We start from the raw sequence: 114,168 nt of genomic DNA on the forward strand, positions 1-114,168 counted from the left end.
GGGGGGGGGGGGGGGGGGGGGGCCGGGGGGGGGGGGGCGGCGCGCCCCCCCCCCCCCCCCCCCACTCTCGTCGGTCGAGCAGCGGTCAGCGCAGACAGACCCAAGCGGTGCACAGCGTGTACCCGACGGTGCGCGCGCACAGTTGGACCGGGCCCGGTGGTGGGACGCCCAACGAGAAGAAGCCAACCTCGTCCACCGACGCCTCGTCGTAGATGCCGGAGGCCGAACGGGCTCTCACCCGTCCGCCAGCGGGCGGGGAGAACTGCCCGACGATCCCGGCGTCGCTCACCTCGATCTCCACCACCACCGACCCGCTGCGGAAGGAGAGCGTCCGCGCGGACGAGGCAGAGCGGGTCATTCCCACCATCCCGGCGTCGACCGCCGAGTCGAACGTCAGCTCGGCGACGGCCAGTTCCGCGTCCGCGGTACGCCATGTGAACGCTGCCAACGCCGCGCTCAGGTAGGCCTCCGAGACCAGCCCGGTGTCCCACAATGCCGCACCCAGCTCCGTCGTTAGCGCATCGTCATCGACCGGCGGCCACGGCTCCATCCGGCTCACCCCCGTTCGTACCGATGACGGGTGCGCCGAGAAACTCGACGATCGCCGGACATGCCCGCAGCCTACGCAGGCAACGGGCCTGGGTGGGTCCGATGCTGCCCACCGGAACGCCCAACCGCTCGGCGATCTCCCGGTAGCTCACCGGCGGGTCGGCCGTCAGCAGCGCCAACAACGCCTGGCAGCGCGACGGAAGCTGGACGAAACCCTCGCGCAACGCCTGCCGCCGTTCCGCGCGCAGCAGCTCGTCGTCCGGGCCGCGAGCCATCCCCGCCAGCTCCCGGGAGAACCCGTCGTAGGTCTCCAGCGACTGGTCGTACGGGTCGACGGGCTGGGCCCGGCGGTTGAGGCGGGACAACCGGTAGCACTCGCGCCGGGCTGTGGTCGCCAGCCAGCCCGGCAACGCCTCGGGTTCGCGTACCCGGCCCAGTTGCTCCACCAGGCGAAGCCAGACGGTCTGGTTGACATCGGCCGCATCCGCCCGACTGAGGTCGTACGCCCGGATGACCGAGTACACGATCGGGGTGTACCGGCGTACCAGCTCGGCCCAGGCCGACTCGTCCCCGCCGGCGGCGGCGGACAGCAGGCTGGTCGCGCTGGCACCGGTCACCGGGTCACCGCCCGGCCGTCGACACGGCTCATCCGACGAACACCCCGTAGTCGGGATGCCAGCGGGGGGCGGCGAGCAGGGTCGTGCGCGCGGCGTCCGCGCTGAGGCCCGTGGCGGTCATCAGGGCGGCGAGCCGCCCGGAGACGTGTGCGGTGGCGAACGAGGTACCCGCCCAGCTGGCGAACCCGTGGAACTGCCGTACCGGCCGCCCGGGTAGCGACAGCTGCCCCTCGACGTACGTGCTGTGGCGCTCGCCCAGGGCGCAGGCGTCCACCCAGGGCCCGTAGCAGCTGTCGATCGCCGGCACCGGACCGCCGGTCGTCTGGCTGACCGCCGCGACCGCCAGCACCCGGTCCAGGGCGGCGGGCCAGAGCGGACGGCTGCTGCCGGCGTTGCCGGCCGCCGCTACCACGGCGCTCGTCGTCGGCAGCGCCGCCAGCGCGTTGGCCAGTGGCAGCGACGGCTGATCATCCAGGGTGTATCCGCCCAGCGAGAGGTTGAACACGGAAACCTGCGGTGCGAGCCGGCTCAGGGCGGCCACCACCGTTGCCTCGTCCCCCACCCCGGTCGGGTCCAGGGCCTGCTCCGGGTCGACGCGTACCCCCGGCGCGGCCTGCCGGACCACCCCCGCGACGAAGGTGCCGTGCCCGCCCTGCGGGGCGAGCACGTCGGTGTGGACGTAGAGCGGGTCCTCGTCGTCGAGCTGCGGCAGATAAGCACCGCCGAGCCACTGTGGGTGACAGGTGCCGGCCTGCTGCCAGATCCCGGTGTCGCAGATGCCGACGGTGACGTCCGCGCCCTCGCCGAGCCGGGTCGGGTCAGGCGGCGGCAGCGCTGCGGCCGGGCGGGGTGGCGTGCCCGGGTTTCCCATGATGTTGCCCAGGCCGAGCAGCACATGGTGCGGCTGCACCGCCGGCACCGGTTGGCCTGACCACTGCCGGGGGTCGCGCAGTTTCCCCACCACGCCGGGGATGTCGGTCTCCCGATCGAACAGCAGCCGGGTGACACCGGCGAAGCCGGCTCCGACGGTCACCCGATAATCGTGGGTGCGCAACCAGGTGGTCACCCGTTTGACGTCGACGTCGGCGGCGAGCAGTTGCCGGGGCCGGTAGAGGATCTCCCGCCCCGGCGCGGTGTACCGGCGCACGTTCTGGTCGGCTGCCAACGCCGCTTCGAAAACCTTCTGGTAGGCATTGGCGTCCGCATCGCCAGCGACCGCCCTGCCGGGGGGCGCTACGACGCCGAACGGTGCCGCCACAGCCAGCGCGGACAGCGCCAGGACTCGCCGTCGGGACAGCCGGCCGGCCAGAGCCGGCACGGTAGGGTGGTCGGACGGCGGCACGGAACCTCCATGCTCGTGAAAGAAGCGCGCCCACCGATGATGGGCGCGGCGAATTCCCCGATCGCCAATTATTCCGAACCATCGCCGGTTGTCAATTAAGCAATCGAGCAGGACACCCATTGACGACATTCCCGCGACGGATTCTCGACATTGACTCGCGGCTGTCCGTCGTGGACTCTCTTGGGCATGCCCGACAGCACCGGTTCCGGTGCCCCGGCGGCCCAGGCGGCACTCGACGCCGTCCAGCGATACCCACCCGAGGCGATCACGATCGCCAACCAGGTTCTCGCCGGCCAGACCGCCGACGACGACGAGCGCTCCACCGCCGAGCGGGCCATCGGCCTGGCCCTGCGTGAGCTCAACGACCTGACCGGCGCACTGCGCCACCTACGCCGGGCGGTACGGGCCGCCGGCACACCCCGTACCCAGGCGCTGGCCCGGATGAGCCTCGGGTACGTGCTGGCCAACGCCGGTCGTACCGCTGCGGCGCTGCGGGCCGTGACCGCCGCGCTGCCGCAGCTCACCGGTGCCGACGCCGGCCGAGCCCGGATGCAGCGGGGGGTGGTGCTGCACTACCGCGGCCGCTATGCCGAGGCGGTGCGCGACTACGGCATCGCCATCGACATCGCCCAACGCGAAGGCGACCCACTACTGGAGGCCCGCGCCCGCAACAACCGTGGACTACTCAACGCACATCGGGGCTCCCCCGGCGGCACCGACGACGACCTCTCCCGGGCGGCGGCGGTCTTCCGCCGGCTCGGACTCGACCTCGCTGCGGCAGACGCCCGCTGGAACAGTGGCATCGCCGCCGGGCAACGGGGCGAGATCGCCGTGGCGCTACGCTGCTTCGCCGAGGTCGACGAGGAGTACCGGCGGCTCGCCGTCCCCCGTCCGGCGCTGCTGCTAGACCGGTTCGAGCTGCTGCTGTCGGTACCGCTGCTCTACGAGGCGGTCGAGGTCGCCGCCGCCGCGGTACGGGAGCTGCACCGCAGAGGAATGGCCTCGGACCTCGCCGAGGCGCTGCTCGCCCAGGCCCGGGCCGCGCTGCTCGCCGACGACCTGGACACCGCGACTGCGGCTGCCGCCCAGGCCCGGGTCAGGTTCCGGCGTCAGGGCCGCCGCACCTGGGCCGCCTTCGCCCGGCACGTCGAACTGCGCGCGGAGTTCCGCCGGGGCACCCGGACGGCGGCCCTGCTCGCCGCGATGGTGCGGACCGCCGGCCAGCTCGACGCCACCGGGTGGCCGGGCCCGGCGCTGACCACCCGCATCGAAGCCGGCCTGCTGGCCGCCGCCTCGGGTCGTGTCGACCGGGCCGTGGCCCTGCTCGACCTGGCCGCCCAGGCCCGCCGTCGCGGCACCGCCCCCCGCCGCGCCCAGGGTTGGTACGCCTTGGCCCGGTCGCGCCGGCTCACCGGGGACGATTCCGGTGCGGCCCGGGCCCTGCGCCGGGGGCTGGCCGTCCTCGACCGGCACCGCACGTCGCTCGGTGCCACGGAGTTACGGGCGCACAGCGGGACGTACGGGCAGGAGTTGGCCGCCGAGGGCCTCGACATTGCGGTCCGCGCCGGCTCCCCGGCCCGGACCCTGGCCTGGACCGAACGCTGGCGGGCCAACACCCTGCGGATGCGGCCGGCGCTGCCCCCCGACGACCCGGACCTGTTCGCGGCGCTCACCGAACTCCGGCTCGTCAGTAGCCTGCTGGAGGACACCGTGCTGGCTGGCCGGCCGGCCCACGCACTGCGCAGCCGGCAGGCCCGGCTGGAACGGCGCATCCAGGACCTGGCCCGCCGGGTGCCCGGCGGAAGCGGCGTGGTGACCCCGCCCGGCGTGGGCATGCTCGCCGGGCGGCTCGGCTCCCGCGTGCTGGTCGAACTGGTCGCCCACGGCGACCGGCTCCGGGCGGTGCTGGTCCGCGACGGCCGGGCCAGCCTGCACGACCTCGGCCCGCTCGCCGAGGCGGTGCACCTGGTCCGGTGGCACCGGTTCGCCCTGCGCCGGCTGGTCACCACCGGCGACACGCCCACCGCGCGGGCCGGGGCCGGGCACGCCGCCGCCACCCTGGACCGCCAGCTCTTCGATCCGTTGCGGCGGCACCTCGGCGACCGCCCCCTGGTGATCGTGCCGGTCGGGGCCCTGCACGCCGTGCCGTGGTCGGGGTTGCCGACCTGTGCCGGACGTCCCGTGACGGTTGCCCCGTCGGCCACCGCCTGGCTCAGTGCGGACGGGCGGCAACCATCGGCCGGGCCCTCGGTCCTGGCCTGCGGGCCGCGCCTGCCGGCCGGCCGGGTCGAGGTACGCCGACTCGCGCAGGTGCTGCCTGGGGCCACCCTGCTCACCGGTGCGGACGCCACCGCCGACGCGTTGACCGCGGCGCTGGACGGGGCCGGCCTAGTCCACATCGCCGCCCACGGCACCTTCCGCGCCGACAACCCCCAGTTCTCCACCCTCGAGCTGGCCGACGGCCCGCTGTTCGCGTACGAGTGGGAACGGGTCTCCCGGCCGCCCGGCTGCGTGGTGCTCTCCGCCTGCGACTCGGGACTGACCGCGGTGCGTCCCGGCGACGAGGTCATGGGCTTCACCGCCGTGCTGCTCGCCCTGGGCGCACGGTGCCTGATCGCCACCGTGCTGCCGGTGCCGGCCGACCCCACCACCGGGCTCATGCTGGACCTGCACCGACGGATGCGGGCCGGCATCCGCCCCGCCCAGGCTCTCGCCGACGCCCAGCAGGCCTTCGCCAGCGCCGGCGACGGCACCGCCGGGGCCACGGCGGCGGCGTTCGTCTGCCTCGGTGCCGGTTGACGCCGCGCCGATCAGCCGCATCGGCCCGCAGGCCTGTGCGGCTGTTACGCGGAACGTGCTCGAGATCGCCATCCGAATCGCCGCCATGTCGGTAACGCCACCCGCTGGTAGGCACGGCGCACTGGAGGTGCTTTGGCTGCAAGGCAACACCTCCCAGGCTGTCGACGTCTTCGGTGACGGCGAGCCGTTTTCCCTAGCCGTCGGGCCAGCGACGGCTGCCGTCGGCGACCTCGTTCTCGGCCGGAGACTGAACGGGCGTGCCGGGGCGGTGCTCATCGGCGTCGGCCAGAGCCCACTCGCCCCGATGGCCACGGTGGCGCGGCCCGGGCTCTGCGGCTACCGGGGTGCTGATCGGATCGTCACTGTCTAATCCCACCTGATGCTTGACGGATCCGTCCCAGGTGTTGCTTGACGGTTGGTCTAGGTTCTGTTGCTGACCTTGCGGGGCCGCCGCCACGCAAGATGCCGAAATCATGGCGAGGTTCGTCCCATGTTCGTCGGGACCGTTATGGTGTGCGGTGGCACGAACGTTGCGAGGTGCCCTGCGCGAGTGGGGAGAATCGGGAAGCCGGTGTGAGTCCGGCACGGGCCCGCCGCGGTGACCGGGGAGCTGCCACCCACGCGTACCAGGCGCAGCCACTGACCCTGCGGGGTTGGGAAGGCGGGTGACCAGCGTAGATCCGGGAGTCCGAAGACCGGCCTCGCGCCATCGCCCCCGCCAGGGGCACGAGCGCAGCGGGAGCCTGCCTTGTACACCGGACTCTACGAGACCATCCACCGGCGCCGGGACGTACGTGCCCAGTTCACCGGGGCGCCGATCCCCGACGAGACGTTGAACCGGGTCCTCACGGCGGCGCACGCCGCGCCGAGCGTCGGCCTCTCCCAGCCCTGGGACTTCATCCTGGTCCGCGATCCCGAGCTGCGGCAGGAGTTCCACAAGCACGTACAGCGGGAACGGGACGCCTTCGCGGCCACTCTCGACGGTGCGGCGGCGGAACGCTTCAACCGGATCAAGATCGATGGCGTACGCGAGTCGACGTTGTCGGTCGTGACCACGTACGACCCGCAGCGGGGTGGACCGGCCGTGCTCGGCCGTCACGCGATCGCCGACGCCGGCCTCTACTCGGTCTGCCTGGCAATCCAGAACCTGTGGCTGGCCGCGACCGCCGAGCAACTCGGGGTCGGTTGGGTCTCGTTCTACCGGGAGCCGTTCCTGCGCGACCTGCTCGGCATCCCGGCCACCGTCCGCCCGGTGGCGTGGCTCTGCCTCGGCCCGGTCACCCATCTGGAGCAGACGCCGGACCTGGAGCGGCACGGCTGGCGCCAGCGACGCCCGGTGTCATCGGTGATCCACCACGATCGTTGGACGACGGAGTGACCGAGTGGTTGTGGCGGCGCTCCCGCGCCAGCCACCCCGCGTGTAGCTCGGCGATGCCGCTGGCAGCCGCTCCGTCCCGCATCCATAGTGGTTGGCCGCTCGGCGGATGGGATACGCGGTCCGGACGGGCGACACTGGCGAGATGTCAGCGAGGGGACACCGACCGTGATCGCACCGTCGATCGCCGTGGAGGGCCCGGCCTGGGGTGAGCCGGGGCTGACGGCGCGTGCCGGCCGATACCCGTTGGCCGTGGAGGCACCGGTCATGGCGGGCGTCGACATCCTCGTCCCCGGCGTCTCCACGCTGAGCCACTACGCCCGCCTACTACGCCCTCTACTGGGCGCTGGCCGCCCACGCGGAGGCCACCGGCCTGGACGAACAGCGGTGCCGGTGGCTAATCCGGCGGACCGAGGTGGCGCTCGCGGTGATCTCCCGGGCCGCCGGCACGGACGTTCCGGATCCGGCGCCGGCGCACGGCGTGGACGCCCTGGCCCGGCTCGCTCCGGAGCCGGGCCGCGAGTTCAGCGTCGCCGACCGTGAGGGCCAAGCGGCCATGCTCCGCCACCGGGTTAGCGTGCCGTCAACGGACGCCGATAACGCCAAATTCGGCGCGATTGGGGCCTCGGGGGCGATTCGAAACAGCTACCAGAACGGTGATGGCCGCAGCCGCCTGACGCAGCGGCGCTCCGAGAGCCCACCCCAGCAATCGATGAGCGCGCCGTAGAGCCCGCAACCGATCAGGGCCCGCAGCACGTGCGGCTGGTCCGGCCGGCCCTTCTTAGCGGCGTTCGAACAGGTCTCGCACCTCACCGCCCACGCGAGTGACAGTCGGGTGGATGGCCTCGCCCAGAAGCCGCCCGACGTCGCGGATGTCCTGGCGGACGGCGTCGTCGCGGAACGCGTTACCGGCGGCTTCGAAGGCCTCGTTCATGACCGCTCGCAGTCGATCCAGCGCTGCCTCGGTCTGTCCGTCGTCGCTGGCCTGCTCGACATGCATCTTCAGCTTGAGGGCCAGCGCCTCGGCCCGGTTTGCTACTTCCCGCCACTGTGCCGATGACTCGCTCAGGCCCAGGCCGAGCAGCCGATCACGTCTGTCCTCTTCGTACGTCGGCATCATTCGAGTCTGCGCTCGACGCCGCCGGACAGTCAGGGTCGGACGGCCCTCTACGCTGTCTGCGACACCGCGGCGGTCGGCGACTGACACCACCACCATCTTCGGCTGCCCTCCGAGTCAGTGTGGACGCTCGCCGAGCAGCTTGGTGGCCAGCACCGCTGCCTGGGTGCGGCGTTCCAGACCGAGTTTGGCGAGCAGGCTGGACACGTAGTTCTTGACGGTCTTCTCGGCGAGGAACATCCGGCCAGCGATCTCCCGGTTGGTCAGGCCCTCGGCCACGTACTGCAGGATCCGGCGTTCCTGGTCGGTCAGACCGGCGAGCTCGCGCGGCTGCTCGACGCCGTTGCGAATGCGCTCCAGGACTCGCTGGGTGACCGCGGGGTCGAGCAGTGACTGCCCGGCCGCCACCCGGCGTACCGCGTCGACCAGGTCGGTGCCCTTGATCTGCTTGAGCACGTATCCTGCGGCGCCAGCCATGATCGCCGCGAACAACGCCTCGTCGTCCTCGTACGACGTCAGGATCAGCCCTTTGATCGTCGAATCGACAGCCCGCACGTCGCGACACACGTCGATGCCGTTGCCGTCCGGCAGCCGGGCGTCGAGCACCGCGACATCGGGCCGCAGCGCCGGGATCCGCCGGGTCGCCTCCTGCGCCAGACCGGACTCGCCGACCACCTGGATGTCACCGGCCGCCTGCAACAGGTCAACCAGGCCGCGACGGACGACCTCGTGATCGTCGAGCAGAAAGACACGGATCATGCGTCCTTCCTACCCTGCCGTGCGGCTTGACACCAGCGGCGGCACCCCTTCAGGCGGAGAGCGAGGCCACGTTCCGGCACCGGCCGGGGCCTGTCGGGCCACGGAGAGCGGCCGTTCGGCACAGCCGGAAGCGACACACGCTGCCCAGGTGGGTGAGCGAGAAGCGCGTCCGCGACGGGCTGCTCGGTTCCGATGGCGCCAGTTCCCGCCAGGCCGGTTGGTCCTGCACCAGCTAGGCCGGCGAGGGCCGGAAGACCTGCGGTGACGGGACCTCACGCTCTACCCCGCGGGCGTGGGCAATCCGAGGATCGAAGCAGGACGTGAGAGGAGCCCGCCATGGGGGCGGGCCACGGAGATCATCGCCGAACCCGACAGCACGGCATGCGGCCGGACGCTCGAGGTCGCCGCGAACGCGGCACTGGTGGTGCTCAGCAACCGCAGGCACGGCACGGGTTCGCCAGCCTGTGGCTGGGCGCGGTGAGCCAGCGGATCGCCACCCACGCACCTGCCCCGCGCTGCGCGGGTTGAGCGCGGCCGGCCGTACCGAGAAGGGAGTCACGTCATGACCACCAAGAGGATCATCGTTGGTTACGACCGGTCGACCGAGGCTAGCGCCGCCGTATCCTGGGCGTTGGACGAAGCCGCCCGCACCGGCGCCCCGGTTGAATTCTTCTACGCCTGGGACTGGCCGACCTGGGCGCCCGCGGCGTCGATGATCCCAGCGCCGGCCGTCTGGCCAGACGGCGAAATGGAGCGTTCCCTCCGCGGCGGCCTCGATGAGGCGGTGAGCGCAGCGAAGCTGAGCCACCCTGGCGTCCGCACCACGATCTCCATCGTGCACGCACCCGCCGCGCTGACGCTGATCGACCGGTCCGCCGAGGCGAGCGCCATCGTGCTGGGCAGCCGTGGCCACCACGCGATCGCCGCGCTGGGGTCGCTGACCGTGGCGGTCAGCGCCCACGCCCACTGCCCGGTCGTCGTGGTACGCGGCGCGCCTGCGCCGGCTGCCCCCGTGGTCGTCGGTGTGGACGACTCCGACTGCGCCCGGCTCGCGCTGGAGTTCGCCATCGCGCAGGCCGCCGGGCGCGACGTCCCGCTGCGGGTCATCCGCGGCGGCACCTTCGCCGCCGGCCTGGTCGAGGAACGCCCGAGCGTGGCGGAGCAGATCATCCAGCAGCAGAGCGACGCCGTCCGCGAGCTACTGAACGAATGGCACCAGAAGTACCCGGACGTGCAGGCAACCGCGACATACCTGGCCGAACACCCGGCCGACGCGCTCACCGAGGCGTCCGCCGGAGCGCAACTGGTCGTGGTCGGCAGCCGCGGGCGCGGCGCTCTCCGCGGAATGCTGCTGGGCTCGGTCAGCCAGCACCTGCTGCACCGGTCGCCGTGCACGGTGGCGGTGGTCCGGGAAATCTCGCAGGCCTGAACCCTGGCCGTGAACGCTGGACCGCCTCGGCCGGCCGGGGCGGTCCAGCCGTCTCCAGCGGTCCAGCCCGTTGCAGCAAGGGCCACCAGCGCGTCGGCGTCACCGACGCCGCTGACCGCGACCGCCGACAGGCCGACGTTGCCCAGGTCCGACCCAGCGGCGCGGCAAGAGTTGCGGCCGATACGGCAGGGACCGTTGACGATGGATGCGACAACCCATGGTGTCCTCCGGAGCCGGCCGTCGTGATCGAGCCGCCCGACGCGGGCCACTGGTCCCGTCCTCGCAGGTCCATCGGCCGTGCCGCTACCGATCGACGGAGACCTACGTTCGAGAGGACGGACCGACGGAGGGCAGAAGCATGATCGTGACCTTGGTTGAGAACGCTCTCAAGGCGTTGGCCGACTACGACTCCTACGACCAGGAACAGGTCGACGAGATCGTGAAGAAGGCGTCGGTGGCCGCGCTCAGCCGGCACGCCGAACTCGCGATGCTGGCGGTCGAGGAGACTGGCCGCGGCGTGTTCGAGGACAAGGCGGTGAAGAACATCTTCGCCTGCGAGCATGTCACCAACCACATGGCCGACATCCGTACCGTCGGGGTGATCGCCCAGGACGACATCGTGGGGATCACCCAGATCGCCGAGCCGGTCGGGGTGGTGGCCGCGGTGACACCGGTGACCAACCCGACCTCGACCACCATCTTCAAGGCTCTGCTGGCCCTCAAGACCCGCAATCCGGTGATCTTCGCCTTCCACCCGGCGGCGCAACGCTGTAGCCAGGAGGCCGCCCGCACGGTCCGTGACGCCGCCGTCGCCGCCGGCGCGCCGGAGCACTGCGTCCAGTGGATCGAGGAGCCGTCGGTGGCCGCGACGAACGAGTTGATGCAGCATCCCGGTGTCTCGGTGGTCCTGGCGACCGGCGGCAACGCTATGGTCCGAGCTGCCTATTCCACCGGCAAACCGGCGCTCGGCGTCGGCGCCGGCAACGTCCCGGCGTACCTTGAGGCCTCGGCCGACGTGGCCCGCGCGGTCAACGACGTGGTGCTGTCCAAGTCGTTCGACAACGGCATGATCTGCGCCTCCGAGCAGGCCGTCATCATCGACGACGCGATCCGGCCCGCCGCACTCGCCGAGTTCCGGCGACTGCACGCCCACGTCGCGACGCCGCAGGAGAAGTCGCTGCTGGAGGCGCTGCTCTTCGGCTCCGGAAGACTCAACCCGGGCGTGGTCGGGCAGTCGGCGAGCTGGATCGCCGAACACGCCGGTTTCCCGGTCGCCCCGGACACCTCGATCATCCTGGCCCCGGTCGACCGGGTCGGCCCGGGTGAGCCGCTGACCCGGGAGAAGCTCTGCCCGGTGCTCGCCCTGCTGTCGGCCACCGGTCACGACCAGGCCTTCACGTACGCCGAGCAGATGGTGGAGTTCGACGGTCTGGGCCACAGCGCCGTCATCCACACGCAGGACGCGGATCTGGCCGAGGCGTACGGCCGTCGGGTCAAGGCCGTCCGGATCATCTGGAACGCACCGGCCTCGCAGGGCGGCATCGGCGACATGTACAACGCCTTCCTGCCGTCGCTGACGCTGGGCTGCGGCAGCTACGGCCACAACTCGGTGTCGCACAACGTCACCGCGGTCGACCTGATCAACATCAAGAGGGTTGCCCGGCGGACGAACAATCTGCAGTGGTTCAAGGTTCCGCCGAAGATCTACTTTGAGCCGAACGCGATCCGTTACCTCGCCGACATGCCCGACGTGCACCGGGTCACGGTGGTCACCGACCACACCATGACCAAGCTGGGGTACGTGGACCGCGTGCTGTCCGTGCTGCACCGCCGCCGCGAGCAGGTGGCTCTGCAGATCATCGACGACGTCGAGCCGGAGCCCAGCGTGCGCACCGTCGACCGCGGCGCCGAGTTGATGCGCTCGTTTCGGCCGGACACCATCATCGCGCTCGGCGGGGGCTCGGCGATGGATGCCGCCAAGGTGATGTGGCTGCGCTACGAGCACCCCGAGGTGGTCTTCGCCGATCTGCGGGAGAAGTTCTTCGACATCCGCAAACGCGCCTTCAAGTTTCCCACCCTCGGCGCGCTGGCCCAACTCGTCTGCGTCCCGACCACCTCCGGCACCGGGGCTGAGGTCACCCCGTTCGCCGTCATCACCGACACCGCGTCCGGCAAGAAGTACCCGCTCGCCGACTACGCCCTCACGCCGAGTGTGGCGATCGTCGACCCGGTGCTGGCCGCCGATTTGCCGGCGGTGGTCACCGCGGACAGCGGCTTCGACGCGCTCACCCACGCGATCGAGTCGTACGTGTCGGTGTACGCCAGCGACTTCACCGACGGCCTGGCCCTGCACGCCATCCGGCTGATCTTCGGCAACCTCGCCCGGGCCGTTCACCACGGTGCCGCAGACCCGCGGGCCCGCGAGAAGATGCACAATGCGGGGACGATCGCCGGCATGGCGTTCGGCAGCGCCTTCCTCGGCATCGTGCACGCCATGTCGCACACCCTGGGCGCCACCTTCCACGTCGCACACGGGCGCACTAACGCGATCCTGCTGCCGCACGTCATCCGCTACAACGGGACCGTGCCGAGCAAGCTCACCGGCTGGCCGAAATACGAGAGCTACCGGGCGCCGCAGCGCTTCGCCGACATCGCCCGCACCCTCGGGCTGCCCGCGGCGACCGACGCCGAGGCGGTCGAAGCTCTGGCCACGGCGATCGAGAGGCTGCGCGACGAGGTCGGCATCGAACCCTCGTTCGCGGTCGTCGGCGTGGACGAACGGGCTTTCCTCGCGGCGTTGCCGCAGCAGGCGCTCAACGCGTACGAGGACCAGTGCGCGCCGGCCAATCCCCGGATGCCGATGCTCGCCGACATGCAGGAACTGATGCGCGCCGCGTACTACGGATCGGCGACCGCCGCCTGAGCAGGCCGGCCGGTGCCGCTTTCGCTCAGAAGGGAGAGGCCATGAAGGGAACAGTGCTCCAACGGCCCGGACGGTGGCTCACGTGGGGAGCCACGACGGGCGAGGTAGCGGCCACGCTGCCCGGCGACGAACTCCTCGCCGACCCGGACATCGTCTCCACCCGGGCGGTCACCATCGGCGCGCCCCCCGAGGCGGTCTGGCCCTGGCTCGTGCAGATGGGCAGCGGTCGCGGTGGCGCCTACACCTACGACTGGATCGAGAACCTGTTCGGGCTCGACATGCACAGCGCCGACCAGATCCTGCCGCAGCTCCAGCACCTCGCCACCGGCGACGAACTACCGCTCGGCAAGAGCGGGCCCGCCATCCGGGTCGAGGTCCTCGACCCGCAGCGGACGCTGGTGTTCCGGTCCGCCGATGGCACCTGGGTCTGGGCCTTCCACCTGCGCCCTGACCGGGCGGGCACCCGGCTGATCAGCCGCAACCGGATCGCCCTGGCCGGCAGTCCCGGGCCGGCTCGGATCGCGTACCGCCTGGTGATGGAGCCGGGGAGCCTGGTCATGGAGCGCCGGATGCTGCTGGGTATCAAGCAGCGCGCGGAAGGCGCGTCATGAACGTGCTCGCCCGGTGCGTGGCGGCGGCGACGCTCGCCCCTTCGCTGCACAACAGCCAGCCATGGCTTTTCCGGGTCGCCGGCCGGGAAGTGCGGGTGTACGCGGACCACAGCCGCCGACTCGACGCGCTGGACGCGTCCGGGCGCGAACTCCTGATCAGTGTCGGTGCGGCCCTGTTCACCCTGCGGCTGGCTCTGCGGGCACACGGACGGCGCACGACCTACGTCCTCTTCCCGGAACCGGACTCGCCCGACCTGGTGGCCCGGGTGCTGCTCGACCGCGAAGCCCCACCGCCGGAAACCGTGACGACGCTGGCCGAAGCGATCGCCCAGCGGCACACCAACCGGTGGCCACTCGCCGACTCGGCGGTATCGGCCGACGCGATCGAGGAGCTGACCGCGGCCGCCGCGGACCAGGGAACGGCACTCACGATCGCCGGCCCGGTCACCCGCAACGCCATCCTGGGGCTTGGGCACCAGGCCGAGCGTCGGCTGCGCACGAGCGGCCGCTACCGGGCCGAGCTGAGCCGCTGGACGAGGCCCGCGCCGGCCCGCCGCGACGGCGTCCCAGCGGCCGCCATCGGACCGTGGGACGCCCTCGAACGGATGCCGATCCGGGACTTCGGGCTCGTCCACCCGCAGCCCTGGCGCACGAGTGAGTTCTTCGAGGCGCACCCGACCATCGCCGTGCTCGCGACGCTCGGTGACGGCCCAGACGACTGGGTCCGTGCCGGCCAGGGGTTGCAGCACGTCCTGCTGGCGGCCACCCGGCTGCGGTTGGCTACCACACCCATCAGCCAACCGGTCGAGGTTCCGGCGATCCGCGAACTGCTCACCGACACCGCGGCCGGCCGCTGGGCGCAAATGATCATTCGGATCGGATACGGACCGCAGGCTGCGGTGACACCGCGCCGGCCGCTGTCCGAGGTTCTGCGAACGAGCGACAAGTGACAATTCCACGATCATGGCGTACCCGGATGTACCGGGGCGGTCGCCCCGGTCGCCTGGCGCGGGTGCTCAACCGAATCGCCGCCGCCCAGCACAGCAGCGGATTCCTGGCACCGCCGGCCTGGGTGACTCTGGAAGTGGTCGGCCGCAGGAGCGGGCGGACGGTGGCCTTCCCGTTGGTGATGACCATTCATGACGGGGAGCGCTACGTGGTCTCGATGCTCGGGCGCCGGGCCAACTGGGTGGCCAACATCCGGGCCGCCGACGGCGCGGCCACCCTGCGGCGTGGCCGGCGGGAGCCGGTCCGGCTGGTCGAGGTCGACGTGGCGGAACGAGCCCCCATCCTGCGCGAATATCTCGCCAAGGCACCGGGTGCCCGCCCGCACTTCCCGATCGACAGGCATTCCTCACTCGCTGGGTTCACCGCGATAGCGCCGGAGTACCCGGTATTCCTGATCAGAGCGGCGGTGCCCTGAGGTCCCGGAGCGGGGGGCCAAAGGTCCTTAGGCGGACGGCTTCCGGCCCTGGGTGGCCGACCCCGGCTGGGCCTAGCGTGACTCCTGACCAGCCGAGATCTGTGAAAGGAATCGCCGTGACCGCGGTCGTATCCGAACCCCGCACGCTCGCCGAGCTCGACGACACCGAACTCGCCCGTCTGGACGCGTGGTGGCGCGCCGCCAACTACCTGACCATCGGTCAGATTTACCTGCGGGGCAACCCGTTGCTGCGCGAGCCACTGTCGGCTGAGCACATCAAGCCGCGCCTGCTCGGTCACTGGGGAACCAGCCCCGGTCTGTCGCTGATCTACGCGCACGTCTCCCGGTTGATCCGGCACACCGGTCAGCAGGCGATCTACCTGGCCGGCCCGGGTCACGGCGGCCCGGCACTGGTGGCCGCCGGGTACCTGGAAGGCACCTACAGCGAGATCTACCCGGACGTCAGCCAGGACGAGGCCGGGATGCTGCGCCTGTTCCGGCAGTTCTCCAGCCCGGGTGGTATCCCGTCGCACGTGTCGGTGACCACCCCCGGCTCCATCCACGAGGGCGGCGAGCTGGGCTACGTCCTGGTCCACGCGTTCGGCGCGGTCATGGACAACCCGGATCTGCTGGCCGTCGCGGTGGTGGGCGATGGTGAGGCCGAGACCGGGCCCCTCGAGGGCTCCTGGAAGGGCGTGTCCTTTCTCAACCCCCAGCGCGACGGTGCGGTCCTGCCGATCCTGCACCTCAACGACGCCAAGATCTCCGGTCCCACCGTGCTGGGGCGAAAGGATCCCGAGGAGGTACGCAACCTGCTGCGTGGCCACGGCTACGACGTCATCGAGGTCGAGGGCTCCGACCTGCCCGGCATGCACCACCGCTTCGCCGCCGCTCTCACCGCTGCCTGGACGAGGATCCGCGACATCCAGACCGCCGCCCGTGACGGTTCCTGGGACGGTACCCGCCCGACCTGGCCGCTGATCATCCTGCGGTCACCGAAGGGCTGGACCGGTCCGGACTCCGTCGACGGGATCACCGTCACCGGGACCTGGCGGTCGCACCAGGTGCCGCTGTCCGGCGTCAAGGACAACCCGGAGCACCTGGCACTGCTGGAGCGCTGGCTCACGTCGTACCGTCCGGAGGAACTGTTCGATTCCGCCGGCGCGCCGGTGGCGTTTATCCGGGACCAGGCTCCTGACGGTGACCTGCGGATGAGTGCCAGCCCGCATGCCAACGGCGGGGTGCTGGCCCGGGATCTGGACCTACCGGACTTCCGTGCCTACGCGGTCGACGTGCCCCGGCCCGCGCAGCAGCGGGCCGAGTCGACGCGCAAGCTGGGCGAGATGATGCGCGACATCTACCTCCGCAACGCCGACCGGTTCCGGTTGTTCTGCCCCGACGAGACCAACAGCAACCGGCTCGGTGCCATCTTCGAAGTCTCCGACCGCGCCTTCATGGAGCGAGTGACGCCGGAGGACGTGGCGCTCAGCCGCAACGGCCGGGTCATGGAGGTGCTCAGCGAGCACAACTGCCACGGCTGGCTGGAGGGCTACAACCTGACCGGCCGGCACGGCATGTTCGCCACGTACGAGGCGTTCGCCATGGTCAGCGCCTCGCAGACCGTGCAGCACGGCAAGTGGTTGCAGGAGGCCAGGAACCTGCCGTGGCGCGAGAAGGTGCCCAGCCTCAACGTGCTGCTCACCTCCACGGCGTGGCGCAACGACCACAACGGCTTCTCCCACCAGGGGCCCGGCCTGATCCAGGTGGTGCTCACCCAACGCGGCGACGTCGCCCGGGTCTACCTGCCGCCGGACGCCAACACCCTGCTGTCGGTGGCCGACCACTGCTTCCGGTCGCGGTCGTACATCAACCTGATCGTGATCGACAAGCAGCCGCAGCTGCAGTACCTCTCCATCGACGAGGCGATCGAGCACTGCGCCCGCGGCGCGGGCGTCTGGGACTGGGCCGGCACCGACGACGGCACCAGCGACCCCGACATCGTCCTCGCCTGCGCCGGCGACGTCGTCACAATGGAGACGGTCGCGGCGGCACAGATCCTGCGCGACCGGCTGCCCGGCTTCAAGGTCCGCGTCGTCAACGTGGTCGACCTGATGACCCTGGCCCGACCCAAGGACCACCCGCACGGCATGAGCGAGACCCTGTTCACCGAGCTGTTCACCGACACCGTCGACGTGGTGTTCTCCTTCCACGGCTACCCCGGCGCGATCCACCAACTCGTGCACGGCCGCCCGGACGCGGACCGGTTCCGCGTCCGCGGCTTCATCGAGCAGGGCACGACCACCACCCCGTTCGACATGACGGTGCGCAACAAGGCATCGCGGTACCACCTCGTGATGGACGCCATCAACAACGCCAAGCGCCTCCCCCGCGGCGCCGCGGATCTCAAAGCGTGGTGCCAGAGCCAGCTCGACCGCCACGAGACGTACGTGGTGGAGCACCTGGAGGACATGCCCGAGGTCCGCGACTGGGCCCTCGGCGACTGGGCCGCACGCGGCTGAGCCGCACCGAGACGGTGGCGCCGGGCCGGCGCCACCGTCTCGGTGACGATGCCCGGCGGCGGGGAGACCTGGAGGCGGGTGGCGGTCAGCCACCCGCCGCCTTGCTTCCCACCGGTACCGGTATGGCCCGGAATGGCGCAGGTCAGGGCCGAAAGAGCGCATCACCACACGCGTCCCCCACGGCCCGTCGATGAGGGTCGTCCGGCCCTACGGCGAAGAACCCCGACCGGTCTACAAAGGAAGAAAAGGAAGGGGTGACAGTGCCATGACCCGATACGTCTACGACTTCACCGACGGCAACAAGGACCTCAAGGACCTGCTCGGCGGCAAGGGCGCCAACCTGGCCGAGATGACCCTGATGGGCCTACCGGTGCCGCCCGGGTTCACCGTCACCACCGCGGCGTGCCGCGCCTACCTGCGCACCGGCACGATGCCCGCGGGCCTGCTCACCGAGGTCGAGCACCACCTGCGGCTGATGCAGACCCGGATGGGCAAGACCTTCGGCGACGCCGCGGATCCGCTGTTGCTGTCGGTACGCTCGGGCGCCAAGTTCTCGATGCCGGGGATGATGGAGACGATCCTGGACATCGGCCTGAACGACGCGAGTGTCGTCGGCCTCGGCCGGCAGAGCGCGGATGAGCGGTTCGCCTGGGACTCGTACCGACGCCTGATCCAGATGTTCGGCAAGACGGTTTTCGACGTTCCCGGCGAAGCTTTCGAGGAGGAGCTGACGGCCGCCCGGTCAATCGCGGGCGTCGCAACGGACCCGGAACTCGACACGAATCAACTGCAGGACCTGGTACACGCGTACAAGAAGGTGTTCCACGAGCACACCGGCCGGGACTTTCCGCAGGCGCCACACGAACAGCTGTTCCTGGCGATCGCGGCGGTGTTCCGCTCGTGGAACGCCGAACGCGCGATCTTGTACCGCCGACAGGAGCGCATCCCGCAGGACCTGGGCACCGCGGTCAACATCATGGCGATGGTCTTCGGCAACCGGGGAGAGAACTCCGGCACCGGGGTCGGCTTCACCCGGGACCCGGCCACCGGCCGTCGCGGCGTCTACGGCGACTACCTGCGCAACGCTCAAGGAGAGGACGTGGTCGCCGGGATCCGCAACGCCGTGCCGCTGGCCGAACTCGCGGCCATAGATCCAGCGAGCCATCGGCAACTGCTGTCGATCATGCAGCGGCTCGAGCAGCGTTACCGCGACCTGTGCGACATCGAGTTCACCATCGAGAACGGCACGTTGTGGATGCTGCAGACCCGGGTCGGCAAGCGCACCCCGGCCGCCGCGTTCGTCATCGCCGCCCAGTTGGTCGACGAGGGCCGCATCACCCTGGATGAGGCACTGCAGCGGGTCAGCGGCGAGCAACTGGCCCAGCTGATGTTCCCCAGTTTCGACACCACCGCGGCTCCCCCACCGCTGACCACCGGCGTACCGGCCTCTCCGGGCGCGTCCGTCGGCGCAATCGTCTTCGACTCCGCCGCCGCGGTGGCGGCGACCGAGCCGGTCATCCTGGTGCGCCGGGAGACCAATCCCGACGACCTGCCCGGCATGATCGCTGCTCAAGGCATCCTGACCTCGCGCGGCGGCAAGACGTCGCACGCCGCGGTGGTCGCCCGCGGCATGGGCAAGACATGTGTCTGCGGCACCGAGGAACTACGCATCGACGGCGACGCCGTCACCGTGGCGGGTCGCACCCTGCACGCCGGCGACATCATCTCGATCGACGGCACCACCGGAAAGGTCTACCCGGGATCGGTCGCCGTGCGGCCCTCCGCGGTGGTCCGGTACTTCGAGGGCGAGCTGGCGGCGGACGGCGACCCGTTGCTCTCCGCGGTGCAGCGGCTGATGATCCACGCCGATCACCGGGCCCGGCTCGGTGTGCACGCCAACGCCGACACCGGCGCCGACGCCGCCCGAGCCCGCCGCTTCGGCGCCACCGGGGTCGGCTTGTGCCGCACCGAGCACATGTTCCTCGGCGACCGCCGCCGGCTGGTCGAGCGGCTGATCCTGGCCGAGGACGACGTCGCGCGCGCCGGAGCCCTCCAGTCGCTGCTGCCCCTACAGCGGGCCGACTTCGAGGAGCTGTTCGCCGCGATGGACGGGCTGCCGGTGACCGTGCGGCTCATCGACCCACCGCTGCACGAGTTCCTGCCCCCGCTGGAGGAGCTGACCGCCCGGGTGGCCCACGCGGAGGCGCTCGGCGTGGACCCGGGCCACGACGGCACACTGCTGACGGCGGTGCGGCGGATGCACGAGCAGAACCCGATGCTCGGGCTGCGCGGCGTACGCCTGGGCCTGGTGCTCCCGGGGCTGTTCGCCACGCAGGTCCGCGCGATCGCGCAGGCCGCGGCCGCTCGGGTCGCCGCAGGCGGCGACCCCCAGCCGGAGATCATGGTTCCGCTGGTCGGAGCGGTTCAAGAGTTCGAGACGGTACGCGCGGAAGCGGAGTCGGTGCTGGCGAGCGTGCCCGGTGCGCCGCCGATCCGGATCGGCACCATGATCGAGGTGCCCCGGGCCGCCCTGACCGCCGGGCAGATCGCCAGCGTCGCCGAATTCTTCTCGTTCGGCACCAACGACCTGACCCAGATGACGTGGGGCTTCTCCCGCGACGACGTGGAAGGCGCGTTCTTCGGCCGGTACCTCGAGCTGGGCATCTTCGCGGTTTCACCGTTCGAGAGCATCGACCGCGACGGCGTGGGCGACCTCGTCCGCACCGCGGTCCAACGCGGCCGCGCCATCCGGCCCGACCTGACCGTCGGGGTCTGCGGCGAGCACGGCGGCGATCCGGCCTCGGTGCGGTTCTTCCACGACGCCGGCCTGGACTACGTGTCCTGCTCGCCGTTCCGGGTGCCGATCGCCCGGCTCGAGGCCGGTCGCGCCGCGGGCGCAGCGGCCGGCTCGGACAGCCGGTAGGAGGTCACTATGACAACGACGGTGACGCCGGTCCGCCACGGCGATCGGGAGATCGGCGCCTACATCGACGGACGCTTCGTGCCGGCCGTGGATGCCACCACCGTCGCGTTGGCCGCGCTGGCCACCGCGGCGGTGGCCACCGCGGCGGTGGCGGCGGGCCTGGCCATGCGTCGGCGCCCGGCGATCGGCACGGTGACGATGGGTCCCGGCGGCTGGATCAGTCTCAAGCGCACCGGCAGGCCACCGCTGCGCGCCGCCTCGGCGAGCCGGCCCTGGTGGGCGCACCTGTTGCGCGCGCACCGGCTCGTCGAGCAGCGCTGAGGTGTTCCGCCCGCACCTGGAGGTCCCGGACGGTCCCGACCCGTCCGGGACCTCTGGCCCTTAAACCGCGAGTGGTCGCTCGGCAAGGCTGGGAGGAGACGAAGGAGGGGTAATGGCCACCACATCGCACGAAGCCTGGCACGGGTTCCGCGGCACCGGCTGGCGCGAGACGATCGACGTCGGCGGGTTCATCCACGACAACTTCGAGCCGTACACCGGCGGGCCGGAGTTCCTGACCGGGCCGACGCACCGTACCGAGCGGATCTGGCAGCAGTTGCAGCGCATGTTCGTCGAGGAGAGCCGCCGCGGGATCTACGACGTGGACTCGCACACCCCGTCCACGATCACCTCCCACGAGCCGGGCTACCTCGACCAGGGCCACGAGCTCATCGTGGGCCTGCAGACCAGCGCACCGCTGCGCCGCGCGATCATGCCCAACGGCGGGCTGCGGATGGTGGAGGCCGGTCTCCAGGCGTACGGCTTCACCCTCGACCCGGCCGTGCGGACGATCTTCAGCCGATACCGCAAGACGCACAACGACGGCGTCTTCGACGCCTACCCGGCCGACGTGAAGGCCGCCCGCCGCTCGCACATCATCACCGGATTGCCGGACGCGTACGGCCGGGGCCGGATCATCGGCGACTACCGGCGCGTCGCGCTGTACGGGGTGGACCGCCTGATCGCCGAGCGCCAAGCGGTCAAGGCATCGCTCGACGGTCAACTGTCGTCGGAGGACGTGATCCGCGACCGTGAGGAGCTCGCCGAGCAGATTAGGGCGCTGGAGGAGCTGCGATTCATGGCCAGCCGGTACGGTTGCGACATCTCCGGCCCGGCGAGCACCGGCCGCGAGGCGATCCAGTGGTTGTACTTCGCCTACCTGGCGGCCACCAAGGAGCAGAACGGCGCGGCGATGTCGCTGGGCCGCACCGCCGCGTTCGTCGACGTGTACCTACAGCGCGACATCGCCGAGGGCCGGCTCACCGAGCGGGAGGCGCAGGAACTTGTCGACGACTTCGTCATCAAGCTGCGGATCATCCGGTTCCTGCGCACGCCCGACTACGACCAGTTGTTCTCCGGCGACCCGACCTGGGTGACCGAGGCGCTCGGGGGGATCGGCTGCGACGGCCGTCCGCTGGTCACCCGCACGAGCTTCCGCTACCTGCAAACCCTGTACAACCTGGGTCCGGCCCCGGAGCCGAACCTGACCGTGTTGTGGTCGCCGGCGCTGCCCGAGGGGTTCAAGCGGTTCTGCGCCCAGGTCTCCATCGACACGAGCGCCATCCAGTACGAGAACGACGACCTGATCCGACCCGCGTACAGCGACGACACCGCCATCGCCTGCTGCGTGTCGGCAATGCGGGTGGGCAAGGACATGCAGTTCTTCGGCGCCCGCGCCAACCTCGCCAAGGCCCTGCTGTACGCGATCAACGGCGGCCGCGACGAGATGACCGGCGAGCAGGTCTTCGTCGCCGAGCCGATCACCGACGACGTGCTCGACTACGACGAGGTCCTGGCCGCGTACGACCGGACGCTGGACTGGTTGGCCGAGACCTACGTCGACGCGCTCAACGTCATCCACTACATGCACGACAAGTACGCCTACGAGCGCATCGAGATGGCGCTGCACGACTACCCGGTGCACCGCTTCCTCGCCACCGGCATCGCCGGCCTGTCGGTCGCCGTGGACAGCCTGAGCGCCATCAAGCACGCCCATGTCAAGGTGCTGCGCGACGAGAACGGTCTGGCCGTCGACTATGCCGTGGACGGGGACTTCCCGGCCTTCGGCAACAACGACGACCGCGCCGACGCGATCGCCGTCGACCTGGTCGAACGATTCATGGCCAAGATCCGGCGGCAGCCCACCTACCGGGGTGCCGAGCCGTCGCTCTCGGTTCTCACGATCACCTCGAACGTGGTCTACGGCACGCACACCGGCAACACGCCCGACGGGCGGCGCGCCGGTGAGCCGTTCGCGCCGGGCGCGAACCCGATGAACGGCCGCGACACGCACGGCATGGTCGCCGCCGCGCTGTCGGTCGCCAAGCTGCCGTACCGCTGCGCGCGCGACGGGATCTCGCTGACGATCACCGTCACCCCGGACGGCCTCGGCCACGCCCGCGACGAACGGATCACCAACCTCGCCGGAGTGCTCGACGGCTACACCGACGGCGGCGGTTTCCACATGAACGTCAACGTGCTGAACCGGGCGACGCTCGAGGACGCCATGGCCCACCCGGAGCAGTACCCGCGGCTGACCATCCGCGTCTCCGGGTACGCGGTGAACTTCGTCAAGCTCACGCCGGAGCAGCAGCGCGATGTCATCTCCCGGACCTTCCACGGATCGCTGTGATGACCGTCGTCACAGCGCCGGTGACCGGCTCGCTCCACTCCTTTGACATCTCCACCGGAGTAGACGGGCCGGGCACCCGGTTCGTCGCGTTCCTGGCCGGTTGCCCGCTGCGCTGCCTCTACTGCCACAGCCCCGACACCCAGTACCGCCGTTTCGGCCGACCCACCTCCGTCGAGGACCTGCTCACCGAGATCCGCCGCTACGAACGCTTCCTGAAGGTCGCCCACGGCGGCGTCACCCTCAGCGGCGGCGAACCACTGCAACAGCCCGCCTTCACCCGCGAGGTGCTGCGCCGCTGCAAGGAGATGCGGCTGCACACCGCCCTGGACACCAGCGGCCTGCTCGGCGACCGCGCCGACGACGCCCTGCTCGACGCCACCGACCTGGTACTGCTCGACATCAAGTCCGGCGACCCGGCCACGTACCGGACCGTGACCCGCACCGGGCAGCTGACGCCGACCGTGCGGTTCGCGCACCGCCTGGCCGACCGTGGCATGCCGATCTGGGTCCGTTTCGTCCTCGTGCCCGGCCTCACCGACGACCCGTACAACGTCGACGCCGTCGCGTCCATCGCCGCAGACGTGCCCACCGTCGAACGCGTCGAGGTGCTGCCGTTCCACCGACTCGGCGCGCAGAAGTACGCCGCCCTCGGCCTGCCGTTTCCGCTGGCGGACACGCCAACGCCGGACGAGGCGCTGCTGCGTCGGGTCCGTCGCCAGTTCCACGATCACGGGCTGACGGTGTACTGACCGCCCACTGGCGTGGTCGAGCCCGGCGGGTACCGGCCGGCCGGTGGAACGGGACCTTCGGCCCTGAACGGCCGGGGCGGGCAAACAGCAAGGTGGTGGAGACGGATACGGAGGTTTTCCCATGACACCGCTCGATCAGGCCGCACGCGCCGCACAGCACGCCCCGTCAGTTTTCAACACCCAGCCCTGGACCTGGCGGATCAGCGGCGAGGCGATGGAGTTGTTCGCCGAGGAGGACCGCCGCGTCGACAGCATCGACCCCGACGGCCGACTGTTGCTGCTCAGCTGCGGCGCCGCCCTACACCATGCCCGCACCTACCTGGCCGCGGCCGGCTGGTCCGTGACTGTCGAACGCCTGCCCGACCCGGCACGGACCGATCTGCTGGCCCGGATCGACCTCGGCCGGCCGGTGCCACCCGATCCCGAGGCGGTACGCATGGCCGCAGCCATCCCCCACCGCCGCACCGACCGGCGAGCCTTCGACGACCGACCGGTGGCCGACATCGAGTTGACCAAACTGCGCCGCTTCGTCGAGGCGGAAGGCGCCTACCTACACGCGGTACGGCCCGACCAGGTGGCCATGCTCGCCGTCTCGGCCGAGATCGCCGCCGCCGTCGAGCTGGCCGACCCTGCCTACCGCGCCGACCTGCACCGCTGGACGAACCGGCCGGGACACGCCGGGGACGGCGTGCCGCCGACCACCGCGGTCAAGCCGGAACTGCGGCGCGTACCCGTCCGCGACTTCTTCCCCGACGCCGCGGCGAAGCTCGCCGCCGGCGCTGTCCACGACCAGGGTGCGGCCTACGTTGTCCTGTTCGGCAACGGCGACGAGCGCATCAACCTGCTTCGCGGCGGTGAGGCGCTGTCCGCGCTGCTGCTGCTGGCCACCGCCGACGGCCTGGCCACCGCTCCGCTGAGCGACGCCGTCGAGCCTGACTGGCCCCGCCACCTGCTGCGCCGCCTGGTCTCCCACATCGGAGAGCCGTATCTGGCGGTCCGACTCGGCTACCGGCCCGACCGCGAACCCGTGCCCGCCGCACCCCGCCGCGATCCCCGCGACGTCATCACCAACGTGAAGTAGGCCACGACGTACCCCTGACCGTGGCAACCGAAGCAGCGTGCCCGGTTGTCGTCGTTTTCCTCGACCAGTGCGAAGGAGACCCGCTGTGAACGGTTACCGCGACGCGGACCTGCAAGCGGCGGCGGAGGCCGGCATCCGCGCGCCGTCGATGCACAACAGCCAGCCGTGGCTGTTCCGACTGCGTGACGGCGCCATCGAGGTCGTCGCCGACCCGGCCCGGCAGCTCGCCGTCGCAGACCGGTCCGGCTGGGCGATCCGCCTGGCATGCGGCGCCGCCACCTACAACGCCCGCCTCGCCCTCGCCATGCGCAGCCGGCCGGCCGAGGTGCACCCACGCCCCCGCTCCACCGAATCCGCCGTGATCGCCCGGCTCATCCCCGGTCCGGAAAGGCCACCGACCTACGCCGAGCAGGACCTGTACGCCGCCATCGGCCGCCGGCACAGCAACCGGGCGCCGTTCTGGCCCGAACCGGTGCCGGCCGACGTTCGCATCCGCCTCATCGACGCCGCCCGCAGCGAATCCGCGTGGCTCGACCTGCTGGTCGGCATGACCGCCCTGGCCGGCTTCGCGGAGATCGCCGGCAGCGCCGACCGGGTGCTGCGCCGCGACGCCCGCTACCAAGCCGAGCTGATCAGCTGGATCCACGCCGACGACGCGCCCGACGGCGTTCCGGTGGGCGCCGGCGCACCCCTGCCCGAACCGCGGGACCTGCTGCCACAACGGGCTTTCGGCAACCGGCGCCGCGCACCCGCCCGTGAGCACGAACCCGAACCGCTGGTCGGCGTCCTCGGCGTGACCGGCGACTGGCCGGTGGACCAGATCAACGCCGGCCAGGCCCTGCAGAAGGTCCTGCTGACCGCAACCGACGCCGGCCTGGCCACCTCGATGGTCTCGCAACCGATCGAGGTACCGGCCGCCCGCGACCAGCTGCGGCGCTCCCTCGGCCGGACCGGATACCCGCAGCTAGCCCTGCGCATCGGCTACGGCACGCCAGGACGACCCACCCCGCGGCGGGACGTCGCCGACGTCGTCGTCAGTGAGAGCTGATAGACCGGCGGAGGCGCCCGAACGACACCGTTCCCAGGACCGTTGGACCTAAGCATGGCCTATGTGTCGATGGCATGGAGCACGCTGCGGACATGCGCCCGCGACGACGTGGCGACCGTGTCCGATGCCTGACTGAACGGAGCGGCGGACGGCTCTCGATCTCTGCGGGTCCGCCACCGGCGGCCCCTCGCAAAGGCAGGCCGGCCGTCAAGCCGTATTCCCGTGGTCCGCGCTAGTCTCAGCGTCATGGTGGACCATCCATCGGCGGACGACCGGATCGAACGGCCGTCGCTCGGGCTCAGTCCGCTCTCCCGTGTCCGGCTCGACGAACTCCTGCAGGAGATGCTCGACCGGGTCGGCGAGGTGATGGCGAGCCGGGAGCGTCTCCGATCGCTGCTCGACGCGGTCGTGGGCATCGGCACGGATCTGGACCTGCGCAGCACCCTGCAACGCATCGTGGGGGCAGCGTGCGCGCTCGCCGGCGCCCGTTACGGCGCGCTCGGCGTACTCGGCGCCGATCGCACCGACCTGAGCGATTTCATCACCCACGGCATCGACCCCGCCGCGCACGCCAATATCGGCGACCTGCCACACGGCCGCGGGATCCTCGGCCTGCTCATCACCGACCCGCGCCCGGTGCGGCTGCCCGACATCATCAAACACCCCGACTCGTACGGCTTCCCACCGCACCACCCACCGATGCACAGCTTCCTCGGCGTGCCGGTTCGTACCCGCGACCAGATCTTCGGCAACCTCTACCTCGCCGAGAAACAGGGCGCCGACGAGTTCGGCCAGGACGACGAGGAGATCGTCGTCGCACTGGCCGCGGCAGCCGGAGTCGCCATCGACAACGCCCGGCTCTACGAACTGGCTCAGCGCCGCGAACGCTGGCTGGCCGCCACGGCTGAGATCACCAGCGTGCTCCTCGGCACCGTCCAGCGCACCGAGGCGCTGCGGCTGATCGCCCGGCGTGCCCGTGAGGTGTCCGGCAGCGAACTCGTCCTGGTCATGCTGTACGACGAGATCAACGCCAGATACTCGATCGAGGTGGCCGACGGCGCCGATCCTTCGTACGGCGAACTCGCCGGCAAGCTCGTTCCCGTGGAGCCGGCTGCCGCAGCGGCGTTCGGGAAGGAGAAGGTCCGCGCCGTCGAAAACCTTCGTGCGGCCATCGAGTGGCCGTGGCCGGTGCCGGACGGTCCGGCAATGGCTGTCCCGCTCGCCGGCCCGGACACCCTGCACGGCGTGCTCATCGTGGCTCAGCCACCCGGGCAATCATCCGGCGACGAAGACGCCGCACAGCTGTCGACCTTTGCCGGGCAGGCGGCCCTGGCCCTCGAACGGGTCCGGGCTCAGGAGGAACGTCAGCAGCTCGTGTTACTCGAGGACCGGGAGCGCATCGCCCGAGACCTGCATGACGTGGTCATTCAGCGGCTGTTCGCCACCGGCATGCAGCTGCAGGGCGCTGTGCACCAGGCCGGAAGACCGGAGGTAGCCAAGCGCATCAACGCCGCCGTCGACGACCTCGACGCCACCATCCGTGACATCCGCCGCTCGATCTTCGAACTACGGACCCCGACCGGCCCGTCCCTGCGCGCCGAATTGAACGAGGCGGTGGCCACAGCAGCCGAGACGCTTGGTTTCCGACCGGTCCTGGACACCTCCGGACCGGTGGACAGCGCCATTCCCGACGACATCAAGCCCGAACTGATCGCCGTACTCCGCGAGGCCCTGTCGAACATCGCCCGGCACGCCGAAGCCACAAATGCCCGGGTTTCGCTGCGGGCCGCCGACGGCGAAGTCGTCATGTGCGTCGAGGACGACGGCAAAGGCTTCGACCCGGCCCTCGCCCGTGGCGGTGTCGTCAACATGGGTGAACGCGCACAAGATCTGGGCGGCAGCTTCGAAATCGGCGCCGCACGCGAAGGTACCGGGACAACATTGACCTGGCGGGTCCCGACCGGCGGCTGAGAACGGTCACCCCATCCTGGGCGACCTGCCCGACACGGCCGTCATCGTCCTCGTCACGATCAACACGCTGGTCGGTGTGCTGCGGAAGATCCGAGCCGATGCCCGCGATCGCCGCCCTCGATCAGCTCGTCGCACCCACGGCGCGCATTGTGCGGGACGTCATCACGTGATCCTTCCGGCCGCTTCGGGCGGCCCGCGTCCGAGGCTCGGCGGGCGTCCATTCCAGCCCGACAGGACCGGGAGCCTTCATGCGGGCAGTGGCCTACGAATACAGGACTTTGGTCCCGTACGAGTCGGGTGGTTCGACCCGGGCGGCGAAGCGTCAACCGGAGCAGAGTCAGGGGCGGAAGAAACGATTGAGGAGGAACGATGACCACCATCGACCGGAGCCGCGCGGCGCACCTCGAACACGTCGAGGCGCCCGGAGCCATGCTCACCAAGACCGCCGCCCAGGCCCTCGCCGTGCTGCGAATCTCCACCGGGTTCGTCTTTCTGTGGGCGTTCTTGGACAAGACCTTCGGCTTCGGCTACGCGACGCCTGCGGCGAAGTCGTGGATCAACGGCGGGTCACCGACCAAGGGTTTCCTGGCCAATGTCGAGGTGGGACCGTTGCAGGGCTTCTTCCACAGCATCGCCGGCGACGCCTGGGCCAACTGGGCGTTCATGCTCGGCCTGCTCGGTATCGGCCTCGCGCTCATCCTCGGCATCGGTATGCGCCTGGCCGCGGCGGCAGCCGGCGTCATGATGGCCATGATGTGGGCAGCCGAATGGCCGCTCGCCCAGCACACCAGCGCGGGCAAGCCGAGCGGCTCCACGAACCCGGTCACCGACTACCACTTCGTCTACGCGATCGGCGCCATCGTGCTCGCCCTGACCTACGCCGGGCACACCTGGGGCCTGGGCCGGCAGTGGGCCAAGCTGCCCTTCGTGCAGAAGAACCGCTGGCTGATCTGACCGAAGCGATCGCAAATGCCCGGCCGGTGCACCGGTCGGGCATGGTCGTGCCCAGAGCATCAGCAGTCCCTGCATCGCTTCACTCTTATCGGCGCAAGCTGGTGTCGCGATCGCCGAGAAGATCGTGGCCCTCGTGGTGGTGCAAAGGCTGTTCGCCACCGGGCTGCAGGTGCGGAGCAGCCCGCCGCTGATCGCCCGACCCGGAGGTCGGCCGGCGGATCAACGCCGCAGTCGACGAACTCAATTCCACGATCAGGGACATCCGGCGTGCCATCTTCGCACTCCGGACCCCGATGGCTGCGGCCCTGTGGACCGAGATCCGCGACGCCGTGGACACCGCTGCCAGGTAACGCACCGTTGACGACATCGGGATTTGGCACGGACCCCGACGCGGCCATTGGTGGCCTGGTGAATCTGCGGGAGCGCGCCTTGAGGCTGGGTGGTGAAGGCGCAGTGGAGCCAGCCGAACCGTGCGGCATGCGTCTGCGCTGGAGCGATCCGCTGGGTGACTGAGGCTCAGGAGCGCTGGCCGAGCAACCGGGTGGCCAGTACCGCGGCCTGGGTACGCCGTTCCAGCCCCAGCTTCGCCAGCAGGCTCGACACGTAGTTCTTGACCGTCTTCTCGGCGAGAAACATCCTCCCGGCGATCTCACGGTTGGTCAGCCCTTCCGCGACGTACTCCAGGATCCGGCGCTCCTGCTCAGTCAACGTCTCCAGCTCGCGCGGCTGCTCGACGCCGTTGCGGATGCGTTCCAGCACCCGCTGGGTCACCGCCGGGTCGAGCAGCGACTGTCCCGCCGCCACGCGGCGGACCGCGTCGACGAGGTCGGTGCCGCGAATCTGCTTGAGCACGTACCCGTCCGCGCCCGCCATGATCGCCGCGAACAGCGCCTCGTCGTCTTCGTAGGAGGTGAGAATCAAACCCCGGATCGACGAGTCGACGGCACGGACGTCCCGACACACGTCGATTCCACTGCCGTCGGGCAGCCGTGCATCGAGGATCGCCACGTCCGGCCGCAATGCTGGTATGCGCGCCGTGGCCTCCCGGGCCAACCCTGACTCGCCCACCACTTCGATGTCACCAGCGGCGTGTAGCAGGTCGGCCAGGCCACGTCGGACGACCTCGTGGTCGTCGAGGAGGAAAACACGGATCATCTCCCCTGTCTACCTGGTCGGGCACCGGCCGAGACAGGGTCGAAGGTCCCGTTACCCGCGACCGGACAGGAACTCGGGCCCGACCGTTCGGGACGTTCGGGCCCTGCCAATTCCGCCTGACCGCAGCCACGGTGGGAAAGAGGGTTGGCATCAGGTCCTGGTCTGGCTGATGGCCAACTCCGCGACTCGCAGGAGGCACCGCGATGATCAGCACGTGGCTCCAGCAGCAGCTGGAAGTTCGTGTACGCGTGCATGGCCGTCAGTGCTCGATGCGGGGATCAGTAGTCAACGGGCACCAGCCTTGAGATGGTCGGCATCGTCCTGCCGGCACCCTGGGGAGGATCAGACGCCAGGTCCGTCAACAACCTGCGCGGCCGGCAGTCGTGGGGTGTGTGGCGGAGCGGCGTGTTCCGGGTCGGCGATCCCGAGTCGGAGCACCAGGTAGGGATGACCGAGATTGGCCAGTAGAGTACGCAGGGTCTGTCGCGTGCTCGCCACCTCGATGACACCGCTGAGAGGGACAACGGACACGCCGAGCTCGGTGGCCCGTAGCCAGCCGGCCGAGAGAGCCTCGCCTGCGCGTAGCCAGTCTCGCGGGTCGTCCTCGTCACCGTAGAGCACAGCGTAGACAGCCGCTTTGTCATGTCCGGGTCCTATCGGCAGCCTTCCTGATCGGCCAAAGTCCCGCCCTGGGACGGTTGTCTGCTGCTGGCGCTCGGGAAGTACCTCAGCCGGTAGGCCAGTACCCACGGGTCGGGCCCGTCCGGTCCAGTACGCGAGTTCTTCCCGGATCCGTGGTTCGGCAGCCTCCACTGCGGCTGCTCTAGACGCCGCAGCAGCCAGTTCGAGGACTTGGTCGGACGACAGAAGCTGGATCCGCACCTCGGCGCCTACGGCCTTCTCGATGGCTCCCAGGACGTCTGCCGGTAGAGGTTCGTCGCTGACCGGGCGGCGGTCGGTGCGCCGGATCCGCATTGTCTGCACCAGGCGAATCGCCTCGGCCGTGACCAGCGTCCTTTCGGTCGGCCGTAGCCGGGCGAGGAGGTCAGGCCGCGCGCGGTCGGGTAGACGCTCGGTCTCGACGGTCCAGCCCTCGGCGGCGAGTGCGACCTGGGCATGGTGCAACGCGGCCCCGCAGCTGATCAGCAGGAGTTGGCCGGGCGCGTCGGTCGCGGACAGTTGCCTGGCGGGCGATCAGCGGAACCACAGTGGTTGTCCGCTCGGTCTTGCCGTGCCCGGTCGACCACCGACCAGTCGCAGACTTCTGGCATGACTTCGAGCGGGGGTAGACCTGCACGACCGGCTCGACGCTGCTCCACCACGTACGTCTCGTGGCGGTCGAGCTGGCTCTGGCACCACGCCTTGAGGTCTGCGGCGCCGCGGGGGCCGTGGAAGGAGAACACCACGTCGACGGTGACGGAGCCTTCGGCCGCCAAGCGTTGGGAAGCTCCTGTCATGGCGTTCCAATCACCGGCCGGCTCGCGTCGGGCCGTCGTGCGGCCAGTCCGCGGGCAGGTCAGCGAGCACGTCGTGCAAGGTCTTGCCTCGTTGCCTCAGGCCACGCCATAGACGAGTCCGGGGGCAACTGTGTAGCGGTCGTCGACGTCGAATTCGACTTCGTCGAACACCTCGACGACTCCAGCGACCTGGTGCGTCAGCCGGACAACCGTGTCGGCCGTCGTCCAACGCTCGACACGTCCGGTCAGCGTCACGGCACCCTGGGCCACCGCAACCGTTACCTTGTTGGCCGCTTCGGCCAGCAACGGGGTGAGGACACCGGTGTGCACGTCCTGTTGGATCTCGTCGTCCGGCCGCAGATACACCTTGAGTAGGTCACCGCGGGAGACGATGCCGACAAGCCGGCCCAGGTCGTTGACGACCGGGAGGCGCTTGACCTGCTCGGCGTCCATCAGCCGCGCTGCGGCGGCGAGCGGTGTGCCGACGAGGGCAACGACCGGCGGGCTGCTCATCAGCTCGGCGGCGGTCCCGGCCCGTGCCTTCGCTCGCGCACCGCGCCGGCGTCGGCCGTCGAACAGCCGGGGGGTCTCCACGCCCGCGTACTCGATCTTTCGCAGCAGGTCCGCCTCGGACACGACCCCGGTGACCCGCTGGAAGTCGTCCACGACGGGCACCGCGCTGAACCGGCAGCCGACCAGCAGATCGACCACGGTTCGATAGGAGGCGGTCTGTTGCACGGACACGACCGCCTCGGTCATCACATCGTCCACTTTCCAGGCCCTCATCACAGCCCTCCTTCTCTCCTCACCACCGACGCTAGGAGTGCCGGGACGCCCAGGTCAGGGCCGATCGGCCCCTCCCGACGGGCCAACCGGTGCAGCCGGTGGTGATCACCACTGACACCGGGATCTGGCTGGCTGGCGGTGTGCAGGCAAGGAAGTCGTCCGTCAGCGCCGGCTGGCAGCGACATCCTCATCGCGACAGCACCACCTTGAGCGCGCCGGTGCGCGCCGGGTCGGCGAAGACGTCGTACGCCTCGGCGAAATCGCCCAGCTCGAACCGGTGGGTGACCAGGTGGCCGACATCGAGTTGGCCGGCGACGAGCATGTCGAGCAGCTGCGGCGTGGAGTACGTGTCCACCAGGCCCGTGGTGATCGTGACGTCGCGGCTCCACAGGTCTTCCAGGTGCAGAGTCGCTGGCTTGCCGTGCACGCCGACGTTGGCGATGTGGCCGCCGGGCCGGACGAGCGTGGTGCAGAGCTCGAAGGTTTGCGGGGTGCCGACCGCCTCGATGACGACGTCCGCGCCGAGGCCGCCGGTCATAGCCTGGACCGTGCCGAGCGGGTCGTCGGTGCCGACCAGGATGGTGTCGTCCGCGCCGATTGTTCTGGCCGCCTGCAAACGGCTCTCGGCCTTGTCGACCATCACGATGCGCGCCGGCGAGTAGAGCCTCGCCGTCAGCACAGCGGCGAGCCCGATCGGGCCCGCGCCCACCACCACGACGGTGTCGCCGGGACGAACGTCGCCATTGAGCACGCCGACCTCGTACGACGTGGGCAGGATGTCGGCGAGCAGCACCGCCGTTTCGTCGGTCACCCGCTCCGGCAGCTTGTACGTGGACAGGTCCGCGAACGGGATCCGGGCATACTCGGCTTGCACCCCGTCCACCAGATGACCAAGGATCCAGCCGCCGCCACCCAGGCACTGCCCGTAGGTGCCCTGCCGACAGTACCGCCAGATCCCGCACGCGGAAATGCAGGACGCGAGCACTCGGTCGCCCTTGGCCAGTCCGCCGATACCACTGCCGATCTCGACAACCGTGCCGACCGCCTCGTGGCCGAGCACTCGACCGACGGCGACCTCCGGCACGTCGCCGCCGAGGATGTGCAGGTCGGTGCCGACCACGCCGACGACCGCTGTCCCGATCCCCGGAAGCTCCACGATCGATACGGCCAGGGTCTTCATGCGCTACGTGTTCGGCGTCTCGGTGGCCGGCCTGCCGGCCGTGTCACTGCCCGCGGGCGCAGACCCAGCCGGCCTCCCGGTCGGAGTTCAACTGATCGGTATCTCCGGCTCGGACAGCGGGCTCCTCGGGCTTGCCCTCGCCTTCGAACGCGTACTCGGCTGAAGCCGGGCCCTTCGGATCGCTCACTCCAGTCGTTCAGGAACGTCCTCGGTGATCAGGGCGAGGGTCTGGAGGAAGCGTTCGTAGGCGTCCGCTCCGACCTTGGCCGCGTACTCTCGCTCGATGTCCGCGACGATGGCGTCGGCCAGGGCCGTCAACCGCAGGCCACGTTCGGTCGGCACGATCAGCTTGGCACGGCGGTCCTCCGGGTCGGCCACCCGTTTGACGTAGCCCAGCTTCTCCAGCTCATCGAGGATGGCGCCGATCGTCTGTTTGTTCCGCCCGGACAGCCGGGTCAGATCGGTCAGCCGCAGACCGTCCTCGTCCAGATAAGCTGTCACCGCACCGTGCCGGGGCCTGATGTCGTCGAAGCCCTCCTCGGCGCTGCGCCGGAAAAGCTCGGACTGCAGTCCGAACAGCAACCGGGTGGACAGCATGCCGAGATCCGGAGTGCGCATGCTGCGACGCAATTTAACCCCCTGTGGTCAAAGCCCCAGGGTCTCATGCCGCCTACCGGCCCCGACCGAGGGTCGGTCCACCTCTACCTCGGCGATAACCTCGACCGAAGCGCCCAGCGGCAGCTCGGCGACACCGGACCGCGCTGCGACCTCAGGGCTGCGGTCCGTTAGGCCTCAGGTGTCGACCAGGCAATCCGTGGTACCGCCGACTCCCCTGGTGCGGACACGATCGGCGTGTCCCTCCTGGCCGAGGTCCGCGTAACTCTGCCGAGCCGTCCGCCACGCGCTCGCGGCCTCCGCATGTCGTCCGGCTGCGGCCAGGACGTCGCCGAAGCTCTCCTCGTTGAGCGCGATCAAGGTGACATTGCCACCGCGGCCGAACCTGTCCCGGGCCTGCTGGAAGAACGTGATCGCAGCACCGAACCGGCCCCGGCCGGCCTCGATGCCGGCCATTGCCGCGCTGAAGCAGCCCGCGAGGCCGACGTCGCCGATGCCCAGGGCGATGGCCTCACCCCGACGGAGATCTCGGAAGCCACTCTCGATGTCTCCCGCTCGGCCGTGCTCTGCGCCGATCCCGATCAGAGCCAGGGCGGCCCCGCGGTCGTGACCGGCCGACTCGAACAATGTCAGGGCACGCTCGTACGAGCGCAGAGCCTCGCCATAGCGGCCCTGGAGGTGCTGAAGCCGACCGATGTTGGTGTGAACCAGGCCCTTGCCGGACGGAGAACCGGCCGCGTCGAACAACCGCAGCGCCTCGTTCAGATGCTCCCACGCAACCTCGAAGTTCGGGCCGTCCACCGGGAGGCCGAAGATTTCGGCACAGGCCCGCAGGCGGTGCATGACAGCCACGCCCTCGAGGTCACCGGCCGCCATGGATGCGTCCAACGCCTGCCCGGCCGCGCCCCGCCATCGCTGAGTCATGGCGCGACGCTGGTAGTACGGCATGATCGTCTGAGCGAGCTGCCACGGCCGGAAGCCCTTCACATCGCGGACGGTCGACGCTGCCTCCAACAGCGCCAGCTCGTCGGCGAACCAGGCGGTCGCCGACCGCGGATCGGTGATCTGTTCCGGAACGACCCCCGGCAGCGGCGGTGGCGGCGTGCTCAGTGACACTGCCGGTGACAGCATTCTCCCCGCGGCGTAGCCGGTCTGCCACAGCTGGTCGAGCAGACGACGCAGGGCGCCGTCCCGGTCGTCCCGGCCGTCGAGGCCGGCGCTCAGCTCCGCGGCGTACGTTCGGATCAGATCGTCGAATCGGAATCGGCCGGGCCGGTACTCGGTCAGCAGGCGGATCCGGACCAGCTCGCGCAGCAACGCCCGCGTCGCCGGACGGGAGAGACCGGCCACCGCGGCGGCGACGGCCAGACCGAAGTCCGGGCCCGGGCCGACGGTCAACAGCCGGAACAGACGTGCTGCATGGTCGCTGAGCATGTGGTATGACCACGAGAACACGGTGCGAACGTCACTTCGGGGATCCTCGCCGTCGAAGAAGTCCAGCGATCGCGCGTCTCGCAACTCGTCCGCGATCTGCCGCAGCGACCAGTCCGGATAGGCGACGGCTCGGGCGCACACGACAGCGACCGCCAGCGGGAGACCGCCGCACCGCTCGACGATTTCGTCCAGCGCCGCCTCCTGCCCCACGATCCGATCGGCGCCCAGGCGGTTGCGGAACGCCGTTCGATACTCGGCCGGCGACGGACGGTCCAGATTCAGCGGCACAGCGCCTTCCTGGCTGATCAGGCCGAGCATCCGGTTGCGGCTGGTCACCAGGACCAGGCTGCCCGCCGAAGTCGGGATCAACGGCCGGACATGTTCCTCGTCGCGGGCGTTGTCCAGGATCAACAGCATCCGGCGGTCGGCCATCAGGGTCCGGAACATGGCCTTGCGAGCCTCGACGAGGGGTGGGATCTCGGTGTGCGCCACACCGAGGGCCAACAGGAGGTGGTCGAGCGCCTGCTCGGTGCTCAGCAAGCTGGCGCGGTCGTCGAACCCGCGCAGATCGAGGAAGACGCGGCCATCCGGGAACGACGAGGCACTCTCGTGTGCCCACTGCACGACGAGACTGGTCTTGCCCATGCCCGGCAGTCCGTCGACCACGCCGATCACGGTCGCCGCCGGGTTGTCGCCGAGCTTCGCGGCCAGCGACGACAATCGGGCCAGCTCTGCGGCGCGACCGCTGAAATGCCGGTTACCGGGCGGCAACTGTGACAGCACTGGCTCGGCAACAACCGTCGCCGGGACCGTGGGCCCGGCGACGGCGCCGAGCATCCGCTGCTGTGCCGCTCTCAACTCCGGGCCGGGCTCGACGCCGAGTTCGTCGTGCAGGCGTACCCGGATCGCCTCGAACGCCGCCATCGCGGCGGCCTGCCTACCGGCCGCGACGAGCAACAGGATCAACCGAGCGTGCAACGCCTCGTCCAACGGGTCCTGGTTGGCTGCGGTACGGATCAGGGGCAGCAGCTCGGCCGGCTGCCCGCAGCTCAGGGCGGCTTCGACCGCGGCGCCGGCCACCTCCGTCCGCTCGTGGTCGACCGCGACGAACTCGGGTGCCATCTCCGGCCCGGTGTCCAGGTCGGCTGCGCATCTCGCCCGCCACAGCTGAAGGGCCGCGGTCAGGTGCGCCAGCGCGGTCGCCGGGTCGCCGGCTCCGGCCGCCGCATGCCCCCGCTCCGCGAGGCGCCGAAAGGCGATCAGGTCCACGGCGCTCGCTTCGACGTCCAGGCTGTATCCAGCTCCCACCCGTTGCACGTATTGGCCTTGTTCCCGCGGCCCGAGCCCAGGTTCCAGCAGCCGCCGCAGCAACCCGATGTGCCGGTGGACGATGTTCGCCGCACGGGCTGGCTGGTCGTCACCCCACAACAGTCGCGCGAACTCCTCCGGCGCGACCGGGCTGCCCGCCCGGACCAGCAGGAGCCCCAGGACGTGCCGCAGCTGTGGCGGCCGCGGGTCCAGTTCGATGCCCGCGCGCCAGACTCGCACCGGTCCGAGCACGGAGAACCGCACCCCGGGATCCATCCGACACACCTCCGATTCGAGTTCTCTCAGGTGTGCCGTCCAGGGACGTTGGTCAACCTGGTGATGGGCGGTAGGCCACCGGTGGCGGTCTGGGGTCGGTGGTGATTGTAGCGATGTAGGAAGGCCGGTCGGGCCTTGCTACGGGCTTGTTCGCAGGTGTAGAGCCGGGCGATGGCCCAGCCGTCGGTCAAGGTCCGGTGGAACCGTTCGACCTTGCCGTTGGTCTGTGGCCGGTAAAGGCGGGTTTTCTTCGGCCTGGTCCCCAGCTCGGCATAGGCGACCCGGGAGTGATCATCGACGACGGTGTGCACGAACGCGGTACCTATCTGAGGTTCGTAGACGCTGTTGGGTGACCCGGTGCCCGCGCGGTGGCCCGGCGGTTGCGCTCGCCTTGCTGGCGGCCGACGAAACGCCAGCCGCCGCCGTCGGGAATGTTGCCGTACTTGGTGACATCCACGTGCGGCATCGCGCCGGGGGCGCACCGGGACGACTACGGCTGTTGGACCTCGACGACGACCTTGCCGACCACGTTCCGCTCGACGGCCTCGTGCGCGGCGGCGACCCGCTCCAGAGGGAACCGCAGGATCGGCAGACCGGCCTCCTCACCGACCCGGAAGGCACCGGAGTCGACCGCCTCGGCTACGGCGGCGACCGCACCGTCTTTCTCCTCGTCGGCCGTCGTGTAGGTCAGCACGAAGTCGAGGCTGACGTTCTTGAACGCCGCCTGGAAAGCCGGGATCGAGACCTCGCCGCCGACATAGATGGCGATGTTGCCGCCCGGGGCGACCAGCGTGAGGTCCTGGCGCAGGTTGTCGACGTTGACCTCGACGATGATCTGCGGCCCGGTCTTGCTCAGCTCGCGGACCCGGGCGACCACATCTTCGTGGCGATAGTTGATCACCGCGTCGGCGCCGGCCGCCGTGGCCAGGTCGGCCTTCTCCTTGGACGAGACGGTGGTCAGCACGGTCGCGCCGGCCCACTTCGCGAGTTGGATCGCCGCGTTGCCGACCGCACCCGCGCCCCCGGCGACCAGAACAGTGCGGCCTTTTAGGGCGTCGGGCGTCAGCCGCGAGGGGCCGTCGGCGGCGACGGTAAGGCAGCGGTGCGCGGTCAGCGCGGGAATGCCCACCGCGGCGCCGACCGCGAACGGGACCTCCTTGTTCATCTGCACCACTTGGCGGCGGGGCAGGACCACGTATTCCTGGGCGGTGCCGTCGGCCCGGCCGTACGCCGCGTCCCAGACCCAGACGTGATCGCCCGGTTCGAGCCCGGTCACCCCGTCACCGACCGCGTCGACCACACCGGCCCCGTCCTGATTCGGCACGCGTGGCGGCGCGATGCCGTCGGGCACCCCACGGCCGGATCGGGTGCCGGTGTCGGTGGGGTTGACCGCGGAGAGAACGATCCGCACCCTTACCTCACCGGGCCCGGCGGGCGGCAGATCGCGATCGACGATCTCCAGAACGGACGCGGGGCCCGGCTCGGTGAAGACAACTGCCCGCATGTTTCTTCCTTACTTGGTTCGTGGGACTCGTTCATTCATCGCCGCGCACTCACCGCGCGGCCATCGCCTTCTCGATCTGCGCCACTGCTTCTTCCTGGCCCAGGTCGGCATAGCGGTCACGCGCCATCCGCCACGCGGACAACGCCTCCGCCGGCCGTCCGGTCGCCGCGAAGACGTCGCCGAGCCGCTTCTCCAGTTTGGCCGACTCGACGTGGTTGCCGCTGGTGAGGAAAAGCTCGCGGGCCCGCTGGAGGCAGGCGACCGCCTCGTCGAGCCGGCCGAGCCGGCGGAGCACCTCGGCCATCGTGCCGGCGCAGGAGCCCGCGTTGCTGTCATCGTTCCCGGCGATCGCGAGAGCCTCGGCCCGAGCCAGATTCTCCAGGCCGGCTTCCAGATCACCGAGCTCCACCAGTTGCCATCCCCGGCCGAACAGGGCAAGCGCGAGGCCCCGTTCGTGGTCGAGAGACTCGAAGACGGACATGGCACGTTCGTAGTCGGTCAGAGCCTCGCGGTGCCGGCCCTGACTGTCATGCACAGTGCCGAAGTTGCAATAGGCAAAGGCCATGTCGAGCGGCCTTCCAGCCGCGTCGAACAGTTCGAGGGCACGCTCCAGGTGCCGGGTCGCCGCGGCGAAGCGCGTCGCCGCAGCGGCGTGGCTGCCGAACACCTCGGCGCCGGCCATCATCCGGTGCATCACGGCCTGTCCCTCCAGATCGCCGGCGTCAACGGCGACACGCAAGGCGAGCGTGGCCGTGGACAGCCACCGCGGCACCATGGCGCGCCGCTGGTAGTAGGGCATCAGGGCTTCGGCGAGCTGCCAGGGACGGAACTCCGGGACGTCGCGCACCGCCAGGGACCCCTCGATAGTGGTCAGCTCGGTGGTGAACCAGGACATCGCCGACTGCGCATCCGCGACGCTCTGGGGCGTGACACCGGCCAGGGACCTCGGTGGCTCACTCAGCCGCGACGAGGGCATCAGCGCGCTGCCCGCGGCGTATGCCGTCTGGCGAAGATGATCGAGCAAGCGTGCCACGGCAGCGCGTCGATGCTCGTCGAGGTCCTCCCCCGCTCCCAATTCGCCGGCGTAGACCCGGATCAGGTCGTGCATCGCGTACCGGCCCAGTCGAACCTCGGTCAGCAGGCGGGTGCGATTGAGCTCACCGAGCAGCTTGCGCGCGGTGTGGAAGGGTACCCCGGCCAGACTCGCGGCCGAGGCCACGCCAAAATCCGTGCCCAGGTGCAGCGGCAGCAGGCGGAACAACTGGGCGGCCTGGTCACTGAGCATGTGGTAGGACCAGGAGAAGACGTTGCGGACGTCGCTGCGGGGCTCGTCGCCGTCGAACGGGTCCAGGGTCACCGCGTGCCGCAGCTCGTCCGCGACCTCCCGCAGCGGGCATTCATAGGCCAGAGCGCGGGCGCAGACGACGGCGAGCGCGAGCGGAAGCCCACCGCAACTCGCGATGATTTCGTCGAGATGCTGCTCGTCACCGGACTGCCGATCGTCTCCCACCCGTTTGCGGACGACCGCGCGGGACTCGGCCAGCGTCATCGCCCCCAGGCTCACCGGCGTGGCGCCCTCGCGGGTGACCAGCCCGGTCAGCCGGTTGCGGCTGGTCACCAGCACCAGGCTGTTCGACGACGCCGGCAGGAGCGGCCGCACATGCTCCTCGTCCCTGGCATTGTCGAGGACGAGCAGGGTCCGGCGTTCGGCCATCCTCGATCGGTACAGGTTCGTTCGCGTCGCTATGTCGGCGGGCATCTCCGAATAGGGGACGTCGAGCGCGGTGAGCAGATGTTCCAGCGCCTTGCCGGTGTCGACCACGCTTCCGCTCGGGTCGAAGCCTTGTAGGTTGATGAAGAGCCGGCCGTCCGGGAACAGATGCGACATCCGGTGCGCCCAGTGCACCACCAGACTCGTCTTGCCCATGCCCGGCAGCCCGTCGACGACCCCGATCACTGTCGCCGACCGATCGCGGCCCACCTCGGCGGCCAGCGCCGACAGCTGGTCGAGTTCGGCGTCACGCCCGGTGAAGAGATTGCTGCCCGGCGGCAGCTGTGAGGGCACCGAACGGCGCGGGTCGGGCGCGGGTGCCGGCTGGACGAGGGAGTCCTGGCGCAGCACCCGGTCGTAAGCGGCTACCAGATCCCGGCCGGGGTCGACCCCCAATTGCTCGGTCAAGCGCAGACGGATGGCGTGATAGACCGCGCCCGCGGCGGCCTGCCGGCCGCTCGCTGACAGCAGAATGATCAACCGAGCGTGGACGACTTCGTCGAGCGGGTTCTGATCGGCCGCGGCCTGGATGAGAGGGACGAGGTCACCGGGATCGCCGCCGCGCAGGGCATCGTCGACGGCGGCGCACGCCACGGCCACTCGTTCCTGGTCGACCGCGGCGAACTCGGGGGCCAGGGCCGCACCCGGGTCGATGCCGGCCGCGCACCGGCCGTGCCAGAGTCGCAGCGCGGCGGCCCGCTGGGCCAGAGCGGTCGGGTGGTCCCCGCCCTCGGCGGCGAGCGTCGCCGCCTCGGCTTGCTCCCGGAAGTGCAGAAGGTCGAGCTCCGACGGCGCCACCTCGAGCCGGTAACCACTGCCGGCCCGCGTCAGCCAACGACCCTGGGCCCGGTTGGCCAGCTCGGGTTCGAGCAACTTGCGCAGCGCGCCGATGTGGCGATGGACGATGTTGCCGGCTCGCGCCGGCGGGTCCTCGCCCCACAGCAGGGCGCTGAACTCTTCGGGAGCGACCGGATCCGGAGCGCGGACGAGAAGCAGTCCGAGCATGCTCCGCAGCTGCGGGGGGCGCAGGTCGATCTCGACATCCTGCCGCCAGGCACGAACCGGGCCGAGCACCGTGAATCGCACTTCGGGATTCATGTCTACCTCCGGCCATCTCGCGGATCGCACCGAAGCGATCGATCGGACCGGCTGTGCACGCGAACACGGACCGGGTTGCCAGCTCTTCGCGCATCCTAACGGCGGTCACCTGCGGCCAGACCCGTGCAGGGACTCCGTGGGTCGCGTCCACGCCGCGCCGCCAGTCGCCGCTCCACTAACCGGCTACACGTTTTCAACAGTTAGGTTACACGCTCCCTGACAATGGCCGGCCGCCCCGGACGAGGCATCAGCCGGCCCGCACCCGCCGATAGTGCCGGGACACCTTGCTCCGGTTGCCACACGTCTCCATCGAGCACCATCGCCGACCCCCGTTGCGGGAGATGTCATAGAAATAGAGTGCGCAGCCCGCCCCGGAACATCGGCGCAACCGGCGCGGTCCCCGGCCGACGAGGTCGAGATAGTTGTCGGCAGCCTCCCAGGCCGGCAACCACTCATCGGCCACCTCGACGATCCTCGTCGGCACTCCCGCCCGGAGCGCGAAGCGCACACGCCCGCGGGCCAGAATCAGGTTGAGCGCCACCTCGGCGCCCTCCCCCGGCGTTTCCACGATTGCGCGCAGGGCGTCCCGCGTCTCGCGTAGTGCGGCCCCGGCCTCGGTGCTCCACCCGCGGAACCCGTGGCTCAGCAGCCACGAGGCGGCCCAGGCGTGGTCGTCCAGCGCGTCGAACTCCCGCCCCTGATCGACCCACCGCGTGTTGAGCAGATCCAGCGCGAACGGCTCATGCTCCAGCGGACGCCTCATTGGGCGGAAGCTACCAGCCCACGACCCGGCGCATCCACCACACACGGCACGCGTCATCTCACCGTACGTTCGGCCCGGCTGACTCGCCGTGTTCGCCACGTGGTCCAACCGCATCCGGCGGACGATCACTCAGTTCGACGAGCGGATTTCGGCCGCGGCGGTGCGGATCATCAGCGAACCGCACCGCCCCCCGTTTACTGGAAGTCGCACCCAGGGTTGGGAGCGTCGACCGACAACGGCGCGCCGTGCGGCAGGACGTAGAGCACTTCGAGCACCATGTCGGTGCGGCCCTTGTTGATGCCAATGTGCACCTTGTCGGCGCCGGCGGGCTCGACGATGGACTGGCCGGTGCGGTACACGCCATCCGACTTGCAGTCGCGGTCGAAGTGGCTGAGCGTGCCCTTCTTGACCACCCCGTACAGAACGCCCGGGTGCGTATGCCACCCGGTGGCCTGACCCGGCGGGATGGTGACTTCACGCAGGATGTAGTCCTTGTCACCGACCGTGGTCTGCCACTGGATCGTGCCCGACACACCCGGACCGGACGGCGTGGCCAGCGCGGGCGCCCCGGTGAGCGCCAGCCCGGCGACGACAGCGCCGACCATGGCCGCTCCCGCGGCGAGAGTCCTCTTCACGATGTTCCTCCTCGAATCGAATGGGACGCACCAGAAAACGCAGGGACGAAGAAGACGTTCAGATCCCCGCAAGTGGCCAGCGACACGGGAACCCGCCGGAATGCTCCACCTCACAGCAGATCGCACTGAATGCCGACGACTCGGACGCGTTTGCCAACGCGCCCCGACCCTCGCCAACCGGAAATTCAAGCCACCGATATGAGCTTCGATGTCATCACTCGCCCGTGGCGGCCCGGCGACCTCGCCCTGCTGCGCCTCGCGGCGACCGACTTCTCGCCGGACACCCTGACCCACCGGTTCCTCACCGGCACCCACACGGTCCTGCGGCACTACCTGGCAAGCCTCCAGTCACGCGCCGTAACGGACCGATGCTGGCTCGGCCAGGTAGCGCTGTCCGACGGACGGTTCGCCGGTCTCGCCGGGTGCGACTGGGTCGCCTCGATGCGGGCGATGGCCGAGGCCTTCGCCCATGGACCGGCCTTCTGCGGCCGGACGACCGAGCAGGAACAGATCGCCGGGTTTCGGGAGGTCAGTTTCAGCCAGTAAGCCCGATATACCATTTAAGTCATGTTGAGTCACAAAAAAGTCTGATTATCGACATGGTGCACGTCACCGAACGGGGTACCTTGATAGCCCCACGGCAGACAGAGGGAGCTTCGTGAACTCGATCGAAACGGCCCGGCTCGGTGACCTGATTCGCGGCATCCGACGGGCGAAAGGACTCACCCTCGAAGAGTTGAGCGTCCGAGCGGGAGTAGGCGTGCGAACTATCGGAGACCTCGAGCGCCACCGCATCGCCCGGCCCCACCGACGCACGATCGAGGCCCTGGTCACCGCCCTCGACCCAGCGACGGACGAGCACGACGCGATCTGGGCCTCGCTCCGGCCACCGGCGCAGCCGTCCGCCGCCCCCGAGAACGAAGGCACCGCGACCTCCTTGACGGTCGGCCGCGACTACGAGATGGCTGCCTTCGTCCAATGGTTCGACGGACGCTACAACCAGGGCGAGGTGACCGGCCCGGTCGTCCTCACGGGACTGCCCGGCATCGGGAAGACGACCTTCGGCAAGGAGATCTGCCGAACCCATCGTGACCGGTTCCCTGATGGGCGGTTCCATCTCGACCTGGGCGGTTCCGACGATCGCCCGATGACCCCCCATGACGCACTCGGCCATCTCCTCACCCGCATCGGTCTTCCGCCGGAGGAGATCCCCGCCTCGCCGAAGGACCGGGGACTGCTCTACCGCTACCGCATGCACACAACCGCGATGATCGTCGGGCTCGACAATGCCGCCGACGAGGCCCAGATCCGCCCCCTCCTCGTTGACAGCACCCACAGCATGACCATCGTGGCGAGCCGCCGGCCCCTCGCCGGGCTCGACGCCGGCCACCGCGTCGGGCTGGGAGAACTCGACCCGGCTGGCTCCCGACAAGCCCTGGAATCGATGATCGACCGGCCCGAGCGACTCGCGGTCGAGCCCGCCGCGGCGGACGAGTTGATCGAACTCTGCGCCGGTCTGCCGCTGGCCCTGCGCCTGGTCGGTAACCGGCTCAACAGCCGGCCGCGAATGACGGTCACCAGCCTGGTAGACCGGATGAGATCCCCGGGCGAACGGCTGACCTGGTTGTCCGCCGGCGATGTGCAGCTTCGGTCGGTTCTTGCCGGTCAATACCGCCATCTGACCCGCGAGCAGCAATCGTTGCTCCATCGCCTGAGTGTCATCCGCACGCCCGAGGTGAGCACCGAGGCGGCCGCGGTACTCCTTGGACTCGACGTGCTCAGCGCCGAGGAACGCCTCGAAGACCTCGTCGACGCCGGGGTGATGACCTTCGGGTCGGGCACCGGCCGCTACCACCTCAACGAACTGGTCAGGCTCTACGGGCGAGAGCTGTTCAGGGTAGGCGGGCCTGCACCGGTTCTGCTCGCCGATCTGCCTGTCCGGCCAGGAGGACAGAAGCCAGTCGCGGTGACTTCGGAAAAGGCAGCTTGACGGCGTTCTCCCGAAAGGGTGTCACCGAAAACAGGCAGGAACGGTGTCACCGATTCCCGCCCGTGAACTCGCCTGGCCCATGAGGCTCGACCGAGGTCTCCTTACAGAGACGCGAACGAGCGCGTCACAAGACACCCCGGAGTTCCACCTCATGACCGCCGTTGTCAATGAAGCTGCGACTGACACGCTCGACGTGGCCATCGTCGCCGCCAGCCCGCTCATGCTCGCCGGGCTGGCGCACTCGATCGACGAGATCGCCGGCTTCCGGGTCGCGGGCAAGTTCGAATCGATCACCAGCTTGCCCAACGATCCGGCGCCCCCGATCGTCGTCATCGACCTTTCCGGCAAACCCGCCAACGACCAGAGCTTCTGGTCGCTGTTCCCCGTCGGCAGCCGGGCGGTCGCCCTTTGCGGCCCTGACAAGACACCCAACCTGATAATGGCCGCTCCGCACGGGCTGCATGCCCTCATCTCGCGGGGCAGTGACATCCACGAGTTGGAGACCGCGCTCAACGCCGCCACCGCCGGCGCGCTGTACATCTCGCCTGACCTTCGCGAACCGGCGGTGAGCGCGGCCACCGGCCCGAGCCGACGCCATGAGCTGACGCAGCGCGAGCTCCAGGTGCTTCAGCTCCTAGCCCACGGCATGACGCACGGGCAGATCAGCCGCGAGCTGGGCCTCAGCGAGACGACCGCGAACACCTATGTGAAGCGGATCCGCCACAAACTGCACGTCGGCAACAAGGCCGATCTGACGCGCCGGGCCATCGAGCTCGGTTACGTCCCGACCTGATCGGTGCGTGCCGACCTGCCGGGTCACACCGGCAGGTCGGTGCTCACCGAGACCGTCCAGCCCGCCTCCAGCTCCGCCACGCGTGCGGCAAGGGCAGCGTGCACCGCAAGATAGGCGTCACTGCCGAGCACCACACGTCGTGGTGCCGGGACCGCTGAAGCGGCGTCGAGGATCGCCGCGGCGACCTGCGCCGGATCGCTCTGCACCGAGGCGACGAGGCGGCCACCGTGCGCGTCGAGATAGCGGCGGATGCGGCCGATCGGGGTCTCCGCGTATTCCGGCGCCGGGAACGCGATCGACGTGGCGGCTGCGTAATCGGTACGGACATTGCCCGGCACGACCATCATCACCTCGACGCCGAACGGCGCCACCTCGGCCGCGAGGGACTCGAAGAAACCCTCGGCGCCCCACTTCGAGGCATGATGGACGGACCCCCCGGGCAGGCCCACCTCGGCCTCCAGACCAGTCGTCTGAATGATGCGGCCCCCACCCTGCCTTCGCAGGTGGGGCAGGGCCGCCCGGACCAGGTGGATCGGCCCGGTCAGGTGCAGGGCGATCTGGTCGGCGATCATCTCGTCGGAGAACTCCTCGGCGGCGCCGAAGGCCTTGCGGCCGGCGTTCGAGAAGAGGACGTCGATGCGACCGAGTTCGGCGAAGGCCCGGTTCACCACATCGCGCACCGCCACGGCGTCGGTCACGTCCAGGGCCGCGGTCCACAGCGTCGCCGGGTGCTTGCGAACCAGCTCGGTCAGCTTCTCCGCGCAACGCGACGTCGCCGCCACCCGGTCTCCCCGGGCCAGCAGGCGTTCGACGACCGCCCGGCCGATACCCGACGACGCGCCGGTGACGAACCAGACGGCCATTCTCGCTCCCCTGATGTGCGGCACGACGAATTCAGCGCCATTGGGCACCCGCGTGCAGACGCAGGGCGCAACCCCTAGTTCATCTAGGATTTGTGAAATACGCCACTGTCCACCGGGCGGGTTTCGCGGGGAAGCTCTCTGGTCGACCAAGGCGAGCCCGGCAGTAGACTTACCCGTTGGTACGAACGGCGGGAGACGCTCTTGTCACACAACATCGAGACCCCCCGGCGACTTCGGTCCGATGGGGAGCGGAGCCGTCGTCTGATCCTGCATGCCGCGACCGGCCTCGCCACCGTCGAAGGCCTCCGCGGTCTGTCGATCGCCGACCTGGCCCGGCGCACGGGCATGAGCAAGAGTGGCTTGTTCGCCCACTTCCGCTCCAAGGAGGAGCTTCAACTCGCGACTGTTGCCGCCGCGGCCGGAGAGCACGACGTCCTGGTGGTTCAACCCGCTCTGCGCGCACCGACGGCGCTCGGGCAGCTTCAGGCGGTCTGCCACAACTTCCTCGAACTGGCCCAGCGGTCCGAGGGCGGCTGTTTCTTCGCTTCGGCCTCGGCTGAGCTCGACACCCATCCCGGCCGGGTCCGCGACAGCATCCGCAGGTTCGACCGCGAGTGGATGACCCTACTGACCAACCTCGTCGCGCAGGCGCAGGCCGCCGGTGACCTGCCCGACGACCTCGCTGCCGCACAGCTCGCGTTCGAGGTTCGTGCGCTGCTCCATCTGGCCAACACGGCATACCAGCTGCACGGCGACAAGTCCGTCATCGACACCGCCCGCCGAGGTCTCGGTCGGCGCCTCGGATGCCTTGGCCGTACACCGGATTGAGCGAGCAGAGGGTGCCACCCACCACGATGAACCCTTCCGGAAAGTCACGGACGAGGTCGAGACGGTTCCAGCGATCGGCCGGATCCGGTTCAGGTGCGCGGGCCCCAGCGGCACTCCCGGACGAATCAGGTGGGACGGGCCGCCGGACGTGAGCCGATCGGCGACGGCCAGCAGGCCGCTGTCGTCGGAGGTGAGGGTCGCGCCCGCGACGCCGGCGATCATCAGGGTGCATCGGTTGTCTTCCTCGGCGGGAACCGTTCCGCCGTAATGCGGCAGTCCGGGCCGGCCCGGTTCGATCGTGCCGATCCTCCCGCCGAGATCCTGGTCGTCGCGACGATAGGTGCGCGAGAGGTAGGTGACGTCGACCTCCAGTTCCTCGACCGGCACGACCGGATAGCCGAAGTCGGCCAGCCAACGCGGCGACCGGGTGCCGCGGCCGGACGCGTCCACGACGAGATCGGCATCGCCTGGCTCCGAGCGCCCCGTCTGACCCCGAAAACGCGGACCCGTCACCCGCTTCCCGTCCCCAGTCGCCATCAGATGCTCGACGACCGCGCCGGTCACGAACCGGACTCCGGGTAACGCGGCGATTCGCCGACGGATGCACAGTTCGAGGATCGGCCGGAAGACCGACATGGTGAGCAGACCGGCGATGGAGCCGCCGACGACGTAAGCGTTGGTCGTTCGGGCCACGATGTGCATTCCCTCGGGTCGGTCCGGGCCAAGGTATCGGTCAGTTCAGATCGGCCAGCGCCGCACGAACCGCGCGCAGGGCGTAATGCACCCGGGACCGCACGGTTCCGGCGGGGATGTCGAGGCGCTCGGCTGCCTGTTCCACCGTCATCCCCTGCGCGTAGAGCTGGGTGAGCAGTAAACGCTGGGCCGGGCGGAGGTCACGAAGCGCGCGTCGCAGCGACTGACCGGCCAGCACGGTTCCGGCGGTGTCGTCCGGCCGGGCCATGTTGGCCGCGGCGGTCAGGCTGACTTCGGTGGGACGCGCCTTCCGGCGGCGTGCCGCGTCGATGGCGGTCCGGCGGCCCACGGTGAACAGCCAGGTCCGCAAGCCCTTCTCGTCGGTCGGCAAGCGGTCGCCGCTCCGCCAGGCTCGGACCATCGTCTCCTGGAGGAGGTCTTCCGCGGAGTGCCACTCGCCGTTCGTGAGGCCCAGCAGGAATCGGCGAAGCACCGGGCCGTGCTCGGCGTAGATCTCCGCGAGCCGACGATCGTCCATTGTGGACGTCCTGGGGTAAGTCGTTTCGATGGTCAAAGCTCCACCTTTCGATGGGCGCGGCCGAACGGGTCCGTCCCCTCATCGCGGAGTCGAAACTCCGAAATTAGTACGACCGATCGTGCTAACTAGCAGACGGTGTTCGCCCTACTTCGAACGAACAACCCGTCGGCCAACGCGCCACTGACGGCCACCACCCGGACCCGGGTACGGGTCTCGGGTCGATGCTGATCACATGTGGCACGGTAATCCGCCGTGCGCGTCTCGCCAGGCTCCTCTTCGGTCGTCCCCAGTCCAGAAAATGAAGTCATTGACGGGGACGACCCCGAGGCCCGCGGTGACGTGGAGCGGGACCTGCCGTGCGGGCCCACCGATGCCGAAACCCCTGGTCACAAGCGAGTCCGCAGGCATGAGCGGATGTCAGAAACCGAACCCTCACCGGCACAACGAGCCGCCTCCCGGCTCGGACAACTCGGCGTCTGCGTCACCGACTGCGACGAACACCACTTCCCGAACCGGCCCACCGCGGCGAAAAACGCCAGCCCTCCGCCGCTGCCCGTGGACATACGCGGCACCGGAGGACTGGCGCGTTCGGGGTGTCGCTCAGGCGCCGCTCGCGCCTGAGCTTCGGCAAGTCGTCAGACCGTCACGCCTTGCCAGGCTGGTCGCTGTTCTCGATCGGCACGCCGATCAGCGAGCCGTATTCGGAGAAGGACCCGTCGTAGTTGCGGACGTTCTTCCTGCCGAGCAGCTTGGCCAGCACGAAATAGGAGAACGAGGAACGCTCCCCGATGCGGCAGTAGACGATGGTGTCCTTGTCGTTGTCCAGACCCGCGTCACGATAAAGCTGCGCCAGCTCTTCGTCGGACTTGAACGTGCCGTCCTCGTTGGCCCCCGTGCTCCACGGAACGTTGATCGCGGTCGGCACGTGGCCCGGCTGCTGCGCGGCCTCGTTCTGCAGGTGCGCCGGCGCGAGCAAACGGCCGGAGTATTCCGCGGGGCTACGGACGTCGACAAGGTTCTGCACGCCGACAGCCTGCACGACCTGATCCCGGAAGGCGCGGATCGACAGGTCGGGGGCCTGTGCCCGATAGTCGGTGCGCGGGCGGTGCGGTATGTCCGTGGTCCACTGACGGCCCTCCAGGTCCCACTTCTTGCGGCCGCCGTCGAGCAGCCGGACATCACGGTGACCATAGATCTCGAAGCACCACAGTGCCCAGGCGGCGAACCAGTTGTTGTTGCCGCCATAGAGGATGACCGTGTCGTCGTTGGCGATGCCCAGGCGGGACAGCAGCTCCGAGAAGCCTTCCTGGCTGATGATGTCGCGCCGGACCGGGTCCTGGAGGTCCTTCTTCCAGTCCATCTTCACCGCGCCCCGGATGTGGCCACTGTCGTAGGCCGTGGTGTCCTCGTCGACCTCGACGAAGACCACTCCCGGTGTATCCAGGTGCCGTGCAGCCCAGTCGGTATTGACGAGCACTTCGTCGCGAGCCATTGCTTACTCCTGACCAGTTGACATTCGATACTCACACGCAGAGACCGGCTACTCACTCAATAAATGTGATGCCGATCACTGTGACGAAACCTGTTTGCCGGACACCAGGTCGGCCGCACGCTCGGCGAGCGCGTACACGGTGGCGTCGGCGTTGGCGGACACCACGGAAGGCAGCACCGAGGCGTCCATGACACGCAGCCCCCCGTCACGCCGCGCACCTTCAACTCCCGGTCCACGACCGAGTTCTGATCGTCGCCCATACGACGGGTCCCGGCGTAGCATCGGTGCTGACGGTCGAGTTGGGCCGGACGGCCGGCGCCGGCAGGTAGGCGTCCGCCGCGTCGGTCCGCACCCCGCCGGAGACGGTCAGGCCAACCAGGCCGAACCCGGTTTCGAGTCCACTGCTGAGGTCGTGAGCCGCGGGCTGGCCTGCCTGCGCGGCCGCTTCGAGAAACGGCAGGGTCAGTGGATGCGGCTCCGCCGCCGGTCCGACCGGCACCGGACCGGACCGGACATCCCCCGCACAAGGGGATCGTATTGATCCTGCGACACCTCCCGGTCCTTTCCGCACGACCCGGGCTCGGCGGTCCCCGCACGTTCAATCCTGAACAATGCGAGGCGACGCCCGCGTCACCATGCTTCCGGAGGCTGGTGCGGTAATTCCTCCGACCCCGGAACGTGTAGTCACCGAAGAGAAACCCCAAACTCGTCTGTGTCCTAACCGATGACCGCCAACCGCAGCGACCGGGTCGCATAGTGCAAGCGGGAGCGAATGGTTCCGACCGGTACCTGCATCTGGTCGGCGACCTCCTGCGTGCTGAGATTCCGGACATAGATGTCGTGCAGGACCCGGCGGTGCGCGGGTCCCATCGTGCGCAGTGCCGAGAGGAACGAGTCGTTGGCGACGGCCGCCGACGCGGTCTGATCGCCGACGGTCGCACGGTCGACGGCCAGGGCGGTGAACACCTCGACCGGCCTGGCCTTCCGGCGACGGACCTGGTCGATCACCAGGTGGTGAGCGACCGTGAAGAGCCAGCGGCGGCTGTCGTCGTCCCCCTCGGGCACCCGGTCGATGTGGCGCCAGGCGCGAATAAGGGTTTCCTGCACGATGTCCTCGGCGTTGTGGTGCTGGCCCGAGATCAAACCCTGAACGAAACGGGTTAGCGGCCCACGGTGGGCCGCCAGCAGCTCCTTGAGCCTCTCAGCGGCCACGTCTTCGACGGTCTGTGGTGACATCGGCACTTCCTCACGCTCGCGACCAGGGCGGATCTTCCTGGTCGAAGCAGACGCTAGGAAGCCGCCACCCACGTGATCGTGAACGAAAAGTGAAGGCACCGACGGTCGCGGTAACAAAAGCCGACCGGAACCATGAAACCCCAGCTCAAGCGACATCTCGGTGGAGGCTGCCGAGAGCCCCTCTGTGAGTGAACGCACACGCGGGCGCAGAGTTCAATCCCAACCCCCGCCAGTCAGGGCAACCCCCTCAGCTTCGCGTGATTGGCCTGGACCATTCGCAGGCCGGCATGCCGGAACAGCAGTTTGCGGGCCAGCGCGGGAAGGTTCCGGGCCCGGTCCCGGCGATGGTTCTGCGCCATCACGAAGCGGACCCGAGGCGAACGACGTTCGCGATAACGCTCGAGCAGTCCGGGGATCCGTCCGGCGTCGTCGACGCCGCCGAGCAGTTCGGCCAGGACGACCGCATCCTCCAGGGCCAGCGCACCACCCTGCGCCATGCTGGGCGAACAGGCATGGGCGGCGTCGCCGATCAGAACCACGCGATCGCGCACCCAGTCATCGCCGCTGATCTCGTGCAGCGCGGCGAAGTGCGCCGGAGTATCCCCGGACAGCACCCCCACCGCCGGCTCGCCGAAATCCGCGAACAGGTCGCGCCAGGAACCGGACGGCTCCTCTGGGGTATCGCTGTCGATCGAGGCGTACACGTAGGCGCGTCCTCCTCCCAGCGGCACCACCAGCAGGCTCCGGCCACGGCTGCCCAGCATGGCTGTCCACGTATGGGGAGACTCCGCGGCGACACCGGTGACCTCCGTGACGAGTCGCCAGCAGACCTGGCCCAGGAAGGTTGGCTGCGTCCGCGGAAAGACCGCCTGCCGTACCACCGAGTTGATGCCGTCGGCCGCGACCACCAGGTCATACCGAGCCGTCGCGCCGTCGGCGAACGACACCGTCCCGTCCGGGTCGACCGTCCGCACCGCTGTGCCGAAACGCACGTCTACCCCGTCCAGCAGGATTTCGTGCAGATCGGCCCTGGTGATCGCCAGGCACTCCCCCACCTCGCCCCACACGGTGTCGACCGCATAGTCGGTGAGAACGTGCCCCGACCGGTCACGGATCTGCTGCCACGCGATCGCCTGAGCAGACTCGGACAGAGGCCCGGAAAGCCCGAGGCCATCCAGGACCCGGACCGCATTGGCGGGCAGATAGAGCCCCATGCCCTCGGTCTGCGGCGCACCATGTCGTTCCACGATCTCAACGTCTGTCCCTCGGCGGGCCAACGCGCGTCCGGCCGCCAGACCGGCGATTCCCGCGCCCACCACCAATACCTTTTTTTGCATAGCGGACATACTCCTTGCCCGCCTTGGTCGGAAAACGCCGGCCCGGTTTTCCGTCGGGCTTCTCATAATTGCTGAACGACGGGGAAACCGACACGTCTGCGCCGGGGGCGGCCGCCAGGCGGCCCGCCCCCGGCGGGCTCACCTGAGCTGCAGCGCCGTCCGGTCGTTGGCGGGACGCGAGCCGAAGATCCGCCGATCCTCCTCGGCGATTCGCAGATCGTTGATGCTCGCCTCCCGACGCCGCATCAAACCCATGTCGTCGAACTCCCAGAGCTCATTGCCGTAGCTGCGCCACCACTGACCGGAGGCGTCGTGGAACTCGTACTGGAAGCGGACGGCGATGCGGTCGCCGGTGAAGGACCACATCGACTTGCGCAGCGCCTAGTCGAACTCCCGGTCCCACTTGGCTCGCAGGAACGTGATGATGGCGGGACGTCCGGTCACGAAGGTGTCGCGGTTACGCCAGATCGAGTCCTCGGTGTAGGCGAGCGCCACCCGTTCGGGATCACGGGTGTTCCAGGCGTCCTCAGCGGCCTGCACCTTGGCAAGCGCCGACTCGGTGGTGAACGGCGGCAATGGTGGCCTCATCAACTTCTCCTCAACTGGAGCACCTTCGTCTCCGGCGCGCGCCAAACGCAGGAACGTGGTGGAAATTCATTCGGAGGACGAGTGGAGGCCGGTCCGGGTACACCGGACGTGCGGTCGCCGTTCCACTTTCCCGCGAGGCCGGCGAGGGCGTCGAGCCAGTCGCGCGTCACATCGTCGCGATCGGTCGCGCCGCGCGTTGCGGCCGTGCCCCGGGCGGCCTCCTCAAAGACGGTCAGGGGTCTCCGCCCGGTCGCTCGACCAACAGCCACGACTGGTGAAAGCGACCAGCCGGGCGAAGACGGTGCCGGCCGCCGCCGCGATCAGGCGGTGGTGGCTGACGAAGGTGTCGTTCGCCGCCGGTCCCCAGCCGGGTGGCCAGTGCACGTCAGGGTGGCTCTCGGCACTCATGCGGTCCAGGGTCTTGGACGACGGCCGGCACGGCACCCGTCACCTGACTGCCAAGAAGTCTATTCGATCGAACGGCCACTGTTCGGTGCCGGGCACTGACAACGCCGTTTCGAAAGCTGCCGGACCCGACTCGTCGTCCGAGGTCAGTGCGGACGCGGCCACGGTCAGCAGGGCGAGCCGCGGCGAGATCCGGGGCAGCCCACTGGTGCGCATGGCCGCGTCTACCAGGTCGACCGCCGAGAACAACGCGGTCGGCCGATGGGCCGCGAGTTGCCCGGAGGGCTGAGCCGCGCGGCGTTCTGCTGGGCGCTCTCGTAGTCACCCGCACTGACGTCGGAGAACCCCCTGGCGTGCAGGGCATGTTCGGTGACGCCCAAGGCTTGATGAGCCACGGCCCATCGACTGATGTCGGCGGTGAGCCGACGCGCGGCCGCTACCTGACCGCGGCCGGCCGCGACCATGCTGTGTATGTATCGGAAGTACCAGTCGAAGGACAGCAGACCGCGTTCGGTGCAGATGCGAATCGCCTCGACGGCGGGCAGCGCCGCTTCGTCCCAGCGACCGGCGTAAAGCGCATCGGTCGCCAAGTGGGTGAGGCCGGTGAGATTGTGCCGAGCCGATCCTGATCAGCTGGTTGGGATCGTCGCCCGTGACGGCAGCCGTGATCAACTCGTCGGGCACGCGCATGTCCTCGTCCGTTGACCGTCTTCACCGCCTTCGTGGCGGTCATTGCTGCCCGGTCGCTCGCCCTGGCCAGGCGCGGCTGAGCGGTCAGCCGGCGCGGACGAAGCCGCGCGAACGGGAACGGTGCCTCACCCGATCGGGGTGAGGCACCGTTCCCGTCCGGCTCAGGCCGCCGCGGCAGCCTCGAGGATGAGGTCGCCCACCTCGGTCGGGTGCGAGACGAAGACGGCGTGCGACGCGTTGGGGATGCTGACGGTGGTGACCGCCTTGGCCCGCTCGGCCATGAATCGGTGCACGGCGGCCGGGATGTTGTTGTCGGCCTCGGGGATCAGGAACCAGCTCGGAATCGACTGCCACGCCTGCGAGCCTTCGGCGGCCTCCTCGAGCGCGGCCGAGGTGATCGGCCGCTGGTTGGCCGCCATCACTCGGGTGACCTCGCCCGGCACGTCGGCCGCGAACTGCGCGTGGTATAGCTCCTGGTCGACGTAGACGTCCTCGCCGCCGTCCGGCAGCTTCACCGGGCGCAGCGTCTGACCGAGCGTGCTGCCCGGGAACTTGGCGGCGAGGGTTGCCCCGCTGTCGCCGGCTTCGGGCGCGAACCCGGCCACGTAGACCAGCTTCTTGACGTTCTCGGCGCCGGCCGCTGCCTTGCTGATGACCATGCCACCGTACGAGTGGCCGACCAGGACGACCGGTCCCTCGATCGAGTCGAGCAGAGCCCTGATGTACGTCGCGTCGTACGCTACCGAGCGCAGCGGGTTCGCCGCCGCGATGACCCGGTGTCCCTCGTCCTGAAGCCGGGCGACGATTCGGTCCCAGCCTCCCGATTCGGCGAAGGCCCCGTGAACGACAACGATCGTCGGCTTTCCGTTACTCGACATGACGCGGCCCCTGTCAGCTGGTGATCGTGCGGTTGCCTGGAGAACGCGCCCGGGGCTCTCTTCTTCAACGGCGTGCCAGGCGTCACACCGAGGAGCCGCGGAGCCCGGGGGTGCGACCGGGCCCCGTGGGTCGGTCATGACCGGAAGAACTCCAGCAGGTCGGCGTTGATGACCTCGTGGTGCACGGTCGGCATGCCGTGCGGGTAGCCCGCGTAGGTCTTGAGCGTGCCGTTCTTGAGCAGCTTGGCCGACAACGGAGCCGAGTCTGCGTAGGGGACGACCTGGTCGTCGTCGCCGTGCATGACCAGAACGGGAACGCTGATCTTCTTGAGATCCTCGGTCTGGTCGGTCTGGGACCACGCGACGATGCCGTCGTAGGCGGCCTTGGCGCCGCCCATCATGCCCTGGCGCCACCAGTTGCGGATGTTGGCCTCGGACGGCTCGGCACCGGGACGGTTGTAGCCGTAGAACGGCCCCGAGGCGATGGACAGATAGAAGGCGGACCGGTTCGCGGCCAGCTGGGCCTGCAAGTCGTCGAAGACGCTCTTGGGCTGGCCGCCGGGGTTGCTCTCGGTCTGCAGCATAAGCGGCGGGATCGCCGACATGATCGCGGCCTTGGCGACCCGCGACTCACCGTGCCGCGCCAGGTAACGCACGACCTCGCCACCAGCGGTCGAATGTCCGACGTGGATGGCGCCCTTGAGGTCGAGATGTGCGGTCACGGCGGCCAGGTCGTCGGCGTAGTGATCGAGGTCGTGCCCGTCGCTCACCTGGGCCGAGCGGGGGCTTCACATCCCGAGGCGTACGCGGCGGAACGCTGAGAATTCAGTCCGGGTGACCAACCGCACTCCGGCCCGTGCGTACACCATGTCGTTCGTCACCCGGATCGAAGTCTGGCCGCGGACGTGCGTTAAGGGGGGCATGTCAGTCGTCTCCGTCAAAGATCTCGAACCTCAGCTCGCCGCGAACCGCCGATACTGGACTGGTTGGGCCAAAGCTGATCCCGACACCGATCTGCCCCTGTACCGCACCGGCATCGAGCACCCCCTGCTCAACGGGTTGCTCCGCGTTCGTGGCCGGTCCCTGGACGAGGCCGCCGCGCAGGCCCACGACAGTCTCGACGGATCGGTGTGGAGCTGGTGGGTCTCCTCCGACAGCGACGCCGGAACAGCGGACGGTCTGATCGCCCGGGGAGCGGAACTCACCGGCGAGATGCCGGTCATGGCCGTCGACGTCGATGAGGCCATGAGTTTCGATCTTCCTGACGACCTCGAGATCCGCACGGTCGTCGATGAGCACGAGATGCGGCAATACGTGCGGGCGTACTCCGGTCCGCTCGGTTTCCGCCCCGAGGACGAGGACTCTCTGGTCGCCCACGAGCTGAACTTCGGCTTCCCCGGGGTGGTGCGTCTGGCCGGCGTCATCGACGGCCGGACAGTCGGCACCTGCACCCTCTCCCTCGGCGCCGAGGTGGCCGCCCTCTACTTCGTCGCCACCGACCCGGGGTACCGCAAGCGCGGCATCGCCACGGCGCTCTCGGTGGAGTCTCTCCGGCTCGCCCGCGAGGCGGGCCGGCGCATCGTGACCCTGCAGGCCAGCGAGGAGGGTGCCCGGGTCTATCAGCGAGTCGGCTTCGAGACGGTGGGAACCTACCGGACCTTCAAGCTGCCGAACTGAGTAGGCCGCTGCTGATTTCCTGTCTTCCACGACAGACCTGCTGAACGACCGTAGGTTCCGGGCGTCTGCGCCGTGGCGGTCCGGCAGATGCGCGCCGGCGCAAGCAGAGGCAGACGTGGCGCAGCGATGTCCAGCAAGAAGATCATCGCGGTGACAGGCGCGACCGGCTCCCAGGGTGGGTCGGTCGCGCACGCGCTCGGATGCCCGTCATCGACGGCCGCTACCAGGTGCCGCACTTCGACGTGAAGGGCGAGGCCGACTCCCCGTTCGCTCGGTCCGGGGTCCCCACCACCCATTTCCAGGTGTCGTTCCACTGGAGCGCCGCGAGCTGGTCCGGGTGACGCAGCAGCGCCAGCAGGCCGTTGCCGATCAGGTTCGCCGACGTCTCGTGGCTGGCGATCCAACCCCTGCTTAGCACCAGTCACCTAGGGGGTATCTGGTGCGACCAACTTGCGTACGCGGGGAATGACCTCCGTCCCGTACAGCTCGATCGTCCGCAGCAGCGCCGGGTGGGGCAGCGCGCCGGTGGAGAACTTCAGGTCGAAACGCTGGACGCCGACCTCGGCGATCGTCCTGGCGATCTTGCGGGCCACCGTCTCGGGCGAACCCACGTACCAGGAGCCCTCGTGCACCTGGTACTCGAAGTCTTCCCTGCGCAGGGGCGGCCAGCCGCGCTCGGCGCCGATCCGGTCCATGGTGGCGCGCGCGTACGGCCAGAGCGTCTCGAAGGCCTCGTCATCGGTCTCCGCCACGAAACCGGGCGAGTTCACCGCGGCCGGCAGGCGCTCGTGGCCGGCCTGCTCGAGTGCTCGGTGAAACAACTCGACGAACGGGGCGAAGCGCGCGGGCCGCCCACCGAGAACGCCCAGGATTACCGGGAAGCCGAGGCGAGCGGCCCGCACCACCGACTCCGGGGTACCGCCGACGCCGACCCAGGTGCGGATCCGGCCCGATTCGGTCTTCGGAAAGACCTGTTGGTTGTCCAGCCGCGGCCGGACCGAGCCGGACCAGGTCACCGGACCTTCGGTGAGCAGCCGGGCCATCAGCTCGGCCTTCTCGGAGAACAGCTGGTCGTAGTCCTTCAGGTCGTAGCCGAAGAGCGGAAACGACTCGGTGAAGGAGCCGCGCCCGAGAATGATCTCGGCCCGGCCGCGCGAGATCGCATCGAGCGTGGCGAAGCGTTCGAAGACCCGCACCGGATCGTCGGAGCTGAGCACCGTGACGGCGGTGCCGACCCGGATCCGTTCGGTGCGGGCGGCAATGGCGGCCAGGACGATCTCGGGCGCGGAGACCGCGAAGTCGTCCCGGTGATGCTCGCCGACCCCGAACGAGTCGACACCGACCTGGTCGGCGAGCACCGCCTGCTCGACGATGCCACGGATGACCTGGGCGTACGAGAGTTTCCGCCCCTCCTCGTCGACCGTGAGATCCCCGAAGGTGTTCAGTCCCAGCTCCACACCGTTACCGCGTGTCATGCCGTCCCCTCCGTCCGGCGCTTCCATGTCCGCGCCACCGCCTGACAGACGCGGGGCGGGCCAGGACCTTCACCCCCGGAGGTATGACCTGCCCCTCCCTGCTCAGACGAGGATCGCCTCGGCGCCTTCGTCGTCGGCCATCTCTCGTCGCGGCGGGGCCGTCCGGATCCCCTTGATGGGACGCTCGGACCGGTAGCGCGCGGGCGACAGCCCCGTCACTCTCTTGAAGGACCGGACGAAGGCCCGCTCCGAGCCGAAACCGAACTCCGCCGCGACCGCCGCGACCGTCCGATCGGTGGACCGCAGCCGTCGTCCCGCCATCTGCACGCGCCAGCTGAGCAGGTATTCCAGCGGGGCCAGCCCGACCACGGTGCGAAACCGCAGCGCGAAGGCGCTGCGCGACATCTGCACCTCACTGGCCAGCTCAGCCACCGTCCACTGTCGGGCGGACTGCTGATGCAGCAGAACCAGCGAACGCCGCAACCGCTCGTCACCGAGTCCGCGGAGCCATCCCGTCGGGCCTTCTCCGGGCTGCGCCAGCACGGCCCGCAACGCTTGCACGACCAGAGCCTGCGTCAGATATCCGCGGAGGGCGCCGGTGCCCGGGATGCCAGCGGTCGTCTCCTGTGCCAGCAGCTCCAGGATCGGCCGGAGCGCCCCGGCCTCGGGCCGGCCGACCCGGATGATGGAGATCTCGGGCAGATGATCGAGAAGCAGGGCCGCGGTGTTCTCGTCGAACGCGACGGCGCCGCTCATCGCGGACGTGCGGCCGGGCCGTCCGGGGCTGACGTTGTAATAGACGGTGTCCGGCCAGGCGGCCTCGAACACCGCGGTGCCGTCTTCCGGCTCGAGGTTCGGGTCGCTGCCGACGATGTAGGGCAGTCCGCTGGAGAGCAGATAGCAGTCCCCGCGCCGCAGATGGGCCGGCTCGTTGCCGGCGGTCCGCAGATACATCTCGCCGGCGAGCACGGCACCGACGCGGATGTGCCGGCACTCGGTGAATCTCAGCGACCAGTCACCGTCCACCTCGATGCGGCAGGGGTGGGCGACTTGCATATCGAGCACTTCGATGATGTCGGACAGGGTGTCCACGGCTCGCTCCGGTTCAGATCGTCAATGCGTGGAAGTCCCGCAGGAGTCGGATCACCCGACAAACTTCCGCGTCACACACGCAGATGAGCGGACGTTGTTCAGCCCCGTGGCTGTTCGGAGATGAGATTCCGCGCACTCCCTGGGCGGCCGAGGGCCTCGTCGAGTGAGAGCTGTCACGCCCACGTCGCAGATGCACCAATCGCGGCGGTAACCGGACAGACTGCGTTGATGACCAGCACTCCCCTCCGCGTCGGGCTGCTCGGCGCATCCCGGATCGCCCCCGCCGCCGTGATCCGACCCGCTCGGAAGACTCCCGGCGTCACCATCGCCGCGGTTGCGGCACGAGACGATCGGCGGGGCCGCCGCTACGCCACGAAATACGACATCCCGACCGTGCACGACGACTACCAGAGCCTGATCAGCGATCCCGCCATCGACGCCGTCTACGTGCCCCTCCCAAACGGTCTCCACGGGCAGTGGACGATCGCCGCGATGCGGCAGGGCAAGCACGTCCTGTGCGAGAAACCGCTCACCGCGAACGCCGCCGAGGCGCGCGTCGTCGAGGCGGAGGCTCACGAGTCGGGCTCGGTCATGATGGAGGCGGTGCACTATCGCTACCACCCCGTCGCACTCCGGATGATCGAGATCGTGCGATCGGGCGAGATCGGCGCTCTGCGGCACGTGGAAGCTGCCCTCTGCGCTCCGTACGCCCGTTTCTCGGACATCCGCTACCGTCTCGACTTGGCCGGGGGCGCGCTCATGGATCCCGGTTGCTACGCGGTGCACATGGTGCGCACCGTGGCCGGCGCCGAGCCCGAGGTGGTCTCGGCCCGGGCCGAACTCCGCCCGAGCGGCATCGATCGTGCCGTCACCGCCGAACTCGCCTTCCCGGGCGGCGTCACCGGACGGATCGTGACCTCGCTCTGGTCGTCGGACCTGTTCCGGCTCAGCGTCCGGGCGGTGGGCGAGCGCGGTGAGATGCGCGTGTTCAATCCCCTGCTCCCCCAGCTCGGCCACCGCATCGTGACCCGGGTGCACCGCCGTGCCCGCCGGGTGGAGCATTTGACCCGGCGGCCGAGCTACGCCTTCCAGCTCGACGCGTTCGCCGCCGCGGTCCGCGACGGAACTCCGGTGCTGACGAACGCCACTGACGCCGTTCGCACCATGTCGGTGATCGATGCCGTCTATGACGCTGCCGGTCTGCCGCGGCGTCAGCCTGTCCCCGTCCCGGCGTCGTAAAGCCCGATCAGCCGCCGGTGTATCTGTCGGAGTTCGCCGCGCTCGCCGCGACGGCCGTCTCCGGCGCGCAGCGACGCGAGCAGGTGTGGGGGCGTGTCCTCTCCGAGCTCGGCGCTCTCTGCCGGGCCAGCCGGGTCGAGATGGTGCAGCTCGGGTCTGACTCGATAGAGTTCGTGGCCCTCTGGTCGGCCGACGGCGAGCATGAGGAGCCGCCCAGCCGGTGGTCGATGAGCCAGACGACGATGTCGACTCAGCTCGCCCGCGTTCGAGTCCCGGTCCGCGTCGACGACTGGACGTGTGTGGAGGGTGACCTGGCCGCGATCCGCGAGCGGGTGCCGGCGGCCGGGTCGGTCCTGGCACCGGTCTTCCTCGACGGCAACCTCTGGGGCGCGGTGGTCGTCGACTGCCCGATCGGCGAGATCCTCCCGCCGGACACCGAACGCCGCGCCGCGGGCTTCGCGCTGGGTGCGCGGCATGAGCGAGGACACAGCTGGCCCGGTTGAACCGCCACCTCGCCTGCTCGTTTGCGCGGACGAACCAGACACAGAAGGAGGTCCGATGATGAAGCTCTACTCCGCCCTCGCCCGGGCCCTCGCCGGCTACCGCGTCGACGTCATGTTCGGCCTAATCGGTGACGCGAACCTGTTCATGGTGCACAGCTTCGTGCACGAGCAGGACGGCCGGTACATCGGCGCTGTCCACGAGGCAGGCGCGACACTGATGGCCTTCGGCTACGCCGACCTCACCGGCAAGCTGGGCGTGGCCACGGTCACCCACGGCCCCGCGCTCACCAACACCCTCACCGGTCTGGTCGAGGGCGTCCGCGGCCGGGCCCCGATGCTCCTGATCGCCGGCGACACCGGAACCCGCAGCCGGACGAACATCCAGGACATCGCTCAGCGCGATGTCGTGCTGCCGACAGGGGCGGGTTTCGAACAGGCCCGTACGCCCGACACCGCGCTCGACGACCTGGCCATCGCGATCCGCCGGGCACTGGTCGAACGCCGCCCGGTCGTCTTCAACGTGCCCTCGGACTTCATGCAGGCCGAGGTCGAGTTCCACGAGGTGCCGCTGGGCCTGCCGGAGGAACAGAGGATCCAGCCCGACCCGGCCGCCCTGTCCCGAGCGGCCGACCGGATCGGCGAGGCAGTTCGGCCTGTGGTGCTGGCCGGGCGGGGCGCGATCGCGTCCCACGCCGCCGTGCTGCGTCTGGCCGAGCGAATCGGAGCGCCGGTGGCGACCACGCTCAAGGCCCGTGATCTGTTCCGCGGCGAGCCGTTCGCGCTGGGCATCACCGGCGGTGTCGGCACCCCCGCCAACCAGGAGATCATCGAGTCGGCCGACCTGGTGATCAGCTTCGGTGCGGGCCTCAACCCGTACACCACCCGCAACGGCACACTCACCGCGGGCGACCGCGTGCTCACGGTCGACACCGACCCGCAGGCCCGGCCGGACGTGCTGGCCGATTCCGGTGCCGCCGCGGACGCGCTCGTCGATCTGCTCGACCGCCGCAGCACACTGCCCACTGTCTTCCGCAGCACGGTCACCCCGGCCGTCGATGAACTGGGTGATCGCCCCTCGACCGCGCCCGGCACCGTCGACGTCGAGATCGCGCTGCGCCGCCTCGACGAGGTGCTGCCCGCCCACCGCGTAGTGGTCAGCGACGGCGGTCGTTTCATGATGGAGTCGCTGCGCTTCATCAGCGTCGACGACCCCCGCGACTTCGTGCTCCCGGCCAACTTCGGATCCATCGGCCTGGGTATGGGTACGGCGATCGGGGCCGCGGCGGCCGACCTTTCTCGAACGACGGTGATGGTCTGCGGTGACGGCGGTTTCATGCACGGCGGGATCACCGAGTTCTCCACCGCCGTGCGCGAGGATCTCGACCTGATCGTGGTGGTGTGCAACGACGGCGGCTACGGCGCCGAGCACATCCAGTTCGTCCGGCGCGGCCTCGATCCGGGGCTGTCCTTGTTCGCCTGGCCCGACCTGGCCCGGGTCGCCGAGGCCCACGGCGGCGAGGCCTTTACCGTGCGCGACACCGACGACCTCGAACAGGTCTCGAAGGTGATCGCCAACCGCAACCGCCCGCTGCTGATCGACCTGCGCCTCGACGTCGAGCACATCGCCTCGATGCCGTCGCACGGCTGACCGGCGAGGCCCCGCCGCTCATCTGCTGTAACGGTGTTTCACGCCGATCGGGAAGTTCTCGGGATCACCCACCGGCCGGAACCGGACGGCCGGGGTCTGCCGGGCAGCCGAGACGTAGTGGGCGAATTCGCTGTTGCGACGGACGAGGTGAGCCCGGATGGCCTCGGCCACCGCAGCCTCCCGTCCGTCGCCCTCGGAGCCGGGCGCCAGCTCCACGGTGACGTCGAGGTACCGGTCACCGTCGACGTCCTCAGGGGTCCGCAGGACGAACCGGCCCGTGGTCCATGCGGCGATCTCCGGCCGTTCCAGCGCCTCACTGACGTTCTCGGGATAAATGTTCGCCCCAAAGAGGGAAACGGCGAACATCGATCGCCCGAAGAGGTGGACGAACGGTTCCCCCGGCATCGCCGGGTCCTCCCCCGCCAGCGGCGCCAAATCGGCGTACGGGGTGATGCCGCCGGCATCACCGATGGCGTACCGGATGAGCGGCGCGGCACCGTCCGCGGTGAACAGCAGGGTTCGGTCCACCTCCTCGAAGTACCGGTGGGCCGGGTCGTACTGCGCCAGGGTCGGCAGGCGGTCGTCGCCGAACAACGCCCGTGCCCGTTCCGGGTCGTCGGCGAGACGCCGGCGGACCCGGACCGTCGCCGGCGTCTCATTGGCCAGCACACCGCCGTCCGCGGTTCCGTAGAGCGCCACGGTGCCGGACACCGGATCCGCGATACCCGCGCGCTCGGCGACCAGATCACGCCACCGCTCGCTGAAGACCTCCCCGGCCAGCACCAGCTTGATCCGGCGAGCGGGCCAGTCGATCGGCCGGGCGAGCCCCGCGTCGATCACGTTCTTGACGAACGGCGGATAGCCCAGAAGGACCACCTGGTCGAAGTCCGGCCCGAGCGCCTCGACGACCCGCAACGCCTCCTCGACGACGTTTCCGGGCGTCGCGACCGTGACGCGCAGACCCCGGGCGGCCAGGTGCCGACAGGCGGCAGCCGTGTACATACCCCCGATCCAGTTGCCCAGTGGGAAGCAGACCACCGCGAGGGTGCTGAGCTCGTCCGCACCGAAGATCCGGAAAACCCGCTCGAGCCGGGCGGTGCCGGCCAGCTCATCGGCCAGGGAGCGGGGCCAGATCGTCGGCGGACCGGACGACCCGGACGACAACGCCACCGCCGCACTGTGGTCGAGTGATCCGCCACGGCACCGGTCGGCCAACCTGTACACCCGAAGATAGTTCTCCTTGCTGATCGTCGGCAGCCCGCGGAAGTCGTCCATCGTTCGTATTCCGTCCGGGTCGACGCCACGCTCGGCCAAAAAGTGGTGATAGGCGGGGACGGTCCGCGCGGCATCGCGGAACAACGCGATCGGTTCCATATCAGCAAAACCTCACTTCGATGTCTCGGGGATCGGGGATCAACAGACGCAACCGGCACAACTTCTTTCGGGGATCGGGGGTGTGAGCCGCACCGCCACCTGAGTCAAGCGCCGTTCGTGCGTCGGCATCGATTACGAGCACGGCGCGGAACTCGTCACCGCACGAGCGGACGGTGAGGGAATCGTGAGCGCGGGCACCGTCGGGACGCCACAGGTACTGATGCTCTCGGGCATCGGCCCGGACGCCCACCTGCGGGAGCTCGGCATCACCACCGTGGTGGATCTGCCCGGCGTCGGCGCCAACCTGCACGACCATCCGATGACCGGCATCGTCTACGAATCCGCGCGGCCGGTGCCGCCCGGCGCGAACAGTCACGGCGAGGCACAGGGCCTCGCCCGCCTGCACGGGCAACACGTCCAGCTCATGATGGTCGACGTCCCGCTGCGCGCCCCCGGCCTGGACGGGCCCGCACCCGGTGCGGGCTACACCATGGTCGTGTCGTTGATGACGCCCCGCAGCCGGGGCCGGCTGCGGCTCGCCGGCGCCGCTGCACAGGACGCGCCCCTGGTCGCCCCCCGCTACTACACGGCACCGCAAGACCTGGAGGCCGCTGCGGACGGCCTGCGGCTCGCCCGAAATCTCGGTGAGTCGGCCGCCCTGGCCGACTGGCGGGGCAAGGAGGTTCAGCCGGGCCCGGGAGTCACCGACGGCCTCGGTCTGCGGGCCTACGCCCGGCGCAATCTGCGGACGTACGACCATCTCGTCGGCACCTGCAGGATGGGCCACGACGAGAACGCCGTGGTCGACGAGATGCTGCGGGTACGTGGTGTGGAGGACCTCCGGGTCGTCGACGCGTCGGTGATGCGCCAGCGGAGGTAGCCGTCGATGGCGGTTTCCTGTTCGGTGTGGGTGCGGTGGTCCGCACTAGGGCCAGGGTCACAGCAACACCTCGGCCAACCTGGTGATCTCGCCGGGGTCGGCCAGGCCGGGGTTGAGGATGACCTCGTCGGCGCCGAGTTCCTCGAACATGCGGACGGTCCGACGGATCCGGTCGGCGCCGAGGGCGACATTGTCGGCCAGCATGGTCGCGATGCGGTCGCCCGTGTTGCGGTAGTAGTCGTAGACATTGTCCCGCGCGGCCCTCTCGTCGCCCAGCGCGAAGTACGCCGTCGCGGTCAGCCTCGGCCTCCCGGCACGCCCGGCGTCGCGCCACGCGGCCCTCGCCGCGTCGAAAGCCTGGGCGACCATCGGCGGTGGCACCGACGAGGCGACGTAGCCGATGCCGTGCACGGCCATGCGGGCGAACGAGGCGGGCGCCCGTCCACCGAACATCATCGGGACCTGACGAGTCCCGGCCGGCACGGCGGGATTGGGGCCGCCGCCGACCGGACCGCCGGACCACACCTGCCGGTAGGTCTCGAGGTCGGCGTCCAACCGCCGGCCGAGGCCCTTCTTCGGAAGCCCGCCGACGGTGAAGTCGTCGTCGCGGGTGCCGAGCCCGATGCCGAGTGTCAACCGGCCGCCGGACGCTCCGTCGATACCGGCTACCTCCTTGGCGAGCAGGACGGCGGGCCAGGCCACGCCGAGCAGGATGTTGGTGAGCAGGCCGATGCGGCGGGTCGCCCCCGCCGCCACGGCCAGGGCCACGGTGTCGGCCACGCCCGGATAAGCGACCCGGCCGAGCGTGCCGAGCGTGGCGAAGCCGGCCTCCTCGGCCCGAGCCGCCCACGGCCCGATGATCGTCGGGTCGACGTCGCGTACCTGGTTCGGGATACCTATACCGATCTGCATCAGAGTCCTTCGGAGTGGCGGGCCGGTGAGGTCAGGCCACCGCCTTGTGGGACGACACCTGGGCCGGACGCAACTGGGTCTCGGTCCAGACCTCGATCGCCTGCAGGACCGGCCGGACCGAGCGTCCGAACTCGGTCAGCGAGTACTCGACCCGCGGCGGGTGCAGCATGTACAGCTCGTGTGAGATCAATCCGGCCGCTTCCAGCTCACGCAGCCGCAGGGTCAGCATGGCCGTCCCCAGCGGGCGCAGACGACGCAACAGGTCGGCGAAGCGCAACGGCCCGCTGCAGTCGAGGAGCCACAGGATGTGCGGGGTCCAACGGGAGAACAACATGTCCAGAGCCGGCGACAGTGGAGTGCCGGCGGTCAGAGGAAGTCCGGTCATGCTCATCTCACGTACACGCAGCGTGCAAATTCACCGATGTTTTCGGAAGCCATCGTGAGAATGCCCACCCCTGGGGACGTACGGATCGGCGGTGGGCGCCGATCCGTACGTCCGGCGTCAGCGGATCTCGTGGTTCGTCCGGAGGATGCCGTTCGGGTCCACCCTGCGCCGAAGTGCCACCAGCCGCTCGTAGGAGGCCGCGTCGTAGCCGCGGGAGGGATCGCTGTCCTGCAGATCGAAACTCAGATACTTGCGCCCGCGGGAGTATTCGCTCAGCGAGTCCAGGAGCTGGTCGGCCTCGGCCTGCACCCCGGGCCGGTGGGCCGGGTCGAACACCGGCCCGACACCGAACAGCATGTACTGCCCGTCCAGGTAGTTCAGGGCACCGCCGTCCGGGTCGGGCCGGCCGAGCGCCCCGCCGAGCTGACGCAGCTCCATTCCCAGCGAGGAGGGGACGTCCGCGCCGACCACGGCCATCAGCTTGTCGACCGCCGAGGCGTCGAGGGCGTCGAACAACCCGGAGGCCCCGGCGACCGGAAGGGGTCCGTCAGGCTGAGGGATGATCCGCGAGACCGCTGTCGACGGAAGGCCCCCGAAGGTGTCAAGTTCAGGCTTGAGCTCTCGCAGGGGCGCGAGGATCCGCTCGGCCCTGGCGCCGTCAGCCAGTGCCACACCGCTGATCAGGGCCAGTTTGCGGCCACGGAACGGTTCCGGGACCTCCGGGGCCGGGGGAAAGCGGAAGTGGTGATAGATGGTGGTGACGTCGTCGGGCGCCGTCGCACTCCATTCCAGCCACCGGGTGAGGACTTCAGGCGCCCGGGTCAGGTCCCAGGCCAAGAAGCCTCCATAGACGTCGGGCTGGTCGAGCAGCCCGAACTCGAGCGCCGTGACGATGCCCAGATTGCCTCCGCCACCACGGACGGCCCAGAACAGGTCCGGCTCGTGGTCGGCGTCGACGCGCACCAGGGATCCGTCGGGCAGGACGAGTTCGGCCGCGGTCACCTGGCTGGAGGCCAGCCCGTGCCGTCGCCCGACCCAGCTCAGACCACCGCCGACGTGGTATCCGGCGATACTGACGTCCCCCGCCGTGCCGTGCATGCCCGCCAGCCCCATTCCGCCGGCCACCTCGACGACAGGCGCCCACTGGGTGCCGGCGCCGACGCGAGCTCGTCGCTTCTCGGCGTCGATCGAGAACTGGCCGAGGCGCGACGTTCGCAGCACGACCGTGTCGTCGAGATCGGCGAACGGGAACGAGTTGTGCCCGGTACCCAACGGGGTGACCCGCAGACCCTCGTCGGCGGCGGTCCGCACGACCGCGCCGAGTTCGTCGGCGCTCTCCGGGTAGACGACCGCCGCCGGACGCAGGCCCAGCCCGAGTGACCAGGTCGTGTTCGCCTCCTCGTAGCCCTCGTCCTCGGGCAGGAAGACCGAGGTGGCGGCCTTTCGCAGCGAGGCCGCCGCGCTCTGGTTACTCATGGGGAATTTCCTCTCGGGCTGATGTCCGCCGCCCACCGCGAGACGCGCTGACGACATAGTCCGAACGTCGGCGAATGCGCGCCCTTCACCTCTGCGACCTCTTTCACAGCGCACAGGTCACGAGTTGTTACATGGTGGTTCAGGACAGGTGGGGCGGCGTGCGAACGAGGTACCCGATTCCCGGCAAGGACTGACGACCGTAAGGTTGACCGGCCGGGGTGTGCAGTGCCCTGGCCTGCCACTTCGTGAAGGAGGCGCGGCGGTGGGGCTCGATGTGTATATCGAGAACCAGGTGCACGAGCAACGCCATGCCGGCGTGGAAGCAGGCTCCTCGCTGCAACGCCTGGTGGCGGCGAGCGACCGGGAGCGGCACCACCTGGTGTCGAGGATCGATTCCCATGGCGACACCATGATCAATCTGATCCAGCTGCCGCAGCTGACCGCGGAGCTGGACGAGATCGCGAGCCGCAAACCGGAGCTCCGGGTCGACGTGCAGGCGCTGGGGGCGCTCATCGAGGAGGCGACCCGGGCGCGCGGATACCTCTGGATCTCCGGTGACTGAGGCCGGCCCCGGCCGGGACGGATAGGTTGGTGGCAGAAGGTGCAGGTCACGGCCGGCCTGAGGGTCTGGTGTGGACATGGAGCGAGGCTCCCGGCAACAGAGCATTCGAGCAAGATCCGATGCCCCGACCGGGAGCCTCGCTGTGCCGTCTTATCCTGCCGCGATACCAGCGCCGGTCCCGGTGGCGGCGCCTCGACCCCGGCCGACAAGCTCTGCTCGCCTGGCCCACCTGCGCAACGGCGACACCTACACCCGGCCGGCCAGCGGTTTCGCGATCAGCATCAGCACCGCCTGGCGCTACGTCCGCGAGGCCGTCGACCTACTCGCCGCAGCCCGCACCCACGGCATCATCGACGCGCTGAGCGGCGCGAACGTGATGACCCTTGCCGACAAGGCGTACCAAGGCGCCCGCGGGAGCAGGGCGAGCATGACGGGTTCAGCTGATCATCGAGGCTCCTACGCCTTGTTGATCGTCCGAAGTGAGTCATGCCCGCTCTGCCACTATCGCTGATCTCGTCTGTGTCCGACGCACCGGCTGTCACCGTGCCCGAGACCGCTGCCGGGCTGCCCGCAGCGCTGACCGACCTGCCGGGTCCTCGCGCCCGTCGTGGTGTCCGGCGCCGGTACAGGCCGGGCACCCCCGCGACTTTGCCGGGGCCCTGGTGCAGATGGCTGGGCATCGCCGCTGCCGCCCAAATCCACTCTCGCTGAGATCACCAATGAATTCCCGGCCAGAAATCGCGTTAGCTGATCGAGCGGTAGCTACCCCTCATGTCCCTGCGAACTGCCGGTCGAACCGGCGGAACGGGAAGGCACCTGATGGCCACGATCGAGCAACTCATGCACGCGAACCTGCTGGAAGTGTTCAACGAGCGTGACCCCGAGCGACGCCGGGCGGCGATCGCGCGCACCTATACGCCGGACGTGCGCTTCTTCGATCCGGACCAGGTCGTCGAGGGCCACGGCGCCCTGAACGCCAAGGCCCAGGACATCCTGGACGGGGCACCCGGGCTCGTCTTCAGCCCGGCCGGTCCGGTCCGGGTCAACCACGACCTCGGTTATCTCGAATGGCAGCTCGGACCGCAAGGCCGGCCGCCCGTGGTCCGTGGAGTCGACATCGCACTGGTTGACGACGGCCGGATCAGCAGCGTCCATACCCTTCTGCTCACCGACTGACGGCTCCAACAGGTCGTCGGCGTTGCCGTCACCAGCCCTCCGGAGTCGACTATGGAGGTCATCTGAAGGTCCGTTTTCTGGACAGCCTGTCGGGTTCTCAGGACTTGCTGTCGTGGTGACGGCTCCGGCCGACGCCTAGCGTTCGACGCGAATCTCCCTCCACAGCGTCGTCAAGAAAGCTGAGAACAGTGACAGGCGAACCAATTAACGCGGGACGTCCCGTCGTCTTCCGGCGGGGCATTGTGCTGACGATGGAACCGGGCCGTCCCGCGTTGCACGACACCGACGTGCTGGTGGAGAACGGGCGGATCGCGCGCATCGGAACCGCGCTGGAGGTGCCTGAGTCGACGCTCGAGATCGACGCGAGCGGCGGCATCCTGATTCCTGGGATGATCGACACGCACCGGCACATGTGGCAGACCGGGTTGCGCGGTTACGGCGCCGACTGGACGCTCACCAATTACTTCTACTTCTATTACATCAACCACCCGAACGCCTTCCGCCCCGAGGACATCTATGCCGGCAACCTGCTCGGCGCGCTCGAGGCGCTCGACGCCGGTGTCACCACCAGCGTGGACTGGTCGCACGGGCTGCGCTCGACGGCCCACGCCGACGCCGCGGTGGACGCGCTCGAGAGGGTCGGCGGCCGGTCGGTGCTCGCCTACGGAAACCACATGCAGGGGGCGTGGGAGTGGGGCACCACGCCCGAGTTCCGCGATTTCATTGCCCGGCGCATCGACGGCAAGGGTGACATGCTCACCCTGCAGCTCGCGTTCGACATCAGCAACGACCCGGCCTTCCCCGAGAAGGCCGCTTTCGACGTCGCCCGGGAGCTGGACGTGCGGGTCAACACCCACGCCGGTGTCTGGGGCGGCTCCGACGACGCCGGGCTCCGGCGGATGGCCGACCACGGCGTGCTCTCCGACAAGGTCATCTACGTCCACACCGGATCGTTGAACGACGACTCGTACCAGCGCATCGCCGCCACCGGCGGTCACGTGTCGGTCGCCACCGAGAGCGAGAACAGCGCCGGCCAGGGATACTCCCCCACCGCCCGGCTGCGCCGGCACGGCATCTCGACCTCGCTGTCCACCGACAGCAGCGTTCTCGTCAGCGGCGACATGCTGCACGCCATGCGGGCCACCCTCTCGGCCGACCGCGCCAAGAGCCATCTCGACGCGCATGCTAATGGTGAGACCGTGGCCGACAACGAGCTGCGCAGCAGCGACGTGCTCGACTATGCGACCCGGGGCGGTGCCGAGGCGATCGGCCTGTCCGACAAGATCGGCACCATCACCGAAGGCAAGCGAGCCGACCTCGTTCTGATCAAGAACGACAAGAACCCGGCGATGTTCCCGATCATCAACCCGGCGGGGCACATCGTCCAGTCGGCCGGGGTCGGCGATGTGCACACCGTGCTGGTCGACGGTCGCGTCGTCAAGCAGAACGGCGTCCTGCTGCTGAACGCCGAGCTCGCCGAGGCCCGCCGGGTGATCGAGGAGAGCGTGGCTCACGTCCGATCCACGATGGACGAGGCAGCTTGGAACGCCGGACTGAACCCGAGCCAGCCCGACATTGAACGTATCGCCAACCCGTACCGGTACACCGGGGGCTGAAGGAATCCACCGTCGGTATGTTGGTGACGGTGTGACAGTAAGGCCTTCATTCCTCAACTGCTTACGGTGCCGCTGTGCCCCGTTCTACGCGAGGTACATCGAGACCCACCCCGAGTATCAGAACCTCGTCCACGCCGGCCCTCGGCGATTCGTGCTGGGTGAGCGGAACGGGTGACCTTCCGCCGCGGGGCGCTGTCCCCGCGGCGGCCGGGGCCCGGCACTCATCCACTGATGTGCCGTCTCCACGTCACCTGCGAAGGCGGATCGAACAGCGCCGGCGCCGGCCTGGTCGCGAGTCGCATCGAGTGTCCTCCCATTCCCGGGTCAGTGGCCCCGCTGGGCCCGCGCGTTCAAAGCCGTGACGGTGATGACGAGGGCGACCAGCAGGAAGGCGGCCGCACCGGCGAACGCCGCCGTGTAGCCCTGGGTCAGTGCGTCGGCCGCACGGTGCACGAGGCTCTGGTCGCCGGCGGCCAGCCCCTGGAAGAAAGCCGCGTCGGCGTTCGGCAGCACGCCGTCGGCGACTCCGGTCGAGACGGTCGCCAGGACGGCCAGACCGACGGCTCCGCCGATCTGCTGCATGGTGTTGAGGATCGCCGAGGCGACGCCCGCGTCACGGCCCTCCACCCCGGAGACGGCGCCCAGGGTCATCGGCAGGAAGCTCAGGCCGAGACCGACGGCGGTGACCACCATGGCCGGCATGAGATGAGTGGTGTACGACGAAGCCGGCGCGAGCGTGCTGAACCACACCATGCCGGCGGCCGCGAGGATCAGGCCGGGCGTGGCGATCGCCCGGGGCGGGAATCGGCCGACCAGCCGCGAGCCGACGCCGGCGGCCACACCCATGGCGAAGCTGAAGGGCAGGTAGGCCAGGCCGGCACGGATTGGGCTGTACCCGTGGACCATCTGCATGTAGAGCGACAGGAAGTAGAACGTCGCGAACATGGCAGCGCCGATGAACAGCATTGTCGCGTACGATCCGGCGCGGTTGCGCGACCGCAGCAGGCGCAGCGGCAGGATCGGGTGCTGGTTGTGCACCTGGGTGCGCAGGAAAGCGGCCAGCAGCACCAGCGCGACGACGAACATCCCGATCGTCACGTTGTCGTCCCAGCCGCGGTCACCGCCCTGGGTGATCGCATAGACCAGAGCCACCAAGCCGGCCGTGCCCAGTACGGCGCCGCGCACGTCCAGCGCGCCACGCAGTTTGCCGCCGCTCGGCAGCAGCCGGGTGCCGACCAGGACGGCCAGACCGATCGGCACGTTGACGAACAGGACCCAGCGCCAGTTCAGGTAGTCGGTGAGCACGCCACCGAGCAGCAGCCCGACCGTGGAGCCGACGCCGGACATGGCGGCATAGACGCCCATCGCCCGGTTGCGGGGCGGTCCTTCGGCAAAGGTCGTGGTGATCAGCGACAGGGCGCTCGGGGCGACGACGGCCGCGCCGAACCCTTGCAGCACCCGTGCAGCGATGAGCAGCCCCGCGTTCGGGACGAGTCCGCCCAGCAGGGAGGCGAGGGTGAAGACGATCAGTCCGGCCCGGAACACACGGCGGCGGCCGTACAGGTCCCCGGTGCGGCCGCCGAGCAGCAGCAGACCTCCGAACGCCAACAAGTAGGAGTTGATGATCCACGACAGGCCGGACGCGGACACGTGCAGATCGCGCTGGATGCTGGGCAGGGCGATGTTCATGATCGTGCCGTCCAGCACCACCATGAGCTGTGCCGCCGCGATCACCGCGAGCGCGAGACCCGGATGTGAGGTCCCCGTTCGTGCGGTGGACGGCCTGGCTTGGGTCGGTGCCGCCATTCGGTTCCTCCATCGAACTTCCTGCCCGTCGTGGGGCGGCCGGGTCATCCGGGGCGCATCCACGCCGACCGCCGTCACAAAAAGTAGACAACCGTTGAGAAAATCTTCGCCACTCTAGCTCTACCGGCCCCAGCGCCGTCGACGCCCGTGGCCAACCTCACCGGGAGCTGCGAAAACGCCGACGATCCGAGTTCTGCCGGACCGGTACCGGTACGATCGCCTCGCCGACGAGGTTGAGAAGAGGAGCCACAGATGAGCCGGGACGAGACCGCCCCCCGGCCGGAACGCAAAGGTGAGCGGACCAAACGCCGGATCCTCGAGGCGGCGCGTGCGGTGTTCGCCGAGGTCGGCTACGAGCGCGCCACGATCCGGGCGATCGCAGTGGCGGCCGAGGTCGACAAGTCCTCCGTCATCCAATATTTCGGCACCAAGAAGGAGCTGTTCCGGGCCGCGGTGCACTGGACGATCCCCATGCGGCGCAACACGACCGACGACCCGGCTCAGAGCGTCGACAACTATCTGCGAGGCATGTTGCGCAGCTGGGCCGCCGACCCGAACAGCCCGATGGCCGTCCTGCTGCGGGCCAGCATGACCAGCGACGAGGCGGCCGGCATCCTGCGTGACCACATCACCGCCGAGGCCGTCGACAGCATGACCGCTACCATCCGCGCCGACGACGCCCGGCTGCGAGCCGCCCTGGCCAGCGCCATGATGATGGGCATCGCCGCACAGCGCTACCTGCTGCGCATGCCCGACCTCGCCGGTGCTGACCTCGACGACGTGCTCCGGCTGGCCGGTCCGGCCCTGCAGGCGCTCATCGCACCCCCTGACGGGCCGTGCGACCCGGCGTCAGCGACCGCAGCACGTCCGCCGGCCCGGAGAGAACCTCCGTGGGCCCCGACCCCTGCCCGCTGAGACTCCTCAACACCGCGAGCATGTCGCCACGCAGCACCGGCCCCGAGCCGGCGGCCGCCGACACCACGATGTCGCGGATTACGGCGGACGCATCACCTACACCGACGGAACCACCCAGGCCCACACCGTGTCGTCGCCCGACTGGAACCAGGTCGGCGATCCGGCCACCGTCATCGTCGCCTAATACCAGAACCGCGCGGGGCAACGAACGGTACGAGGCACAGGCCGGAGTCTTCGGCGCCACGGTCGAACTCGTCGCGGGCAAGACCGTGGCGTCAGTGCGCCTTCCGGTCTCCGGCACGGCGCCGCCGACCGAGGGAAAACCGACGTTGCACTTCTTCACCGCCGCGATCGGCAGAGTCGTTCAGAGGCCGAGCCGGTCGCGATGCCGGGTGAGGAAGGAGGGCAGGCTCAGCCAGTTGGGGCTCAGCTGGTGGGTGCGCTCGACGTCGCGATTGCCCAGGTAGGAGTCGGGAAACTCGGTGTAGTACTGGAACATGTTGCCCAGTTCGACCGCACCCGGGAAGCCGTAGGCGCGGAACATGTCGTGCGGCACCGGGCGGTAGACGACCTTCTCGCCCAGCACCTGGCTGAACGCGGCGGCGATCTGGTCCCCGGTCAGCTGCTCGCCGGCCACCCCGATGAGGGCGCCCAGCGTCTCCTCCGGCTGGCGGAAGATGCTGCGCGCCGCCTGCCCGATGTCCTCCGAGGCGATCCCAGCGATGGGCGTCTCCCCGAACGGCAGGTGCACCGCGAGGACACCGTCCGCGTCCCGCCGCGGTTTGAGATCACCCAGGAGGTTGTCCCAATAGAACGAGACCCGCAGATAAGTGGTCGGCAGACCGGACTTCTCGTAGAGCCGGTCGGCCACGGCGCCCTTCACGTCGAAGCACGGCACCTTGTAGATCTCGTCGAGTGTCGGCATCCGGTCGTCGTGCAGCGGAATGACATCGCGAGTGTCCTCGAGCGTCGACCACACCACGTGCTTCAGGCCGCCTGCTGTCGACGCCGAGATCAGATTCTCGACCTCTTCGAGTTCCTTGTCGGCCGACAGGTGATTCCAGTACGGGGTCACGTGGTAGGCGCCGTACGCCCCGTCGAACGCCTTCCGCAGGCTGTCCACGTCGTACAGGTCGGCCTCGACCAGTTCGGCGCCGAGGTCGGCGAGCGCCCGGGCCTTGGCCGAGGACGGGTCGCGGGTCAACGCTCGGACCTCGAACTCGTCGTCGGCGAGCAGCGCCAGCGCCACCGCACCGCCCTGGGTGCCGGTCGCGCCCACAACCGAGATCACTTTTTTGCCGGACATCGTTGTCTCCTTCGTGTGCCGGGTGGCAAGGGCCACCGGTTGCCACGCAATATATTAGTCCATTTTCCTGACTGTCAAGATTTTGTACTAGAGGCGGCGGTGCGTTGCCGGCCCACGTGCCGGACGCCCCCACCCACGCGGCCCTGCTGGCCGCCAAGAAGACCAGGGAGGTCTCCGCACGAAGCAGCCCACCCTGGTCGTCGTCTCGTCCGTCCTGAGCCAGCCGTCCTCGACCCGCCTGCTCGCCGACCAGCTCGCCGCGGCGGCCGTGGCCGGCGGCGCCGACTGCGACGTCGAACTGCGCGTCGAGGTCGTCGAACTGCGCGACCCGCCGGCGGCCCTCAAAGAGGCCCTCGACAAGGTCATCGCCGCTGACGGCGCGCGGCCGTCCGGGCGTCGGCCGCCGGGACCCCCTCCACCCTTCGCGACGCCGCCCACCACCTTCGGGAGAACTCCGGACGATGACGGGGCGGTCAACCGGATGACATGTCGGCCGCGGTCTCGGCCAAGCGCTGGTCGAGGACGGCGACGACGGCGGACTGGCCCAGCTCGGCATAACGGTCCCGGGCCCGCGACCAGAAGATCACCGCCTCGCCGAGGCGATCCCATTCGGCCAGCAGGTCACCGATGCTGACGTCGTTGCTGGCCATCTCGCCCCGGTTCTCGTCCTGGCGGAAGAGTTCCTCCGCCCGTTCGAAAAGGACGAGTGCCTCCTCGAGCCGGCCCATCCGGGCCACGATGTGCGCCAGGGTAGCGACGGCGGCCGCTGTCGTATTCACGTCATCGAGCTCTCGCGCGAGTGTCTCGGCGCGGGCGATCTTGTCCGCGGCGACTTCCAGGTCGCCCAGCTCCGCGCGTTCCCGGGCCAGACCGAGCAGCGACAAGGCCATCCCCCGGCGGTCGCCCTGCGCCTCGAACAGCGCCAGCGCCCGCTCGAACTGCGACCGGGCCCGATCGTGCTGCCCTCGTTCACGCTCGGTCATGCCGATGTTGCGGTAGACCTCGGCCTTGGCGGCGTCCTTGCCCAGAGCGTCGAAGAGCTCAAGGGTCCGCTGCAGGTGCCGGGCAGCCATGGCGAGGCGCTCAGGGTCGGGTCCGGTCGGGCGAGCCGAACTCCCGGCGAACATGAGGGAACCGGCGATCATGCGGTGCATGGCCGCCTGCCCCTCGAGGTCACCAGCGCTCTCGGCCCGGCTGAGCGCGTGGCCGGCCGTCGACTCCCACCGTTGATAGAGGGCGAGCCGCTGGTAAAAGGGGATCAGAAGCTCGGCCAGCCGCCAGGAGCGCGGGCCGGGCAGATCGACCGCGGCTTCGAGGACGGTCAGCTCGCCGGTGAACCACGCCATCGCCTCTTTGGTGTCGCGCACCGGCTCCACGAGGCCGCCGTCGGCCTGTTTCACCTCGTTGAGCCGGAACGCCGGCTGCATCATCCGGTTCGCGCGGTCGCCGGCGAGCAACAGGTAGTCAAGCAGGCCGGTCAAGGCCGTGGCCCGCTCCTGCTCGGTGTCGGCACTCGCGCCCAACTCCGCGGCGTACGCCTTGATCAGGTCGTGGAACGCGTACCGGCTGGGCCGGACCTCGGTCAGCAACCTGGTGCGGGTCAACTCCTGCACCAGGCGGCGCACCGTCTCGGGCGGCAGACCAGCCAGCTTCGCCGCGGTCACCGTCCCGATGTCCGGGCCTGGGTGCAGGGGCAGCAGGCGGAACAGCCGGGCCGCCGGCTCGGAGAGCATGCGGTAGGACCACGAGAAGACGTTCCGCACATCGCTGCGTGGTTCCTCACCGTCGAGGAAGTCGAGCGGCGCGGCCGCCCGCAGCTCGTCGGCGATCTCGCGGGCCGACCACTGCGGGTTGGCCAGCGCGCGGGCGCTGACGATGGCCATGGCCAGAGGCAGTCGTCCGCAGTATTTGATGATCTCGTCGAGCGCGTCCTCCGCGCCTGCGAACCGGTCGGCGCCGATCCGCTCCCGCGCGCCCACCCGGCACTCCTCCAAAGACATCACCGACAGGCTCAGGGGCACCGCGCTGTTGGTGACGACGAGACCGGTGAGCCGGGCCCGGCTGGTGATCAGCACGAGGCTGCCGGGTGAGACCGGTAGCAGCGGCCGCACCTGCTCCTCGTCACGCACGTTGTCCAGGACGATCAGGAACCGCCGGTCGTTGACCATCGCGCGGAACATCGCCGACAGCGCGTCCGTGCCCACCGGCATCTGCTGATCGGGCACGCCGAGGCCGGCGAGCAGGTGAATCAGCGCCTGGTCGCTGCTGAGGGCAGGCTCCGTCGGGTCGAAGCCGCGCAGGTCGACGAACAACTGACCGTCCGGGAACCGGTCGGTCATCTGATGCGCCCAGTGCAGCGCGAGAAGTGTCTTGCCGACGCCGGGCAATCCGTCGATCGTGACGATTACCGACGACGACCGGCCCCGGTTCACCTCGGCGGCCGCCCGGGAGAGCTGAGCCAGTTCGGCCGCGCGACCGGTGAAGAACCGATTGGCCGCCGGGAGCTGCGACGGCACGGACCGCAGCGGCGGAACCTCACCCACGGCCGGAGGGGGCGGGGCCGGCACGGTAACGACCTCTTGCCGCAGCACCCGGTCGTAGGCGGCGCGTACCTCCGGCCCGGGGTCGACCCCCAGGTCCCCGGCCAGCCGCGATCGGAGAGCTTGGTAGGCGGCGACGGCGGCCGCCTGCCGGCCGGAAGCTGCCAGCAGGAGAATCAGCGGGGCCTGCACCGCTTCGTTCAGTCCGTCCTGGGCGGCGGCCTTCTGCACGACGGGCAACAGGCCCCGGAGTTCACCGCTGGCCAGGGCGTCGTCGACCGCGGCCCGGAGCACGTCGACCCGTTCCCGGTCGACGGCCGAGAACTCCGGTGACAAGGCGGGTCCGACCTCGATTCCGGACCCGCACCTCCCGCGCCACAACTGCAGCGCGGCCGTCCGAGCCTTCGCCGCGGCCGCGGCGTCGCCCGCCGCGGCCGCTTGCGAGCCCTGTTCGGCGAGTTGGCGGAACCGGAGCAGATCGAGCGACTCGGGGCCGACGGCCAGCCGGTAGCCACCCGGGGAGCGCTGCAACCAGCGGCTCGGTGCCCGGGGCGGCAGGCCGGGCTCGAGGATGCGCCGCAGTGCGCCGATATGCCGCTGGAGGATGTTCTCGGCGCCCGCCGGAGGACTGTCGTCCCAGAGCAGGGTCGTGAACTCTCCCCACGTCACCGGCTTTCCGGCGCGGACGAGCAGCAGTCCGAGCACGGCGGGTAACTGACGCCCGCCGACATCGAGTTCGGTGTCGCCGTGACGCGCGCGCACCGTACCCAGCACTCCCAGCCACACTGACGGATCCACGCGACCACCCCATGACTTGCCGGACTGCCGGCCTCCCGGAACCGCTGGCCGAAGTCTACGAGCAACTCGACCTTGGGTTCCTTCGGAAAGCAGAGCGTCCGGTCGCGCCCGCCAAGACCTTCCGTCGCTCACCGGCTGTGCCGATCGCCCCGGTGGTCCAAGACACAGACCCCTCGGCTGAGGAAGCGGGTGCTTCGGGCGTGAGACGCGTGTGAATACGTTTACCACCGCAGAAGCCGAAACCGTCGAGGCCGAGTTCGTGTACCAGGTCGAGACCTACGCCGCCAACCCCGACCGACCGCCAGGCGCTCGGCATCACGACCGAACGGCACCGCCGGACCGGCGGTCTGCGAACCGGCGCGACCATCCCGAAAGTAGCTGAACGGTCAAAAAATCGACCTTGCGAATGCCCTGCCCCCGCCGCCGCGCCGGCCTGCTCCCGTAATAGCCGTGTGTCGGGCGTCACTTGATGCGATAGAGGCTGAAGGGTGACCGGGATTCCTCGTCTTCATCGATATGTCAGTCCGCGGTAGACCTCACATCCTGCGGTCGGTGATCGCGACGATCGCCGCCGCCGCGTTCCTCCTTCCGGCGGGACCGGTCCTGGCGACCGGCCCCGCCGGGGACGGCCAGGCGCATGCGGGCACCGGCCGGCCCGACAGCGATGCCGGCCTCACGCCCACCCCCGGCCTGGCACCACCCGCCGGCTACACCGTCGGCGGGATCGACGTCTCGCATCAGCAAGGCACGATCAACTGGTCCCAGGTCGCAGCGTCCGGCGAGAAGTTCGCCATCCTGAAGGCAGCCAACAACACGAAATTCGTCGATCCTGACTTCACCACCAACTATCTCGGGGCCAAGACAACCGGCCTGCACGTCGGCGCCTACCACTTCGCGCTGCCCGACCGCAGCACCGGCACCGCCCAGGTGGACTTCTCCCTCGACAACGCTCGTTACGTCCGCGACGGCCGCACGCTGCCACCGATGCTGGACATCGAATGGCCCTGCGGTGGATCGGGAAGCCCGTCGCCGTGGTACGGGTTGACCCCAGCTCAGGTGCTCTCCTGGATCCAGGCCTTCGTCGCCGAGGCACAGCGGCACACCGGCGTCCGGCCGATCATCTGCACCAATCCGAACTGGTGGAGCCCGTGCACCGGCGGCAGCAAGGCGTTCGCCGCGTCGCCGCTCGCCACGTGGCGTACGCCGCATTGCCGGGCACGGTCTCGGCGGGCTGGTCCAGCTTCACCTTCTGGCGGTACACGAGCGGCGGCAGCGTGCCCGGCATCAGCGGCAACGTGGACCGCGACGTGTTCGACGGCTCGACGGCCGGGCTGGTGACCCTGGCCGGCCGATTGATCGACAAGCCGGCCCGGCAGCGGCCGATCCTGCTGACCGGGCTTCTGCTCCACGTGGCCGGCCTGCCCCTGCTGAGCACGCTGGGGCCAGGCACGCCAGCCGTGCTCGCCGTCGTGGCCGCGGTCCTCGCCCTGCTGCTGCGGCGATCGTCGAGCAGGGGCGCGTCGACCAGTCAAACCCGCCGGCCGGCCGGCGATCCTAACCCACGCCGACCCGCCGGTCGCGGGCGCCGACGTCCCGGCGAGCCGGCCGGGCGCGACCGTTGCGGAGGGGACGCGGGCATGAGCCGGCTCCGCGGCGGCGGCTCACCAGGTCGTGGCGATGTATGTCGACTCGAGATAGTCGAGGACGCCCTCATGACCGCCTCCCCGGCCGATCCCGCGATGCTTCACACCGCCGAACGGGGCCGCCGGATGCGAAACCAGGCCTCGGTTCAAGCCGATCATCCCGGCCTCGATCCGCTCCCCGACGCGGAGGCCTCGGGCCAGGTCCCGGGTGTAGACATAGGCGACCAGGCTGTACTCGGTCCGGTTGGCCAGGAGCACCGCCTCGTCCTCACCAGCGAAGGTCATGATCGGGGCGACCGGGCCGAAGATCTCCTCGTTCAGCACGGTCGGCGCATGGAAATACCCGTCGCGGTCGAGCCGGCCGGCGCCCGTCAGCGCGGTGGCCCCCCGGCGCACCGCGTCGCGGACCAGCTCGTCCACCTTGTCGACGACTGATTGGTTGACCGGCGGGCCGACGCTCGTGGCCGGGTCGGTAGCCGGGCCGACCACCATCGCTGCCATCCGCTCGGCCAGCCGGCGGCCGAACTCGGCGGCCACCGGTTCCTCGACACAGAACCGGTTGGCCGCCGTGCAGGCCTCCCCCGCGTTACGCATCTTGGCGATCATCGCGCCGTCCACCGCCGCTTCCAGGTCGGCGTCGGCGAACACCACGAACGGCGCATCGCCGCCGAGCTCCATCGAGGTGTTGATGACCTGGTCGGCGCTCTCCTTCAGGAGACGGCGACCCACCTCCGTCGACCCGGTGAACGACAACTTGCGGACCCGCGGGTCGTGCAGCATCGCCGCGACGGTGCGACCCGAGCTGCGGCTGGCCACGACGTTGACCACCCCGGCGGGCACGCCGGCTTCGGTCAGCAGTTCGGCCAGCGCCAGCGCGGTCAACGGAGTGTCGCTGGCCGGCTTGAGAATCATCGTGCAACCTGCGGCCAGTGCCGGAGCGATCTTGCGGGTGGCCATCGCGACCGGGAAGTTCCACGGGGTCACCAGCACAGAAACCCCGACCGGCTGATAGGTGACCAGGATCCGGTTGGCACCCGAGGGGGCGGTGGACACGCTTCCGCCGATCCGGACCGCCTCCCCGGCGTGCCACCGGAAGAACTCCGCCGCGTACCCGATCTCACCTCGGGCGTCCGGCAGCGCCCTGCCGTTCTCCCGGGAGATCAGCTCGGACAGCGCGTCGGAACGCGCGATCATCAGCTCGAACGCCCGGCGCAGGATCTCGGCTCGCTCGCGCGGCCCGGTCGCAGCCCAGCCGGGCGCGGCCGCGGCGGCGGCATCCACCGCGGCGAGAGCGTCCTGCACGTCTCCGTCCGCGACGGATGCGATCGTCCGGCCGGTGCTGGGGTTGACGACATCGAACCGCCGGCCGGACGCGGCCGGCCCCCAGACACCTCCGATGAACAGGTCAGTCGCGGTCACCACGGAGTCCTTTCCAGAGGTGTCGTTCAGCGTCGCCGCACGGCGACGCCGAGGTCGCGAGTCAGGTAGACCTCGAGGAAGCCGGGCAGCCCGCCGGCTGCGGCTTGCTTGTCGAACGCGGCGGCGAACCGAGGGTCGGGCTTCTCGGTCAGCACGACGATCCGCCACAGGTTGAGCGGCTCCTCCTCGGTGCCGCCGACGCCGTGGTCGACGTGGAACAGCGGCTGGTAGGGGTCGGCGGTCAGCCCTTCGCCGTTCGGCCCGGTCATCGTGGGCCGGCCCAGGAAAAGCGCCTGTTGGGTCGCGGGACTGACATAGACGTCCTCGAGGACCCGCCCCCGGGTGTCGTCGAGCCATGCCTTCTGGATCGAGGAGCGCAGGTGGTTGCGACCGTCCGGCAGGTCCCGCCGCGCCCACGAGACGCCGTCGGTGACCACGTAGGGGATGTAGGTCAGCGGATCCCAGGCCTTTTTGATCTCCATGTCCCACACCTGGGTGCGGGTCATCCGGGTCGGCGGAACGACCTCGTACTGCTCGGCGAGCGTTTTGTTGACGTCGACCGCGGGCAGTTCGATCGAGGTCGTGCCGGGATCGTTCCAGGCCGCTTCGAACTCGGCGAGGGCTGCGGCGAACGTGGGATCGGTGGACATGACGCCTCCAGGAGTACGAGTGGACGCCCACAGGCTAGTCCATTTTCTTGATAGTCCAAAGTATTGACCATCACACCAGCAGGGACGCCGTCGCTCGGATCGCGGCGGTGAACGCCCGCATCCACTCGGCCGCCAGGGCCCCGTCGATCGCCCGATGGTCGACCGAGAGCACGACGTTCACCGCCGACCGGGCGGCGAGCTCGCCCGAGCTGAGTACCACCGGGCGGGCGGCGATCGCGCCGACCGACAGGATCGACGCGTGCGGCGGGTTGACGATCGCGGTGAACTCCGCGACGCCGAGCAGATCGTGGACAGCGTGAGCCGACACTCACCGACATGCGCTCCGCCCCGCGCAGCACCGGCGTCGCCAGCCCGCCGGGGGCAGCGACCGCGACCACGATGTCCACGCCGGAGAACCTGACCATCGCGTCGCCGGTCCAGATCACACTGGCGTCGGGCACCGCGAGGTGAGCCACGGCCATGGCCTTTGTCACGAGGCTGTTGACCGAGCCCTCACATCGCTCACCTCGTTCACCCGGGCGTGGAGCGCGAGCAGGTCATCGACCTCGACCGTGGCCCGCATCGTGAAGTGAGGACCGTCCGCTTGCTCCGGCCAACCGCGTCTCGATCATCCGGGGCGCCTTGGTGTGCGGCACGGTGACGGCGCCTTCGGGTATCACAGGAGTGAGTGCCGCCGGTGCCGGCGCGGGCTTGACGGTCCCGGAATTCTGGCGGGCCAACGCGTTCTCGACGTCGCGACGCACGATCCGCCCATCCGGTCCGGTGGCGCTCAGGTCGGCGGGAGTGAGACCGCCGTCCCAGGCCATCCGCCGGGCCAGCGGGCTCGAGAAGACCCGCGCCGGGTCGGCCGGAGCCACAAACCGGCCGGCCGGAGCGACGGGCCCGTCGCCGGACAGTGCCCGTAGCACCCCGTCCACATCGCCGAGACGTTCCCCACCTCGGCGATGAGCGCGATCGGCGCACCCGCCCGGACCTCGGTGCCCAGCTCGACCAGCGTGCGCACCAGCACCCCGTCGCGGCCGGCCTCGACGCCGACCACGGCCCTGGCCGTCTCCACCGAGCCGGACACCATGCGCCGGGTGGTCCGATTGCCGGTGCGGCTCGTGATCCGCGGCTCGACCGCACCGCCACAGGCAAACGCGTGAACTGCCCAGATCTTCACCTCAACCACTGAACTAGGACAACACTCTCATTCGATATGCTTTCACCGGACCAAGATCGTAAAATCGGACGCAGTCGATCCGTCCACTCCCCGGAGGTTGTCAGGATGCGTTTCCACCTTGCCCACGCCGGAGTCGCGCTGTCCGCGGCAGTCGCATCGGTCGCGCTGTTCGGCGCACCGGCTTCAGCCGCACCGACGGGCCTGTCGTTCTACAGTGACCAGTTCACGACCCAGGTCGCGAACTTCGCGCACCCCGACGGCTCGTGCACCGCCTTCCCGAGCACCGCTGTCTCCCTCGTCGCCTGGAGCGACACGGAACGGGTGACCGCCTACCGCGGCGTGGCCTGCACCGGCGGCCCGATCGAGCTCGGCGGGCTCGCCACCTTCGCCGCCGGCGACTATGTGAGCTTCCGCGCTTCGTAGCGAAAGCGACCCGTGTCGGGCCGAGGGGCCCGGCACGGGATCGTCACCTCAGGCGCGACCGGCCGACCGCATGGCGGACAGCCGGAGCGACCTGCTCGGCGAACAGCCGCACCTGACCGAGAACGTCGTCGCCCGGACCGAAGACGAACGTATCCGTGCCACCGAGCGCCAGCTCGGTCAGGGTCTCGACCCACTGATCCACCGGCCCCACAAACGGTCCACGCGACGCGCCCGCCGTGATGACGCCGAGCACGTTGTAGACCCGGCGTACCTCGGACGGCTGCCGGCCCGCCGCCGTCGCCGCCGCATCGACGCGCTCATGCATGTCCGGCTGCACTTCCGGCGGGTAGTAGCTACTGGTCGACACCCAACCGTCGGCTCTTCGACCGGCCAGGGCCAGCATCTTCGGCCCGCCGACGCCCAGCCAGAGACCGATGTCATGAGCGGGACGCGGACCGGGATGGGCGCCGCCGAGCCGGTAGTGCTGCCCGTCGAACCGCACGGCCCGCTGGTCGGACCACATCAGCCGGATTACCTCGACCGCCTCGGTCAATGCCTCCCCCGCCGAACGAGCGTCCCGGCTCCGGCCGCCCAGAGCCTCGATCCCCGGCCAGAAGGCACCGGCGCCCAGCCCGAGCTCGAAGCGTCCGCCGGACAACACATCCAGGCTGGCCGCGGCCTTCGCCAGCACCGCCGGCGGCCGCAGCGGCAGACTGGCCACGTCGGGAAAGACGTGCACGCGAGTCGTCCGTTCGAGAATCACGGCCATCAGCGACCACGTATCGAGAAACGTGCCCTGATAGGGGTGGTCCTGAACGCCGACGATGTCGAGGCCGGCCTGGTCGGCCAGGGCGGCGACCGCCAAGGTCTCACTCAGCACGTCCGCGGCCGGCGATGGGAACACACCAAAGCTGATTTCTCGTCCGTAGTCGGTCATCTCGCACCTCCATGGCGACATCGACCCACGACTTGTGGATCTCCGATCGTCGGTGACTCAGTGTGTCCCGAGTTCGGCGCGGATCACCACGGTGCTCTTGAGCACATCACCGGCGGCCCGGCTGCCGGCGCCGGAGGGACGTCCCCCAAAAGGGGATCGAAGGATTTCCACGAGTTCAGTAGAAAAAGCCGCATGCGAAGACTCATGGCCGCTGCCACGGCAACGGGCGCCCTGCTCCTGGGAATGCCCGCACCGGCCCAGGCAGAGCGGCCGCCCGGTTGGACCTCGGCCGACCGGACCCTGACCTGGACCAGCCCACGGGTCGTCGCGCCCGGTGACGCCGCGGTCGAATTCTGGTCCGGCGATCGGCTCCTCGGCCGGGCCGAGGAAGCGCCGGACCTGCGTACGTTCGTCCTTCGGGGCAGCGCTCCGCGGGCGACGGGCGACCTACAGGTCCGCCGGGGCGGCCGACGGATCGACGCGGCGACATCCCGGGTCCTCCCGCAGCCGGCGGACCGGGCGCCGGCCGAGCCGCCCACCCTGCCCCCGAACGCCGTCGACCCGGGCGTCGAGGGCCCGTACGAGACGATGACCGGCGAATACTCCCTCCCCGGGGTCGCACTGCCGGGTTACCCGGCACCGGTCGAGATACAAGCCATCGTCGTGGGGCCTCGAGGCGCCCCGGGCCGGCGGCCCCTGGCCATGTTCCTGCACGGGCGGCGCTGGACCTGCTTCGTCGGGGACGACCGGGACGCGCTCCGCCTGAGGTGGCCGTGCCCGGCCGGCTCGGAGCCCGTGCCCAGCTATCGCGGCTATCTGCAGGCCCAGCGGCTGCTGGCGTCGCAGGGCCACGTCACCGTGTCGATCTCGGCCAACGGCGTCAACGGTCAGGATCGAGCCGACGCGGACGGCGGCGCCCAGGCGCGTTCGTCCCTGATCCGGACGCATCTCGCCCGCTGGGCCGACTGGGCCGGAGCCGGGCGGGCCGGCGCGCCCGCCATCGTCCGGGCCGTACCTCAAGCCGACCTGTCGAAGGTTTTTTTGGTGGGACACTCCCGGGGCGGTGAAGGGGCCGCCCGGGCCGCCCTGGACAGTCTCGAACCGCCCGCCGCGGCGCAGGACGGTCCGGTGCGCTGGACGATCCGTGGGATGCTGCTGATCGGACCCACCGCGTTCGGACAGAATCCGCAGCCGGACGTGCCGTCGGTGACGATCCTGCCCGGCTGTGACGGCGACGTCTTCAACCTGCAGGGCCAGATGTACGTCGACGCCGCCCGGGGAGCCGGTTCGGGGCATGCGCTGCACAGCGCCCTGTACATGGTCGGCGCCAACCACGGCTACTTCAACACCGAGTCCACCCCGGGGCAAGCGGTCGCTCCGGCCTGGGACGACTTCGTCAGCGACGAGCCCGACGCGGTGTGCACGCCAGAGTTCGCCCCCACCCGGCTCACGCCTGGCCAGCAGCAGACAGCTGGTGCGACCTACATCGCCGCCGCAGCCCGGTTGTTCGTCACCGGCGACGACCGGGTACGGCCCCTGCTGGACGGATCCGGCGTGCGTGCCCCCTCGGCCGGCCCGGCCCGGGTGGTGGCCCACGCGATCGGCGGGAACCGCACCCCCGTGATCATCCCGGGCCCGGCCCTCACCGTCCACGGTGGCCGGCTGTGCGACCAGATCGCCGCCGAACCTGAGAACGCCTGCCTCCACCCCGGCTCGCCGTACGAGGACTCTCCGCACTTCATGCCCTTCCGCACACCCGAGCCCGGCCGCCATGCCGTCGCGCTGGACGGCCCCGCCACCGCCACGCTCCGACCGGCGCGGGCCATGCCGGTCGCCGGGTACCGAGCCTTGACGATGCGGCTGATGGTGCCCCCGAACGCGCCCGCCACCTCGTTCGACGTCACGGTCACCGACGACCGGGGCCGTCGCACCGAGCTGGGCACCGCCACGATCACCGGGCTGCCCGGCAGCGCCTCGACGGTGTCCCGCTGGGCTCAGGAGGTGCGTCTGCCACTGCCGGCGAAGGTGCGGACGGTGGCTCGACTCGACCTCACCCCGCACGGTGACCGGCCGGCGTGGCTGATCGACGCATGGGGCTGGAATCCCGGCTCCCCCGCGCCTCATCCAGCCGCGCTCGATCGCGTCGACCTCGGTGACCTGACCGTCAAGGTGAACGACTCGGGCGTCTACGGTCTGCCGGTGCGGGTCCGCGGACCTCGGCCGGCCGAGGTCCGGCTGTTCCTGCGCGACTTGAGCACCGGCCTGACGACGTCGTGGACGACCGCGGTCGGGCCCGCTACCACCCGGATCGACGTCCCTGTACCGACGGCGGCCACCGAAGGCGGCGACCGATCGTTCGACGTGGCCGCAAAGGCCGTCCGCAATGCCGTGGTGGGCGACTACCAGGGCAGCTTGCAGCTACTCGACCCTCCCAGTGCAGGAAACGCACCATGAGAAGAAGACTCACCGCCAAGGAGAGGCCCAACAATCCAGCACAACCCTTACCTCGCCAACGGCTTCGTCGGTGTCAGGGCAGCGATCGCCCACCCGCCCGACCTGCACTATGACGTGTTCAAGGTACTGGCCGACGGGGATTACGGCACCGTGGCCGCCCGGGTCACCGATCGTGGTCGGCCATTCGGCGGGCGGGCAGGCCGCGCTGGCCGTCGCGGCGCGTCATCCGGACCTGGTCGCCCCCACAGCGGGTGGGTGCTGGCCGAGGAGGACGACCGCCGCACGCTGATGCACTCCGCGTTCACCGGCGCACCTCTGCGCACCGACGAGGCCGGCTTGCTGGACGTCGCTCTCCGGCTGCCCGGCGAGGTTTTCGGCAGTCTGGTCCGCACCGGCAAGCCGCTGGGACCGGCGGCGCTGATGCGGTTCCCGGCCGAGCGCCGGAACCGCTTCGATCGGGTCGACGGACTCCCGGCGGCTTCCTGCCGATCGGCGACTCCCTCTACTCGCGCACGCCGTCCGGGTCCGGGCTCGACCGCGGCACGCCTTCGCCGGCGTGCCGACGAGCAGTCCGGAGACGAGCAGGGAAGCGACTCCCGCTCGCCCCAGAGGAAGTGATCTCACACCCCCAGGACGGTTCCTCCGCGGTGCGGGTTGCACTCGCGGGCGGCTCAGGTACGCCCGACGTTGTCCTCCATCCGCTCCAGAGCGGCCAGCACCGCGCGCTGCTCGGCATCGGTCATCCCGGCGACGGTCTTCGTCTCCAGCTCGGTCCAGATCGCCTCGATCCGGGGGCGTAACGCCCGGCCCGACTCGGTCGATTCGACCAGGGTGGCTCGCCCGTCGGAGGGGTCGGGGACGCGGCGCACGTAGCCGGCCCGCTCGAGGCGCTGCACCCGGCGGGTGGTGCCGGCCGAGTCGCCCAGTTGCAAGCGGTCGGCCAGCTCGGACTGGCGGACCGGGCCCCGCTCCCAGAGGTACATCATGATCAGCTCTTGCCCCGGGTGTAGGCCGAGGTCGCGCAGCAGCCTCCCGGCCAGCAACCGGTGGGCCCGGGACAGCCGGAAGACCGCGTGCGAGATCGGTCCGCCCGCGGCGGCCTGAGGCTCTCTGCTCACGACCTCCATCCTACTTACCTGTCGCCGACAGTGAAGTGGCTCACGAACACTGGCAGCCCATTACTTTGCGTGCAAACTAAATACCTGTCTACGACAGAGATTTGAGAGGCAACCATGACTACCGCTTTCGACCCGGTCCGCATCGGGCGCTACGAGGCTGGCAACCGGGTGGCGATGGCGCCGATGACCCGCAGCCGCGCCTACGGCGAGGGCGCCAGCCCCACCGACCTGACCGCGATCTACTACAGCCAGCGCGCCGGGGCCGGCCTGATCATCACCGAGGGCATCCAGCCGTCACCGGTCGGCCAGGGCTACATGGCCACGCCCGGCCTGCACAGCGCGACGCAGGTCGCCGCCTGGCGCAAGGTCACCGAAGCGGTGCACGCCCGCGGCGGCCTGATCTTCGCCCAGCTCATGCACACCGGCCGGATCGGCCACCCCGGGCTGTACGCGTCCGGCTCCCTGACCCCCGTGGGCGCTTCCCCGGTGCCGGCGGCCGGGCAGGCGTTCACCCCCGACGGCATGCGGGACTTCGTCGTCCCCGAAGAGCTCGACGCGGACGGGATCGCCGAGACGATCGCCGACTTCACCGGTGCCGCCCGCAACGCGATCGAGGCCGGCTTCGACGGCGTCGAGCTGCACGGCGCCAACGGATACCTGCTGCACCAGTTCCTCTCCACCAATGCGAACCTCCGCGACGACGAGTGGGGCGCGTCGATCGCTGGACGAATCCGCCTGACCGTCGAGGTCGCCCGCTCGGTGGCCGAGGCGATCGGTGCCGACCGGGTGGGTCTGCGCATCTCGCCGACGGTCACGATCAACGACATCGTCGAGGACGACCACCGCGAGACCTATCTGGCGCTGATCGACGAGCTGAACCCGCTCGGCCTCGCCTATCTGCACATCGGCGAGGGCCCGGACACCGAGTTCACCCCGATGCTGCGGGAGCGCTGGACCGGGACGCTGATCCTGAACCCCTACACGCCCGACGGCTTCACCGGCCCCGAGGCCCTGAAGCTCGTCGAGACCGGCGCGACAGACCTGGTCTCGTACGGCCGCCTGTTCATGGCCAACCCTGATCTGGTCGACCGCCTGCGCGTGGGTGGCCCGTTCAACACCCCCGACTACAGCAAGGCCTACGGCGGGGACCACGTCGGCTACACGGACTACCCGGTCCTGACGAGCTGACCGGTCGCGCCGGGTGGGCAGGGACCGCCACGGCCAGTCCTTGCCCACTCGACGGGATCCGGACACCCCGGCGATCAACCCCGGACCGCCTCCGGCGTCGGGCCGACAGCGGCCACGGCGACCGGGACGTCGATGGCATCCATCAACGCCGATCGTGCCGCGTCCAACGCCGCGGCCACCGCGCCGTCGACGGCGTGGCCGACATGGCCCATTCCTCGTCGGGTGGCGGACGGGAACACAATGGCCACTCCCCCGCCGTGCCGGAACGAACGGGGCGCCACCCTCACAAACGCGCGCTGACGGCGGGAATTCGACCATTCACAAAGGAGTCACAATTGCCCCGGCAACCGTCACCACGTCACCGCGACGTGGCGCCAGCACGGGCCCTGCGACGGTGACGGCACAGCCTGCTGCAAAACGGCAAACGGATCCGCGACACCGCCCTTCAACCTGTAATTTCTCTCTCTTGACCACCGACTGCCCAACCCCGGAACCGGCCGCTACGGTAGGCCCCCGTGACTGATCGAACAGCCGCGTTGCTCGCTGCCCGCTATCGCCTTGTCCGGCCGCTCGGCGAGGGCGGCATGGGTGTCGTCTGGGAAGCCTTCGACGTGCTCCTCAACCGCGACGTCGCGGTCAAGGAACTGGCCCCGAACGGGCTGACCGATGCCGAACTGGGTGACGTCCGCGAGCGCGCCATCCGGGAGGCCCGGGCGCTCGCCCAGGTCGACCACGTCAACGTAGTCCGCGTCTTCGACGTGGTGCGGGACGACGAGGACGCGCCGTGGATCATCATGGAACTGGTCCGTTCACGCTCGCTGTTCGACGTCGTCAACGAGGACGGCCCGGTCACCCCGGCCCGGGCGGCCGAGATCGGCCTCGCCGTCCTGAACGCCCTGCGGGCGGCTCACCGGGCCGGCGTCCTGCATCGCGACGTGAAACCGGCGAATGTTCTGCTGGCCGACGGCGGGCGGGTGGTGCTGACCGACTTCGGTCTGGCCGAGATGGCCGGCGACTCGGCGATGACGCGTACGGGCGTGGTTCTCGGAAGCCCGTCCTATCTGGCTCCGGAGCGGGCGCTGGACGAACAGCCCGATTCCGCCGCCGACCTGTGGTCGTTGGGGGCCACGCTCTACGCCGCGGTCGAGGGCCGTCCGCCGTACGAGAAATCCTCCCCGATGGCGACCCTGGCCGCCCTGCTGGTCGAGCCGCCGACGCCCCCGGAACGTGCGGGTGCCCTGCGTCCCGCGTTGGACGCCCTGCTCCGCAGAGATCCGGCCGAACGCGCCGACCCGGACGAGCTGGAACGTCTGCTCCGGGCCGCGATGAACGACGATCCGGGCCCCTCGACCGGGACGCCCGCATCAGAGGCGACACCCGAAGCCGCCGCGAAATCCGCGGAGGCGACGACGGCGGCGCTGCCACCGGCTGCGCCCCGGCGCGACAGACGACGTCACTGGGCGATCGCCGCGGCGATCGTCGTCGCGGCCGTCGCGGCCACCGGGTGGCCGTTGACGCGGTCCGAAGGGGCCGAGGAACGGACGGACGCGGTGGCCCGTCCGTCGGCTGCGGCCTCGCCATCCGCTGAGCCTGACGGCGTCCGAGCACCTCTGCCCGTCGCGGTGAGCGTCCCGACGGCGAAGACCGCCGGGACGCCGCCCTCGCCCGCGGCGCCGCCACCGTCGTCCGGACTCAGTGTCAAACCGGGTGACGGCGCGGCGCCCGGACAGAGCAAACCGGGCACCGCGCAGACCACGGTGTCCACCAACCCGGCTGCTCCGCCCGTGGTGGCCACCACCACGAAGGCCCAGACCATCACCCCGGGCATCCAGATCTGGAACCACGAGACCGGCACCTGCCTCGATGCCCGGAACACCGGGGGTGACCTCCAGCTCTGGAACTGTCAGTCCCGGGACAGCCAGAAGTTCACCTTCCCGTCGGACGGCACCATGCGCGTCCTCGGGCTGTGCGTACACATCAAAGGCACCGAGGACGGCACCCGTCTGGGCATGGGAACTTGCAACGGTTCGTCCGCCCAGCGTTTCAACCTCAACGGCCGGTACGACCTGGTCAGCGTCAAGGTCGACAAGTGCGTCGACGTGACCGACCACAATTCCGGCAACGCCGTACCAGCACAGATTTGGGAATGCACGGGCGCGGAGAACCAGAAATGGAACTGAATACCTCCACACCCCGTGCGCACGACCGCACGCAGAGAATTTTTGGACTCACCGGATGAAGCTCCGGGCGGACCGCCCGTTCGGCGGGTAGGCGGCGTCCGACGCGCCGCGACTGTGGAGGAGAATAAAAGTAATGAGCACCGACGAGCTGGACTTCACGACCAGCGTCTTCGACAAGGAATACATCACCCTCGCCGGAACTCGCGAGGGCATCGTGCGCGGCGGGCGGGACCTGTTCGACCGGCTGCCCCGCGCGTTCGAGGGGATCAACCAGATCGCGGTGATCGGCTGGGGCTCGCAGGGCTCGGCCCAGGCCCAGAACCTGCGCGACTCCCTCGGCGACCGCCTCAAGGTCGTCGTCGGGCTCCGCGACGGCTCGAAGTCGGTCGACGCGGCCCGCGCCGCGGGCTTCACCGAGGCCGACGGCACCCTCGGCGAGATGTTCGAGGTCATCGCCGCCTCCGACATGGTCCTGCTGCTCATCGCCGACTCGGCCATGGCCGAGCTGTACGAGCAGGTCTTCGCCGCGCTGCGCCCCGGGGCCACGCTCGGCCTCTCGCACGGGTTCCTGCTGGCCCACCTGAGCCAGCAGGGCGCCCGGTTCCCCGAGAACGTCGACGTGATCGCCGTGTGTCCCAAGGGCATGGGCGCCTCGGTCCGGGCCCTCTATGTGCAGGGGCAGCAGACCAACGGGGCCGGCATCAACGCCAGCTTCGCCGTCGAGCACGACCGCAGCGGCCGCGCCGTCGACCGGGCGCTGGGCTGGTCCGTCGGCCTCGGCGCGCCCTACACCTTTCAGACCACCCTGCGCTCGGAGTACCTGTCAGACCTGACCGGCGAGCGGGCCATCCTGCTCGGCGGGGTGCACGGCATCGTCGAGAGCCTCTACCGCCGGTTCCGCGAGGCCGGGATGAACGAGACCGACTCGTACCGCAACTCGGTGGACTGCGTGACCGGGCCCATCTCCCGGACCGTCTCCAAGGACGGCCTGATCGGGCTCTACCAGCAGCTCGGCGACGAGGACCGCGAGGTCTTCGCCCAGGCGTACGCCGCCGCCTACCCGGTCGGGCTGGAGCTCACCCACGAGATCTACGACGAGGTCGCCTCGGGCAACGAGATCCGCAGCGTCATCCTGGCCGGACAGCGGCTCACCCGCTTCCCGATGGGCAAGATCGACCAGGCCGAGATGTGGCGTGCCGGCGAAATCGCCCGAGAGACCCGCGACGACGACACGCTGCCCCTGAACCCGTTCACCGCGGGCACCTTCTGTGGCGTGATGATGGCCCAGATCGACACGTTCATCGAAAAGGGCCACCCCTATTCGGAGATCGCCAACGAGTCGGTCATCGAAGCCACCGACTCGCTCAACCCGTACATGCACGCCCGCGGCGTGGCCTACATGGTCGACAACTGCTCCACCACGGCCCGCCTCGGATCGCGCAAATGGGCGCCGCGCTTCGACTACCTGCTCACCCAGACCGCGTACCCGGCGATCGACCACGGCACCAGCGAGCTGGACACCACGCTGGTCAAGACATTCACCGAGCACCCGATCCACGAAGTGCTGCGGATCTGCGCCGAGATGCGCCCGTCGGTCGACATCTTCGTCCAGTGACCGGAGCACCCGACGCACAACTGGCCGGACAACTTGTCGACAGCTACGCGAAGCTCGCCGGCCGGGACCTCGTCCCCGACGGCGTACAGGGACTCGAAGCCGCGCGGTGGCTGCACGAGGCACCCTTCGCCCTGCTGGTGCACGACACATCGCCGGACCCGCTGTTCATCTATGCCAACGCGACGGCCCAGAAGGTCTTCGGGTACGGCGCGGACGAGTTCATCGGCCTGCCGTCACGGCTGTCCGCGGGGGAGCAGGACCGCGACGCGCGAGCCCGGTTCATGGCGTCCGTACTGCGCGACGGCTACGCCGATGGCTATCACGGCCCGCGGGTGCGCAAGGACGGACGGCAGTTCTGGATCGAGGACGCCACGATCTGGAACGTCCTCGACGCCGGCGCTGCGATCGTCGGTCAGGCCGCGCTGCTCCGACGGTGGAAGAGCGTTCTGACCGTTTAGCTACTTTCGGGGTAGTCACGCCGGTTCGGGTCGGCAGGTTTGTCGGGTCTGCTCGCGGTCGCGGTCGCGGCGGTGGCCTCGGGACAGAGTTGGGGCCGCCGCCGGCTGCTGATCGTGATCCCGGCTCGGTTCTCAGCGCCGCCGCGGGCTCGTCCTCGCCGGCCGGGTGCTGCGGGGCACCGGCGGCGGCATCATCCCGCTCGGCATGGCCGTGGCCCGCCCCACCTTCCGCGCCTCCGGGCTCGCGGTCGCCCTGGTGCTGCCCGAATCGGGCATCCGCTCAGCCGGCGGAAGGATCGATCTCGTCGGCGCGGCGCTGCTCGGCCTCGGCGTGACGCTCCCGCTGCTCGCGGTCCGTCGCGGCAACGCCTGGGGCTGGACCTCGGGCCGTGTCCTCGCCCTGCTCGCCGCCGGACCGGTGGTGCTGGTCGTCTTCGGTCTCGTCGAGCGGCCCAACGCCTCACCGCCGGTCGACCTGCGCCTGTTGGCCCAGCCCGCCGTGCTGGTCACCAACGCCACGACGGCCCTGGTCGGCATCTGCATGTTCGGCGCCTTCATGCTGGTTCCCCAACTCGCCCAGGCGTCGGTGAGCACCGGTTACGGCTTCGGCGTGGACGCCACCCGGGGCGGCCCGCTGCTCGCCGTTTCGAGAGCTGCCATCGAGTCGGCTCCACGATGCCGCGAAAGGCTTTCGGGTGGCGGTGCCGGGTGGTCGAGGTGACCACCCGGCACCTGATCGGCTCAGGCCGCGGCGGAGATTTCCGCCGCAGTCAGCGAGACCGTGTCGGGCGCATCCGGCGCCACCAGGGCCGGAAGCTTGCGGTCGAACAGTTCGGTGACCCGCTTGCTCGGCAGCACCCGCTGGTGCGGCCACGTCGCCTTCTGAGCGAGCTTCGCCCCCCACTCCGCCGCGTGACCACGCTGGTTGGGCGTGCCGTGATGCCCGACCACGTCGAAGCTGCAGTCACCGCTCGCGGCGGTGAACTTGACGGCATCACGAATCCGCTTCCACGACAGGTTCTTGCCACGGTTGTGGCCCAGGAAGTACCCGCCGAGGCCGTCGGCCATCAGCTCCCACCGCCGGGTCGCCTCCGGCGTGTTGGCCGGCACCGCGCCCAGACCGTCCGCTTCCTGAATCTGGTGGCCGAACTCGTGCGCTAGAAGGGTGGCCGGTGCGACGTCGCCGAACCCGATGGCGCGGGCGCCGGTGAGCAGGCCGTCACCGACCACGATCCGCTTGGAGAGCTGGGCCCCGGGCGGCGGCACCTCTCCCTCACCCGGAACGAGGCTGACCGCGTTCGTCGTGAACAACGGGAAGTTCCCGTGGTCGTAGACGTCCTGGTCGGCCAGTTCCTTGAGGGCCGCCGCGGCCTCGGCCGCGATCTCGGCCGAGACACCGTAACCGGCCTGAAGAGCCCGAGCCGACCGGGCGGGGTCCAGAAGGGTCGAGCCGTGCATCGGGACCAGCTCGATGCCCTTCGACCGGATGTCCCAGAATCCCCGCAGTTCGGTGAACGTGCGGCGAAGCTCGGAGGTGTACTCACCGTGCAGACCGAAAGAGCGCTTTCGCTCCGGCTCCGCGTAATAGGCGGCGTCGAGCAGCGGGACGTCGTACTGCAGGATCGTCCGCAGCCCCTCTTTCTGCGCCGGGCTCCATCCGGTCAACAGCGACGCCACCCAGCCGTCGAAGCTGGTCTCGCCGCACTCATAGTCACCCGGGTCGATGATCGAAGCCACCGGAGTCTTGCTCTGCAGGCCGGCTGCCTGCTTGCGAGCAAGGTAATCGTTCGGCAGCAGTTGCCGCAGGCGCTGGACGAGCGCGGTGGTGCGCGCGTCGGTGTCAACAGGACCAGCCTCCGCCGGTACGGCTGCCGGGCCGGCCACCAGGACCGCGACAGCTGCCGTGATCGGCAGAATCCATTTCCTTCGCAACGAGGCTCCTCAGTTCGTCGGAACAGGGCGATATTGCCCACCGACACAAACGCGGCCGCGGTGAAGGCTTCACTACCGGCACTCGTTACCGATGTAACCCACGACTCACACGGCTCAGCGCTTCATTCAATGAAGCGGTTCGCCATCGCCGTCGTCGTACCGGCCAGACTCCACGGCCATGAACACTGGATCGGCGGGCCGGCGGAACGGTCCCGACCACCAGCCTTGGCGCGACCCGGCGGAAGTGACACGCGTGCTCATCGGGGACGACCTCGGCGGGTCTATCCGCAGCCGGGTCGACCAGCCGGTCGGCGTCGGCGGCGTCGCGTTCGGAGCGCACGACGTCGACCTGTCGGCGCACGTCGGTGTGGCGCGTAACTGCTTCGCCGAGGGCGAGCAATGAGCGACGCCGGCAACATCGCGCAGCTGACTCTTCGAGAACGGCAGGGCCGCGACCGAGGCTGGTGGCAGCAGACGCAGGACGCGTTCCTGCCCGAGTCGACGGTCCGGCTCAGCTGGTTCCGGGGAACCGGTCCCGAGTTCGTCGCCCGAAGTCGGGCGAAGTCTTCCTCCGATTGGCGCTGCGGCTACTGACTGTGCTGACTCATGCGTTTTGTAGAACGGGCGCGGCAGATCGCCGAACGGGAAGGGCGTTTCCGCTTCGGTCGGCAATCACCCCACGATGGTCGCCAGTACCTCGTTGAACGCCTCGGTCGAGCTGGGATGGGTCCAGATCGCGTCGCGCAGTCCGCTAGCGGTCGTTCCACCGCGCATGGCCAGTGCGACCGTGTTGATGAGTTCCTGGGAATCGACGCTGAGCAGGGCCGCGCCGAGGATCTCGTCGGTCTCGGCATCGATCACGAACTTCATCAGGCCCCGGGTGTCGCCGACGATCCGGGCGCGGGGCATCGCCGCGATCGCCGCGATCGGCTTGGCCGCGACTCGCACGCCACGCCCGGCGGCACGCGCCTCGGCCTCGGTCAGGCCGACCCGGGCCAGCGGCGGGGTCATGAAAAGCGTCGAAGGCACCGCGACCCGGTCGGTGGTGGCCCGTCTTCCCTGACCGGTGATCTGGTCGAGCACGATGCGGTAGTCGTCGAGGGAGATGTAGGTGAACTGCGGCCCTCCGTTCACGTCGCCGATCGCGAAGATATGCGGCCGGCTCGTACGCAGATGATCGTCGACCTCGACCGCTCCGCTCGCGGTCAGACGCACGCCGGCCGCGTCGAGACGCAGGTTCGCGGTGTTCGGAGCCCGCCCGGCGGCGGCGACCACCGCGTCCACCTCCAGGGTGTGCTGACCGCCGTCGACTTCGTAGTGCACGATCGCCGCCTCAGCGGAGCCGCCGACCCGGCTGACCCGGGCGCCGGTGACAAAGGTGACCCCCTCGTCGCGAAGGATCTGCTCGGCGGCCGCGGCGACGTCCTCGTCCTCTCGGCGCAGGATGCGACCCGCGCTTTCCAGCACCGTGGTCTCGGCGCGGTAACTGGCGAGCAGAGCGGCGAACTCGATGCCCTGATAACCGCCGCCCAGAACGGCCACCCGGCCAGGCAGAGCCGGCGAGGCGATCAGATCGGTGTTGGTGAGCAGGTGCGGACTCTCCCGCAGGCCCGGAATGTCGGGGATCACCGGCACGGCCCCCGTGTTGATCACGATGATATCGGCGGTGATCTCCAGGCGGTCGTCGCCGGCGGTCACCTCGACCCGCTTCTCGTCGAGGAACGCCGCAGTTCCGGTGACCACGGTGACCGACTCGAGCGAGTCGAGCATGCGGAAGTTCTTTTCGCGCAGCAGCGCGGTCAGCGACGTGGTGAACGTGACCGAGTCGGCGTACCACCGGCGCGGGTCGGCGTCGTCGGGCCGGGTGGACGCCCGGTGGATCAGCGCCTTGGTCGGCACGCAGCCGATGTTGATGCAGGTGCCGCCGTACATCTGACCCGACTGCTCGACCATCACCACGCGCTTGCCCTGCCGGCCCAGCGCGCCCGCGAGCGTCTTGCCGCCTTTACCGAACCCGATCACCAGAAGATCCGCATGCATGGGTCCCAACCTCGCAGCAGTCATCACGTGGCGGCAAGGCGTCGGGGGCGTGCTCTTGCTGACATCCGCTCAACAGCCCGCGTTTTCGGGACGCACGACCGGCCCGGCGCGTTTCGCGGTCGCCGGCGGGCCGTGGGCGCGCGAGCGGTTCGCGCGCCCACGGCGTCCGTCAGGAGACGGCGCTGAGTTCCGCCGCCGAGAGGGTGACCGTTTCCGGGGCGTCCGGAGCCACGATCTGCGGTAGCTTGCGGTCGAACAGCTCGATCATCCGGCCGCTGGGCAGAATCCGCCCGCCGGCCTGGGACAGCTTCGCTCCCCATTCGCCGGCCCGGCCTCGCTGGTTCAAGGTGCCATGGTGAAAGCGGCTGGTGAACCGGCAGTCGCCGTTGCGGTAGAGGAACTCGGTGCTCCGGCGAAGCTGCGGCCAGGGCAGGTTCTCGCCGCGCCGATGGCCCAGGAAGTACGTACCCATGCTGTCCGCCATCAGCTCGAGCCGCCGGGACTGCTCAGGCGTGGTCTTAGCGGGCATGAGGCCGTGCTCGGTCTGCACCTGGTGTCCGTACTCGTGCGCCAGGAAGATCTTCGGCCCGATCCGGTCGTAGCCGAAGGTCTTGCCGAACGAGAACACGCCGTCGCCGTAGAGGATCTTCGGGCGCGCGTCGGTGCCGGGCGGGGCGGGATTGTCCGGCGAGAAGGACGTCATGCTGTTGAGCGCGGTGAACAGCGGCAGTTCGCCGTGCTGGTAAACGTCCTGGTCGGCGAGTTCCTTGAGCATGACGGCCGCTTCCGCCGCGTCGCGGGGGGACAGACCGAGCCCGGCGCGGATGGCCCGCGCCGACCGAGCCTGGTCCAGGATGACGTCACCGTGCACCGGCACCATCTGGACGGCGTCCGACCGAACGTCCCAGAATTTCTTGAGGTCTGCCCACTCGGCCCGCATCTGGCTCGTGTACTCGCCGTGCCGGCCGAAGTAGCGCTGCCGCTCCGGCTGCGGGAAGTACAGAGCGTCGGACTCCCAGACGTTGTAGCTCAGCAGCGTGCTGAAGCCGGCCAACTGGTCGGGGGTCATCCCCGCCGTCAGCGAGTTCTTCCACTGCGACATCGGCCCGTCTTCGACGCATTCGTAGTCGCCCGGGTCGATCGCGAAGGGGTAACGCAGCTCGGGCCGTAGGCGATGATCGTCCGGCAGCAGCTTCTGCAGCCGGGCGACCAGCTCGTGATCCCGCGTCGTGCTCGACGCCAGAGCGGACGTGGTGCCCACTCCTGCCGTGGCCAGCACGGTCACGAGCACGATGGGAAAGATCCAGCGTCTTCTCACTTGTGCTCCTCACATCACGGCGACGGGTGTCGCCGTCCATGCGGCCGAACGGGCGGATCGGTGGTCAATTCACGCGGGCACGCCTCGGCCACAGAAGTTCACGTCCCGTCCGTCCGGCGCAAAGATTCGGCAGGGTGTGCCACTGCGCACATCGGCGAACAACACCGGCCGGGATCCGTCGGCGTCAGGTGGACTCACCAGCTCTGGGCGAACGCCTCTTCCAGGACACCGTCGGCGCGTTCGGCCTGGCCCGGTTCGGCCGGCGACTGCCGCAACTCGTCGAGGCCCACAGTCAGGGAGTGCCCCCCGCACCGATTCCCGGGGCTCCCGAAGAAGGCCCTAAACCAACCGCGGTGTCTTCGTGAACCCGCTCGGGAAGCAGTGGATTCCGTCGACGTCGACGATCGACCGGCGCCTCCTCGCCGCGACCGAGCGCCTACTGATCGACGGCGCGACCTTCACCGAGATCGGCATGCAGCAGATCTGCACCGAGGCCGGCGTCGCCCGGTCGACCTTCTACAGCCACTTCCGCGACAAGACCACCCTGCTCCTGCGACTGGCCACCGAGCTGCTGGGCTCCTCCTTCGACATCACCTCGGCCTGGCAGCCGGCCGGCGGCGTCGACCGGCTCGCGGAGGTCTTCACCGAAGTGGTCACGATCTATCGGCAGCATGCCACCGTGCGCCGGGCCCTCGCCGAGGTCGCCGCCTACGACCCGGCCGTGCGGCAGTTCTGTACCGAGAGAATCGACCAGTTCATCGACGGAACGGCCATGATGCTCCGGACCGAGCAGGAGGCCGGCCGCATCCCGGCCGGCCTCGATCCGGTCTGCGCCGCCCGCCTGATCGTCCTGGGCGGCGAACAAGCGATCGTCGACCACGTCACCACCACCACGGATCCCCGCAGCGACAGCACGTTCGCCGGCGAGCTGGCCCGCACCTGGTGGTACGGCGTCTATCACCGCCCCGCCCGGTAGGCGCCCCGCTCCCGGGCAAAGCGCCCCCACTGTCAGCACGACACTCCGCGGATTGAGCTTCCGCGTCTTCCCAGTTCGAGGTGAACCTGTTCGGGGCGGCCCGGCTGACCCAGCTCGTGCTGCCGGGCGTGCGCGAACGCCGCTCGGGCACGATCGTCAACCTGTCGTCGACGGGCGGGCGGGTCTACACACCGCTGGGTTCGTGGTACCACGCGACCATGCACGCCCTCGAGGGATGGTCGGACTGCCTGCGGCTCGGTCTGGCGCCGCTGGGAATCACCGTGATAGTCATCGAGCCCGGGTCGACCGACACCGAGTTCACGCAGGTCGACGCCGCGAGACTGGTCCAGCCGTCCGGTTCGGGCCCGTACGCGGAGCTGGCGGCTCAGGTCGCCGACAGCACGCGGACGACGTACCAGAAAGGCACGACCCCTCCGTCGGTGATCGCCGACGTCATGGCCGGGGCTTGCACTGCGCGGCGGCCGAAGACCCGCTACGTCGCCGGCTGGCACGCCCGGTCGCTGACGACCATGCGCAGTGGCTCGGCGACCGGGCCCACCACCGCATGATCATGGCGGGGATGCGGGGTCCGGCCCGGTCGACCAGCAGCCGAGCCCTCAGCGAACGCCGCCACGACGGACCGGCGCCGTAGTCTCCGCTCAAGCGGGGCGGTCGAGGCCGAGCAGGTGGTTGTTGCGGAACATGTCGACGAAGGCCTGGTGATCCTCGCGGGCCTGGGTGCCGTAGCGGTGGGCGAACTCGACCAGGTGACGCACGAAACCCGACTCGTCGTGGTCGACGGCCGCGACGATGGCCTCCTCGGTCGAGAAGTCCACCAGGTCGTGGTGGGACTCGTCATCGGCGACCGAGTGCATGCGGGCGACCGCACGGCCCAGGTCGGCGGCCACCCCGGCCAGGTCTCCGCGCTCGTTCACCTCCGACCAGTCGAGATCGGCGGCGTATGGCGAGACCTCGGCGACGAACTGACCCACTCCGAAAAGCTCGGTGTGCCCCACCCACGGGTCGGCGTACGCCTGCAGGGCCCGCTGCGACTCCGCCGTACGGTGGCCTTGGTGTTCGAAGTAGGCCCGGACCCGGTCGTCGTCGATCCAGCGGGCCACCGCCGGCACCTGCGCCTGCTTCATGTAGAGGATGACGTCGTTCTCCAAGGCCTGAGTGTGCCCCTCCAGCAGCAGGCTGTACGAGGGCAGCCCGGCCGAGCCGATGCCGACGCCCTTGCGCAGCTTGACGTCCTTGACAATGGTAGACACCGGACGGTTCGTGGCCGGCGTCGACTTGAGATAGTGGTCGAACGCTCTCAGCACGGCGATCTCGGTGGCGTCGTCGACCGGCTCGACACCGTCGGTGAGCGCGAACCGGCGGTCGTACGCGGTGATCATGGTCTGCGATTCGAGAAGCCCGGCGCGGGTCTTGAGCCGGGCCTGCTGGAGCACGCGGCGCAACACGCCGCCGGCGTTGCCCAGGCCGATCGGCCCGACCGCACCGGACCCGGCGACCAGCGCCCGCAACTCACTGAGATAGCTCCGCGCGAACGTGACGACCAGCTCGGTGATGGTGTCGTCGGACAACGCCTTCTCGTACGCGATCAGCGCCAGACTTGCCGTGAACCGCTTGAGGTCCCAGGAGAACGGGCCGACGTACGCCTCGTCGAAGTCGGTGACGTTGAAGACGAGCCGGCCGGACGAGTTCATGTACGTGCCGAAGTTCTCGGCATGAAGGTCGCCGTGGATCCAGATCCGGCTGGTCCGCTCGTCGAGGAATCGGCCGTCGGCGTAGGCCCCGGCCAGGTCGGCGTAGAACAGCGAGGCGCTGCCACGGTAAAACGCGAACGGGGAGGCCGCCATCTTGTGGAACTTGCGGCGGAACGCCCCGGGGTCGAGCGCCATCGCGGCGCCGAACTCCCGGAGCAGAACGTCTTTGACGTATGAGGCACGGGACTGCTCGGTCATACGCCCGCAAACGACGGGGAGTCCGTATCGTTCACCGGGCACGCAGGGTGTGGTTCATCCGGAACATCGCGGCCGGGTCGTAGTGCTGCCTCACGGCCACCAAGCGGTCGTAGCTCTCGGGGCCGTCAACCTCGCTGAGCGGCCGCGGGTCGCGCGTCTCCTGCGCCGAGCGGAAATTGACCATCCGGCGACGCCGGGGATCGGTCCACGGCCGACGTCACCGGCACCAGCCCGATCAGCGTGGACGTGACCACGCCGAAGTTGCCCCGGCCACTCCGCAACGCCGCGAACAGGTCGGGTTCCGAGGCGGCGCTGACCGTGCGCAGCTTGCCGTCGGCCGGGCCGGCCGCGCCCACCGCCACCGATGTTCGAGCGCATCGGCTTCACCACCGACTCATCGATCCTTCTCCTCCGGCCTCGACAGGACGGCTGAACATCGAGCCAATGAATGCGTGTGTGTCGGTATGACCGGTCGCTCGGTCCGGTCGGTGGAAACAGGAGTGACGATGCTCAGGACACGAACCATCAAACGAGCTGTTGGCGCATCACTCGCGGCAGTCGTGGCGAGTGCGGGTCTGGCCGCGCCGGCGTTCGCGGCGAGCCAGCCGCTCAACTACGGCGGGTCCGTCGGACAGTTCGACAACAATCCCGGCAACGGCGCGGCGAGCTGGGCCTACTTCTCCAACAGGGGTGGCGGCGGGGTAGGTTCCAGCTTCCTGCGGGTGCAGTTCTACAACGGGTCGACGGACGTCATCGACGCCAATCCCGGCGAGACCCGAACCAAGAACTTCTCCCAGGACATCTGGCTGATGCAGGTCTGCATCGGCCGGTTCGGCTGGGAGCACCCCGACTGTTCGGGCTGGCAGGGCTGACGACAACTGGTCGGCGGCGGTCATTGCTGGACAGCGGTGGCCGCCGCTCCTACCCCCGGAGTTCGTGCCTCCTGCCCACCACTCTCGGCGAGCGGAATTCCTCGATCCGTACGCCGCTGACCCGGCCAGGCCGAACAGGTGAGCCATCAGGCCTGGACGATCGCGGCGGAGCCGCGCATCAGCCTCGGCTGGGGTGCGCCCGAAATTGTCTTCACGCCGGCCGTACGCACGGCGCTCGACAAACTGTTCGCCGACGCTGCGGCCCTCGGCATCACCGTGGTCGCCGCAGCCGGCGACGAAGGCAGCGCCAGCGGCCTACAGGACTGTGGATCCCACGTCATGTTCCCCGCAGGCGAGCCCGTACGTCCTCGCCTGCGGCGGAACCACGCTGCTCCTTGAGAATGGCACCATCGCGGCCGAACGCACGTAGAACGGCGGCAGCTCGGGCGCCGGGGGCGGCGGGTGAGCGAGGTCTCCGATCTGCCGCATTGGCAGAAGAACGCGCAGGTGCCACCCCCGGCATGTCAGCCGCGAACCTGGACGCGGTGTCCCCGACGTGGCCGCTGTCGCCGGTCCGTCGACCGGCTGCCAGATTTCCGTTCCGGGGCTCCCGACGCCGGAGCGCCGCTCGAAGCGCTGAGTAAGGCGATCGCCGCGCGAGCCGCTCGGTCGCCGGTGAGAGACACCCGTGCGCGGGTCACCGGTGCGACCGGCGGCCCGCGCACGTCCTCTCAGGCGTCCCGGCGGCGACCCTCGATCAGGCTCACCGCGGAGGAGGTCGCAACGATCCGCTCGAGCTCCAGCCCGGCCGAGGCGAACAGCTCCCGGTATTGCTCCGGAGTGCGCTCACGGCCACCCGCGACGGACAGCATGATCACGTCGATCAGCAGGCTCGGGTGGTCCTGGTTGTCGCTCGGCAGCACCATCTCGATCAGCACCACCCGCCCGTCCGGCGCCATCGCATCGCGGCACCGCACGAGGATCTCGCGGGCCGTCTCGTCCGACCAGTCGTGCACGATGTGTGACAACAGATAGACGTCACCGCCGGCGGGAACGGCCTCGAAGAAGTCGCCGCCTTCGGCGCTGATGCGATCCTCGGTCGCGCTCAGGTCGGCCTGGGCCACCACCTCGGGCCGGTCGAAGAGGATGCCACGCGAGCCGGGAACGGCTTCCACAACGGTACGCAGCAGGGTGCCGATGCCGCCGCCGACATCGACGATGAGCCGGGCGCCGGGCAGATCCCACGCGGCGGACACCGCAGCCGCCTCCGGGCCGTGGATGCCGAGCATGGCCCGGTTGAAGGTGGTGCCCTCCTCCGGATTGCGGGCGAAATGCTCGAAAATCGGGACTCCGACCGCGAGATCCGTACCGGTGATGCCGGTGCGCGCCGTAGCGGCCAGCCGCTGGTACGAATCGACGAAGGTCGGACTGAGCAACGCCAGCACCACCTCACGACCGGCCGCCGGATGCCCGCTCAGCAGCGTTCGGCTGACGTCGTTGAGCGCATAGGTCTCGCCGTCCCGGTCGAAATACCCGGCGGTGGAGAGCGGTCGCAGCATCCGGTTCAGGCTGTCGCCCACGGTGCCGGTTTCGGAGCCGAGTTCACTCACCGGCCGAGGCCCGTCCGCAAGCAGGTCGACAACGCCGAGTTCGACGACGGCGGCGAGAGACTGGGCGAGCACGGCGCCCATGGCGAGGCCGAACACGGAGGCCTGCGGCGGGGCCGCGATGTCACTGGTCACGATGGTTGTCGTCCTTTGCTGTTAGGTGTCACTGGGAATGGAGGGTCGTCAGGAAAGCCGGGCCGCCACGACCCGGACGCCGGTGACGAACTCGACGCCGGGCAGCGCGGCCACCCGGCGACGGATCCGGTCCTCGATCAGCGGCCGGGTCGCGGACAGCCCGGCCAGACCGATCGGTTCGCGGGACAGCGGCCGGCCTTCGATGATCCAATGCAGGTCGCCCACCAGGTCGCCGAGCACCGCGCCCCGCGCGATCAACTCAGCCGTGAATCCCAGGAAGAGTTCCTCCAACGTCGCCAACCCTCGGCTGAGCAGCGCGTGCAGCTGCCGGCTCTGCGGCACCCCGCGCCGAGGGGTGGGACCGTCCGGGAGGTCGTCGCTCTCCAGCACCACGACCCGGTCGTACCGCCCGGCCAGGACCGAGGCGGCCAGCAGCCCGGGGATCGACCCGCCGATGACGTACGCGTTAGTTCGCATAACCCGCTAACGCGCTACCGATCTCTCGCTTCACCGCTTCGCTCGATCCGCGGCGGCGAGATCTCCCTGCGCAGCACCTTGTCGGCCGAGTTGCGCGGCAGTCTGTCCAGGATGAGAAGGCGCGATGGTTGATACCACTCGGTCATTCCCCGCGCGGTCAGAAAGTCGCGCAGCTCCTTTAAAGAGGGCGCCGGACCCGCCGGGACGACGGCCGCGAACGCCTTCCTGGCCGTGGTCCCCTCGTCTACCCACCTGGTGGCGGCCGTCGCTGGCCGAGCAGATGACGAGCATGCCGTGGCGCGGCTGAATGTCGAGGCGGTGGTGCGGGGGCCAGCCCAACGCGCGCAGGAGGTGCTGCACGCTCACCCGGCCACAGCTTGCCGGAAGAGCCATCCCCAGCAAGAGGATGGCGTCGATGATCGCCGGTGGGCAGACTCGGGCAGGTAGAGCGGGCATCGGCATCGTGCCTGAGCGGGGACGCGCGGGCAGGACAGCGGGTACGAGTGGACCGACGAGGTGTTCCTTCGGTCGGATAGGTCGTGTCATGACCGAACAACCTCATTCAGCGATGAGGCGCGACGCGTCAGGGGCAGCCTGAAGCCCTTCACCGGCGTAATGCTGAAATTAATCTGGGATTCAGCGGAAAGCATTGTATGATTTGCGCATGCTGTATCGGACTCCCGCACTCGCCGACGACGACAAGCGCGTGCTCGGCGAACTGGACACCATGCGGGACAACCTGCGGCATCAGATCGCCGAGCCACACCGCTGGACAGGACACCTCCGACGAACCCTGATCGCTCACGCGATCCAGGGCTCGAATTCGATCGAGGGCTACCAGGTCTCCCTGGACGACGCCGCCGCAGCAGTCGCCGGCGACGAACCGGTAGAGACAAACCCGCAAACCTGGGAAGTCATCACCGGCTACCGCGACGCCCTGACCTACGTGCAACAACTCGCCCGCTCACGCGAGTTCACCTGGCAGCACATGCTGCTCAACGCACTGCACTTCATGATGCTCCGCCATGACCTCAGCAAATGGCCGGGCCGCTACCGTCCAGGAGACATCCACATCGACGAGGCGCACACCGGCCGACGCGTCTACACCGGGCCAGACGCCGACGACGTTCCGTCGCTGATCTCCGAGCTGATCGACTGGCTGGCCGACGGCGAACCAGAGACCCCGCTGCTCGTGCGGGCCTCCATGGCCCACCTGAACCTGGTCAAGATCCACCCCTGGCGGGACGGAAACGGCCGAATGTCGCGCTGCCTACACACCCTCGTACTCGCCCGCGACGGCGTCCTCGCCCCGGAGTTCTCCTCGATCGAGGAGTGGCTCGGCGTCGGCCGAAACACCTACGCCTACTACGACGCGCTCGGCGACGCAGGCGGCCCAAACTGGCAGCCGGACAACGACACCAGCCACTGGATCCGATTCTGCCTGAGCGCCCACCACCAACAAGCCCAACTGGTCCGGCAACGCCTCGACCAAGCCGCGCAACTCTGGGAACTGCTCGACACCTGGGTCCGGCGCAACGGGCTGCCCGAGCGGGTCGTCAGCGCCATACACCTCGCCGCCACCGGCGGCCGAGTACGCCGCACCCTCTATCAACGCGACGAGAACCTCACCGACGACCAAGCAACCCGCGACCTCCGCGCACTCGTCCGGGCAGGCATGCTCGAACAACACGGCGAGACCCGCGGCAGGTTCTACCTCACCTCGCCGACACTCCGCGAGCTCGCCGCCCCCGCGCTGCGCCCAAAGGAAATCATCGACCCGTACCAACGTTGAGCCGCAGGCCCCGGCACTACAAATATCCGACGGTCAGCGCGCCGCGAACGGACGCCATTCCCTGTCTACCGAATTGGACCCATGCGGCCGGTCATACCAGAAGGCATTCCAGACTCTCAGCATTTGGGCCCAAATAGGATACTCAACCTATACTATTTATCGTGATTTTCCACGAAATTTGGTGTCCGAGGGAGGATTGTAGCAGGAGCCGTTGTCGGTCAGGACGCGGCGGACGGTGATGCCGGATGAGCTGAACCAGGCGTGGGCGCGTTGCCAGAACGCGGCAGCGGTGTCTTGACGTTCGTCAGGAAGGATTTCGGTGTAGGCCAGCCTGGAGTAGTCGTCGATCGCGGTGTGCAGGTAGGCGTAGCCGAGCCGGGCGCCGCCCCACGCGTCGGTGCGGTGACCTGCGGTGGCGGTGCGGTTGAGTTTCCCACGAGCACGGCCCTGGGTGCGCCAGCCGCCGCCGTCGGGAATGTTGCCGAGCTTTTTGATGTCGACGTGGACCAGGTCGCCCGGTGAGGTGTGTTCGTAGCGGCGGATCGGCTCACGGGTAGCCCGGTCGAGGTGAGCCAGGCGGGCGACGCCGGCACGACGCAAGATCGCGTGGCAGGTGGATCCGGGGAGCCCGAGTTGGCCACCGATACGCGCGGGTCCCCACCGTCGCTTGGCCCGCAGGTGCAACACCTTGCGCTCGACCGGCGGTGCCGTGCGTGACGGGCTACGGTGCGGCCGACTGGACCGATCGGCCATGCCCGCTGCACCGTTGATGCGGTAGCGATCGGCCCACCGCTTCGCCGTGTTCACGCTGACCTGGAAGCGTTCCGCGTCGCGTCGCAATGGCCACTCGTCATCGACGACACAGCGGGCAAGGCGCAGCCTGCCGGTCTCTGACAACGGGGCGTTACGGTGGACCATGAGGACCTCCACGGGTCAGGTGCGGCTGTCTGGTAGCTCCACACCTACCCCGGAGGTCCTCACCCGTTCAAGATCCCAGCCCTGTCACCAACGTCCATGGGCAGAACAACTAGGGCCTGCGCGGTCGACTCCGACAGCAGGGAGCTCTGCACCTGGAGCCGGCAGGTCGCCGCGATGCTCGACGGCGAGCTTGCATCGCCGGCCGCCCGTCCCGGATCCCCTACAGCGCTGTCCGAAGACCATTGAAGTGTCGGTCTGTACGGAACTCGTGTGGCGGAACAGCTCGCATCCCATCGGACGCCATTCCACGGAGCCGAGGGCAGGTTTCGGCCTGGCGGTACGGCAAGCGGTGACAGTCGCCCCTCTCTGCGCAGCTGCCATCGGCACCGACGACGTCGTTGTGACCGGGGGCACGACGAGCGCGTTTGCAGTGACACTGATGTGAACGTTGGAGTCTGGTGGCATGAACGACACGACGTACTCAGCCACGAGTCCTATCAAGGTTGATGTCTGGTCCGACATCGCCTGCCCCTGGTGCTACATCGGGAAGAAGAAGTTCGAGGCGGCCGTCGCCGAGACGGGTATCCCAGTCGAGGTCGAGTACCACGCCTACGAGCTAGCGCCGGACCTGCCCCAGGAGTTCGAGGGGAGCGAGCAAGACTACCTGGAGATCCGTGGGTTCACCGCCGACCAGGTCGAGCCGCTGCTGGCCCGGATCGTCGGCGCCGCGTCGCAGGTCGGACTGCGTTTCGACTACGACATCTTGCGGCACACGAACATGCTGAAGGGCCACCAGCTCATCCGCTTCGCCAAGGAGCAGGGCATGCAGTTGGAGATGGTTGAGCGGATCCTCGCCGCCCATTTCGAGGAGGGTGGCCACGTCGGCCGGAACGAGGACCTCGCCGACCTGGCTGCCGAGGTCGGCTTGGACCGCGAGGAGGCGCTGGCGGCGCTCCGGGAGAACCGCTTCGTTGACGACGTCCGTGCCGAGGAGGCACACGCGCACAGGCTCGACATCCGGGGCGTCCCGTTCTACGTCTTCGAAGAGAGGTACGGCGTCTCCGGCGCTCAGGACACGTCCGCCTTCGCTCAGGTGCTCCGCAAGCTCTCCCACGAGAAGCGGGGGACGGCGGCGTGAACGAGGACGAGAAGGACCCGATCGCCATCGTCGCCCTCGACATTCCACCGGCGGTCGTATGTAGCGACGGGGTCTGCGTGATCGCGGACGAGCACCCGGCGGACGCAGAGGGCGGGTCCGAGAACTCGACGCCGGCGCGGTGACAGCACGCGACGCCCCTTGAGGCCGGCCCTCGTTGGAGGTCTCCGCACCGAGCGCAGTGATCTTGCCGTCCCACAGTCGTGCTCCAGCGTGCCCCGACGTCGGGGGTCCCGAAGCTGAGCCGGAGCGCCCATGAAGAGCTCGCGGCCTCCGTTCGCGATCCGGTACTGGCCACCGCCTTCTCCGGTTGACAAGCCTGATCGACGCCGGGAAGTCTGAGCGATCCTGCGCTGACTCGCCGGGTTGTCGCGGCCTACGGGTTCGCCCTCGTAAAGGTTCAGTTCCGGCGGGCGTGGGGACGTGTCTCAACGCGCGTTTCCCGAGCCTCAGTTTTTACCGTATGTTCGGTAACCTGGTGATATGGGCCGCGCACCTAGCATCGAAGACGAGGCACTGCTGAAGCAGCTCACCGAGGTCTTCCGCCGTTCGGGCTACGAGGGAGCTTCGCTGACGGCACTGTCGTCGGCTTCAGGGCTGCACCGCGCCAGCCTCTATCACCGGTTCCCCAACGGAAAACCCGCCATGGCCGCAGCGGTGATGGCGTCCGTGGAACAGATATTCAGCGATATTCTCGATCCGTTGATGTCCGAGGGCGACCCGTCGACGGCCGTCGCGGAGATGGCTCGACGTGTTGGCGCGTTCTATGACGACGGTCGCCTCGCCTGCGTTTTGGACACGATGACGCTCCGCGGCGCCCCGGACGACATTCGAGCCCGGGCCACCCATCTGGCAACGACCTGGCTGACGGCGATGGCGGAAATCGCCCGGCGCGCAGGAGCCTCCGAGGAGGATGCCGCGCGCCGGGCGAGAACCGCGCTGGTCCTCATCGAGGGGTCACTGGTCGTAGCACGAGTGCTGGACGATCCGGCCGAGTTTCGGTTGGCGCTGGCCGAACTTCCGCAAACGCTGATCGGCGGACCTGGCAATGCCGGATAGCCGGCAGTGTCATCGCGCTCGCCTCAGGTCCGCGGCGAGGGACAACTGATGATCCCCCTGAGGCGATCAGACCGGCAGGGGCGGGTTGAATCGCGATAGGGTTGGCGCCGACCAGTTCGTCAGGAGTGCCTCTGGCCGATAGATGGCTTCATCGAGATCGAACTCCACGGACCGCTGGCCGGTCGCGGTCGGGCCGAGACCCTCGGGCCAATTCACCTTGGCTCGCCCGGTCAGTTGGAGCGTCGTCCCGGTCGCCCAGTCGACGAAAAGCAGCGCCGCGTACGGGTTCTCGGTGATGTTGCCCAGCGTCATCAGCATGTTGTTGCCGACGTAGTCGGGCCATTGCAAGCGTGTCCGCGACATCAGGTCGACGAATCCCGGGTTGCCGCCGCGGTGCGAGACATCAGGGTTCCCGGTTTCGGAAGCCGAGGCCACGAAGAAGGTGTCGGCATGGGCGACCAACTCGCTCATCTCGTCGGTCAGTGCGGCGACCCGCTTACCGTCGGCCGACCCTGCCTCTCGACGCCGCGCGTCGGCCAAACTGACCACGTGGCGCTTCTGAATGTACTTCGGGCAGTTGGGAAAGCTCTGCTCGATGGCGAGCCGGAGCCCGCCAGGCAGCGGCGTCGCTTCGCCGTTGATCCGCAGTCTGATGCGCGTTTCGAGATCGATGGCCAGCATGCCCAGCTTGCCCTGGCGCCGGGTAATCGGCTCGACCGGATCGTCGGCCGCGAGCTGAGCCAGCACCTGCACCGATTCATCGTCGGGGGCACTGATGAACCCGCGTGGCCCGACGAACAGCGACGCCCAGAGCCTGCCGTCGTCGCCCTGAGCCCCGACCGCCAGCAGATTCTGGTACGACAGGAAGTTGTCGGCGCCGTCAGGCAGTAGCGGCTTCACCAGTTGGGAGATGGCCGAGGCCCTCTCGGTGAGTCCGGCTCTGGCCTGAGCCTCCAATTCCCCCCAATGATAAACAGAAGAGTTCGACATGGTGATTCTCCCTGTGCTGCCCGGCAGATGCCCGGGGCCGGAGCCGTTCCGGCCCGGGTCGCGAAGATTGAGAACGTAAGGACTCGGTAGTCGTGCTCCGTGAGCTCTCGCTGGCTGGCCACTCCCGGCGTGCCCGGCGCCCTGTGTTGCTGATGGCCTCGATGCCGCCGTCTACCACCGAATCCTTCGCGCCGACCGCGATTGAGCACCCGCCGGAGGCCGTGATCGCGATCTTGTCGCGGTTGACCACCGCGGTCTTCCGCTCGGGCATCGCAACCTCCCTCCGGTCGATGCACCGGCAATATTACCGAACGTTTGGTAATAGTCGAAGAGGCGGTGTGCGGCTTCACATGCTGGTGACGGGTCCGCCGCCGCCTCGGTGTCTCCGCCCAGGCGGACAGCAGCGATTGTCGAGCTTCACCCGAGCGTGACACCGCGTAAGTCAGGAAGCGGAAGAGACTGTGCTTTACAGCAGACCGAGGTCGAAGACTTCGAAGGAAGCGGCATGGCGGACACCCAGACGGGCGCCGACCTGGCGCGAGACACTCTCGAGGAATCCCTCGGCGTCAAAGGTGCCGGAGGCCAGGCTCTTCAGGTAGGAGGCGTGGGCCTTCAAGGAACGTACGCCCAAATCAAATGTGTCGGTGGTATCCACGGCGTGGCTCGGACAGGGTGAGCCGGCGGCCCAGACCGCGCGGGTGGACCACTTGTCGAGGCCGTCCTGCTCGATCTGGTCTCGGAAAACCCAGCGGTTGGCGGCGTCGCGCGCCGCGTCCAGGACGGCGCGGCCGGTGACGATGTGGTCGGCCATGTTCAGGGTGTGGTCGGCCTCGTCCCAGCTGTCTCGGAAGTTGTTGGTGATAATGACGTCCGGACGCTGAGCGCGGATCACGCGGGCCAGCTCGCGGCGCAGAGGGACGCCGTAGTCGAGGACGCCGTCGGGCAGGCCCAGAAAGTGGACCTGTTCGACGCCGACGATGGCGGCCGCGTCGCGCTGCTCCTGCTCGCGGGCGATGGCGGCGTCGGCCGGATCGAGGTCGTCGATGCCGGCCTCGCCACTGGTGAGCAAAACATAGGCGACGTGCTTGCCCTGCTTGGTCCAGCGGGCGATGGCGGCGGCAGTGCCGAACTCCAGGTCGTCGGGGTGGGCAACAATGGCGAGACCGCGTTGCCAGGACTCATCGACGGGCTGAAGAGCCATGGGACCGGTCATCGTTGCATTCTTGCACCGGAACGGCGTCAGCCGACCAGCAAGCGTTACCAGAGCCATGTCCGCCTCAGCGCGCCAAGACACTACAGCGGACGCATTCGCCGTAACCGGCGCAATAGAGTGAGCGCCATGAGGAAACCGTCATCGTATCGAGCACGGTCCCGAGGAACGGACGATCACCAGAAACAGAGCTCCAGAAACCGGGCTGTCCAAATGGCCTTGCCGTGGTGAGGAGCTGCGGGTTCGTCACAGCGGGATGCTGCCGGCTGCGGTGGCGGTGCGCCGACGACGTCGCTTTGCTTCCGTGGAGGCGCCAGAGATCAGCTGCACCCGCCATCGCCGGCTCGTCATCACGGGTGACGTGAACAGCGACGTATCCCATTTCAGGGGCCTCCAGACACGCCGGCAGGCGCACGTTTCTTCGAGAACCTGCGCTGACCAGGCGTGCGGTCGCCAGGCCACGCCCGCCGGGCGACCGCACACACTTCGGCTTCACGGGAGGGGCGTTCGGTTCGTACCGCGTCGCGATCGGGATCAACCACTCCCCCACGTGACCAGGTCGCCCGAGCTCGTTCGGCGATCCGATGGTCAAGGCCCACCGGAGATCAGCGAAACGGCATTGTCCCGTGGTTTCGCCGGGACCCTAGGCCGGTTGCGGCTCAGTTTCGACAACACCGTTGCCACCAAATCAGTGCACCAGGGTGCTGATCCAGCCACCGTCGACGCTCAGGAGCTGGCCGGTGACGAACGAGCTGGCCGGTGATGCGAAGAACAGGACGGCCTGGGCGATGTCCTCGGGTTCACCCAGGCGACCGAGGGCGTACTGCGCGGTCAGCGTTTTCTTCCATTCGGGGTTGGCGAAGATGGGCGCAGACATGTCGGTGTTGGTCACGGCAGGACGGACAGCGTTGACGCGCACACCCTTCGGGCCCCACTCGGCGGCCATCGCGAGTGTCATTCCGTCGACCGCTGCCTTCGTGGCGCCGTACAGGGTCTGGTTGGCGATGGCCCGTTCGCTGCCGATGACCGATGAGAGGTTGACGATGCTGCCGCCTCCTCGCGATGCCATGTGCTCAGCAGCTCGACCGGCCAGGATCAGCGGGGAGCGGGCGTTCAGCCGCCAAAGGTCGTCCGCCTCGGCCTCGGTGAGCTTTTGGCTTTGGGTGAAATTGAGAGCGCCCACGTTGTTCACCAGGATGTCCAACTGGCCCAGGCGGGCGAGGGCAGCGTCGAAGAGTCGCTCCGTTTCGCCGTCCCGCGACAGGTCGGAGGGGATGATCACGGCACCGTCCTGGAGGCTGTCGGCGACCTCGCGCAGCGACTCCTCCGACCGGCCGGTCAGCGCGAGCCGGGCGCCGGCCGTGGCGAACAATCTGGCGACGCTCGCGCCGACGCCGCGTCCACCACCGGTGATGAGAGCGGTGCGGCCGGCCAGCGGGTGGATCGGTAGTCCTTCGTTCACTTCTTCGGCTCCTCGATGAGTTGATTCGCGGGTGGGCGGCGGTAGGCGCCGTACCACCAGATGTGCCCTAGTTCGCGGGCGAACGCGGCGTCGCCGTCGCCGTTGTCGACTTCGATATGCCGGGCGATGGCCTGTCCCCCACCCCACACGATCACCCGGCTCGCCGCGGCGGCGTCCAGGTCGGCCGGGGTCTTTCCCGACTGCTGCTGTTCGACAAGTGTGCGGAGCACGGCCTGGTCGAAGCCCTCCAGATCGGCGGTGTAGAAGCCGCGAACCGTCTGGTCGTAGCTCGCGACCTCGCGCAGCGCCGCCAGCACGAAGCCTTTCCGGCGGTGCAGGGCGATGACGTCGGCGAAGAAGCGGGTGTACCGGTCGGCGCCATCCTCGCCTGCTGCGGGGTCCCATCCCTGAGCCATCTCGAGCAGCCGCTGCC

At 69.4% G+C, this 114,168-nt stretch carries 105 protein-coding genes, 10 pseudogenes and 1 riboswitch (1 of these 116 only partly in view); of the genes and pseudogenes, 56 read left to right on the plus strand and 59 right to left on the minus strand.

Annotated features, from left to right (window positions below; translation table 11 throughout):
- Positions 1-85 precede the first annotated feature (85 nt).
- The 3 genes from AB0A95_RS18195 to AB0A95_RS18205 are packed head-to-tail and all read right to left on the minus strand — an operon-like array spanning position 86 to position 2,508.
- A complete protein-coding gene (locus AB0A95_RS18195; protein WP_357556895.1) occupies positions 86-550 on the minus strand; it encodes a hypothetical protein in 465 nt (154 codons plus the stop codon).
- A complete protein-coding gene (locus tag AB0A95_RS18200; RefSeq protein ID WP_357556896.1) occupies positions 525-1,166 on the minus strand; it encodes a sigma-70 family RNA polymerase sigma factor in 642 nt (213 codons plus the stop codon). Before AB0A95_RS18200 ends, AB0A95_RS18195 begins: the two co-directional genes overlap by 26 nt.
- A gap of 28 nt (positions 1,167-1,194) precedes the next feature.
- Positions 1,195-2,508 (minus strand): S8/S53 family peptidase, encoded by a 1,314-nt coding sequence (locus AB0A95_RS18205; RefSeq protein ID WP_357556897.1) that lies wholly within the window; start codon positions 2,506-2,508, stop codon positions 1,195-1,197.
- A 186-nt stretch (positions 2,509-2,694) separates the two neighbouring features.
- Between AB0A95_RS18205 and AB0A95_RS18210 the strand changes: the two genes are divergently transcribed.
- From AB0A95_RS18210 to AB0A95_RS18225, 4 genes are all read left to right on the plus strand, one after another.
- Positions 2,695-5,307: a CHAT domain-containing protein gene (locus tag AB0A95_RS18210; RefSeq protein ID WP_357556898.1), complete on the plus strand. Its 2,613-nt coding sequence runs from the start codon at positions 2,695-2,697 to the stop codon at positions 5,305-5,307.
- Complete coding sequence (locus AB0A95_RS18215) at positions 5,297-5,677, plus strand: hypothetical protein (protein WP_357556899.1); 381 nt, start codon at positions 5,297-5,299, stop codon at positions 5,675-5,677. The genes AB0A95_RS18210 and AB0A95_RS18215 overlap by 11 nt, the downstream gene beginning before the upstream one ends.
- 148 nt (positions 5,678-5,825) lie before the next feature.
- Positions 5,826-6,026: riboswitch (cobalamin riboswitch) on the plus strand.
- 29 nt (positions 6,027-6,055) lie between these two features.
- Positions 6,056-6,685: a 5,6-dimethylbenzimidazole synthase gene (bluB, locus tag AB0A95_RS18220; protein WP_357556900.1), complete on the plus strand. Its 630-nt coding sequence runs from the start codon at positions 6,056-6,058 to the stop codon at positions 6,683-6,685.
- A gap of 412 nt (positions 6,686-7,097) precedes the next feature.
- Positions 7,098-7,409 carry a hypothetical protein gene (locus AB0A95_RS18225; RefSeq protein WP_357556901.1) on the plus strand — a complete coding sequence of 104 codons (312 nt, stop codon included), beginning with the start codon at positions 7,098-7,100 and terminating at the stop codon, positions 7,407-7,409.
- A gap of 54 nt (positions 7,410-7,463) precedes the next feature.
- On the opposite strand, the gene AB0A95_RS18230 is transcribed toward AB0A95_RS18225, so the two are convergent.
- Together AB0A95_RS18230 and AB0A95_RS18235 are read right to left on the minus strand one after the other, a co-directional pair.
- Positions 7,464-7,799, minus strand: coding sequence for a hypothetical protein (locus AB0A95_RS18230; RefSeq protein WP_357556902.1), 336 nt, complete (start codon positions 7,797-7,799; stop codon positions 7,464-7,466).
- 117 nt (positions 7,800-7,916) lie between these two features.
- Positions 7,917-8,558, minus strand: coding sequence for a response regulator transcription factor (locus AB0A95_RS18235; RefSeq protein WP_357556903.1), 642 nt, complete (start codon positions 8,556-8,558; stop codon positions 7,917-7,919).
- 562 nt (positions 8,559-9,120) lie between these two features.
- Here AB0A95_RS18235 and AB0A95_RS18240 point away from each other — a divergent pair.
- The 15 genes and pseudogenes from AB0A95_RS18240 to AB0A95_RS18310 all read left to right on the plus strand — a co-directional run.
- Positions 9,121-9,987 carry a universal stress protein gene (locus AB0A95_RS18240; RefSeq protein WP_357556904.1) on the plus strand — a complete coding sequence of 289 codons (867 nt, stop codon included), beginning with the start codon at positions 9,121-9,123 and terminating at the stop codon, positions 9,985-9,987.
- A gap of 358 nt (positions 9,988-10,345) precedes the next feature.
- Complete coding sequence (gene adhE / locus AB0A95_RS18245) at positions 10,346-12,910, plus strand: bifunctional acetaldehyde-CoA/alcohol dehydrogenase (RefSeq protein WP_357556905.1); 2,565 nt, start codon at positions 10,346-10,348, stop codon at positions 12,908-12,910.
- Positions 12,911-12,951: 41 nt separating this feature from the next.
- Complete coding sequence (locus AB0A95_RS18250; protein WP_357556906.1) at positions 12,952-13,521, plus strand: SRPBCC family protein; 570 nt, start codon at positions 12,952-12,954, stop codon at positions 13,519-13,521.
- The gene (locus AB0A95_RS18255; protein WP_357556907.1) at positions 13,518-14,471 is read left to right on the plus strand and encodes a nitroreductase family protein; all 954 of its coding nucleotides are present in this window, start codon (positions 13,518-13,520) and stop codon (positions 14,469-14,471) included. The genes AB0A95_RS18250 and AB0A95_RS18255 overlap by 4 nt, the downstream gene beginning before the upstream one ends.
- The gene (locus tag AB0A95_RS18260; protein WP_357556908.1) at positions 14,468-14,944 is read left to right on the plus strand and encodes a nitroreductase/quinone reductase family protein; all 477 of its coding nucleotides are present in this window, start codon (positions 14,468-14,470) and stop codon (positions 14,942-14,944) included. The genes AB0A95_RS18255 and AB0A95_RS18260 overlap by 4 nt, the downstream gene beginning before the upstream one ends.
- A 116-nt stretch (positions 14,945-15,060) precedes the next feature.
- Complete coding sequence (locus tag AB0A95_RS18265) at positions 15,061-17,463, plus strand: phosphoketolase family protein (protein ID WP_357556909.1); 2,403 nt, start codon at positions 15,061-15,063, stop codon at positions 17,461-17,463.
- A gap of 265 nt (positions 17,464-17,728) precedes the next feature.
- Entirely contained in the window at positions 17,729-20,386 is a 2,658-nt protein-coding gene (ppdK, locus tag AB0A95_RS18270; RefSeq protein ID WP_357557008.1) for a pyruvate, phosphate dikinase, read from the plus strand.
- A 9-nt stretch (positions 20,387-20,395) separates the two neighbouring features.
- Complete coding sequence (locus AB0A95_RS18275) at positions 20,396-20,707, plus strand: hypothetical protein (RefSeq protein ID WP_357556910.1); 312 nt, start codon at positions 20,396-20,398, stop codon at positions 20,705-20,707.
- A 112-nt stretch (positions 20,708-20,819) separates the two neighbouring features.
- Positions 20,820-23,057: a formate C-acetyltransferase gene (gene pflB, locus AB0A95_RS18280; protein WP_357556911.1), complete on the plus strand. Its 2,238-nt coding sequence runs from the start codon at positions 20,820-20,822 to the stop codon at positions 23,055-23,057.
- Complete coding sequence (gene pflA / locus AB0A95_RS18285) at positions 23,057-23,806, plus strand: pyruvate formate-lyase-activating protein (RefSeq protein WP_357556912.1); 750 nt, start codon at positions 23,057-23,059, stop codon at positions 23,804-23,806. Before pflB ends, pflA begins: the two co-directional genes overlap by 1 nt.
- 121 nt (positions 23,807-23,927) lie before the next feature.
- On the plus strand, positions 23,928-24,887 hold the full coding sequence (locus AB0A95_RS18290; RefSeq protein WP_357556913.1) for a nitroreductase: 960 nt from the start codon (positions 23,928-23,930) through the stop codon (positions 24,885-24,887).
- Between the two features lie 85 nt (positions 24,888-24,972).
- A complete protein-coding gene (locus tag AB0A95_RS18295) occupies positions 24,973-25,935 on the plus strand; it encodes a nitroreductase (RefSeq protein WP_357556914.1) in 963 nt (320 codons plus the stop codon).
- Positions 25,936-26,181: 246 nt separating this feature from the next.
- Entirely contained in the window at positions 26,182-27,906 is a 1,725-nt protein-coding gene (locus AB0A95_RS18300; protein ID WP_357556915.1) for a GAF domain-containing sensor histidine kinase, read from the plus strand.
- Between the two features lie 369 nt (positions 27,907-28,275).
- Entirely contained in the window at positions 28,276-28,860 is a 585-nt protein-coding gene (locus AB0A95_RS18305; protein WP_357556916.1) for a DoxX family membrane protein, read from the plus strand.
- Positions 28,861-28,993: 133 nt separating this feature from the next.
- A pseudogene (locus AB0A95_RS18310) lies at positions 28,994-29,373 on the plus strand (ATPase); the annotation flags it as partial.
- A 3-nt stretch (positions 29,374-29,376) separates the two neighbouring features.
- Here AB0A95_RS18310 and AB0A95_RS18315 read toward each other — a convergent pair.
- The 4 genes and pseudogenes from AB0A95_RS18315 to AB0A95_RS18330 form a co-directional block, all read right to left on the minus strand.
- Complete coding sequence (locus tag AB0A95_RS18315; protein WP_357556917.1) at positions 29,377-30,015, minus strand: response regulator transcription factor; 639 nt, start codon at positions 30,013-30,015, stop codon at positions 29,377-29,379.
- A gap of 342 nt (positions 30,016-30,357) precedes the next feature.
- Positions 30,358-31,200, minus strand: a pseudogene (locus AB0A95_RS18320) (nitroreductase); the annotation flags it as partial.
- Positions 31,201-31,568: 368 nt separating this feature from the next.
- On the minus strand, positions 31,569-32,258 hold the full coding sequence (locus AB0A95_RS18325) for a CBS domain-containing protein (RefSeq protein ID WP_357556918.1): 690 nt from the start codon (positions 32,256-32,258) through the stop codon (positions 31,569-31,571).
- A 187-nt stretch (positions 32,259-32,445) separates the two neighbouring features.
- Positions 32,446-33,438, minus strand: a complete 993-nt coding sequence (locus AB0A95_RS18330; protein WP_357556919.1) for a zinc-binding dehydrogenase — start codon at positions 33,436-33,438, stop codon at positions 32,446-32,448.
- On the opposite strand from AB0A95_RS18330, the gene AB0A95_RS18335 reads away from it, so the two are divergent.
- On the plus strand, positions 33,356-33,601 hold the full coding sequence (locus AB0A95_RS18335; protein WP_357556920.1) for an amidase family protein: 246 nt from the start codon (positions 33,356-33,358) through the stop codon (positions 33,599-33,601). The genes AB0A95_RS18330 and AB0A95_RS18335 overlap by 83 nt on opposite strands.
- A gap of 20 nt (positions 33,602-33,621) precedes the next feature.
- Here the strand turns inward: AB0A95_RS18335 and AB0A95_RS18340 are convergent, their stop codons facing one another.
- From AB0A95_RS18340 to AB0A95_RS18370, 7 genes and pseudogenes are all read right to left on the minus strand, one after another.
- On the minus strand, positions 33,622-34,056 hold the full coding sequence (locus AB0A95_RS18340; protein WP_357556921.1) for a MarR family transcriptional regulator: 435 nt from the start codon (positions 34,054-34,056) through the stop codon (positions 33,622-33,624).
- 174 nt (positions 34,057-34,230) lie between these two features.
- Entirely contained in the window at positions 34,231-37,071 is a 2,841-nt protein-coding gene (locus tag AB0A95_RS18345) for a BTAD domain-containing putative transcriptional regulator (protein WP_357556922.1), read from the minus strand.
- A gap of 26 nt (positions 37,072-37,097) precedes the next feature.
- Positions 37,098-37,546: pseudogene (locus AB0A95_RS18350) on the minus strand (integrase core domain-containing protein); the annotation flags it as partial.
- Positions 37,547-37,561: 15 nt separating this feature from the next.
- Positions 37,562-38,575, minus strand: a complete 1,014-nt coding sequence (locus AB0A95_RS18355; protein WP_357556923.1) for an NADPH:quinone reductase — start codon at positions 38,573-38,575, stop codon at positions 37,562-37,564.
- A 49-nt stretch (positions 38,576-38,624) separates the two neighbouring features.
- Positions 38,625-41,444, minus strand: coding sequence for a BTAD domain-containing putative transcriptional regulator (locus AB0A95_RS18360; RefSeq protein WP_357556924.1), 2,820 nt, complete (start codon positions 41,442-41,444; stop codon positions 38,625-38,627).
- Positions 41,445-41,691: 247 nt separating this feature from the next.
- A complete protein-coding gene (locus AB0A95_RS18365; protein ID WP_357556925.1) occupies positions 41,692-42,207 on the minus strand; it encodes a CGNR zinc finger domain-containing protein in 516 nt (171 codons plus the stop codon).
- Between the two features lie 194 nt (positions 42,208-42,401).
- A complete protein-coding gene (locus AB0A95_RS18370; RefSeq protein ID WP_357556926.1) occupies positions 42,402-42,842 on the minus strand; it encodes a cupin domain-containing protein in 441 nt (146 codons plus the stop codon).
- A gap of 198 nt (positions 42,843-43,040) precedes the next feature.
- Between AB0A95_RS18370 and AB0A95_RS18375 the strand changes: the two genes are divergently transcribed.
- From AB0A95_RS18375 to AB0A95_RS18385, 3 genes are all read left to right on the plus strand, one after another.
- Complete coding sequence (locus tag AB0A95_RS18375; protein ID WP_357556927.1) at positions 43,041-43,388, plus strand: hypothetical protein; 348 nt, start codon at positions 43,041-43,043, stop codon at positions 43,386-43,388.
- A 112-nt stretch (positions 43,389-43,500) separates the two neighbouring features.
- Entirely contained in the window at positions 43,501-44,832 is a 1,332-nt protein-coding gene (locus tag AB0A95_RS18380) for a helix-turn-helix transcriptional regulator (RefSeq protein WP_357556928.1), read from the plus strand.
- A 151-nt stretch (positions 44,833-44,983) separates the two neighbouring features.
- A complete protein-coding gene (locus AB0A95_RS18385) occupies positions 44,984-45,625 on the plus strand; it encodes a response regulator transcription factor (RefSeq protein WP_357556929.1) in 642 nt (213 codons plus the stop codon).
- Between the two features lie 23 nt (positions 45,626-45,648).
- Here AB0A95_RS18385 and AB0A95_RS18390 read toward each other — a convergent pair whose 3' ends face one another.
- Complete coding sequence (locus AB0A95_RS18390) at positions 45,649-46,638, minus strand: SDR family oxidoreductase (RefSeq protein ID WP_357556930.1); 990 nt, start codon at positions 46,636-46,638, stop codon at positions 45,649-45,651.
- A 51-nt stretch (positions 46,639-46,689) separates the two neighbouring features.
- On the opposite strand from AB0A95_RS18390, the pseudogene AB0A95_RS18395 reads away from it, so the two are divergent.
- Positions 46,690-46,830 (plus strand): annotated as a pseudogene (locus tag AB0A95_RS18395) (hypothetical protein); the annotation flags it as partial.
- A 282-nt stretch (positions 46,831-47,112) separates the two neighbouring features.
- Here the strand turns inward: AB0A95_RS18395 and AB0A95_RS18400 are convergent.
- The 11 genes and pseudogenes from AB0A95_RS18400 to AB0A95_RS18450 form a co-directional block, all read right to left on the minus strand.
- Positions 47,113-48,009, minus strand: a complete 897-nt coding sequence (locus tag AB0A95_RS18400; protein ID WP_357556931.1) for a hypothetical protein — start codon at positions 48,007-48,009, stop codon at positions 47,113-47,115.
- Between the two features lie 40 nt (positions 48,010-48,049).
- On the minus strand, positions 48,050-48,547 hold the full coding sequence (locus AB0A95_RS18405) for a sigma-70 family RNA polymerase sigma factor (RefSeq protein ID WP_357556932.1): 498 nt from the start codon (positions 48,545-48,547) through the stop codon (positions 48,050-48,052).
- Positions 48,548-49,190: 643 nt separating this feature from the next.
- The gene (locus AB0A95_RS18410) at positions 49,191-50,039 is read right to left on the minus strand and encodes a sulfurtransferase (RefSeq protein ID WP_357556933.1); all 849 of its coding nucleotides are present in this window, start codon (positions 50,037-50,039) and stop codon (positions 49,191-49,193) included.
- Between the two features lie 75 nt (positions 50,040-50,114).
- Entirely contained in the window at positions 50,115-50,228 is a 114-nt protein-coding gene (locus tag AB0A95_RS18415; RefSeq protein WP_357556934.1) for a GMC oxidoreductase, read from the minus strand.
- 528 nt (positions 50,229-50,756) lie between these two features.
- Positions 50,757-51,431, minus strand: a complete 675-nt coding sequence (locus AB0A95_RS18420; protein ID WP_357556935.1) for a sigma-70 family RNA polymerase sigma factor — start codon at positions 51,429-51,431, stop codon at positions 50,757-50,759.
- Positions 51,432-51,508: 77 nt separating this feature from the next.
- Positions 51,509-52,612, minus strand: coding sequence for an FAD-dependent oxidoreductase (locus tag AB0A95_RS18425; protein ID WP_357556936.1), 1,104 nt, complete (start codon positions 52,610-52,612; stop codon positions 51,509-51,511).
- A gap of 138 nt (positions 52,613-52,750) precedes the next feature.
- Positions 52,751-53,200, minus strand: a pseudogene (locus tag AB0A95_RS18430) (nuclear transport factor 2 family protein).
- Between the two features lie 222 nt (positions 53,201-53,422).
- On the minus strand, positions 53,423-53,608 hold the full coding sequence (locus tag AB0A95_RS18435; protein WP_357556937.1) for a hypothetical protein: 186 nt from the start codon (positions 53,606-53,608) through the stop codon (positions 53,423-53,425).
- Between the two features lie 221 nt (positions 53,609-53,829).
- Positions 53,830-54,195 (minus strand): hypothetical protein, encoded by a 366-nt coding sequence (locus tag AB0A95_RS18440; RefSeq protein WP_357556938.1) that lies wholly within the window; start codon positions 54,193-54,195, stop codon positions 53,830-53,832.
- Between the two features lie 261 nt (positions 54,196-54,456).
- Complete coding sequence (locus tag AB0A95_RS18445) at positions 54,457-55,173, minus strand: alpha/beta hydrolase (protein WP_357556939.1); 717 nt, start codon at positions 55,171-55,173, stop codon at positions 54,457-54,459.
- Positions 55,174-55,307: 134 nt separating this feature from the next.
- Complete coding sequence (locus AB0A95_RS18450; protein ID WP_357556940.1) at positions 55,308-55,943, minus strand: alpha/beta hydrolase; 636 nt, start codon at positions 55,941-55,943, stop codon at positions 55,308-55,310.
- A gap of 151 nt (positions 55,944-56,094) precedes the next feature.
- On the opposite strand from AB0A95_RS18450, the gene AB0A95_RS18455 reads away from it, so the two are divergent.
- Positions 56,095-56,850 (plus strand): GNAT family N-acetyltransferase, encoded by a 756-nt coding sequence (locus AB0A95_RS18455; RefSeq protein ID WP_357556941.1) that lies wholly within the window; start codon positions 56,095-56,097, stop codon positions 56,848-56,850.
- A gap of 220 nt (positions 56,851-57,070) precedes the next feature.
- On the opposite strand, the gene AB0A95_RS18460 is transcribed toward AB0A95_RS18455, so the two are convergent.
- The 3 genes from AB0A95_RS18460 to AB0A95_RS18470 form a co-directional block, all read right to left on the minus strand.
- Positions 57,071-57,268 carry a hypothetical protein gene (locus AB0A95_RS18460; RefSeq protein WP_357556942.1) on the minus strand — a complete coding sequence of 66 codons (198 nt, stop codon included), beginning with the start codon at positions 57,266-57,268 and terminating at the stop codon, positions 57,071-57,073.
- 7 nt (positions 57,269-57,275) lie between these two features.
- Positions 57,276-58,325, minus strand: a complete 1,050-nt coding sequence (locus tag AB0A95_RS18465; protein ID WP_357556943.1) for an LLM class flavin-dependent oxidoreductase — start codon at positions 58,323-58,325, stop codon at positions 57,276-57,278.
- A gap of 102 nt (positions 58,326-58,427) precedes the next feature.
- Entirely contained in the window at positions 58,428-59,417 is a 990-nt protein-coding gene (locus tag AB0A95_RS18470; protein WP_357556944.1) for an AraC family transcriptional regulator, read from the minus strand.
- 228 nt (positions 59,418-59,645) lie between these two features.
- Here AB0A95_RS18470 and AB0A95_RS18475 point away from each other — a divergent pair, with 228 nt between their 5' ends.
- The 3 genes from AB0A95_RS18475 to AB0A95_RS18485 are packed head-to-tail and all read left to right on the plus strand — an operon-like array spanning position 59,646 to position 62,807.
- Complete coding sequence (locus tag AB0A95_RS18475; RefSeq protein ID WP_357556945.1) at positions 59,646-60,656, plus strand: Gfo/Idh/MocA family oxidoreductase; 1,011 nt, start codon at positions 59,646-59,648, stop codon at positions 60,654-60,656.
- A gap of 17 nt (positions 60,657-60,673) precedes the next feature.
- Positions 60,674-61,159, plus strand: coding sequence for a hypothetical protein (locus AB0A95_RS18480; protein ID WP_357556946.1), 486 nt, complete (start codon positions 60,674-60,676; stop codon positions 61,157-61,159).
- 55 nt (positions 61,160-61,214) lie between these two features.
- A complete protein-coding gene (locus AB0A95_RS18485; protein ID WP_357556947.1) occupies positions 61,215-62,807 on the plus strand; it encodes a thiamine pyrophosphate-binding protein in 1,593 nt (530 codons plus the stop codon).
- An 18-nt stretch (positions 62,808-62,825) separates the two neighbouring features.
- Here the strand turns inward: AB0A95_RS18485 and AB0A95_RS18490 are convergent, their stop codons facing one another.
- A complete protein-coding gene (locus AB0A95_RS18490) occupies positions 62,826-64,181 on the minus strand; it encodes a phenylacetate--CoA ligase family protein (protein ID WP_357556948.1) in 1,356 nt (451 codons plus the stop codon).
- 121 nt (positions 64,182-64,302) lie between these two features.
- Between AB0A95_RS18490 and AB0A95_RS18495 the strand changes: the two are divergent.
- Together AB0A95_RS18495 and AB0A95_RS18500 are read left to right on the plus strand one after the other, a co-directional pair.
- A pseudogene (locus AB0A95_RS18495) lies at positions 64,303-64,488 on the plus strand (GMC family oxidoreductase N-terminal domain-containing protein); the annotation flags it as partial.
- Between the two features lie 12 nt (positions 64,489-64,500).
- Complete coding sequence (locus tag AB0A95_RS18500; protein ID WP_357557009.1) at positions 64,501-65,061, plus strand: GMC oxidoreductase; 561 nt, start codon at positions 64,501-64,503, stop codon at positions 65,059-65,061.
- A 57-nt stretch (positions 65,062-65,118) separates the two neighbouring features.
- On the opposite strand, the gene AB0A95_RS18505 is transcribed toward AB0A95_RS18500, so the two are convergent.
- From AB0A95_RS18505 to AB0A95_RS18515, 3 genes are all read right to left on the minus strand, one after another.
- Positions 65,119-65,973 carry an LLM class flavin-dependent oxidoreductase gene (locus AB0A95_RS18505; RefSeq protein WP_357556949.1) on the minus strand — a complete coding sequence of 285 codons (855 nt, stop codon included), beginning with the start codon at positions 65,971-65,973 and terminating at the stop codon, positions 65,119-65,121.
- 31 nt (positions 65,974-66,004) lie between these two features.
- Positions 66,005-66,358 carry a helix-turn-helix domain-containing protein gene (locus tag AB0A95_RS18510; protein WP_357556950.1) on the minus strand — a complete coding sequence of 118 codons (354 nt, stop codon included), beginning with the start codon at positions 66,356-66,358 and terminating at the stop codon, positions 66,005-66,007.
- A gap of 117 nt (positions 66,359-66,475) precedes the next feature.
- Entirely contained in the window at positions 66,476-67,834 is a 1,359-nt protein-coding gene (locus AB0A95_RS18515) for an FAD-binding oxidoreductase (protein ID WP_357556951.1), read from the minus strand.
- Between the two features lie 262 nt (positions 67,835-68,096).
- On the opposite strand from AB0A95_RS18515, the gene AB0A95_RS18520 reads away from it, so the two are divergent.
- The 4 genes and pseudogenes from AB0A95_RS18520 to AB0A95_RS18535 all read left to right on the plus strand — a co-directional run bounded on the left by AB0A95_RS18520 (position 68,097) and on the right by AB0A95_RS18535 (position 71,188).
- Positions 68,097-68,396 carry a hypothetical protein gene (locus tag AB0A95_RS18520; RefSeq protein WP_357556952.1) on the plus strand — a complete coding sequence of 100 codons (300 nt, stop codon included), beginning with the start codon at positions 68,097-68,099 and terminating at the stop codon, positions 68,394-68,396.
- A 119-nt stretch (positions 68,397-68,515) separates the two neighbouring features.
- Positions 68,516-68,814 (plus strand): annotated as a pseudogene (locus AB0A95_RS18525) (transposase family protein); the annotation flags it as partial.
- Positions 68,815-69,215: 401 nt separating this feature from the next.
- A complete protein-coding gene (locus tag AB0A95_RS18530) occupies positions 69,216-69,572 on the plus strand; it encodes a nuclear transport factor 2 family protein (protein ID WP_357556953.1) in 357 nt (118 codons plus the stop codon).
- A gap of 251 nt (positions 69,573-69,823) precedes the next feature.
- On the plus strand, positions 69,824-71,188 hold the full coding sequence (locus AB0A95_RS18535) for an amidohydrolase family protein (RefSeq protein ID WP_357556954.1): 1,365 nt from the start codon (positions 69,824-69,826) through the stop codon (positions 71,186-71,188).
- 324 nt (positions 71,189-71,512) lie between these two features.
- Here AB0A95_RS18535 and AB0A95_RS18540 read toward each other — a convergent pair whose 3' ends face one another.
- Positions 71,513-72,994 (minus strand): MFS transporter, encoded by a 1,482-nt coding sequence (locus AB0A95_RS18540; protein ID WP_357556955.1) that lies wholly within the window; start codon positions 72,992-72,994, stop codon positions 71,513-71,515.
- 252 nt (positions 72,995-73,246) lie between these two features.
- Between AB0A95_RS18540 and AB0A95_RS18545 the strand changes: the two genes are divergently transcribed.
- Positions 73,247-73,909 carry a TetR family transcriptional regulator gene (locus tag AB0A95_RS18545; protein WP_357556956.1) on the plus strand — a complete coding sequence of 221 codons (663 nt, stop codon included), beginning with the start codon at positions 73,247-73,249 and terminating at the stop codon, positions 73,907-73,909.
- 364 nt (positions 73,910-74,273) lie between these two features.
- Here the strand turns inward: AB0A95_RS18545 and AB0A95_RS18550 are convergent, their stop codons facing one another.
- Complete coding sequence (locus AB0A95_RS18550) at positions 74,274-75,215, minus strand: NmrA/HSCARG family protein (RefSeq protein ID WP_357556957.1); 942 nt, start codon at positions 75,213-75,215, stop codon at positions 74,274-74,276.
- Between the two features lie 193 nt (positions 75,216-75,408).
- Between AB0A95_RS18550 and AB0A95_RS18555 the strand changes: the two are divergent.
- Positions 75,409-75,594, plus strand: a pseudogene (locus tag AB0A95_RS18555) (NADPH-dependent FMN reductase); the annotation flags it as partial.
- Between the two features lie 94 nt (positions 75,595-75,688).
- Here AB0A95_RS18555 and AB0A95_RS18560 read toward each other — a convergent pair.
- A complete protein-coding gene (locus AB0A95_RS18560; protein ID WP_357556958.1) occupies positions 75,689-78,553 on the minus strand; it encodes a BTAD domain-containing putative transcriptional regulator in 2,865 nt (954 codons plus the stop codon).
- 552 nt (positions 78,554-79,105) lie between these two features.
- Here AB0A95_RS18560 and AB0A95_RS18565 point away from each other — a divergent pair.
- Positions 79,106-79,891 (plus strand): GH25 family lysozyme, encoded by a 786-nt coding sequence (locus tag AB0A95_RS18565; RefSeq protein WP_357556959.1) that lies wholly within the window; start codon positions 79,106-79,108, stop codon positions 79,889-79,891.
- 323 nt (positions 79,892-80,214) lie between these two features.
- On the opposite strand, the gene AB0A95_RS18570 is transcribed toward AB0A95_RS18565, so the two are convergent.
- The 5 genes and pseudogenes from AB0A95_RS18570 to AB0A95_RS18590 form a co-directional block, all read right to left on the minus strand.
- On the minus strand, positions 80,215-81,615 hold the full coding sequence (locus tag AB0A95_RS18570) for an NAD-dependent succinate-semialdehyde dehydrogenase (protein WP_357556960.1): 1,401 nt from the start codon (positions 81,613-81,615) through the stop codon (positions 80,215-80,217).
- A gap of 26 nt (positions 81,616-81,641) precedes the next feature.
- Entirely contained in the window at positions 81,642-82,265 is a 624-nt protein-coding gene (locus AB0A95_RS18575) for a hypothetical protein (RefSeq protein ID WP_357556961.1), read from the minus strand.
- Positions 82,266-82,335: 70 nt separating this feature from the next.
- Positions 82,336-82,593, minus strand: a complete 258-nt coding sequence (locus tag AB0A95_RS18580) for a 2-oxo acid dehydrogenase subunit E2 (RefSeq protein WP_357556962.1) — start codon at positions 82,591-82,593, stop codon at positions 82,336-82,338.
- Positions 82,594-82,654: 61 nt separating this feature from the next.
- A pseudogene (locus tag AB0A95_RS18585) lies at positions 82,655-82,747 on the minus strand (hypothetical protein); the annotation flags it as partial.
- A gap of 75 nt (positions 82,748-82,822) precedes the next feature.
- Positions 82,823-83,203, minus strand: coding sequence for an E3 binding domain-containing protein (locus tag AB0A95_RS18590; RefSeq protein ID WP_357556963.1), 381 nt, complete (start codon positions 83,201-83,203; stop codon positions 82,823-82,825).
- A gap of 27 nt (positions 83,204-83,230) precedes the next feature.
- Between AB0A95_RS18590 and AB0A95_RS18595 the strand changes: the two genes are divergently transcribed.
- Together AB0A95_RS18595 and AB0A95_RS18600 are read left to right on the plus strand one after the other, a co-directional pair.
- Positions 83,231-83,431 (plus strand): hypothetical protein, encoded by a 201-nt coding sequence (locus AB0A95_RS18595; RefSeq protein WP_357556964.1) that lies wholly within the window; start codon positions 83,231-83,233, stop codon positions 83,429-83,431.
- A 122-nt stretch (positions 83,432-83,553) separates the two neighbouring features.
- Positions 83,554-83,871, plus strand: a complete 318-nt coding sequence (locus tag AB0A95_RS18600; RefSeq protein ID WP_357556965.1) for a hypothetical protein — start codon at positions 83,554-83,556, stop codon at positions 83,869-83,871.
- A gap of 43 nt (positions 83,872-83,914) precedes the next feature.
- Here AB0A95_RS18600 and AB0A95_RS18605 read toward each other — a convergent pair whose 3' ends face one another.
- Positions 83,915-84,808: an LLM class flavin-dependent oxidoreductase gene (locus tag AB0A95_RS18605; RefSeq protein WP_357556966.1), complete on the minus strand. Its 894-nt coding sequence runs from the start codon at positions 84,806-84,808 to the stop codon at positions 83,915-83,917.
- 192 nt (positions 84,809-85,000) lie between these two features.
- Here AB0A95_RS18605 and AB0A95_RS18610 point away from each other — a divergent pair, with 192 nt between their 5' ends.
- Both AB0A95_RS18610 and AB0A95_RS18615 read left to right on the plus strand, forming a co-directional pair.
- Positions 85,001-87,262: a hypothetical protein gene (locus tag AB0A95_RS18610; protein WP_357556967.1), complete on the plus strand. Its 2,262-nt coding sequence runs from the start codon at positions 85,001-85,003 to the stop codon at positions 87,260-87,262.
- A gap of 255 nt (positions 87,263-87,517) precedes the next feature.
- On the plus strand, positions 87,518-87,880 hold the full coding sequence (locus tag AB0A95_RS18615) for a hypothetical protein (RefSeq protein ID WP_357556968.1): 363 nt from the start codon (positions 87,518-87,520) through the stop codon (positions 87,878-87,880).
- Positions 87,881-87,933: 53 nt separating this feature from the next.
- Here the strand turns inward: AB0A95_RS18615 and AB0A95_RS18620 are convergent, their stop codons facing one another.
- On the minus strand, positions 87,934-88,380 hold the full coding sequence (locus tag AB0A95_RS18620; RefSeq protein WP_357556969.1) for a MarR family transcriptional regulator: 447 nt from the start codon (positions 88,378-88,380) through the stop codon (positions 87,934-87,936).
- Positions 88,381-88,494: 114 nt separating this feature from the next.
- On the opposite strand from AB0A95_RS18620, the gene AB0A95_RS18625 reads away from it, so the two are divergent.
- Entirely contained in the window at positions 88,495-89,568 is a 1,074-nt protein-coding gene (locus AB0A95_RS18625; protein WP_357556970.1) for an alkene reductase, read from the plus strand.
- Between the two features lie 74 nt (positions 89,569-89,642).
- Here AB0A95_RS18625 and AB0A95_RS18630 read toward each other — a convergent pair whose 3' ends face one another.
- Complete coding sequence (locus AB0A95_RS18630) at positions 89,643-89,816, minus strand: hypothetical protein (RefSeq protein ID WP_357556971.1); 174 nt, start codon at positions 89,814-89,816, stop codon at positions 89,643-89,645.
- Positions 89,817-90,083: 267 nt separating this feature from the next.
- Here AB0A95_RS18630 and AB0A95_RS18635 point away from each other — a divergent pair, with 267 nt between their 5' ends.
- The 4 genes from AB0A95_RS18635 (at position 90,084) to AB0A95_RS18650 (ending at position 94,542) form a co-directional block, all read left to right on the plus strand.
- Positions 90,084-91,748 carry a protein kinase gene (locus tag AB0A95_RS18635; RefSeq protein ID WP_357556972.1) on the plus strand — a complete coding sequence of 555 codons (1,665 nt, stop codon included), beginning with the start codon at positions 90,084-90,086 and terminating at the stop codon, positions 91,746-91,748.
- Between the two features lie 133 nt (positions 91,749-91,881).
- Entirely contained in the window at positions 91,882-93,363 is a 1,482-nt protein-coding gene (locus tag AB0A95_RS18640; RefSeq protein WP_357556973.1) for a hypothetical protein, read from the plus strand.
- Entirely contained in the window at positions 93,360-93,821 is a 462-nt protein-coding gene (locus AB0A95_RS18645) for an MEKHLA domain-containing protein (RefSeq protein WP_357556974.1), read from the plus strand. Before AB0A95_RS18640 ends, AB0A95_RS18645 begins: the two co-directional genes overlap by 4 nt.
- Positions 93,822-93,987: 166 nt before the next feature.
- Positions 93,988-94,542, plus strand: coding sequence for a hypothetical protein (locus AB0A95_RS18650; protein ID WP_357556975.1), 555 nt, complete (start codon positions 93,988-93,990; stop codon positions 94,540-94,542).
- A 20-nt stretch (positions 94,543-94,562) separates the two neighbouring features.
- Here AB0A95_RS18650 and AB0A95_RS18655 read toward each other — a convergent pair whose 3' ends face one another.
- Positions 94,563-95,705 carry a hypothetical protein gene (locus tag AB0A95_RS18655; RefSeq protein WP_357556976.1) on the minus strand — a complete coding sequence of 381 codons (1,143 nt, stop codon included), beginning with the start codon at positions 95,703-95,705 and terminating at the stop codon, positions 94,563-94,565.
- Positions 95,706-96,006: 301 nt separating this feature from the next.
- Between AB0A95_RS18655 and AB0A95_RS18660 the strand changes: the two genes are divergently transcribed.
- Positions 96,007-96,156 carry a hypothetical protein gene (locus AB0A95_RS18660; protein WP_357556977.1) on the plus strand — a complete coding sequence of 50 codons (150 nt, stop codon included), beginning with the start codon at positions 96,007-96,009 and terminating at the stop codon, positions 96,154-96,156.
- Entirely contained in the window at positions 96,153-96,347 is a 195-nt protein-coding gene (locus AB0A95_RS18665) for a hypothetical protein (RefSeq protein ID WP_357556978.1), read from the plus strand. Before AB0A95_RS18660 ends, AB0A95_RS18665 begins: the two co-directional genes overlap by 4 nt.
- Before the next feature lie 78 nt (positions 96,348-96,425).
- On the opposite strand, the gene AB0A95_RS18670 is transcribed toward AB0A95_RS18665, so the two are convergent.
- Positions 96,426-97,793: an FAD-dependent oxidoreductase gene (locus tag AB0A95_RS18670; protein ID WP_357556979.1), complete on the minus strand. Its 1,368-nt coding sequence runs from the start codon at positions 97,791-97,793 to the stop codon at positions 96,426-96,428.
- Positions 97,794-97,962: 169 nt separating this feature from the next.
- On the minus strand, positions 97,963-99,111 hold the full coding sequence (locus AB0A95_RS18675; RefSeq protein ID WP_357556980.1) for a hypothetical protein: 1,149 nt from the start codon (positions 99,109-99,111) through the stop codon (positions 97,963-97,965).
- Positions 99,112-99,472: 361 nt separating this feature from the next.
- Here AB0A95_RS18675 and AB0A95_RS18680 point away from each other — a divergent pair, with 361 nt between their 5' ends.
- A complete protein-coding gene (locus AB0A95_RS18680; RefSeq protein WP_357556981.1) occupies positions 99,473-100,087 on the plus strand; it encodes a TetR/AcrR family transcriptional regulator in 615 nt (204 codons plus the stop codon).
- A gap of 80 nt (positions 100,088-100,167) precedes the next feature.
- Positions 100,168-100,656 carry an SDR family NAD(P)-dependent oxidoreductase gene (locus AB0A95_RS18685; protein ID WP_357556982.1) on the plus strand — a complete coding sequence of 163 codons (489 nt, stop codon included), beginning with the start codon at positions 100,168-100,170 and terminating at the stop codon, positions 100,654-100,656.
- 90 nt (positions 100,657-100,746) lie between these two features.
- Here the strand turns inward: AB0A95_RS18685 and AB0A95_RS18690 are convergent, their stop codons facing one another.
- Genes AB0A95_RS18690 through AB0A95_RS18700 form a run of 3 tightly spaced genes read right to left on the minus strand, consistent with a single transcriptional unit; the run spans position 100,747 to position 102,413 of the window.
- Complete coding sequence (locus tag AB0A95_RS18690) at positions 100,747-102,057, minus strand: DUF2252 domain-containing protein (RefSeq protein WP_357556983.1); 1,311 nt, start codon at positions 102,055-102,057, stop codon at positions 100,747-100,749.
- Positions 102,058-102,088: 31 nt separating this feature from the next.
- Positions 102,089-102,241 (minus strand): BBE domain-containing protein, encoded by a 153-nt coding sequence (locus AB0A95_RS18695; protein ID WP_357556984.1) that lies wholly within the window; start codon positions 102,239-102,241, stop codon positions 102,089-102,091.
- The gene (locus AB0A95_RS18700; RefSeq protein ID WP_357557010.1) at positions 102,183-102,413 is read right to left on the minus strand and encodes a hypothetical protein; all 231 of its coding nucleotides are present in this window, start codon (positions 102,411-102,413) and stop codon (positions 102,183-102,185) included. The genes AB0A95_RS18695 and AB0A95_RS18700 overlap by 59 nt, the downstream gene beginning before the upstream one ends.
- Positions 102,414-102,563: 150 nt before the next feature.
- On the opposite strand from AB0A95_RS18700, the gene AB0A95_RS18705 reads away from it, so the two are divergent.
- Positions 102,564-102,929, plus strand: a complete 366-nt coding sequence (locus AB0A95_RS18705) for a hypothetical protein (RefSeq protein ID WP_357556985.1) — start codon at positions 102,564-102,566, stop codon at positions 102,927-102,929.
- A gap of 138 nt (positions 102,930-103,067) precedes the next feature.
- Positions 103,068-103,328, plus strand: a complete 261-nt coding sequence (locus AB0A95_RS18710) for a hypothetical protein (RefSeq protein WP_357556986.1) — start codon at positions 103,068-103,070, stop codon at positions 103,326-103,328.
- 332 nt (positions 103,329-103,660) lie between these two features.
- Here AB0A95_RS18710 and AB0A95_RS18715 read toward each other — a convergent pair whose 3' ends face one another.
- Together AB0A95_RS18715 and AB0A95_RS18720 are read right to left on the minus strand one after the other, a co-directional pair.
- A complete protein-coding gene (locus tag AB0A95_RS18715) occupies positions 103,661-104,635 on the minus strand; it encodes a methyltransferase (RefSeq protein WP_357556987.1) in 975 nt (324 codons plus the stop codon).
- Positions 104,636-104,719: 84 nt separating this feature from the next.
- Positions 104,720-105,148: a hypothetical protein gene (locus tag AB0A95_RS18720; protein WP_357556988.1), complete on the minus strand. Its 429-nt coding sequence runs from the start codon at positions 105,146-105,148 to the stop codon at positions 104,720-104,722.
- A 664-nt stretch (positions 105,149-105,812) separates the two neighbouring features.
- On the opposite strand from AB0A95_RS18720, the gene AB0A95_RS18725 reads away from it, so the two are divergent.
- Positions 105,813-106,940 (plus strand): Fic family protein, encoded by a 1,128-nt coding sequence (locus AB0A95_RS18725; protein ID WP_357556989.1) that lies wholly within the window; start codon positions 105,813-105,815, stop codon positions 106,938-106,940.
- A gap of 198 nt (positions 106,941-107,138) precedes the next feature.
- Here AB0A95_RS18725 and AB0A95_RS18730 read toward each other — a convergent pair.
- Positions 107,139-107,858 (minus strand): annotated as a pseudogene (locus tag AB0A95_RS18730) (IS481 family transposase); the annotation flags it as partial.
- A 463-nt stretch (positions 107,859-108,321) separates the two neighbouring features.
- Between AB0A95_RS18730 and AB0A95_RS18735 the strand changes: the two are divergent.
- The 3 genes from AB0A95_RS18735 (at position 108,322) to AB0A95_RS18745 (ending at position 110,073) form a co-directional block, all read left to right on the plus strand.
- Complete coding sequence (locus tag AB0A95_RS18735; RefSeq protein WP_357556990.1) at positions 108,322-108,996, plus strand: DsbA family oxidoreductase; 675 nt, start codon at positions 108,322-108,324, stop codon at positions 108,994-108,996.
- Positions 108,993-109,139 carry a hypothetical protein gene (locus AB0A95_RS18740; protein ID WP_357556991.1) on the plus strand — a complete coding sequence of 49 codons (147 nt, stop codon included), beginning with the start codon at positions 108,993-108,995 and terminating at the stop codon, positions 109,137-109,139. Before AB0A95_RS18735 ends, AB0A95_RS18740 begins: the two co-directional genes overlap by 4 nt.
- Positions 109,140-109,497: 358 nt before the next feature.
- Positions 109,498-110,073, plus strand: a complete 576-nt coding sequence (locus tag AB0A95_RS18745; RefSeq protein ID WP_357556992.1) for a TetR/AcrR family transcriptional regulator — start codon at positions 109,498-109,500, stop codon at positions 110,071-110,073.
- 66 nt (positions 110,074-110,139) lie between these two features.
- Here AB0A95_RS18745 and AB0A95_RS18750 read toward each other — a convergent pair whose 3' ends face one another.
- From AB0A95_RS18750 to AB0A95_RS18765, 4 genes are all read right to left on the minus strand, one after another.
- Positions 110,140-111,063: a pyridoxamine 5'-phosphate oxidase family protein gene (locus AB0A95_RS18750; protein WP_357556993.1), complete on the minus strand. Its 924-nt coding sequence runs from the start codon at positions 111,061-111,063 to the stop codon at positions 110,140-110,142.
- A gap of 466 nt (positions 111,064-111,529) precedes the next feature.
- A complete protein-coding gene (locus tag AB0A95_RS18755) occupies positions 111,530-112,276 on the minus strand; it encodes a PIG-L deacetylase family protein (RefSeq protein WP_357556994.1) in 747 nt (248 codons plus the stop codon).
- Positions 112,277-112,961: 685 nt separating this feature from the next.
- Entirely contained in the window at positions 112,962-113,735 is a 774-nt protein-coding gene (locus AB0A95_RS18760) for an SDR family oxidoreductase (RefSeq protein ID WP_357556995.1), read from the minus strand.
- Positions 113,732-114,168 carry the 3' portion of a TetR/AcrR family transcriptional regulator gene (locus AB0A95_RS18765; RefSeq protein WP_357556996.1) on the minus strand. Its footprint extends 217 nt past the window's final position, so only the last 437 of its 654 coding nucleotides appear in the window; the start codon falls outside the window, past its right edge; it ends in the stop codon at positions 113,732-113,734. The genes AB0A95_RS18760 and AB0A95_RS18765 overlap by 4 nt, the downstream gene beginning before the upstream one ends.

This window comes from Micromonospora sp. NPDC049230 (assembly GCF_040647875.1).
In the GTDB taxonomy this organism is placed as follows: Bacteria; Actinomycetota; Actinomycetes; order Mycobacteriales; family Micromonosporaceae; genus Micromonospora.

What these genes read in the sequence shown, in the direction of transcription:
- AB0A95_RS18290 (WP_357556913.1), top strand. Translation starts at nt 23,928, where the DNA reads ATGACACCGCTCGATCAGGCCGCACGCGCCGCACAGCACGCCCCGTCA.
- AB0A95_RS18230 (WP_357556902.1), bottom strand. Translation starts at nt 7,799, where the DNA reads ATGCCGACGTACGAAGAGGACAGACGTGATCGGCTGCTCGGCCTGGGC.
- AB0A95_RS18255 (WP_357556907.1), top strand. Translation starts at nt 13,518, where the DNA reads ATGAACGTGCTCGCCCGGTGCGTGGCGGCGGCGACGCTCGCCCCTTCG.
- AB0A95_RS18610 (WP_357556967.1), top strand. Translation starts at nt 85,001, where the DNA reads ATGCGAAGACTCATGGCCGCTGCCACGGCAACGGGCGCCCTGCTCCTG.
- AB0A95_RS18725 (WP_357556989.1), top strand. Translation starts at nt 105,813, where the DNA reads ATGCTGTATCGGACTCCCGCACTCGCCGACGACGACAAGCGCGTGCTC.
- AB0A95_RS18640 (WP_357556973.1), top strand. Translation starts at nt 91,882, where the DNA reads ATGAGCACCGACGAGCTGGACTTCACGACCAGCGTCTTCGACAAGGAA.
- AB0A95_RS18250 (WP_357556906.1), top strand. Translation starts at nt 12,952, where the DNA reads ATGAAGGGAACAGTGCTCCAACGGCCCGGACGGTGGCTCACGTGGGGA.
- AB0A95_RS18385 (WP_357556929.1), top strand. Translation starts at nt 44,984, where the DNA reads ATGACCGCCGTTGTCAATGAAGCTGCGACTGACACGCTCGACGTGGCC.
- AB0A95_RS18690 (WP_357556983.1), bottom strand. Translation starts at nt 102,057, where the DNA reads ATGACCGAGCAGTCCCGTGCCTCATACGTCAAAGACGTTCTGCTCCGG.
- AB0A95_RS18705 (WP_357556985.1), top strand. Translation starts at nt 102,564, where the DNA reads ATGCTCAGGACACGAACCATCAAACGAGCTGTTGGCGCATCACTCGCG.
- AB0A95_RS18355 (WP_357556923.1), bottom strand. Translation starts at nt 38,575, where the DNA reads ATGCGGGCAGTTGTCTTCACCGAGCCGGGCCCCGCGTCCGTTCTGGAG.
- AB0A95_RS18405 (WP_357556932.1), bottom strand. Translation starts at nt 48,547, where the DNA reads ATGGACGATCGTCGGCTCGCGGAGATCTACGCCGAGCACGGCCCGGTG.
- AB0A95_RS18605 (WP_357556966.1), bottom strand. Translation starts at nt 84,808, where the DNA reads ATGACCGACTACGGACGAGAAATCAGCTTTGGTGTGTTCCCATCGCCG.
- AB0A95_RS18410 (WP_357556933.1), bottom strand. Translation starts at nt 50,039, where the DNA reads ATGGCTCGCGACGAAGTGCTCGTCAATACCGACTGGGCTGCACGGCAC.
- pflA (WP_357556912.1), top strand. Translation starts at nt 23,057, where the DNA reads ATGACCGTCGTCACAGCGCCGGTGACCGGCTCGCTCCACTCCTTTGAC.
- AB0A95_RS18345 (WP_357556922.1), bottom strand. Translation starts at nt 37,071, where the DNA reads ATGGATCCCGGGGTGCGGTTCTCCGTGCTCGGACCGGTGCGAGTCTGG.
- AB0A95_RS18210 (WP_357556898.1), top strand. Translation starts at nt 2,695, where the DNA reads ATGCCCGACAGCACCGGTTCCGGTGCCCCGGCGGCCCAGGCGGCACTC.
- AB0A95_RS18575 (WP_357556961.1), bottom strand. Translation starts at nt 82,265, where the DNA reads ATGTCCACCGATCCCACGTTCGCCGCAGCCCTCGCCGAGTTCGAAGCG.
- AB0A95_RS18490 (WP_357556948.1), bottom strand. Translation starts at nt 64,181, where the DNA reads ATGGAACCGATCGCGTTGTTCCGCGATGCCGCGCGGACCGTCCCCGCC.
- AB0A95_RS18735 (WP_357556990.1), top strand. Translation starts at nt 108,322, where the DNA reads ATGAACGACACGACGTACTCAGCCACGAGTCCTATCAAGGTTGATGTC.
- AB0A95_RS18750 (WP_357556993.1), bottom strand. Translation starts at nt 111,063, where the DNA reads ATGTCGAACTCTTCTGTTTATCATTGGGGGGAATTGGAGGCTCAGGCC.
- AB0A95_RS18625 (WP_357556970.1), top strand. Translation starts at nt 88,495, where the DNA reads ATGACTACCGCTTTCGACCCGGTCCGCATCGGGCGCTACGAGGCTGGC.
- AB0A95_RS18540 (WP_357556955.1), bottom strand. Translation starts at nt 72,994, where the DNA reads ATGGCGGCACCGACCCAAGCCAGGCCGTCCACCGCACGAACGGGGACC.
- AB0A95_RS18415 (WP_357556934.1), bottom strand. Translation starts at nt 50,228, where the DNA reads ATGGACGCCTCGGTGCTGCCTTCCGTGGTGTCCGCCAACGCCGACGCC.
- AB0A95_RS18745 (WP_357556992.1), top strand. Translation starts at nt 109,498, where the DNA reads ATGGGCCGCGCACCTAGCATCGAAGACGAGGCACTGCTGAAGCAGCTC.
- AB0A95_RS18510 (WP_357556950.1), bottom strand. Translation starts at nt 66,358, where the DNA reads ATGACCGGACTTCCTCTGACCGCCGGCACTCCACTGTCGCCGGCTCTG.
- AB0A95_RS18330 (WP_357556919.1), bottom strand. Translation starts at nt 33,438, where the DNA reads ATGAAGACCCTGGCCGTATCGATCGTGGAGCTTCCGGGGATCGGGACA.
- AB0A95_RS18360 (WP_357556924.1), bottom strand. Translation starts at nt 41,444, where the DNA reads ATGAATCCCGAAGTGCGATTCACGGTGCTCGGCCCGGTTCGTGCCTGG.
- AB0A95_RS18475 (WP_357556945.1), top strand. Translation starts at nt 59,646, where the DNA reads ATGACCAGCACTCCCCTCCGCGTCGGGCTGCTCGGCGCATCCCGGATC.
- AB0A95_RS18455 (WP_357556941.1), top strand. Translation starts at nt 56,095, where the DNA reads ATGTCAGTCGTCTCCGTCAAAGATCTCGAACCTCAGCTCGCCGCGAAC.
- AB0A95_RS18300 (WP_357556915.1), top strand. Translation starts at nt 26,182, where the DNA reads ATGGTGGACCATCCATCGGCGGACGACCGGATCGAACGGCCGTCGCTC.
- AB0A95_RS18550 (WP_357556957.1), bottom strand. Translation starts at nt 75,215, where the DNA reads ATGTCCGGCAAAAAAGTGATCTCGGTTGTGGGCGCGACCGGCACCCAG.
- AB0A95_RS18315 (WP_357556917.1), bottom strand. Translation starts at nt 30,015, where the DNA reads ATGATCCGTGTTTTCCTCCTCGACGACCACGAGGTCGTCCGACGTGGC.
- AB0A95_RS18600 (WP_357556965.1), top strand. Translation starts at nt 83,554, where the DNA reads ATGCGTTTCCACCTTGCCCACGCCGGAGTCGCGCTGTCCGCGGCAGTC.
- AB0A95_RS18435 (WP_357556937.1), bottom strand. Translation starts at nt 53,608, where the DNA reads ATGAGTGCCGAGAGCCACCCTGACGTGCACTGGCCACCCGGCTGGGGA.
- AB0A95_RS18335 (WP_357556920.1), top strand. Translation starts at nt 33,356, where the DNA reads ATGTGCAGGTCGGTGCCGACCACGCCGACGACCGCTGTCCCGATCCCC.
- AB0A95_RS18505 (WP_357556949.1), bottom strand. Translation starts at nt 65,973, where the DNA reads ATGCAGATCGGTATAGGTATCCCGAACCAGGTACGCGACGTCGACCCG.
- AB0A95_RS18515 (WP_357556951.1), bottom strand. Translation starts at nt 67,834, where the DNA reads ATGAGTAACCAGAGCGCGGCGGCCTCGCTGCGAAAGGCCGCCACCTCG.
- AB0A95_RS18305 (WP_357556916.1), top strand. Translation starts at nt 28,276, where the DNA reads ATGACCACCATCGACCGGAGCCGCGCGGCGCACCTCGAACACGTCGAG.
- AB0A95_RS18195 (WP_357556895.1), bottom strand. Translation starts at nt 550, where the DNA reads ATGGAGCCGTGGCCGCCGGTCGATGACGATGCGCTAACGACGGAGCTG.
- ppdK (WP_357557008.1), top strand. Translation starts at nt 17,729, where the DNA reads ATGACCCGATACGTCTACGACTTCACCGACGGCAACAAGGACCTCAAG.
- AB0A95_RS18365 (WP_357556925.1), bottom strand. Translation starts at nt 42,207, where the DNA reads ATGAGGCGTCCGCTGGAGCATGAGCCGTTCGCGCTGGATCTGCTCAAC.
- AB0A95_RS18340 (WP_357556921.1), bottom strand. Translation starts at nt 34,056, where the DNA reads ATGCGCACTCCGGATCTCGGCATGCTGTCCACCCGGTTGCTGTTCGGA.
- AB0A95_RS18500 (WP_357557009.1), top strand. Translation starts at nt 64,501, where the DNA reads ATGACCGGCATCGTCTACGAATCCGCGCGGCCGGTGCCGCCCGGCGCG.
- AB0A95_RS18465 (WP_357556943.1), bottom strand. Translation starts at nt 58,325, where the DNA reads ATGACACGCGGTAACGGTGTGGAGCTGGGACTGAACACCTTCGGGGAT.
- AB0A95_RS18670 (WP_357556979.1), bottom strand. Translation starts at nt 97,793, where the DNA reads ATGCATGCGGATCTTCTGGTGATCGGGTTCGGTAAAGGCGGCAAGACG.
- AB0A95_RS18530 (WP_357556953.1), top strand. Translation starts at nt 69,216, where the DNA reads ATGGCCACGATCGAGCAACTCATGCACGCGAACCTGCTGGAAGTGTTC.
- pflB (WP_357556911.1), top strand. Translation starts at nt 20,820, where the DNA reads ATGGCCACCACATCGCACGAAGCCTGGCACGGGTTCCGCGGCACCGGC.
- AB0A95_RS18375 (WP_357556927.1), top strand. Translation starts at nt 43,041, where the DNA reads ATGAGCTTCGATGTCATCACTCGCCCGTGGCGGCCCGGCGACCTCGCC.
- AB0A95_RS18665 (WP_357556978.1), top strand. Translation starts at nt 96,153, where the DNA reads ATGAGCGACGCCGGCAACATCGCGCAGCTGACTCTTCGAGAACGGCAG.
- AB0A95_RS18275 (WP_357556910.1), top strand. Translation starts at nt 20,396, where the DNA reads ATGACAACGACGGTGACGCCGGTCCGCCACGGCGATCGGGAGATCGGC.
- AB0A95_RS18535 (WP_357556954.1), top strand. Translation starts at nt 69,824, where the DNA reads ATGGAACCGGGCCGTCCCGCGTTGCACGACACCGACGTGCTGGTGGAG.
- AB0A95_RS18240 (WP_357556904.1), top strand. Translation starts at nt 9,121, where the DNA reads ATGACCACCAAGAGGATCATCGTTGGTTACGACCGGTCGACCGAGGCT.
- AB0A95_RS18545 (WP_357556956.1), top strand. Translation starts at nt 73,247, where the DNA reads ATGAGCCGGGACGAGACCGCCCCCCGGCCGGAACGCAAAGGTGAGCGG.
- AB0A95_RS18755 (WP_357556994.1), bottom strand. Translation starts at nt 112,276, where the DNA reads ATGACCGGTCCCATGGCTCTTCAGCCCGTCGATGAGTCCTGGCAACGC.
- AB0A95_RS18695 (WP_357556984.1), bottom strand. Translation starts at nt 102,241, where the DNA reads ATGGTCAATTTCCGCTCGGCGCAGGAGACGCGCGACCCGCGGCCGCTC.
- AB0A95_RS18325 (WP_357556918.1), bottom strand. Translation starts at nt 32,258, where the DNA reads ATGAGGGCCTGGAAAGTGGACGATGTGATGACCGAGGCGGTCGTGTCC.
- adhE (WP_357556905.1), top strand. Translation starts at nt 10,346, where the DNA reads ATGATCGTGACCTTGGTTGAGAACGCTCTCAAGGCGTTGGCCGACTAC.
- AB0A95_RS18485 (WP_357556947.1), top strand. Translation starts at nt 61,215, where the DNA reads ATGATGAAGCTCTACTCCGCCCTCGCCCGGGCCCTCGCCGGCTACCGC.
- AB0A95_RS18420 (WP_357556935.1), bottom strand. Translation starts at nt 51,431, where the DNA reads ATGTCGCTTGAGCTGGGGTTTCATGGTTCCGGTCGGCTTTTGTTACCG.
- AB0A95_RS18235 (WP_357556903.1), bottom strand. Translation starts at nt 8,558, where the DNA reads ATGATCCGTGTCTTTCTGCTCGACGATCACGAGGTCGTCCGTCGCGGC.
- AB0A95_RS18595 (WP_357556964.1), top strand. Translation starts at nt 83,231, where the DNA reads ATGAGCGCGATCGGCGCACCCGCCCGGACCTCGGTGCCCAGCTCGACC.
- AB0A95_RS18720 (WP_357556988.1), bottom strand. Translation starts at nt 105,148, where the DNA reads ATGCGAACTAACGCGTACGTCATCGGCGGGTCGATCCCCGGGCTGCTG.
- AB0A95_RS18445 (WP_357556939.1), bottom strand. Translation starts at nt 55,173, where the DNA reads ATGTCGAGTAACGGAAAGCCGACGATCGTTGTCGTTCACGGGGCCTTC.
- AB0A95_RS18425 (WP_357556936.1), bottom strand. Translation starts at nt 52,612, where the DNA reads ATGCAAAAAAAGGTATTGGTGGTGGGCGCGGGAATCGCCGGTCTGGCG.